The 113,391-nt window shown below is 68.4% G+C and carries 100 protein-coding genes and 1 pseudogene (1 of these 101 only partly in view); 63 read left to right on the top strand and 38 right to left on the bottom strand.

Annotated features, from left to right (window positions below; genetic code table 11):
• From ABD104_RS17125 to ABD104_RS17095, 7 genes are all read right to left on the bottom strand, one after another.
• Positions 1-794, bottom strand: the 5' end (the start) of a protein-coding gene (locus ABD104_RS17125) for an FAD-binding protein (protein WP_343927914.1). Its footprint begins 922 nt before the window's first position; 794 of the gene's 1,716 nt are visible here — the first part of the coding sequence; the start codon lies at positions 792-794; its stop codon lies beyond the left edge, outside the window.
• A 2-nt stretch (positions 795-796) separates the two neighbouring features.
• Positions 797-1,588 (bottom strand): ABC transporter ATP-binding protein, encoded by a 792-nt coding sequence (locus ABD104_RS17120; protein ID WP_207958592.1) that lies wholly within the window; start codon positions 1,586-1,588, stop codon positions 797-799.
• Complete coding sequence (locus tag ABD104_RS17115; protein ID WP_338618022.1) at positions 1,572-2,432, bottom strand: ABC transporter ATP-binding protein; 861 nt, start codon at positions 2,430-2,432, stop codon at positions 1,572-1,574. Before ABD104_RS17115 ends, ABD104_RS17120 begins: the two co-directional genes overlap by 17 nt.
• A gap of 130 nt (positions 2,433-2,562) precedes the next feature.
• Positions 2,563-4,443, bottom strand: coding sequence for an ABC transporter permease (locus tag ABD104_RS17110; RefSeq protein ID WP_343927913.1), 1,881 nt, complete (start codon positions 4,441-4,443; stop codon positions 2,563-2,565).
• Positions 4,444-4,519: 76 nt separating this feature from the next.
• Positions 4,520-5,647, bottom strand: coding sequence for an ABC transporter substrate-binding protein (locus ABD104_RS17105; protein ID WP_165963054.1), 1,128 nt, complete (start codon positions 5,645-5,647; stop codon positions 4,520-4,522).
• A 123-nt stretch (positions 5,648-5,770) separates the two neighbouring features.
• The gene (locus ABD104_RS17100; protein ID WP_343927912.1) at positions 5,771-7,888 is read right to left on the bottom strand and encodes a hypothetical protein; all 2,118 of its coding nucleotides are present in this window, start codon (positions 7,886-7,888) and stop codon (positions 5,771-5,773) included.
• 105 nt (positions 7,889-7,993) lie between these two features.
• Positions 7,994-8,452: a DUF2501 domain-containing protein gene (locus tag ABD104_RS17095; RefSeq protein ID WP_087837457.1), complete on the bottom strand. Its 459-nt coding sequence runs from the start codon at positions 8,450-8,452 to the stop codon at positions 7,994-7,996.
• Positions 8,453-8,739: 287 nt separating this feature from the next.
• Here ABD104_RS17095 and ABD104_RS17090 point away from each other — a divergent pair, with 287 nt between their 5' ends.
• A complete protein-coding gene (locus ABD104_RS17090; RefSeq protein WP_087837456.1) occupies positions 8,740-10,155 on the top strand; it encodes an MDR family MFS transporter in 1,416 nt (471 codons plus the stop codon).
• 236 nt (positions 10,156-10,391) lie between these two features.
• On the top strand, positions 10,392-10,784 hold the full coding sequence (locus tag ABD104_RS17085; protein WP_087837455.1) for a DUF4168 domain-containing protein: 393 nt from the start codon (positions 10,392-10,394) through the stop codon (positions 10,782-10,784).
• Between the two features lie 37 nt (positions 10,785-10,821).
• Here ABD104_RS17085 and wrbA read toward each other — a convergent pair whose 3' ends face one another.
• The 4 genes from wrbA to ABD104_RS17065 form a co-directional block, all read right to left on the bottom strand.
• Positions 10,822-11,421, bottom strand: coding sequence for an NAD(P)H:quinone oxidoreductase (wrbA, locus tag ABD104_RS17080; RefSeq protein WP_087837454.1), 600 nt, complete (start codon positions 11,419-11,421; stop codon positions 10,822-10,824).
• Positions 11,422-11,516: 95 nt separating this feature from the next.
• On the bottom strand, positions 11,517-12,359 hold the full coding sequence (locus ABD104_RS17075; RefSeq protein ID WP_425543345.1) for a peptidoglycan DD-metalloendopeptidase family protein: 843 nt from the start codon (positions 12,357-12,359) through the stop codon (positions 11,517-11,519).
• Between the two features lie 74 nt (positions 12,360-12,433).
• The gene (locus ABD104_RS17070) at positions 12,434-13,144 is read right to left on the bottom strand and encodes a glutathione S-transferase (protein WP_087837453.1); all 711 of its coding nucleotides are present in this window, start codon (positions 13,142-13,144) and stop codon (positions 12,434-12,436) included.
• Entirely contained in the window at positions 13,141-14,172 is a 1,032-nt protein-coding gene (locus ABD104_RS17065; RefSeq protein WP_343927910.1) for a zinc-dependent alcohol dehydrogenase family protein, read from the bottom strand. Before ABD104_RS17065 ends, ABD104_RS17070 begins: the two co-directional genes overlap by 4 nt.
• 132 nt (positions 14,173-14,304) lie before the next feature.
• On the opposite strand from ABD104_RS17065, the gene nhaA reads away from it, so the two are divergent.
• Complete coding sequence (nhaA, locus tag ABD104_RS17060; protein ID WP_279816204.1) at positions 14,305-15,675, top strand: Na+/H+ antiporter NhaA; 1,371 nt, start codon at positions 14,305-14,307, stop codon at positions 15,673-15,675.
• Between the two features lie 13 nt (positions 15,676-15,688).
• On the opposite strand, the gene ABD104_RS17055 is transcribed toward nhaA, so the two are convergent.
• Genes ABD104_RS17055 through ABD104_RS17040 form a run of 4 tightly spaced genes read right to left on the bottom strand, consistent with a single transcriptional unit; the run spans position 15,689 to position 24,053 of the window.
• Positions 15,689-17,653: an acetyl/propionyl/methylcrotonyl-CoA carboxylase subunit alpha gene (locus tag ABD104_RS17055; RefSeq protein WP_343927909.1), complete on the bottom strand. Its 1,965-nt coding sequence runs from the start codon at positions 17,651-17,653 to the stop codon at positions 15,689-15,691.
• A 23-nt stretch (positions 17,654-17,676) separates the two neighbouring features.
• Positions 17,677-19,278 (bottom strand): carboxyl transferase domain-containing protein, encoded by a 1,602-nt coding sequence (locus ABD104_RS17050; RefSeq protein WP_343927908.1) that lies wholly within the window; start codon positions 19,276-19,278, stop codon positions 17,677-17,679.
• Positions 19,279-19,300: 22 nt separating this feature from the next.
• Positions 19,301-20,476, bottom strand: a complete 1,176-nt coding sequence (locus ABD104_RS17045; protein ID WP_279816198.1) for an isovaleryl-CoA dehydrogenase — start codon at positions 20,474-20,476, stop codon at positions 19,301-19,303.
• Between the two features lie 40 nt (positions 20,477-20,516).
• Positions 20,517-24,053: an indolepyruvate ferredoxin oxidoreductase family protein gene (locus tag ABD104_RS17040; protein ID WP_343927907.1), complete on the bottom strand. Its 3,537-nt coding sequence runs from the start codon at positions 24,051-24,053 to the stop codon at positions 20,517-20,519.
• A 445-nt stretch (positions 24,054-24,498) separates the two neighbouring features.
• Here ABD104_RS17040 and ABD104_RS17035 point away from each other — a divergent pair, with 445 nt between their 5' ends.
• From ABD104_RS17035 to ABD104_RS17020, 4 genes are read left to right on the top strand one after another with little or no spacing between them, the layout of a single operon-like run.
• The gene (locus tag ABD104_RS17035; protein WP_087837448.1) at positions 24,499-25,512 is read left to right on the top strand and encodes an ABC transporter substrate-binding protein; all 1,014 of its coding nucleotides are present in this window, start codon (positions 24,499-24,501) and stop codon (positions 25,510-25,512) included.
• A gap of 15 nt (positions 25,513-25,527) precedes the next feature.
• Positions 25,528-26,295 (top strand): ABC transporter permease, encoded by a 768-nt coding sequence (locus ABD104_RS17030; RefSeq protein WP_176400659.1) that lies wholly within the window; start codon positions 25,528-25,530, stop codon positions 26,293-26,295.
• On the top strand, positions 26,283-27,023 hold the full coding sequence (locus tag ABD104_RS17025; RefSeq protein ID WP_087837447.1) for an ABC transporter ATP-binding protein: 741 nt from the start codon (positions 26,283-26,285) through the stop codon (positions 27,021-27,023). Before ABD104_RS17030 ends, ABD104_RS17025 begins: the two co-directional genes overlap by 13 nt.
• A 2-nt stretch (positions 27,024-27,025) precedes the next feature.
• Positions 27,026-27,325, top strand: coding sequence for a DsrE family protein (locus ABD104_RS17020; protein WP_087837446.1), 300 nt, complete (start codon positions 27,026-27,028; stop codon positions 27,323-27,325).
• 10 nt (positions 27,326-27,335) lie between these two features.
• Here ABD104_RS17020 and putA read toward each other — a convergent pair whose 3' ends face one another.
• The 5 genes from putA to ABD104_RS16995 all read right to left on the bottom strand — a co-directional run bounded on the left by putA (position 27,336) and on the right by ABD104_RS16995 (position 34,491).
• A complete protein-coding gene (putA, locus tag ABD104_RS17015) occupies positions 27,336-31,079 on the bottom strand; it encodes a trifunctional transcriptional regulator/proline dehydrogenase/L-glutamate gamma-semialdehyde dehydrogenase (RefSeq protein ID WP_343927906.1) in 3,744 nt (1,247 codons plus the stop codon).
• Between the two features lie 42 nt (positions 31,080-31,121).
• Positions 31,122-31,808, bottom strand: a complete 687-nt coding sequence (locus ABD104_RS17010; protein WP_087837444.1) for a metallophosphoesterase — start codon at positions 31,806-31,808, stop codon at positions 31,122-31,124.
• Between the two features lie 117 nt (positions 31,809-31,925).
• On the bottom strand, positions 31,926-32,630 hold the full coding sequence (locus ABD104_RS17005; RefSeq protein WP_087837443.1) for an MBL fold metallo-hydrolase: 705 nt from the start codon (positions 32,628-32,630) through the stop codon (positions 31,926-31,928).
• A gap of 65 nt (positions 32,631-32,695) precedes the next feature.
• Positions 32,696-33,583: an oxygenase MpaB family protein gene (locus ABD104_RS17000; RefSeq protein WP_132979196.1), complete on the bottom strand. Its 888-nt coding sequence runs from the start codon at positions 33,581-33,583 to the stop codon at positions 32,696-32,698.
• A complete protein-coding gene (locus ABD104_RS16995; RefSeq protein WP_087837441.1) occupies positions 33,580-34,491 on the bottom strand; it encodes a LysR substrate-binding domain-containing protein in 912 nt (303 codons plus the stop codon). The genes ABD104_RS17000 and ABD104_RS16995 overlap by 4 nt, the downstream gene beginning before the upstream one ends.
• Positions 34,492-34,607: 116 nt before the next feature.
• Here ABD104_RS16995 and ABD104_RS16990 point away from each other — a divergent pair, with 116 nt between their 5' ends.
• The 12 genes from ABD104_RS16990 to ABD104_RS16935 all read left to right on the top strand — a co-directional run bounded on the left by ABD104_RS16990 (position 34,608) and on the right by ABD104_RS16935 (position 49,005).
• Entirely contained in the window at positions 34,608-35,603 is a 996-nt protein-coding gene (locus ABD104_RS16990) for a Bug family tripartite tricarboxylate transporter substrate binding protein (RefSeq protein ID WP_132979197.1), read from the top strand.
• Between the two features lie 36 nt (positions 35,604-35,639).
• The gene (locus tag ABD104_RS16985; protein WP_343927905.1) at positions 35,640-36,401 is read left to right on the top strand and encodes an SDR family NAD(P)-dependent oxidoreductase; all 762 of its coding nucleotides are present in this window, start codon (positions 35,640-35,642) and stop codon (positions 36,399-36,401) included.
• Between the two features lie 9 nt (positions 36,402-36,410).
• A complete protein-coding gene (locus ABD104_RS16980) occupies positions 36,411-38,051 on the top strand; it encodes a (2,3-dihydroxybenzoyl)adenylate synthase (protein ID WP_279816178.1) in 1,641 nt (546 codons plus the stop codon).
• Between the two features lie 18 nt (positions 38,052-38,069).
• Positions 38,070-38,912: an amidohydrolase family protein gene (locus tag ABD104_RS16975; RefSeq protein WP_343927904.1), complete on the top strand. Its 843-nt coding sequence runs from the start codon at positions 38,070-38,072 to the stop codon at positions 38,910-38,912.
• Positions 38,913-39,011: 99 nt separating this feature from the next.
• Positions 39,012-39,434, top strand: coding sequence for a hypothetical protein (locus ABD104_RS16970; protein ID WP_087837436.1), 423 nt, complete (start codon positions 39,012-39,014; stop codon positions 39,432-39,434).
• 101 nt (positions 39,435-39,535) lie between these two features.
• Entirely contained in the window at positions 39,536-39,880 is a 345-nt protein-coding gene (czcI, locus tag ABD104_RS16965) for a cation efflux protein, CzcI family (RefSeq protein ID WP_087837435.1), read from the top strand.
• Between the two features lie 75 nt (positions 39,881-39,955).
• On the top strand, positions 39,956-41,221 hold the full coding sequence (locus tag ABD104_RS16960) for a TolC family protein (RefSeq protein WP_338618060.1): 1,266 nt from the start codon (positions 39,956-39,958) through the stop codon (positions 41,219-41,221).
• Positions 41,222-41,233: 12 nt separating this feature from the next.
• Positions 41,234-42,427 carry an efflux RND transporter periplasmic adaptor subunit gene (locus ABD104_RS16955; protein ID WP_087839986.1) on the top strand — a complete coding sequence of 398 codons (1,194 nt, stop codon included), beginning with the start codon at positions 41,234-41,236 and terminating at the stop codon, positions 42,425-42,427.
• A 23-nt stretch (positions 42,428-42,450) separates the two neighbouring features.
• Positions 42,451-45,594 (top strand): efflux RND transporter permease subunit, encoded by a 3,144-nt coding sequence (locus tag ABD104_RS16950; protein ID WP_343927903.1) that lies wholly within the window; start codon positions 42,451-42,453, stop codon positions 45,592-45,594.
• Positions 45,595-45,662: 68 nt separating this feature from the next.
• A complete protein-coding gene (locus ABD104_RS16945; protein ID WP_087839984.1) occupies positions 45,663-46,268 on the top strand; it encodes a TetR/AcrR family transcriptional regulator in 606 nt (201 codons plus the stop codon).
• Between the two features lie 12 nt (positions 46,269-46,280).
• Positions 46,281-47,579: an MFS transporter gene (locus ABD104_RS16940; protein ID WP_087839983.1), complete on the top strand. Its 1,299-nt coding sequence runs from the start codon at positions 46,281-46,283 to the stop codon at positions 47,577-47,579.
• Positions 47,580-47,592: 13 nt separating this feature from the next.
• Entirely contained in the window at positions 47,593-49,005 is a 1,413-nt protein-coding gene (locus ABD104_RS16935; protein WP_087839982.1) for an MATE family efflux transporter, read from the top strand.
• Here ABD104_RS16935 and ABD104_RS16930 read toward each other — a convergent pair.
• Genes ABD104_RS16930 through ABD104_RS16920 form a run of 3 tightly spaced genes read right to left on the bottom strand, consistent with a single transcriptional unit; the run spans position 48,888 to position 50,952 of the window.
• Entirely contained in the window at positions 48,888-49,832 is a 945-nt protein-coding gene (locus ABD104_RS16930; RefSeq protein WP_343927902.1) for an alpha/beta hydrolase, read from the bottom strand. The genes ABD104_RS16935 and ABD104_RS16930 overlap by 118 nt on opposite strands.
• Positions 49,829-50,536 (bottom strand): TetR/AcrR family transcriptional regulator, encoded by a 708-nt coding sequence (locus ABD104_RS16925; RefSeq protein ID WP_132979204.1) that lies wholly within the window; start codon positions 50,534-50,536, stop codon positions 49,829-49,831. Before ABD104_RS16925 ends, ABD104_RS16930 begins: the two co-directional genes overlap by 4 nt.
• A gap of 35 nt (positions 50,537-50,571) precedes the next feature.
• On the bottom strand, positions 50,572-50,952 hold the full coding sequence (locus ABD104_RS16920) for a RidA family protein (RefSeq protein ID WP_087839979.1): 381 nt from the start codon (positions 50,950-50,952) through the stop codon (positions 50,572-50,574).
• 174 nt (positions 50,953-51,126) lie between these two features.
• On the opposite strand from ABD104_RS16920, the gene ABD104_RS16915 reads away from it, so the two are divergent.
• The 5 genes from ABD104_RS16915 (at position 51,127) to ABD104_RS16895 (ending at position 56,821) form a co-directional block, all read left to right on the top strand.
• Complete coding sequence (locus ABD104_RS16915) at positions 51,127-52,041, top strand: ferritin-like domain-containing protein (protein WP_087839978.1); 915 nt, start codon at positions 51,127-51,129, stop codon at positions 52,039-52,041.
• Positions 52,042-52,126: 85 nt separating this feature from the next.
• Positions 52,127-53,101 (top strand): Bug family tripartite tricarboxylate transporter substrate binding protein, encoded by a 975-nt coding sequence (locus ABD104_RS16910; protein ID WP_132979205.1) that lies wholly within the window; start codon positions 52,127-52,129, stop codon positions 53,099-53,101.
• Between the two features lie 189 nt (positions 53,102-53,290).
• Positions 53,291-54,379, top strand: a complete 1,089-nt coding sequence (locus ABD104_RS16905; RefSeq protein ID WP_087839976.1) for a TRAP transporter substrate-binding protein — start codon at positions 53,291-53,293, stop codon at positions 54,377-54,379.
• A 109-nt stretch (positions 54,380-54,488) separates the two neighbouring features.
• Positions 54,489-55,112 carry a TRAP transporter small permease subunit gene (locus ABD104_RS16900; protein WP_087839975.1) on the top strand — a complete coding sequence of 208 codons (624 nt, stop codon included), beginning with the start codon at positions 54,489-54,491 and terminating at the stop codon, positions 55,110-55,112.
• Between the two features lie 2 nt (positions 55,113-55,114).
• Entirely contained in the window at positions 55,115-56,821 is a 1,707-nt protein-coding gene (locus tag ABD104_RS16895) for a TRAP transporter large permease (RefSeq protein ID WP_087840001.1), read from the top strand.
• On the opposite strand, the gene ABD104_RS16890 is transcribed toward ABD104_RS16895, so the two are convergent.
• From ABD104_RS16890 to ABD104_RS16875, 4 genes are all read right to left on the bottom strand, one after another.
• Complete coding sequence (locus ABD104_RS16890) at positions 56,814-57,632, bottom strand: IclR family transcriptional regulator (RefSeq protein WP_343927901.1); 819 nt, start codon at positions 57,630-57,632, stop codon at positions 56,814-56,816. The genes ABD104_RS16895 and ABD104_RS16890 overlap by 8 nt on opposite strands.
• 32 nt (positions 57,633-57,664) lie before the next feature.
• Positions 57,665-58,876 (bottom strand): alpha/beta hydrolase family protein, encoded by a 1,212-nt coding sequence (locus ABD104_RS16885; protein WP_132979206.1) that lies wholly within the window; start codon positions 58,874-58,876, stop codon positions 57,665-57,667.
• A gap of 35 nt (positions 58,877-58,911) precedes the next feature.
• Positions 58,912-59,430 (bottom strand): VOC family protein, encoded by a 519-nt coding sequence (locus ABD104_RS16880; RefSeq protein WP_087839972.1) that lies wholly within the window; start codon positions 59,428-59,430, stop codon positions 58,912-58,914.
• Between the two features lie 226 nt (positions 59,431-59,656).
• The gene (locus tag ABD104_RS16875; protein WP_087839971.1) at positions 59,657-60,916 is read right to left on the bottom strand and encodes a flavin-dependent oxidoreductase; all 1,260 of its coding nucleotides are present in this window, start codon (positions 60,914-60,916) and stop codon (positions 59,657-59,659) included.
• A 126-nt stretch (positions 60,917-61,042) separates the two neighbouring features.
• Between ABD104_RS16875 and ABD104_RS16870 the strand changes: the two genes are divergently transcribed.
• The 7 genes from ABD104_RS16870 to ABD104_RS16840 all read left to right on the top strand — a co-directional run bounded on the left by ABD104_RS16870 (position 61,043) and on the right by ABD104_RS16840 (position 70,497).
• Entirely contained in the window at positions 61,043-61,945 is a 903-nt protein-coding gene (locus ABD104_RS16870) for a LysR family transcriptional regulator (RefSeq protein WP_087839970.1), read from the top strand.
• 101 nt (positions 61,946-62,046) lie between these two features.
• Positions 62,047-62,661, top strand: coding sequence for a trimeric intracellular cation channel family protein (locus tag ABD104_RS16865; protein ID WP_207958600.1), 615 nt, complete (start codon positions 62,047-62,049; stop codon positions 62,659-62,661).
• 13 nt (positions 62,662-62,674) lie between these two features.
• Positions 62,675-63,742 (top strand): AI-2E family transporter, encoded by a 1,068-nt coding sequence (locus ABD104_RS16860; protein WP_087839968.1) that lies wholly within the window; start codon positions 62,675-62,677, stop codon positions 63,740-63,742.
• Positions 63,743-63,963: 221 nt separating this feature from the next.
• A complete protein-coding gene (locus ABD104_RS16855) occupies positions 63,964-66,177 on the top strand; it encodes a DUF6351 family protein (RefSeq protein WP_243724412.1) in 2,214 nt (737 codons plus the stop codon).
• Between the two features lie 12 nt (positions 66,178-66,189).
• Positions 66,190-67,164 carry a tripartite tricarboxylate transporter substrate-binding protein gene (locus ABD104_RS16850; protein ID WP_132979209.1) on the top strand — a complete coding sequence of 325 codons (975 nt, stop codon included), beginning with the start codon at positions 66,190-66,192 and terminating at the stop codon, positions 67,162-67,164.
• 92 nt (positions 67,165-67,256) lie between these two features.
• The gene (locus ABD104_RS16845; RefSeq protein WP_343927900.1) at positions 67,257-69,161 is read left to right on the top strand and encodes a sensor histidine kinase; all 1,905 of its coding nucleotides are present in this window, start codon (positions 67,257-67,259) and stop codon (positions 69,159-69,161) included.
• On the top strand, positions 69,154-70,497 hold the full coding sequence (locus ABD104_RS16840) for a sigma-54-dependent transcriptional regulator (RefSeq protein WP_087839965.1): 1,344 nt from the start codon (positions 69,154-69,156) through the stop codon (positions 70,495-70,497). Before ABD104_RS16845 ends, ABD104_RS16840 begins: the two co-directional genes overlap by 8 nt.
• Here the strand turns inward: ABD104_RS16840 and ABD104_RS16835 are convergent.
• Positions 70,484-70,945, bottom strand: a complete 462-nt coding sequence (locus ABD104_RS16835) for an STN domain-containing protein (RefSeq protein WP_343927899.1) — start codon at positions 70,943-70,945, stop codon at positions 70,484-70,486. The two genes, ABD104_RS16840 and ABD104_RS16835, sit on opposite strands and share 14 nt — an antisense overlap.
• An 87-nt stretch (positions 70,946-71,032) precedes the next feature.
• On the bottom strand, positions 71,033-72,064 hold the full coding sequence (locus tag ABD104_RS16830) for an NADP-dependent oxidoreductase (protein ID WP_132979211.1): 1,032 nt from the start codon (positions 72,062-72,064) through the stop codon (positions 71,033-71,035).
• A gap of 99 nt (positions 72,065-72,163) precedes the next feature.
• Between ABD104_RS16830 and ABD104_RS16825 the strand changes: the two genes are divergently transcribed.
• Entirely contained in the window at positions 72,164-72,370 is a 207-nt protein-coding gene (locus ABD104_RS16825) for a hypothetical protein (RefSeq protein WP_087839963.1), read from the top strand.
• 22 nt (positions 72,371-72,392) lie between these two features.
• Here ABD104_RS16825 and ABD104_RS16820 read toward each other — a convergent pair whose 3' ends face one another.
• On the bottom strand, positions 72,393-73,475 hold the full coding sequence (locus ABD104_RS16820) for an exonuclease domain-containing protein (RefSeq protein ID WP_343927898.1): 1,083 nt from the start codon (positions 73,473-73,475) through the stop codon (positions 72,393-72,395).
• A gap of 127 nt (positions 73,476-73,602) precedes the next feature.
• On the opposite strand from ABD104_RS16820, the gene ABD104_RS16815 reads away from it, so the two are divergent.
• From ABD104_RS16815 to ABD104_RS16780, 8 genes are all read left to right on the top strand, one after another.
• Positions 73,603-75,834, top strand: coding sequence for an acyl-CoA dehydrogenase (locus ABD104_RS16815; RefSeq protein ID WP_343927897.1), 2,232 nt, complete (start codon positions 73,603-73,605; stop codon positions 75,832-75,834).
• 203 nt (positions 75,835-76,037) lie between these two features.
• Positions 76,038-76,565, top strand: coding sequence for a MarR family winged helix-turn-helix transcriptional regulator (locus tag ABD104_RS16810; protein WP_343927896.1), 528 nt, complete (start codon positions 76,038-76,040; stop codon positions 76,563-76,565).
• A gap of 67 nt (positions 76,566-76,632) precedes the next feature.
• Positions 76,633-77,166 carry a diaminobutyrate acetyltransferase gene (gene ectA, locus ABD104_RS16805; protein WP_132979214.1) on the top strand — a complete coding sequence of 178 codons (534 nt, stop codon included), beginning with the start codon at positions 76,633-76,635 and terminating at the stop codon, positions 77,164-77,166.
• A 93-nt stretch (positions 77,167-77,259) separates the two neighbouring features.
• Positions 77,260-78,579, top strand: coding sequence for a diaminobutyrate--2-oxoglutarate transaminase (gene ectB / locus ABD104_RS16800; protein WP_087839958.1), 1,320 nt, complete (start codon positions 77,260-77,262; stop codon positions 78,577-78,579).
• On the top strand, positions 78,576-78,974 hold the full coding sequence (locus ABD104_RS16795) for an ectoine synthase (RefSeq protein ID WP_087839957.1): 399 nt from the start codon (positions 78,576-78,578) through the stop codon (positions 78,972-78,974). Before ectB ends, ABD104_RS16795 begins: the two co-directional genes overlap by 4 nt.
• A gap of 67 nt (positions 78,975-79,041) precedes the next feature.
• On the top strand, positions 79,042-79,974 hold the full coding sequence (gene thpD, locus ABD104_RS16790) for an ectoine hydroxylase (protein WP_087839956.1): 933 nt from the start codon (positions 79,042-79,044) through the stop codon (positions 79,972-79,974).
• 148 nt (positions 79,975-80,122) lie between these two features.
• On the top strand, positions 80,123-80,488 hold the full coding sequence (gene panD, locus ABD104_RS16785) for an aspartate 1-decarboxylase (protein ID WP_087783350.1): 366 nt from the start codon (positions 80,123-80,125) through the stop codon (positions 80,486-80,488).
• Between the two features lie 16 nt (positions 80,489-80,504).
• Positions 80,505-81,119: a LysE family translocator gene (locus tag ABD104_RS16780; RefSeq protein WP_087839955.1), complete on the top strand. Its 615-nt coding sequence runs from the start codon at positions 80,505-80,507 to the stop codon at positions 81,117-81,119.
• 67 nt (positions 81,120-81,186) lie between these two features.
• On the opposite strand, the gene ABD104_RS16775 is transcribed toward ABD104_RS16780, so the two are convergent.
• Positions 81,187-81,648, bottom strand: coding sequence for an MmgE/PrpD family protein (locus ABD104_RS16775; protein WP_343927926.1), 462 nt, complete (start codon positions 81,646-81,648; stop codon positions 81,187-81,189).
• Here ABD104_RS16775 and ABD104_RS16770 point away from each other — a divergent pair.
• Both ABD104_RS16770 and ABD104_RS16765 read left to right on the top strand, forming a co-directional pair.
• Positions 81,620-81,727: pseudogene (locus ABD104_RS16770) on the top strand (LysR family transcriptional regulator); the annotation flags it as partial. The gene ABD104_RS16775 and the pseudogene ABD104_RS16770 sit on opposite strands and share 29 nt — an antisense overlap.
• Positions 81,728-81,775: 48 nt before the next feature.
• Positions 81,776-82,435, top strand: a complete 660-nt coding sequence (locus tag ABD104_RS16765; protein ID WP_343927925.1) for a LysR substrate-binding domain-containing protein — start codon at positions 81,776-81,778, stop codon at positions 82,433-82,435.
• On the opposite strand, the gene ABD104_RS16760 is transcribed toward ABD104_RS16765, so the two are convergent.
• Complete coding sequence (locus ABD104_RS16760) at positions 82,432-83,472, bottom strand: Rossmann-fold NAD(P)-binding domain-containing protein (protein ID WP_343927895.1); 1,041 nt, start codon at positions 83,470-83,472, stop codon at positions 82,432-82,434. The genes ABD104_RS16765 and ABD104_RS16760 overlap by 4 nt on opposite strands.
• A 32-nt stretch (positions 83,473-83,504) precedes the next feature.
• On the opposite strand from ABD104_RS16760, the gene ABD104_RS16755 reads away from it, so the two are divergent.
• From ABD104_RS16755 to ABD104_RS16745, 3 genes are all read left to right on the top strand, one after another.
• Entirely contained in the window at positions 83,505-84,551 is a 1,047-nt protein-coding gene (locus ABD104_RS16755; RefSeq protein ID WP_343927894.1) for a CDP-6-deoxy-delta-3,4-glucoseen reductase, read from the top strand.
• 68 nt (positions 84,552-84,619) lie between these two features.
• Positions 84,620-85,810 carry an acetylornithine transaminase gene (locus ABD104_RS16750; RefSeq protein WP_087839950.1) on the top strand — a complete coding sequence of 397 codons (1,191 nt, stop codon included), beginning with the start codon at positions 84,620-84,622 and terminating at the stop codon, positions 85,808-85,810.
• Between the two features lie 100 nt (positions 85,811-85,910).
• Positions 85,911-88,247, top strand: a complete 2,337-nt coding sequence (locus ABD104_RS16745) for a helicase C-terminal domain-containing protein (RefSeq protein WP_343927893.1) — start codon at positions 85,911-85,913, stop codon at positions 88,245-88,247.
• Here the strand turns inward: ABD104_RS16745 and ABD104_RS16740 are convergent.
• The 4 genes from ABD104_RS16740 to ABD104_RS16725 are packed head-to-tail and all read right to left on the bottom strand — an operon-like array spanning position 88,235 to position 93,997.
• Entirely contained in the window at positions 88,235-89,395 is a 1,161-nt protein-coding gene (locus tag ABD104_RS16740; RefSeq protein ID WP_087839948.1) for a hybrid sensor histidine kinase/response regulator, read from the bottom strand. The genes ABD104_RS16745 and ABD104_RS16740 overlap by 13 nt on opposite strands.
• A gap of 12 nt (positions 89,396-89,407) precedes the next feature.
• Positions 89,408-90,022 carry a chemotaxis protein CheB gene (locus ABD104_RS16735; RefSeq protein ID WP_087839947.1) on the bottom strand — a complete coding sequence of 205 codons (615 nt, stop codon included), beginning with the start codon at positions 90,020-90,022 and terminating at the stop codon, positions 89,408-89,410.
• Between the two features lies 1 nt (position 90,023).
• Positions 90,024-90,845 carry a CheR family methyltransferase gene (locus tag ABD104_RS16730; RefSeq protein WP_087839946.1) on the bottom strand — a complete coding sequence of 274 codons (822 nt, stop codon included), beginning with the start codon at positions 90,843-90,845 and terminating at the stop codon, positions 90,024-90,026.
• A gap of 20 nt (positions 90,846-90,865) precedes the next feature.
• On the bottom strand, positions 90,866-93,997 hold the full coding sequence (locus tag ABD104_RS16725) for a hybrid sensor histidine kinase/response regulator (RefSeq protein WP_087839945.1): 3,132 nt from the start codon (positions 93,995-93,997) through the stop codon (positions 90,866-90,868).
• Between the two features lie 296 nt (positions 93,998-94,293).
• On the opposite strand from ABD104_RS16725, the gene ABD104_RS16720 reads away from it, so the two are divergent.
• From ABD104_RS16720 to ugpQ, 12 genes are all read left to right on the top strand, one after another.
• Entirely contained in the window at positions 94,294-95,457 is a 1,164-nt protein-coding gene (locus ABD104_RS16720) for an ABC transporter substrate-binding protein (RefSeq protein ID WP_279816117.1), read from the top strand.
• An 11-nt stretch (positions 95,458-95,468) separates the two neighbouring features.
• Positions 95,469-96,332 (top strand): branched-chain amino acid ABC transporter permease, encoded by an 864-nt coding sequence (locus ABD104_RS16715; RefSeq protein WP_279816115.1) that lies wholly within the window; start codon positions 95,469-95,471, stop codon positions 96,330-96,332.
• Positions 96,329-97,327 (top strand): branched-chain amino acid ABC transporter permease, encoded by a 999-nt coding sequence (locus tag ABD104_RS16710; RefSeq protein ID WP_087839942.1) that lies wholly within the window; start codon positions 96,329-96,331, stop codon positions 97,325-97,327. The genes ABD104_RS16715 and ABD104_RS16710 overlap by 4 nt, the downstream gene beginning before the upstream one ends.
• The gene (locus tag ABD104_RS16705) at positions 97,324-98,064 is read left to right on the top strand and encodes an ABC transporter ATP-binding protein (RefSeq protein ID WP_087839941.1); all 741 of its coding nucleotides are present in this window, start codon (positions 97,324-97,326) and stop codon (positions 98,062-98,064) included. Before ABD104_RS16710 ends, ABD104_RS16705 begins: the two co-directional genes overlap by 4 nt.
• Positions 98,061-98,780 (top strand): ABC transporter ATP-binding protein, encoded by a 720-nt coding sequence (locus ABD104_RS16700; protein WP_087839940.1) that lies wholly within the window; start codon positions 98,061-98,063, stop codon positions 98,778-98,780. The genes ABD104_RS16705 and ABD104_RS16700 overlap by 4 nt, the downstream gene beginning before the upstream one ends.
• A 33-nt stretch (positions 98,781-98,813) precedes the next feature.
• Positions 98,814-100,013 (top strand): cytochrome P450, encoded by a 1,200-nt coding sequence (locus ABD104_RS16695; protein WP_343927892.1) that lies wholly within the window; start codon positions 98,814-98,816, stop codon positions 100,011-100,013.
• Positions 100,014-100,024: 11 nt separating this feature from the next.
• Positions 100,025-100,345, top strand: coding sequence for a 2Fe-2S iron-sulfur cluster-binding protein (locus tag ABD104_RS16690; RefSeq protein WP_087839938.1), 321 nt, complete (start codon positions 100,025-100,027; stop codon positions 100,343-100,345).
• A 34-nt stretch (positions 100,346-100,379) separates the two neighbouring features.
• Positions 100,380-100,952: a MarR family winged helix-turn-helix transcriptional regulator gene (locus ABD104_RS16685; protein WP_343927891.1), complete on the top strand. Its 573-nt coding sequence runs from the start codon at positions 100,380-100,382 to the stop codon at positions 100,950-100,952.
• Positions 100,949-102,160: an NAD(P)/FAD-dependent oxidoreductase gene (locus ABD104_RS16680; RefSeq protein ID WP_343927890.1), complete on the top strand. Its 1,212-nt coding sequence runs from the start codon at positions 100,949-100,951 to the stop codon at positions 102,158-102,160. The genes ABD104_RS16685 and ABD104_RS16680 overlap by 4 nt, the downstream gene beginning before the upstream one ends.
• Positions 102,161-102,299: 139 nt before the next feature.
• Positions 102,300-103,550, top strand: coding sequence for a D-amino acid dehydrogenase (locus tag ABD104_RS16675; RefSeq protein WP_087839936.1), 1,251 nt, complete (start codon positions 102,300-102,302; stop codon positions 103,548-103,550).
• A 42-nt stretch (positions 103,551-103,592) separates the two neighbouring features.
• Positions 103,593-105,044 carry an extracellular solute-binding protein gene (locus ABD104_RS16670; protein WP_343927889.1) on the top strand — a complete coding sequence of 484 codons (1,452 nt, stop codon included), beginning with the start codon at positions 103,593-103,595 and terminating at the stop codon, positions 105,042-105,044.
• Positions 105,041-105,817: a glycerophosphodiester phosphodiesterase gene (gene ugpQ / locus ABD104_RS16665; RefSeq protein ID WP_343927888.1), complete on the top strand. Its 777-nt coding sequence runs from the start codon at positions 105,041-105,043 to the stop codon at positions 105,815-105,817. The genes ABD104_RS16670 and ugpQ overlap by 4 nt, the downstream gene beginning before the upstream one ends.
• Before the next feature lie 4 nt (positions 105,818-105,821).
• On the opposite strand, the gene ABD104_RS16660 is transcribed toward ugpQ, so the two are convergent.
• Together ABD104_RS16660 and ABD104_RS16655 are read right to left on the bottom strand one after the other, a co-directional pair.
• A complete protein-coding gene (locus ABD104_RS16660) occupies positions 105,822-106,565 on the bottom strand; it encodes a metallophosphoesterase (RefSeq protein ID WP_087839933.1) in 744 nt (247 codons plus the stop codon).
• Between the two features lie 49 nt (positions 106,566-106,614).
• Positions 106,615-107,541, bottom strand: a complete 927-nt coding sequence (locus ABD104_RS16655; RefSeq protein WP_279816095.1) for a CysB family HTH-type transcriptional regulator — start codon at positions 107,539-107,541, stop codon at positions 106,615-106,617.
• A 175-nt stretch (positions 107,542-107,716) separates the two neighbouring features.
• Here ABD104_RS16655 and ABD104_RS16650 point away from each other — a divergent pair, with 175 nt between their 5' ends.
• From ABD104_RS16650 to ABD104_RS16625, 6 genes are all read left to right on the top strand, one after another.
• Complete coding sequence (locus tag ABD104_RS16650) at positions 107,717-108,709, top strand: Bug family tripartite tricarboxylate transporter substrate binding protein (protein WP_279816093.1); 993 nt, start codon at positions 107,717-107,719, stop codon at positions 108,707-108,709.
• A 71-nt stretch (positions 108,710-108,780) separates the two neighbouring features.
• The gene (gene tcuA / locus ABD104_RS16645; RefSeq protein ID WP_343927887.1) at positions 108,781-110,292 is read left to right on the top strand and encodes an FAD-dependent tricarballylate dehydrogenase TcuA; all 1,512 of its coding nucleotides are present in this window, start codon (positions 108,781-108,783) and stop codon (positions 110,290-110,292) included.
• On the top strand, positions 110,286-111,185 hold the full coding sequence (locus ABD104_RS16640) for an isocitrate lyase/PEP mutase family protein (RefSeq protein ID WP_279816088.1): 900 nt from the start codon (positions 110,286-110,288) through the stop codon (positions 111,183-111,185). Before tcuA ends, ABD104_RS16640 begins: the two co-directional genes overlap by 7 nt.
• 11 nt (positions 111,186-111,196) lie before the next feature.
• Complete coding sequence (locus tag ABD104_RS16635; protein WP_279816086.1) at positions 111,197-112,462, top strand: 3-isopropylmalate dehydratase large subunit; 1,266 nt, start codon at positions 111,197-111,199, stop codon at positions 112,460-112,462.
• A 12-nt stretch (positions 112,463-112,474) separates the two neighbouring features.
• Complete coding sequence (locus ABD104_RS16630) at positions 112,475-112,984, top strand: LeuD/DmdB family oxidoreductase small subunit (protein ID WP_279816084.1); 510 nt, start codon at positions 112,475-112,477, stop codon at positions 112,982-112,984.
• A partial coding sequence (locus ABD104_RS16625; protein WP_343927886.1) for a tripartite tricarboxylate transporter substrate-binding protein occupies positions 112,981-113,391 on the top strand: 411 nt, incomplete at its 3' end. The genes ABD104_RS16630 and ABD104_RS16625, both read left to right, overlap by 4 nt.

Genomic DNA, 113,391 nt, shown 5'->3' with positions numbered 1-113,391 from the left:
CCGCCCAGCTTGTAGCGGAAGGGATCCCACATGATGGGGTCGAAGCCGACCAGGCGCGGCGCCAGGTGGCCGATGGGGAAGAACTGCACGAACTCCATGTCGATCAGCCGGGCGCCCGCGCGCAGGGCCAGCGCGAAACCGTCGCCGCCCATGTTGAGCGAGGCGCTGTTGCGGCGGTACAGGCGCGTCAGGCCGCCGGTGGCGATGATGGTGGCGCCGGCCCGTATCAGGACCGGGTCGCCGGAGCCCAGGTGCAGCGCCACGGCGCCGGTGACGCGGCCGTCCTTGCGCAGCAGTTCCACCACCAGCAGGTCGCCCACGCGCCGCACGCCGGGCTCGCGCGCGGCCTGCGCGCGCAGGGTCTTGGCCACCGCGGGGCCGGTGTTCAGGTAGTCGACGTAGACGCAGCGGGGGCGGTCGTGGCCGGGGGCCCGGGTCTGTGCCATCCGCTCGCCGTCGCGGGCCCAGCCCACGCCCCAGCGGTCCAGCAGGCGGATCGCGTCCACGCCTTCCTCGCACAGCAGCCGGGCCAGGGGTTCGCTGCACAGGCCGCGGCCCGCCGTCAGCGTGTCGCGCAGGTGATGCTGCCAGTGGTCCGGCCCTTGTTCGCCCAGGGCGGCGGCCACGGTCATCTGGGCCATGATGGTGGCGCCGCCGCGCCCGATCAGGCTGCGGTCGGCCAGCAGGGCCCGCTTGCCGGCCTGCGAGGCGGCGATGGCCGCGCTCATGCCGGCACCGCCGGCGCCTATCACCAGCACGTCGGTTTCCAGCGTGTGCAGGGTGGGATGGGACATGTTCATTCTCCGTTGGGGGCCAGCGCCCCCTCCAATTCGCGGGCCGGGGCTTCCGCGCCCAGGTAGGCCTGCTGCACGGCGGGGTCCGCCGCGAGATCGGCGGCATTGCCTTGCAGCACCACGTGGCCGTGCTGCAGCACATAGGCCCGGTCGGCCAGCTCCAGCGCGATGCGGGCGTTCTGTTCCACCAGCAGGATGGTCTGGCCGGACGCCTTCCAGCGGAACAGCACCTCGTAGACCGCATCGACGAATTTCGGCGACAGGCCCATCGACGGCTCGTCGATGCAGACCAGGCGCCCGCGCCGCAGCCACGCCCGGCCCAGGGCCAGCATCTGCTGTTCCCCGCCCGACAGCGTGCCGGCCAGCTGGCCCCGGCGCTCGGCCAGGCGCGGGAAGGCCTGGAACACCTCGTCGAGGTCGGCGGCCACGGCGGACTTGTCGTGGCGCCGCGGGTAGGCCCCCAGCAGCAGGTTTTCGCGCACCGTCATGTCCGGAAACACACGGCGCCCCTCGGGTACGCTGGCCACGCCCAGCCCGATGACCTCGGCGGGCGCCAGGCCCTGGATCTCGCGGCCGTCCAGCAGGACGCGTCCGTTGGACGGGCGGGCCAGGCCCAGCACCGACTTGAGGGTCGTGGACTTGCCCGACGCGTTGCCGCCCAGCACGGAGACCACTTCTCCGGCCTGGACACGCAGGCTGACGCCGAACAGGGCCTGGACGGCGCCGTAGTGCACGTCGACCGCGTCCAGTTGCAGCAGGGGGGAGGAAGAGGGCAGCTCAGCCAAGATGGGCATCCGAGTTGACCGGCCGCCTGCGCGCGCGGCCGAGGTAGGCTTCGACGACTTCGGGATGGTCCAGCGCCTCGGCCGGGGTGCCGGTGGCCAGTATCCGCCCCTGATTGAGGACGATGGCCTGGTCGGCGATGCGCCGGACCAGGGACAGCTTGTGCTCGACGACCAGGATGCCGAGCTGCGGCTGTTCCGCGCGCAGCGCGAGCAACAGATCGGTGAGTTCGGCGGTTTCGCTGGGGTTCATGCCGGCGGCCGGTTCGTCGAACAGCACGAAGCGCGGCCGGGCAGCCAGCACGCGCGCCAGTTCCAGGCGCCGGCGGTTCGCGTACGAAAGACTGTAGGCCGGCTGGTCGCGCCGCGGCCAGAGCCGTTCGCCGAAGCGTTGCAGGGCCGCGCGGGCGCGTTCCTCTGCCTCGGCCCGGCGGCGGCGCCAGGCGGGCAGGCCGAGCAGTTCGCCGGCGATCTCGGTCAGCGGATCGACCAGCCGCGCGGACCCCGCGCGGCCGAGCAGCCCGGCCTGGGTGCCCAGCATCACGCTGTCCCATACGCTCAGGGCGGGGAACACGCGCGAGGTCTGGAAGCTGCGGCCCAGGCCCAGCCGGGCGATGCGCTCGGGGGCCAGTCCGTCGATGCGGCGGCCATCCAGGAAGACATGTCCCGACGAAGGTTTCTCGACTCCGCTCAGCAACTGGATCAGGGTCGACTTGCCGGCGCCGTTGGGGCCCACCAGCGCCACGGTCTGGCCCGGGGCGACGGCGAAGCTGACGTCGTCCACCGCCTTGACGCCGCGGAAATGGCGGCTCAGGCGCTCCACCCGCAGTCCTCGTTGTTCATCGCGAGTCGTCATATCAGTCGTTCATGGCAAAGAGGAGTCCGTTGCGACGCGTGTTTCGATCGAGGGCACAGCGGATCCGGCTTTGCCGGTCCGCCAGTGCCGCCCCCTTGAGGGGGCGCGCGTAGCGCGTAGGGGGTGGGTTTCATCTTGCTCCGAGGAGGCCATGCGGACGCAGGCGCAGCATGATCAGCAGCGCCAGGCCGTAGGCGACCATGCGCCATTCGGCGAAGGGCCGCAGCAGTTCCGGCAGCAGGGTCAGCGCGAAGCCGGCCAGCGCCGCGCCGGTCAGGTTGCCCAGCCCCCCCAGCACCGCGATGGTCAACAGCAGGATGGAGGCGCTGACGGTGAAGCTCTCGGGACTGACCACGCTCTGCACATAGGCGAACAGGCCGCCCGCCAGACCCGCCAGCAGGCCGGAACAGGCGAAGCCCACGAGCAGGTAGCGGCGCACCGGCAGTCCGGCGGTATGCGCCGCCAGCCGGTCCTCGCGTATGCCGCGCCAGGCCCGGCCCACGCCGGAGTCCAACAGGCGCTGCGCCAGGAACAGGGCGATCCCGGCCACGGCCGCGACCAGCCAGAACTTGCCGGCCAGGCTCGGCAGCGGCAGTCCGCCCAGCAGCGCCAGCCTGGGCGCCGGGATGCCGATGAACCCCATGGGGCCGCGCGTGACGTCCAGCCAGCTCATGAACACCAGATAGCCGATCTGCCCGACGGCCAGCGTGCCCAGCGCGGCCGTGTGGCCGCTGAGCTTGAGCAGCGGCAGGGCAGCCACCACCGCCACACAGGCGGTGGCCGCGGCGGCGCCGATCAGCGCGGCCTCGGCCGGCCAGCCGGCATTGCGGGCCAGCAGCCCGACCGCGTAGGCGCCCACGCCGTAGAAGGCCGTATGTCCGATGGACAGCACGCCCAGCGCCCCGGAGACCAGCGTGACGCTGGCCACCAGCAGGGCGAAGATCATGGCGTAGACCACGGCCTGCAGAAAATAGGCGTTCTGCGTGAGCGCCGGCAGCAGCGCCAGCACGGCTGCTGCCGCCAGGAAGCCCCAGGGCGGGAGTTCCCAGGCGCGCACGGCGCCGCGCTGGCTGGAGGACGAGGCCAGCACGCTGGTGGTCGGCATGGCGCCCGCCGCGCCGCTGGCGCCGCCCAGCGCGTCCAGGCGACGGTCGCCCAGCAGCCCGTGCGGCCGGAACACCAGGAAGACCAGCACCAGGCAGAACGCCACCAGGTCGCGCGATCCTTCGCCGATGTAGGCGCTGGCCAGCGTTTCGACCACGCCCAGCAGCAGGCCGCCCAGCACCGCTCCCGGCGTGCTGGTCAAGCCGCCCAGCAGCGCCGCCGCGAAGCCTTTCAGGCCGAAGGGCAGCCCCATCTGCGGGAACACGCTCTTGAAATAGAGCGCGACCAGCACGCCGCTCAAGGCGCCCAGCGCGCCGGCCAGGGCGAAGGCCAGTTGCCGCACGCTGCCGGTACGCACGCCCAGTTGCGCCGCGGCATCGCGATCCTGCGCGGTGGCGCGCAGCGCGCGGCCCCACCACGAGCGCGACAGGAACAGCGTCAGGGCCAGCGTGGCCAGCGCGCCGAAACCGAAGATCAGCAGGTCGGTGCTGGTGACGTAGGCGTTGCCGAAGTAGTAGGTGGCTTCATCGAACGATACGGGAAAGGACTGGCTCTCGGGCGACCAGACGATCTCGGCCAGCTGTTCGATGATGAGACTGATCGCCAGCGTGGACAGCACGGGGGCGATATAGGGCGCGTTCTCCAGGGGACGCAGCGCCACCCGTTCGAGCAGCATGCCCAGCAGCGCGACGATCAGCACCGAACCGGTGGCCGCGACCGGCAGCGGCAGTTGCAGCACGGCCACGCCGGTGAAGGCGATGAAGGCGCCCAGCATGAACAGCGCGCCCTGCGCGAAATTGATGAGATTGGAGACGCCGAACACCAGCGAGAAGCCGAGCGCGATCAGGGCGTAGACCTGGCCGATGGCCAGGCCGTTCAGAATCTGGCTGGCGAATAATTCGAGCATGGGAATGAGTGCGGTGGCCGGAAAAGGCTGCGCCGGCCGCGCCGTGAGGCGGGCCGGCGGCAGGCGCTGAAGGAAATTACTTGTTCAGTTGGAATTCGCCGTTGCGTATCACCAGGAAAGTGGGCGCCTTGCGGACGTTGCCGTTCTCGTACTTGGTCACGCCGGTGACGCCCTCGTAGGCGGGGCCGCCCGCCAGTTCGTCGCGCACGCTCTGCCCGGTCAGCGGCTTACCCGATTGCACGACGCGGCGGATGGCGGCCACGCCCACGCCGGCTGCGTCGTAGGCCAGCGCGGCGAACTGGTCGGGCGTACGGTTGTACTTGGCGCGGTAGGCGTCGACGAAGGCCTTCTTGGACGGATCGCCGGCGAAGAAGATGCTGTGGACGACCACGCCCTCGGCGGCCTTGCCCGCCAGTTCGATGAACTTGGGCGAGGTCAGCGGCACGCCGCCGCCCACCGGAATGTCGACGCCGGCTTGGCGCAGCTGCTGGATGAAGATCGAGGCTTCCTGGTAGGGCAGGGCCAGGAAGACGCCGTCGGGCTTGAGCGACTTGATCTTGCTGACCAGCGGCCGGAAGTCCCGGGCGTTGGGCATCACGGCCTCGGTCAGCAGCACCTTGCCGCCGTCCTTCTCGATGGCGGCCGAGGTGGCCTTGACGGTGAACAGGCCCCAGTCGTCCTGCGAGTACGGGATGACGATGCGGTTGGCCTTGAGCTGCTTGTGGATGGTGTCGGCGTTGTACTGGGCCAGCACGTCGTCGGTATTGTTCTGCCGGAACTGATACGGGCTCTGCTTGCTGAAGTCCGGGTGCGACGAGGTGGGGCTGATCTGCGCGATCTTCGCCTCGGTGAAGATGGGCGCCGCCGCCAGCGACGCCGTGGTCGACCAGGAACCGATGGCCAGCACCACGCCGGGCGTGGCCACGATCTTGCGCGCCACGGTGGCGGCTTCCTGCGGCGAATTGCGGTCGTCCTCGACCACCAGCCTGATCGGGCGGCCATTGATGCCGCCGTCGGCATTGACCTTGTCCAGATAGAGCTCGATGGCGTTCTTGAAGCTCGCGCCGTATTCGGCGAAGTTGCCGGACAAGTGGGTGAACAGGCCGACGGTGATCGGCGGTTCCGCGGCCAGGGCGGGGGCGGACAACAGGCCGGAGGCAGCGGTGGCCGCCAGCAGGCGGCGGAAGGGGAGTCGCGTCGGCACGTCGGTTCTCGGGTCGATGGTGGAGGAACGGCTCCGCGGCGGCGCGAAGGCCGGCGGGGCTGTGGATGGAGGTAAACGTTATGCTTTCGTCAATAAAACATCAACGTATTGTTACTAATAAGCTTATATCGCCGGGACCGTATCCAGCAGTCCCGCGCGCCAGGCCAGCCAGGCCAGCGCGACCAGGGCCAGGACGATGGCCAGGCCCCAGGCCTTGCCGTGCCGCTCGGCGAAGGGATCGCGCAGGTTGCGTCCCGCGTCCGGCGGGATGCGCGCCATGCGGGAGAGCGAGCCGCCCAGCTTGACGTTGATCTTCATGCGGCCATTGATGGCCCAGCCGCTGGCGTCCAGCAGCGGGCCCAGGCTGCGCTGGCGCAGCTTGAGCCAGGCGATGAGCACGCTGGGGCCGGAGATGCTCAGGACGATGCCCAGCAGCGCCACCGGTATCCACCAGCCCAGGTCCACGAACTTGGTGAAGACCGCCACCAGGACCGTGCTGATGCTGCCGAGCGCGACGCCCAGCGCGGCCACGGTGCCCACGTCGACCTTGCCCGGCGTGGCTGGCCGTGCCGTCCCGTCCTTCCTGTCGGCGGTGACCAGGTTGGCCGCGAGCGAGCCCAGCTTGCCCTGCGCCGCCTCGTCGCTGGCGGCGGCGCGCCTGGCGACCTGTTCCTCGATCATGCGTACGAACTTCTTGTACGGAGAGAAGAAGGCCTGCGCGATGCTGGTGGGGTTCTCGATGATCTTGACGATGGTGGCGTCCCAGTCGCGGCCCTGGCGGTCGTAGAACACGCCGTTGCGGCCGACGAAAAGAAAGTCCACGTCGCCGGCCGTGACCGCCGCGACGATGGTGATTTTCTCCGCCTGGCGGCGGCAATCGCAGTAGACGAGGTAGGCCTTGGCCAGGCCAGCCAGGGCCGCATGGCGGGCCGCGTCCTCGACGCGCACCGTCAGCTCGCAGCTGCGCGCGTCCAGGTACAGGGTGCCGGCCTGGAAGATCGCGCCTTCGCGGCGGTAGAAGTCCTTGAACGAGACGAAGTTGTCGAGCAGGTGCGCGAGGTCGCGCTGGAAGCGCAGCAGTTTTTCCAGATCGCCCATGCGCGTGGTGCGCGGCTCGATCTTCTCGTCGGCGTCGAGCAGGGATTTGACCGCTGCTTCGGTGCCGTCCTCCAGCATGGCCATGAGGTCGGCCACGGCCACGGCGTCGAGCCGTGTCTGCGGCTTGGCGGCCAGCCAGTTCCGGGCCGGTTCCAGCCGCGCCATCAACTGCCGCCACGCCGGCTCCGGCAGGGTGTCGAGCGGCGTGCCCAGCAGGGGTTCCGCGGCACGGGTACGGAAGGTCTCGAGTGCCTGCGCCCAGGCGGGATTGACGCCGTCGCGCAGCGGCAGCGGACGATCGGCCGCGATGGCCGCCAGCGGCAGGCGGGCGATGTGATCCGAACCCAGGGTCAGCGCCTCGTCGTACAGCTTGCGGTATTCCTCCTGCGAGGGGTTCAGTGCGGAAGCCGCCCGGCGGTCGTAGCCCGCCAGGCGGCAGCGCGCGTAATAGTCCTCGATCTTGGCCTGTACCGCGTTCACGGCCTGGATCGCCGCAGGGGTGTCGTCGCCCAGCGGCACGACGGAGCGGTCTCCCGACACCTTGTCGCGCCATTGGCGGATCGCCGCGGCCTCGGCGAAGAAGGCGTCGGCGCGCGCCCGGTCCGTGCCAGGCTTGCCGTCCAGCCCCTCTACGCCGCCATGGGTCTCCATGATGCGGCGGATCGCGGCGCGGACCGCGGGCGCTTCCGCCGTGTCTTCCGTGATGACGCCATCGCCGTTGAAGCGCATGGCCGCGAGCAGGCGACTGCGATCGGCGACGTCGGCCAGGCCGATGGTATCGCCCGGCTTGCCCAGCAATTGCAGGATGTGGCGGGCTTCCTCGGCCAGTTGCATGCCTGCTTCGCCGTTGGACAGGGCGTCCAGCGCCAGCGTGTCGCCGCCTTGCAGCAGCCGGTCCGGATCACGCAGCCGCTCGCATGTCCACCGGCACGCGGCCAGCAGTTCGGGGGGGCGGATGCGGCCGTCCGCATCGGTATCGATCAGGTCGAGGGTGCGGGGGTCGAACTCGATGCCGCGCGTGGGGCAGGCCAGCGCCACCCATAATTTCTGATCCAGCTGATCGAGATGGCATACATCGGCGCCCGAGCGGATCGATACCTGATCGACGCCGCCCGCGCGGAAGAATTGCCAGGCATGTTCCATTGACGGCCGGCTCCGGGACGAGTCATGCGGGATGGTGCCGCGCCCTCCCGCATTTTTCGTGCCTCGGCGTGAGTCAAGGCATGGAGCAGGCCTTTCGTGCCGGCCCTACAGCAGCGACTGGCCGTATTCCAGCACCTGGTCGCAGACCTTTTCGGTGATCTGCTGCTTGAGCCCGCCGCCTCCCAGCTCCATCTTCTGCCCGCTGTTGCCGCCCAGGATGCCGCTCAGTCCCTCGCGATAGCCGGGATCGGACTGGGCCTGCTGTTCGCCGCCCAGCTTGCCCAGCAGCTTGTCCTTGACGGACGACGCGCCGCCGCCGAGATAATTGTTCTTCGCGCAATAGGTCAGGATGCCCGTGATGTTGCCGGTGCCGACCGAACCCAGCGAGGGCATGGACGCGCCGCCCAGGCCGCCCAGCAGCGATCCTCCGCCGCCCGACGATTGCTGGCCGCCGCCGCCCAGCGCGCCCTTGACGGAATCCAGAAGCTGGGCCTGGGCGGCGGTGGAGGCTCCCAGGAACAGGCCCAGGGCGATGGCGGCAAGACGGGGGGCAGCGGTCGACATGTTTGATCTCCTTGACGGCTTGGATGGTCCGGTGAAGGGCCGGGGCCGCTCGCCGGATGCTGCTCAAGCGTATACCAGGTTGGCGACGCGAACCAATGGCCGATACCGCTGCTGACAACGGGTTGCCGATCACGATCCTGACAAGCGGCTGACATGCCGCATTTCCGGGATCCAGCCTCGTGCTCTACACTCGTCGGGCCCGACCGGGCCACCTCTTACGCAACGGATTCCGCATCGTGTCTTCCGCCGTATCACGTTCCTCGCGCCCCCTCGTCATTGCCTCGGTGATGGCCTCCATGTTCATGATCGCCATCGAGGCCACCATCGTGGCGACCGCCATGCCGCAGATAGCCGGGGACTTGGGCGGACTGAAGCTGTACAGCTGGGTGTTCGCGTCCTTCCTCCTGACCCAGACCGCGATGACCGTGGTGTTCGGCAAGCTTTCCGACATCTATGGCCGCAAGCCGATGATGCTGGCCGGCATCGCCGCGTTCCTGCTGGGCTCGATACTGGCGGGCTTCGCATGGTCCATGCCCTCGATGATCGTCTTCCGGCTCATCCAGGGCATAGGGGCGGGCGCGATACAGCCGGTGGGCATGACCATCGTGGCCGACCTGTATCCGGTGCGCGAGCGCGGCAAGGTCCAGGGATACCTGGCCAGCGTATGGGCGATTTCCGGCGTGCTGGGCCCCATGCTGGGGGCGCTCATCATCCACCAGTTCTCGTGGGCCTGGATCTTCTGGATGAACGTGCCGCTGGGCCTCCTGGCCACGGCGGGCTTCGTGTTCTTCCTGCATGAACAGCGTGAGCGGCGGCCGATGTCCATCGACGTGACCGGCGCCGCGCTGTTCACGGCCACCGTGGCGGCACTGATGATCGCCCTGACCGACGCCGGCGACGGCCAGGCCTCGCGCGCGTGGATGGCGGCCGGCGCCTTCGTCGTCTGCCTGGTCCTGTTCGTGCTGCAGGAGCGGCGCGCCGAGCATCCCGTGGTGTCCTTCGCCTTGTGGAGCCGGCGTCCGGTGGCGGCGGCGAACGTGGCGATGCTGCTGGGAAGCATGGTGATCATGGGGCTGACGACCTTCCTGCCCATGTACGTGCAGAGCGTGCAGCACCGCACGCCGGTGGTGGCGGGGCTGGCGCTGACCATGATCATGGTGGGCTGGCCGCTGGGGTCCACCGTGGCGGCCAAGGCGTTTCCCCGCTACGGCCTGCGCCCCATGCTGCTCCTGGGCAGCATACTGGTGCCGATCGGGGCCTGCGCATTCCTGCTGCTGTCGCCGGACAATTCGCCGGTGCTGGCGGGAGCGGGCTCGCTGATCGTGGGCCTGGGCATGGGCTTCATGGGCGTTTGCTCGCTGGTGCTGATCCAGGAGATCGTGGACGTGTCCGACCGCGGCAGCGCGACCGCCTCCAACATCTTCGCGCGCAACCTGGGCAGCACCCTGGGAGCGACCGCGCTGGGCGCGGTGTTCAACTTCGGACTGGCCCGGGCCACCAGCGATGCGCCCATCTCCTCGGAGCAGCTCAAGCGCGCGCTGGAATCCGCCGGCGCCAATCCCGTCATCCAGGCCGCCATGCAGGACTCCCTGCACATGACGTTCTGGGCGGTGCTGGTCATCTCGTTGCTGGTCATGGCCGCCACGGTCTGGATACCGCCCACTACCGTGGGACGCGCGAGCCGTCCCGCCGCCAAGATGTAAGCGTCGGCATCGCGGCCGGCGGCCCGCATCGGCGCCGGGGGCGTCGGAAGGTGCCGGCCCCAGACCCTGGTGCGGCGGCACCCCGGGGCTCGTCCATGGCAAGGATGACGGCCGCGCGGGGCGTGGATGTTACGGCCTGTGAGGCCCGTGGCGCTTTCTCGCATACATACGGCAACCCGGCGCCCGGCCTGGTTTTGGCAGGATGGTGGCACCAGGAACCCCATTTGGAGATTGCCATGAAACGAAGCTATGTCCCCGCCGTGGGCGCCTGCCTGATCGCGATGGCGTCGGCCGCGATGGCGCAGGCCCCGCAGCAGGCGCCCGCGCCGGATCCCGCGCAGGGCGCGATGCCCACGCAGCCCCAGCCCGCGGCCAATGTGTCGGACGATCAACTGCGCAAGTTCGTGAGCGCCGCGCAGAAGGTGGCCATGATTTCGCAGGAGTACACGCCGCGGCTCAACGCCGCGACGGACGCCGCGTCGCAGCAGCAGGTGCACAAGGAGGCCGATGACAAGATGGTCGACGCCGTGCACCGCGAAGGCCTGACGGTGGACGAGTTCAACGGCATCGGCCAGGCCGTCGAGCAGAATCCCAGCCTGGCCCAGCGCGCCCGCGACATGGCCAAGTAAGGCATCGCGGGCGCATGCCCGCGATGTTCGCGCGCGATCAGCCGAACAGCTTGTTGGCGGTGCGGGCCACCAGTTCGCCCTGGAAGCGCGCGCCGGCGAGGTCTGCCGCCGAGGGCTGGCGCGAGCCGTCGCCTCCCGCGATGGTGGTCGCGCCGTAGGGCGCGCCTCCCACGATCTCGGTCAGGGTCATCTGGCCCTGGTAGCTGTACGGCAGGCCCACCACCACCATGCCGAAATGCAGCAGGTTGGTGATGATGGAGAACAATGTCGTCTCCTGGCCGCCATGCTGCGTGGCGGTGGAGGTGAACGCGGCCCCCACCTTGCCGTTCAGCGCTCCGCGCGCCCACAGGCCGCCGGTCTGGTCCAGGAAGGCCGCCATCTGCGAGGACATGCGCCCGTAGCGCGTGCCGGTGCCGATGACGATGGCGTCGTAGTGCTCGAGATCGGCCACCGTGGCCACGGGAGCCGCCTGGTCCAGCTTGAAGTGGGCATTCTTGGCGACGTCGGGCGGCACGGTTTCCGGCACGCGCTTGATGTCCACCTGGGCGCCCGCGCTGCGCGCCCCCTCGGCCACGGCCTCGGCCATTTTCTCGATGTGGCCGTATGACGAGTAATAGAGAACCAGGACCTTGCTCATGGAACCTCCTTGGACGGCGTGGGCGATCCAGGTATTCATCCCATACGCCCGGCCGGCGCGCAAGCGGAAGATGTGTAATGAAGTGTTGCGCCTTCTCAGGGCTTGAAGGCGCCGATGAAGATGGCGGGGTCCACCCGCGCGTCGTTCAGGCTGACGTTCCAGTGCAAGTGGGGACCGGTGGCGCGGCCGGTCGATCCGACTCGTCCGACTTCCTCGCCGCGCGCCACTTCCTGGCCCACGCGCACCCCGATCTCGGACAGATGGCAGAACATGCTGATGAAGCCCTGGCCATGGTCCACGAATACCGTCCTGCCATTGAAGAAGTAGTCGCCCACCAGGACCACGCGTCCCGCGGCGGGAGCCTTGACCGGCGTGCCCGCGGGCACGGCGAAGTCCAGGCCGGAATGGGGGTTGCGGGGTTCGCCGTTGAAGAAGCGTTGCAGGCCGAAGGGGCTGGAAAGCCGGCCGCCGGCAACGGGGCGGTCCAGCATGACGTTGCTGGGGCCCTGGGGGCGGAAGGCGCGGTAGGCGGCCAGTTGTTCGGCGGTTTCCTTCTCGATGCGCGCGAGGTCGGCCGGGTCCGGGTTGACCTGGCGCTTGTTCTTGAGCTTGATGTGCTGGGCGACGTAGGTCTTGCTGCCCACCTGGAAATCCAGCGTGCGCGTTCCCGCTTCCTCCTGCACCGCCAGCCGTTGCGTGCCCGGCCTGGTGCCGAGCGGTATGCCGACGACGGCGATCCACTGCCCGCCGTCGTCGCGCAGCACCATCGTCCTGCGGCCCAGATAGGTGGCCACGGGGGCGGCGGGGCCGTCCCCCAGCGGAATCACGGCCACGCCGCCGGGCACGGGCTTGTTCAGAAGACGGGTGATGAAGCTTTCGGCATGGGCGGGCAAGGCGGCGCACAGGGCGGCCGTCCACAGCAGGCAACGGGCAAGCATGGCGGGCATGGGAAGGGCGGGAGAAGACATCGCCCCAAGCGTACAGGCTGCCGCCGTTTCTCCGCAAACGCGCCTCAATCGCCGTCGAGTTCCCGGTAGTGGCGGAAGATGCCGTCACCCCAGGGCAGGCGCCGTCCACTGCCCAGGTAGGCCTGGAGTTCCGGCAGGCCGCCGACGCGCGCGTGCAGCGCCATCACCCGTGGATGGTCGCGCGCCAGGGTCGTCATGCGCCGGGGGAACGCATACAGCAGGCCATCGACCAGGTGATAGAGCGACAGGTCGGCATAGGTCCAGCGGCCGCCGCCGCCGATCCAGTCGCCACGGCGGGCCAGCACGCGTTCGAAGTAGCCCAGGAACTTGGGCATGCGCTGGGCGCGGAAATCGCTGGCGCGCCGCAGCGCTTCCGCCTTCTGCTCCTCGTAATACAGGCCGGAGGCGATGGGGTGATGGACGTCATGGGCCTCGGCCACCATGTCGGCGATGGTCAGCTGGATCTGGTTGATCCACAGCCGGCCCGCCAGGTCGCTCGGCGCGAGGCCGTGGCGTTCTCCCAGGAAGAGCAGGATGTTGGCCGTTTGCGAGATCGTCATGTCTCCTGCGACCAGGTACGGCGGTGCGAAGGGAGGGCTGTCGCGGTCGGCGCGCATGTCGGCCACCAGGTCCGAAGCATCGACGCCCGGCTCGCGCGCGCATTCCCGGTAGGGGATTCCGCCGGCTTCCAGCGCCAGGCGGACGAACTCGCCGCGTCCGGGTATGCCGTTCCAGTACCAGAACTCGTAGGTCATGCGGGCTCCTTCGTGTCTTGCGCCTGGAACTCCAGGCAGATCTTGCCGAAATGAGCGTGCGCGGCCTCGTGGCGGAAGGCGTCGGCGATCTTCTCGAGGGGGAAGCGACGGTCGATCACGGGATGCAGGCCGATGGCCTCCAGGGCGCGCACCATCTCCTGCTGCTGCCGGCGGCTGCCCACGATCAGGCCTTGCAGGCGAGCCTGCTTGGCCATCAGCGCGGCCGTGGGAATCTCGCCGCTGCCGCCGGTCAGCACGCCGATCAGCGAGATGTGGCCCGCCACGCGCACCGCCTTGATGGATTGCGCCAGCGTACCCGGGCCGCCGACCTCGATGACGTGGTCCACGCCGCCTCCGGTAAGCTTGCGCACCGTGTCGCCCCACTGCGGATCGTCGCGGTAGTTGATGACGTGGTCGGCGCCGAGCGCGCGGGCGCGCGCCAGCTTCTCGTCCGACGACGAGGTGATGATGACGGACGCGCCCATGGCCTTGGCCAGTTGCAGCGCGAAGATCGAGACGCCGCCCGTGCCCAGCGCCAGTACCGTGTCGCCCGCCTTGAGCCGGCCGTCGCCGACCAGCGCGCGCCAGGCGGTCAGTCCGGCCGTGGTCAGCGTGGCCGATTCGGCGTGGTCCAGATGGCGGGGAGCGTGCGTGAACCAGGTCGCCGGGCGGACGATGGCCTCGCGCGCATAGCCGTCCACGCCGTCGCCGGGAACCGTGGAGAAATTGCCCACCCGCGCCTCGCCGTCCAGCCAGTGCGGGAAGAAAGTGGACACCACGTGGTCGCCTTCCGCGAACTCCTCGACCCCCGGGCCCACCTCCTCGACCACGCCGGCGCCGTCCGCCATCGGAATGCGGCCGAAGTAGCGCTCGTCCGTGCGCAGGGCGACGAGGTAGTCGTGGTAGTTCAGGGAACTCGCGTGCAGGCGCACGCGGATCTCCCCGGCCGCCGGGGATCCGGGGTCGGGCAGGTCGATGAACTGGAGATGGTCGAGCCCGCCTGGGGCTCCGAGCACAACGGCTTTCATGAGGGACTCTCCTGGGCAGGATGGATGTGGCGCGTGTTCGTATAAAATAACGCCGGGTGTCCTCGCTGTATACGCGGGGGCAGGTTCTGGGCACCGGTCGGGCCGCCGGTGCGGGATTCTTGGATGATCCAGATGAATCGACACGCCCCTCGCCGGCCCGTTCCGCGCGCCCAGGATCTTGCCGCTCGAGCCCTGCTCGCGGTGGAAAGATTTCTTCACATCGAAGCCGTCAGCGGCATCGTGCTGCTGGCGGCCGCCGCCACCGCCCTGGTCTGGGCCAATTCCTCCTACGCCTCCGCCTACCACGCGCTGTGGCATGCGCCGCTGACTTTCGGCCTGGGCAGCCACGTCGTCTCGCAGTCGCTGCATTTCTGGATCAACGACGCATTGATGACGGTGTTCTTCCTCGTGGTCGGGATGGAGATACGGCGCGAGATCCACGAGGGCGCGCTGGCCAGCCTGGCCCAGGCGGCGCTGCCGCTGGCGGCCGCCCTGGGCGGCGTGGCGGTGCCCGCGCTGATCTATCTTGCGTTCAACGGCCAGGCGCCGCAAAGCCAGGGCTGGGCCGTGCCCACCGCCACCGACATCGCGTTCGCGGTCGGCGTGCTGGCGCTGCTGGGCCGGTCCATTCCCGCCAGCGTGCGCATCTTCCTGCTGGCGCTGGCGATCATCGACGACATCGTCGCGGTGCTGATCATCGCAATGTTCTATTCCGGCGGGCTGGACCTCAGCGGATTGCTCGTGGCCGCCGTGGGCATCGTGATGGTGCTGGCCCTGCAACGGATGGGCGTGGGGACCGCCTACGCCTACGTGTTGCCCGGCGCGGTGCTGTGGATCGGCCTGTTGCAGACGGGCGCGCATCCCACACTGGCGGGGGTCGTGCTGGGGCTGATGACGCCGGTGCTGCCCGCGCCGCGCCACGAGCATCCGCTGGACATCGTGCGCCGCGCGGCGGATTTCCTGGTGCGCGAGGGCGCCGCCGATACCGGTGGCACGGCGGCGCAGGCGCGGCGGCTGCGATGGGCGCAGCGCGAGCTGGTCGCGCCCGTGACGCGCGTGCAGATGGCCCTGCATCCGTGGGTGGCCTATGTCGTCATGCCCCTGTTCGCCCTGGCCAACGCCGGCGTCACGCTGGACGGCGTGGACCTGTCGGTGTCCTCGTCGCAGGCCGTCATGCTGGGCGTGGCGGCGGCGCTGGTGATCGGCAAGCCGCTGGGCGTCGTCGCTGCCAGCTGGATCGCGGTCCGTCTGGGATGGTGCAGGTTGCCTGCCGGCGCGACATGGGGCGGGGTCGTGCTGGTAGGCTTGCTGGCGGGCATAGGCTTCACGATGTCCATCTTCATCGCCAATCTGGCGTTCGGCGACGAAAGTCTGCTGGGGGCGGCGAAGCTGGGCGTGCTGACGGCATCGGCCGTGGCGGCCACGGCGGGGCTGGCGTGGGGCGCCGTGCTGGCGGCCAGGCAACGGCACAAGGCGGGGCCGCAGGGTGAGGGCGCATCCTGAACCCGGTGGCATGTCAGGTCTCGAAGTCCACCAGTTCGTCGCCGTCGTTCACCGCGTCGCCCACCGCGAAGCGGAAGGCCTTCACCCGCCCGTCCGACGGGGCGCCGATCGTGTGTTCCATCTTCATGGCTTCAAGCACCAGCAGCGGCGTGCCGGCGGTTACCCGTGCGCCGGGTGGCACCAGATGCGCAGCCATCCGGCCCGGCATGGGCGCGGTCAGGGCGCCGCCGGTGTCTGCTCCTTGCTTCCAGGCCAGCAGCGGATCGACCCGTGTGAACGTCCATGCCGAGCCGTCGCAATACACGATGCGGTGGGCCCCGTCCCGGTAGACGTCCGCCCGCAGCGTGCGATCGGGCAGGGCCGCTTCCAGTCGCGGATCTTCCCCGCGCACGCAGACGGAGACCGTCGAGCCGTCCAGCACGGCGATCATTCCTCCGGGCCCGGGCTTGACCGAGACTTCGCGGCGATAGCCGCCGCACGCGAACAGGAATGCCGTGGCGGCGTCGCCATTCAGGCGCCAGCCGTCCGCGCGCCACGGCGAACCGGCCGGCGTCGTGCCGGCGACGTGCCGCATTTCGGCCAGCGCGGCCAGTAGCCACGCTTCCCGGGGCGGCGGTTCGTCGGGCCCGAACAGGCGATCGTGTTCGCGTTCGATCAGGCCGGTGTCCAGGTCCGCCTGTTCGAACCAGGGCGTGGCGACCAGCCGCGACAGGAAGGCGAGATTGGTGGGCAGGCCCACGATGCGGCAGGCGGACAAGGCCTGCCGCATGCGGGCCAGTGCCTCGCGCCGATCGGCGCCATGGACGACGAGCTTGGCGATCATCGGATCGTAGTGCGAAGAGATGGTGTCGCCTTCGTCGACGCCCGCGTCCAGGCGCAGCCAGGGGGCCGCGGGAGGCGGCACGAAGCGCCGCAGCCGCCCCGCCGCGGGCAGGAAGCCTTGATGGGGATCCTCGGCGTAAAGACGCGCTTCCAGCGCATGGCCGGACGGGGCCGTCGGCCGGCGGTCCCGCGGCAGCGGTTCGCCGCTTGCCACGCGCAACTGCCATTCGACCAGGTCGAGCCCGGTGATCATTTCCGTGACCGGATGCTCGACCTGCAGCCGCGTGTTCATTTCCATGAAATAAAAGGCGCCCCCGGGATCGACGATGAACTCCACCGTGCCGGCGCCCACGTAGCCCACGGCGCGCGCGGCGTCGATGGCGGCCCGGCCCATGGCCTCGCGACGCGCGGCGGTCATGCCCGGCGCGGGCGCCTCTTCCAGTACCTTCTGGTGGCGGCGCTGGACCGAGCAGTCGCGCTCGAGCAGATGGACCATGTTGCCGTGGCGATCGCCGAAGACCTGGATCTCGATGTGGCGCGGGCGCAGGACGTAGCGTTCGACCAGCATGCGATCGTCGCCGAAGGCCCCCACGGCCTCGCGCTTGCAGGCGGCCAGCGCCGCATCGAAGTCCTCGGCCCGGTCCACGCGGCGCATGCCCTTGCCGCCGCCGCCCGCGCTGGCCTTGATCAGCACCGGATAGCCGATGCGGGCGGCCTCGCGGGCCAGCAGCGCGGGATCCTGGTCGTCGCCGTGATAGCCGGGGGTAAGCGGCACGCCCGCCCTTTCCATCAGGGCCTTGGCGGCGGACTTGGAGCCCATCGCGCGGATCGCGCCGGCGGGCGGCCCGATGAAGACCAGGCCCGCGCGTTCGCAGGCCTCGGCGAACGCCGCGTTCTCGGACAGGAAGCCGTAGCCCGGATGGACGGCCTGCGCGCCGCTGGCCAGCGCGGCCTCGACCAGCGCGTCCGCGCGCAGGTAGGAGTCGCGCGCCGGGGCGGGGCCGATGCGCCGGGCCGCGTCGGCTTGCCGGACGTGCCGCGCGCCGGCATCCGCGTCCGAGTACACCGCGACGGTCGCCACGCCCATCCGCCGGGCCGTGGCCATGATCCGGCAGGCGATTTCTCCGCGATTGGCGATCAGGATCTTGTCGAACACGATGGGGCTTTCCTTGAAGGGCGCTACATCCGGAACAGGCCGAAGCGGGTCGGCTCCATGGGAGCGTTCAATGCCGTCGCCAGCGACAGGCCCAGCACGCGCCGCGTCTGCGCGGGATCGATGATGCCGTCGTCCCATAGCCTGGCCGTGGCGTAATAGGGATGGCCCTGGGTCTCGTACTGGCGGCGGATGGGCGCCTTGAAGGCTTCCTCTGCTTCGTCGCTCCAGGCCTCGCCGCGCGACTGCGCGGTGTCGCGCCGCACCGTGGCCAGGACCGAGGCGGCCTGCTCGCCGCCCATGACGCCGATGCGGGCGTTGGGCCACATCCACAGGAAGCGGGGGCCGTAGGCGCGGCCGCACATGCCGTAGTTGCCCGCGCCGAAGCTGCCGCCGATGATGACGGTCAGCTTGGGTACCCGGGCGGTGGCGACCGCCGTCACCATCTTGGCGCCGTCCTTGGCGATGCCGCCGTTCTCGTATTTGCGCCCCACCATGAAGCCGCTGATGTTCTGCAGGAAGATCAGCGGGATCGACCGCTGGGCGCACAGCTCGATGAAGTGCGCGCCCTTCTGCGCCGATTCCGAGAACAGGATGCCGTTGTTGGCGACGATGCCCACGGGCATGCCGTACAGGCGCGCGAAGCCGGTGAAGAGAGTGGGGCCGTAGCGGGCCTTGAACTCGTCGTAGCGCGATCCGTCCACCAGCCGGGCGACGATCTCGCGCACGTCGCAGGGCTTGCGGACGTCCTGCGGCACGACGCCGTACAGTTCCTCGGGATCGTGCGCGGGCTCGTCGCCGTCGGCCAGCGCGGGTGCGGCGGGGCGGTTCAGATTGCCGACGATGCGGCGGGCCAGGTGCAGCGCGTGGGCGTCGTTCTCGGCCAGGTGGTCGGCCACGCCCGAGACGCGGGTGTGCACGTCGCCGCCGCCCAGGTCCTCGGCGCTGACGATTTCCCCGGTCGCGGCCTTCACCAGCGGCGGTCCGCCCAGAAAGATCGTGCCCTGGTCCCGCACGATCACGGTTTCGTCGCTCATCGCGGGGACGTAGGCGCCGCCGGCGGTGCAGGACCCCATCACGACCGAGATCTGCGCGATGCCCCGGGCCGACATGTTGGCCTGGTTGTAGAAGATGCGGCCGAAGTGCTCGCGGTCGGGAAAGACCTCGTCCTGCAAGGGCAGGTAGGCACCGCCGGAGTCGACCAGGTAGACGCAGGGCAGGTGGTTCGTCTCGGCGATTTCCTGGGCCCGCACGTGTTTCTTCACCGTCATGGGGTAATAGGTGCCGCCCTTGACCGTGGCGTCGTTGGCCACGACCATGCAGGCCACGCCCTGGATGCGGCCGACGCCCGCGATCAGGCCGGCGCACGGGGCCTCGTCGCCGTACAGGCCCAGCGCGGCCAGTTGGCCGATTTCCAGGAAGGGCGAACCGGGGTCCAGCAGCAGGCGGATGCGCTCGCGGGGCAGCAGCTTGCCGCGCGCGGCGTGCCGGGCGCGGGCGGCGTCTCCGCCGCCCAGCGCGGCCCGCGCCACCCGCGCGCGCAGGTCCGCCACGAGGCGGCGCATGGCATCGGCATTGGCCTGGAATTCCGGGGAACGGGTATCCAGCCGGCTGGTGTGGGCATGCATGGCCTGGCTCCTGGGCAAGGGGTCAGCGGGTTTCGGCGAAGAGTTCCCTGCCTATCAGCATGCGCCGGATCTCGCTGGTGCCCGCGCCGATCTCGTACAGCTTGGCGTCGCGCCACAGGCGTCCCGTCGGATAGTCGTTGACGTAGCCGTTGCCTCCCAGCGCCTGGATGGCTTCTCCGGCCATCCAGGTCGCCTTCTCGGCGGCATACAGGATGGCGCCCGCGGCATCCTTGCGCAGCGATCGGCCGTGGCCGGGCCGGTCGCAGCTGCGGGCCACGGCGTAGACGTATGCGCGGCAGGCCTGCCAGGTGGTGTACATGTCGGCCAGCTTTCCCTGCATCAGCTGGAACTCGCCCACGCTCTGTCCGAACTGCTTGCGCTCGTGCACGTAGGGCAGCACGACGTCCATGCAGGCCGCCATGATGCCCAGCGGTCCGCCGGCAAGCACCGCGCGTTCGTAGTCCAGTCCGCTCATCAGCACGCCCACGCCGTTGCCGACGCCGCCCAGCACGTTTTCCTCCGGCACCTCGCAGTCGTCGAAGAACACGGGATAGGTGTTGGAGCCCCGCATGCCGAGCTTGTCGAGCTTCTCGCCGAAGGCCAGGCCGGGGAAGCCTTTCTCGACGATGAAGGCGGTGATGCCGTGCGGCCCGGCGTCGGGGTCGGTCTTGGCGTAGACGATCAGGGTGTCGGCGTCGCCGCCGTTGGTGATCCACATCTTCGAGCCGTTCAGCACGAAGCGTGCGCCCTTGCGCGTGGCACGCAGCCGCATGGACACGACGTCCGAGCCGGATGTCGTCTCGCTCATCGCCAGCGCGCCCACGTGATCTCCGGCGACCAGCGGCGGCAGGTGGCGTGCCTTCTGCTCGGGCGTGCCATGCCGGTGCAACTGGTTGATGCAAAGATTGGAGTGTGCCCCGTAGGACAGGCCCACCGCGGCCGACGCCCGCGACAGCTCTTCCATGGTCACCACGTGCGCGAGGTAGCCCAGCGCGATGCCGCCGTAGTCGTCGCCCACCGTCATGCCGTGCAGCCCGAGGTCGCCCATTTTTTTCCACAGGTCCCGGGGGAACGCGTTGTCCTTGTCGATGGCCGCGGCGCGCGGTTCGATCTCGTTGGAGGCGAAGCTGCGCACGACCTCGCGCAGCATCTCGGTGGTGTCGTTCACGCCGAAGTCCAGGGAAGGCAGCGGGATCATGGAGGTTCTCCGGTTCTTGTCTTGCTGCGGGAAGGATGTGTCAGGCCACGGCGTGGGGGACCCGGCGCTCCTGCGGCGAGGTCGAGCCGGGGGGCTCGGCGTACCGGGCCAGCAGGCGCTCCTGCTTGATGCGGGCAACGCGCGCGTTCTCCTCCTTGACGTGTCCGAAGCCGCGCACTTCCTGCGGAAGCCGGGCCAGTTCGAGCGCCACGGGCAGGCGTTCGGGAGTAAGCGTGGCGGCGATCTCCCGCATCAAGGCCTGGTAGCCGCCGATCGCCGCCCGCTCCGCGCGCCGCTCGGGCAGGTAGCCGAACGGATCGAAAGGCGTGCCGCGCAGCCGGCGCGCCCGGGCCAGCCATTTGTAGGCCGTCAGCACCCATGGGCCGTAGGCCTGCTTCACCAGATGGCCGTGCGCGTCCCGGCGCGCGAACAGAGGCGGCGCCAGGTGGAAGCGCAGGCGGTAGTCGCCTTCGAACTGGCGCGCGACGCGTTCGGCGAAGCCGGTTTCGACGAACAGCCGGGCGACCTCGTACTCGTCCTTGTAGGCCATGAGCTTGTAGAGGCTGGCCGCGACCGTGCGCGCCAGCCGGTTGCCCGAGACCCGTTCCTCTTCCAGGGCGGCGATCTCGCGCACGAAGGTTTCGTAGCGGGCGGCATAGGCGGCGTTCTGGTAGCGGGCGAGCCGCTGCGTGCGGTCGGCCAGCAGGGCATCCAGCGAGTACGGCCGGGGCGGCATCATTACCACCGTGCCGGGCCGCTTGAGCCCGGCGGCGACGCTGGCCGCCGGCAGGTCCAGCGCGGCCTGCCGGCCCCATGCGAACGCGGCCTTGTTCATCTCCACGGCCGTGGCGTTCAGTTCGATCGCCCGCATCAGCGAGTCCTCGCGCAGGGGGATCCAGCCCTTCTGCCATGCATAGCCCAGCATGAAGACGTTGGTGGCGATCGCGTCGCCCAGGAGGCCGGTGGCGATCTCGGTGGCATCCACCGCGTCGGTCTGCCAGGCCGCATCGCGCACGCGTTGCAGCATGGCCTCGGGCGAGGCGTGCCAGTCGGGGTCCTGGGTAAAGGCGCCGGTGGGCGATACGTCCAGGTTCAGCGCCGCGCGGGTGCGGGTCCTGGCCATCATGTCGATGGCGTCCTGGCCGCAGGCGACCATCAGGTCGCAGCCCAGCACGACGTCGGCCTGGCGGGCGGGAACCCGCGTGGCGTGCAGCGCGGCGGGGGTGGCGGCGAGCCGCACGTGCGACATCACCGCGCCGCCTTTCTGCGCCAGCCCGGCCATGTCCAGCACGATGACGCCCTTGCCCTCGAGGTGGGCGGCGATGCCCATCAGCGCGCCTATCGTGACCACGCCGGTGCCGCCCACGCCGGTCACGACGATGTTCCAGGCCTGTTCCAGTCCGGGCAGGTCCGGTGCCGGCAGGTCCCGCGGCGATGTCACCTGCCGCGCCGCCGGCTTGCGCAGCGCGCCGCCCTCGACCGTGACGAAGCTGGGGCAGAACCCTTTCACGCACGAGAAATCCTTGTTGCACGAACTCTGGTCGATGGTGCGCTTGCGGCCCAGCGGCGTCTCCAGAGGCAGGATGGACACGCAGTTCGACTGCACGCCGCAATCGCCGCACCCCTCGCAGACTTCCTCGTTGATGAGTACGCGGCGCGCAGGGTCGGCCAGCTTGCCGCGCTTGCGGCGGCGGCGCTTCTCGGCGGCGCAGGTCTGCACGTAGACGATGACCGACACGCCGGGTTTCTCGCGCAGTTCGCGCTGGATGTCGTCCATGCGGTCGCGATGGCTGATGGCGATGCCCGCCGGCAGGCCCGGAAGCTCGCGCAGCGCATCCGGTTCGTCGCTCACGAGATGGATGTGGGGCACGCCCTCGGCCACCATCTGCTGCAGGATCTGCGGCACGGTGGGCGCGCCCTCGACAGGCTGGCCGCCGGTCATGGCGACCGCGTCGTTGACGAGGATCTTGTAGGTGATGTTCACGCCGGCCGCGAGCGCGGCCCGGATGGCCAGGGACCCGGAGTGCGTATAGGTGCCGTCGCCAAGGTTCGCGAAGATATGGGGCGTGTCGGTGAAGAAGGCCTGGCCGATCCAGGTCGCGCCTTCGCCGCCCATCTGCGTGAAGGTCTCGGTATGGCGGTTCATCCATTGCGCCATGTAGTGGCAGCCTATTCCCGCCACCGCGCGCGAGCCCTCGGGAACCCTGGTGGACGTGTTGTGCGGGCAGCCCGAACAGAAGTAGGGCAGCCGCTGCGGCGCGCCGGGAGCCGCGCGGGTGTAGCCCTCCGGCGGCTTGCGCGCGTCCAGGTAGGGCAGCGCGCGGGCGTCCAGGGCCTCGCGGCCGATCACCTTGGCGATGCGCGAGGCGATCACGCCGGCGATGGCGGCCGGCGTCAGCTCGCCGTTGGGCGACAGCAGGATGCCGTCGTGCGGCACGTGCACCCATTCTCCGGTCTCGTCGTATTTGCCGACCACGCGCGGGCGGGCGGAAATGGAGGCGTTGTAGAGATGTTCCTTGATCTGGTATTCGATGATCTGGCGCTTTTCCTCGACCACCAGGATCTCGTCCAGGCCTTCGGCGAACTCGCAGATGCACTCGGGCTCCAGCGGCCAGGACACGCCTATCTTCAGCAGCCGCAACCCCATGGAACGCGCGGCTTCCTCGTCGATGCCCATCATGGCCAGGGCCTCGCGCACGTCCAGGTAGCTCTTGCCGGTGGTCACGATGCCCAGCCTGGCCCGCGGAACGAACCAGTCCTGGCGGTTCAGCCCGTTCTGCCGCACGTACTCCAGCAGCGCGTACAGGCGTTCGCGCTGCAGGCGGTTCTCCTGTTCCAGCGGCGGGTCCGGCCAGCGGATGTGGAAGCCGCCTTCCGGAATGGGATAGGTGTCGGGCACGCGGATGTCGACCGCCATGGGATCGATGTCCATGGAGGTGGACGACTCCACCGTGTCGCTGACGACTTTCAGCCCCACCCAGCATCCGGAGTAGCGCGACATCGCATAGCCGTGCAGGCCGAACTCGATCAGCTCGCGCACGCCCGCCGGATTCAGGACCGGGATCATGGCCGCGATGAACGCGTGTTCGCTCTGGTGGGGCAGGGTGGACGACTTGCAGGCGTGGTCGTCGCCGGCCACCAGCACCACGCCGCCATGGCGCGAGCAGCCCGCGATGTTGCCGTGCTTGAACACGTCGCCGCAGCGGTCCACGCCCGGGCCCTTGCCGTACCACAGCGCGTACACGCCGTCGGCGGTGGCCCGGGCGTCCAGGCTGACCATCTGCGTGCCCCAGACCGCGGTGGCCGCCAGTTCCTCGTTGAGCCCGGGCACGAACTTGATGCGATGGGCCTCCAGGTGCCGGGCGGCCTTCCACATCTCCAGGTCCACCGACCCGAGCGGCGAGCCCCGGTAGCCCGAGACGAAGCCCGCGGTGTTCAGCCCGGCCGCTTCATCGCGCTGCTTCTGCGCCAGCATCAGGCGCACCAGCGCCTGGGTGCCGGTCATGTAGACGCGGCCGCGCGGCCGTGTGTATTTGTCGTCCAGGGTCAGGACGGTCTCGACGGGATGTGCGCTCATGATGCACTCGCTGTCCAGGGTTGGGCGCGCAAGGGGGTAGCGCGGGGCAACCGGCCGCGCGGGGCGGCGGATGGCGTCCGCATGGCGCCTTGAAGGCCCGGTCGGATGGACGGGCCGCGTAACGGCGAAAGGGGTAGGCGGCAGGCTGGAGGAGGCGGCGGCGCGGCCCGGGCCGAAGCATGGTCGCGCGGCCCGGGTGGGCGGGCCGGCAGGAGCATGCGCTGTGCGAGCCTTCGCGTTCATACCATCGGTCGGCGCGGCCTGGCTGGCAGGCCGGCTTTCCTCCTCCCGAGCGGCGCGGGGCCGCATGTAGAAGGTGCGTGATGAGCACAACATACCACGCCGGCAGGGGCTTAAGCTTATTTCTTTTAGTTGTTAAGTCAGTCAAAAACATTTAAATACAATATATAGAATCTGCTCGATATCACTCCGGGTTCTGAACACCATGAAACGTTTCTTCGCATCCGCCGCGCTGGCCGTCGGCCTCGCTTCGGCTTCTCTCCAGACGGCGGCGGCCGCGCCGCTGGAGATCGGCTACCTGCCCATCCTGCCCGACGCGCAGTTGTTCATCGCGCGCGAGCAAGGCACCCTGCCGGCCGACGGCGGTCCGGCCAAGCTGGTCCAGTTCCAGAGCGGACCGGCGCTGGTGCAGGCCCTGCTGGCGGGGCAGCTCGACATCGCCTACGTCGGCATCGGGCCAGCCCTGGTGGCGCGCGGCAAGGGCGCCGACATCAAGGTCGTCGCCTCCAACATCGTCGAACAGGTCAGCTTCGTCGCCATGGGCGATCTCGCCCCCTATTTCGCCTCCGGCGATCCCGCCACGGCCTTCTCCCGCTTCGCCAAGGACAAGGGGCGCCAGCCCGTCATCGCCAGCTATCCCAAGGGCGCGGTGCCCGAGGCCGCCCTGCAATACTGGCTGCGCAATCGCATCAAGGTCGATCCCGCGTCCTTCAAGCTGATCTACCAGGGCGAGGCGCAGATGCAGCAGACCCTGCTGACCGGCGCGGTGGACGGCGCCGTGATCCTCGAACCCACCGTGACCACCGTGCTGACCCGCGCGCCTAAGGCCCGCGTCGTCGCGCGCGGCTCCGACCTGTTCCCGCGCCAGCCCGGCGCGGTACTGCTGGTGCGCGAGAAGCTGATCAGCGAGAAGCCAGAACTGGTGAAGTCGCTGGTGGCCGCCCATGTCGCGGCGACCCGGCTGCTGGATACCGATCCGGCCAAGGCCGCGCCCCTGGTGCAGAAATACGTGGGCGGCGGCCGCCTGCCGGTGGACCTGGTCGAGAAGTCGATCCGCAATTCCAAGGGGCAGTTCGAGGCCGATCCCAATGTCATCGTGCCGGCGACGCTGGTGCTGCAGAAGTTCCAGTCCGAGACCGGCACGCTGGAGGGTCCCGCGGTGGACGTGACCAAGCTGTTCGACACGCGTTTCTATGACGCCGTCGCCGGCAAGCGCTAACCCGGCGCGCCGTCCATGATGGTCAAGAATCCCGGGTGGCCGGTGCGCGCGGCCTACGGCGTGGCGGGCATCGTCGTCTTCGTGCTGTTGTGGAAGGCGGCGGGCGTGTTCCGCTGGGTCAATCCCGGTACGCTGCCCGATCCGTTCGCGCTGCCCGACGCGCTGGCGCAGGAATGGACCTCGGGCCGCCTGCTGCCCGCCGTCGGCTCCAGCCTCATCCATTACTTCTGGGGCCTGGCGCTGGGCACCGTGTCCGGCATCGCCGTCGGCCTGGCCGCTGCGACGATACGGCGCTTCGACCTGTTCCAGGCCTACCTGGCCCGCGTGCTGCGGCCCATTCCGCCGCTGGCCTGGGTGGTGTTCGCCATCGCCTGGTTCAAGGTCAGCCACGCCGGCGCCGCCTTCGTCATCGCCATCGGCGTGTTCTGGGTGAACTACTTCGCCACCTACAGCGCGGTTCGCAACATCGATCCCCGCTTCTATGAACTGGCGCGCAGCTTCGGGCAGGGCAGCTACTGGCGGCGCGCTGTCAGCATCACGCTGCCCGCCATCGCGCCCGGCACGCTGGCGGGCGTGCGCACCGGCATCGGCCAGGCATGGATGACGCTGATCGCGGCCGAACTGCTGGGGGTGCCGGGCATGGGACAGGAAATGAACGCCGCGGCGGGCGTGGGCGCCTACGAGGCGGTCGTCGTCTACATGCTGGCCATATCGCTGGTCTACGCCATTTGCGACCTGGGCTACGGGTGGCTGGAAAAAAGGGTGCTGTCGTGGCGGCCGTAATCGAATTCGATCGTTTCTCGTATACCCATCCCGGCGCGCCCGGGCCCGTCATCCAGGACTTGTCCCTGGACATCGCCAAGGGCGAGTTCCTGGCCGTGGTCGGCGGCTCGGGCGTGGGCAAGTCCACGCTGCTGCGCACCGCCGCCGGCCTGATCGCGCCGTCGGCGGGGCAGATGCACTTCCGCCTGCCGCAGCGCGCGGGCCGGCGCCGCCGGGCCGTGGTGTTCCAGGACGGCCGGCTGCTGCCCTGGCGCACCGTGGCCGGCAATGTGGCCTATGGCCTCGAGACCCTGGACATCGATGCCGACGAAAAGCGCGGCCGGGTGGACGAGGCCCTGCGGATGACGGGGCTGGCCGAGTTCGCCGACCGCTGGCCGCACCAGTTGTCCGGCGGCCAGGCCCAGCGCGTGGGCATCGCGCGCGCGCTCGCGGTCAAGCCCGACATCCTGCTGATGGACGAGCCCTTCAGCGCGGTGGACGCGTTGACCCGCCGCCACCTGCAGGCCGAACTGATGCGGATCTGGCAGTCCACGCACGCGGCGATCATGTTCGTCACCCACGACATCGACGAGGCGGTGTTCCTGGCCGACCGCGTCGTGGTGCTGGGAGGGCGTCCCGCGAACGTGGCCGAGAACCTGGTGATCGACCTGCCCAGGTCGCGCGACCGCGGCCATGCCGACTTCGGCCGCTATGTGGCCCACTTGTCGGCGCAATTGGGAGTGGACTGACCATGCCGGCCCTCAGGCTCGTCATCCATGCGCCCACGCCCGCGGCGCTGGAGCGGGGGCGGCGCAACCTGGCCAACCTGCTCAAGGCCGACGGCCAGGCCCAGGTCGAACTGGTGGCCAACGCGGGCGCCGTCGCGGCCGCCCTGGGCCAGCCCGATGCCACCGACGTCCATCTTCGGCTTTGCGCAAACACGCTGGCGGCCAATGGGCTGGAGGCGCCGGCCGGCATCGCCGTGGTCGAGGCCGCGGTGCTGCACATCGCGCGGCGGCAGGCCGAGGGCTGGGCCTACATGCGCGCCTGAGCCCTCGGCCCTAACCCATCGTCATCAGGCTGGCATTGCCGCCCGCCGCGGCGGTGTTGATGCTGACCGATCGTTCGACCAGCAGACGTTCGAGCGGAATGGCCGCGTCTCCCGGAGCCAGGTCCACTACCGGCACGATCGCGCCCGCGCGGCGGGCAAGCTGGCGCAAGATGGATTTCAGGCGATTGCCCACGGCATGGACGAGGACCGCGTCGAACGACGATGCGGCGGGATCGGCCACGGCCACGTGGCCGGCGACGCCGGCCGGCAGCGACGCGTGCAATGCTGCCGTCTGGTGGCCGGCCTGCCAGAGCGCTTCATTGCCCGTGCCCAGCGCCGCCGCCAGCTGGGCCAGCAGGTCGGAGGTCTCGTCCGCGATGCACAACACTCTGCCGCGCGGACGTAGCGCGTAGACGTCGAGTTGTCCGGTGGGGCCGGGCAGGGTGGCCGCGGCGATCTCGGGCAGCCGCGCGGCGTAGGTCGCGCAGCGGTCGGCCAGCTCCGCCATGCCCTGGTCGCGGGCCCAGTCCCACAGGGCGGCAAGCGGCCGGGCGGGGCGGGTGGGTTGCAGCCAGGCGGGAGCCGGAGGATGCGGGGCCAGCGCGCGTATCGCGATGTCGGGCGGGGCCGAGGACAACAGGCGCGGAAGATACAGCGGCCCGCCCGCCTTGGGGCCGGTGCCCGACATGCCCTCGCCGCCGAAGGGCTGCACGCCGACGACGGCGCCTATCATGTTGCGGTTCACGTAGACGTTGCCCACGCGCGCCCGGTCGAGCACCCGCGCGACCGTGTCGTCGATGCGGGTGTGCAGGCCCAGCGTGAGACCGTAGCCTAGGTCGTTCACCTGTTCCAGCAGGCTGTCGAGATGCCGCCCCGCGAAGCGCACCACGTGAAGTACCGGCCCGAACACCTCGCGGCGCAATTGGTCCGGCCGTTCCAGCTCGATCAGCGTCGGCGCGACGAAACATCCCTGCCGGCATTCTTCCGCGTCCAGGCGGCCCGAGCGGTGGACCGGGCGGCCGGCATCGCGCATGGCCGCGACGTGGCGCTCGATGTCGTCCCGCGCGGCTTCGTCTATGACCGGCCCGGCATCGGTCTCGAGGCGGTCGGGCCGGCCGATGCGGTATTCGTCCATGGCGCCGCGCAACATGGCCAGGATCCGGTCGGCAACGTCCTCCTGCAGGCACAGCAGGCGCAGGGCCGAGCAGCGTTGGCCGGCGCTGTCGAATGCCGATTCCATCACGTCGGCGACCACCTGCTCGGGCAGGGCGGACGAATCGACGATCATGGCGTTCAGTCCGCCGGTCTCGGCGATCAGCGGAATGCTCCTGCCGTCGCTGCCCAGCCGCTCGGCCAGCACGCGCCGCATGTCCCGGGCCACTTCCGCCGACCCGGTAAACAGCACGCCCTGCACGCGCGCGTCGGCGACCAGGCCGGCGCCGATGGATGCGCCGCGCCCCGGCAGCATCTGCAGCGCGCCCGGTGGAACGCCCGCCGCGCGCAGGATGCGCACGGCCTCGGCGGCGATCAGGGGAGTCTGTTCCGCCGGCTTGGCCACCACCGTATTGCCGGCCGCCAGCGCGGCCGCCACCTGTCCGGTGAAAATGGACAGCGGGAAGTTCCATGGACTGATGCAGGCCACGATACCCAGCGGCCGGTGAAGGGCGCCGTCGAAGCCGTCGGTGGCGCGCGCGGCGTAGTAGCGCAGGAAGTCGACGGTCTCGCGCACTTCGCCGAAGGCGTTGGGCAAGGTCTTGCCCGCCTCGCGCACCATCAGTGCCGCCAGCGCCTCGCGTTCGTCCTCCATGCCGTCGGCCGCGCGGCGCAGGATGGCCGCGCGCTCGGCGGGGGCCGTGTCGCGCCAGAGGCGTGCGGCATGGCCGGCGCGCACGAGCGCGAGTTCGAGATCGGCGGGCGAGGCTTCCTGCACATGGCCGACCAGATCGCCGCGATGGGCGGGGCTGCGAATCTCGAGGAGGGGCCCGGGCGCGGCCTGGTCGTCCAGCAGGGGGCGGGCCAGCCAGGTGCGTCCGGCCGCGCCCGCCAGCCGATGCGACAGTTGCAACAGGCAGGCTTCGTCGGACCAGTCCAGCCCGCGCGAGTTGACGCGTTCGGCGCCGTACAGGTTCGGCGGCAGGGGAATGCGCGGGTCGGGCGCACCCACGGAGCCGCCCCCGGCGCCGATGTCGCGGGCGGCCGCGACCGGGTCCACGATCACGGCTTCCAGCGGCAGGACGTGATCAGCCACGCGATGGACGAACGAGGTGTTCGCGCCATTCTCGAGCAGCCTCCGCACCAGGTAGGCCAGCAGCGTGTCGTGCGGGCCGACCGGCGCGTAGATGCGGCAGGGACGCCCCAGGCCGCCATCCCGCGCCGCGCCGACGACCTGGTCGTACAGGGGCTCGCCCATGCCGTGCAGGCACTGGAATTCGTATTGTCCGGGGCGGAAGCCTTGCGGCCCGGCCAGATGGTAGACGGCCGCCAGGGTATGGGCGTTGTGGGTCGCGAACTGCGGGAACACCGCGTCGGTCGCCGCCAGCAGCCTGCGCGCGCAGGCGAGATAGGCGATGTCGGTATGGGGCTTGCGCGTAAACACCGGGTAGTCCTGCAGGCCCTGGACCTGGGCGAGCTTGATCTCGCTGTCCCAGTACGCGCCCTTGACCAGGCGCACCATGAGCCGGCGGCCGCCGCGGCGTGCCAGGGTCACCAGGTGTTCGATCAGGCGCAGGCTGCGCTTCTGGTAGGCCTGCACGACGAAGCCCAGGCCGTTCCATCCTTCCAGGTCTGGTTCTCCGCACAGGCGTTCGAGCAGGTCCAGCGACAGATCCAGGCGCGCGGCCTCTTCCGCGTCGATGTTGAGACCCATGCCGTGGCCGCGCGCCGCGCGCGCGAGCGACAGCAGGCGGGGGTAGAGTTCGCCTTGTACCCGTGCCTGTTGGCTGCGTGCGTAGCGCGGGTGCAGGGCCGACAGCTTGATCGAGATGCCGGGGACTTCGTAGGGCGTGCCGTCCCGGCACGAGGCGCCGATGCGGTGGATCGCGTGTTCGTAGGCGGCCGTGTAGCGCAGGGCGTCGGCCTCGGTCATGGCCGCCTCGCCCAGCATGTCATAGGAATGGGTGTAGCCCCGTGCCACCTGGGCGCGCGAGCGGTCCAGCGCCTGTTCCACGGTGCGGCCCGCGACGAACTGGTCGCCCAGCAGGCGCATGGCGGCATCGACTGCCCGCCGTACCAGTGGCTCGCCGCCTTTCTCGACCAGGCCGGCCAGCGCCGCCTGCGGGCCCGATCCCTGGTGGGCGGCATACAGCCGGCCGGTCAGCAGGAGCCCCCAGACGGCGGCATTGACGAACAGCGACGGACTGTGCCCCAGGTGGGCCGACCATCGGCCCTTGCTGATCTTGTCGCGGATGAGCGCGTCCCGGGTGGCGGTGTCCGGTATGCGCAGGACCGACTCCGCCAGGCACATCAGCGCGATGCCTTCCTCGGACGAGAGCGAGAACTCCTGCAGCAGCATCTGCGCCAGCCCTTCGGTCGCCTGGCGTGCCGACTCGTCGCGCAGCGTGGACGCCAGCCGCCACGCGAGATCCATGACCGGTCCGTCGTCGGACGAGGGGCCGATCTCGTCCAGCAGGCGTCCGACCATCTCGTGTTCCGCCCGCCGGTAATCCGAGGTGATGGCCGCGCGTGTTCCGGTCTGCGGGGCGATGCCCGGCGGGAAGGCCTCGAAGGAATAGGGGCAGGGAGTCGTCGACTGCATGGATGCCCTCCTGTCGCCGTACGGCGTCCGGCAGGAACCAGTCTAGCGCATGGCCGGGGCCCGCAGCGTGGCAAGGTCCAGCAGCGTGAAGCGGCCGTCCTGCATCCATCCGCCCGTGTCGATGTGATGGACGTTCCCGAGCACGACGGGATCTTCCACCGGAGTGTGGCCCACCACCAGCGCGCGCAGTCCGGCAACGCCGCCGGCATCTTCGTCTTGCAGCCGGGCGCGCGACCACATCGCGCGGTCCCGCGCCGCGCGCCACAGCCGCAGCGACCAGCACAGCCTGCTCCAGTCCCGCACCGGGCTGTCCGCGTGCAAGATGCCCACGAGCCCCGCCGGCGTCTCGATCTCCCTGGCCAGCGGCAGGCGGGCGAAGGCCTCGGCGTAGATCCGGCGCCGCGCCAGGGGCAGCGTCACGAACCAGGCTCCGCCGTTGGCGATGTAGTTGGTCTGGTCGACGGGGTTGCCCCTGGCGTAGCGTATCGCGATGTCTTCGTGATTGCCGCGTATCGCATGGAACCAGGGCAGGGCCAGCCAGTCCAGCGCCTGCTCGGATTCCGGCCCCCGGTCGACCAGGTCGCCCACGCTGAAAAGCCGGTCGATGGCGGGATCGAAGCCGGCATGGTCCAGCGCGGTCCGCAGCCGCGTGAAATGGCCATGGATGTCCCCGACCGCGAAGTCGCGGCCGTGGCGGTTGAGTTCATGGTGGACGAGCAGCGTGGTCATGGGACTCGATCGGTTGACGTCCCATGATAGGCCTTCATGGATGCCCTGCGGGATGGGCATGGGGGGCACGGCCCCCGGGGCCCTGGATCGCCCGGCTCCGGGACGCCAGCCGGCGGATCAGGCGGCCGGCGCCTGGCCGCAGGCCAGGTTGGCCGGTATGGCGACGTCCATCAGGCGCGGGTTGGGCAGGTTCAGGTTGTCCATGATCTCGACATACTGGGCTTGCGTCTTGCCCGCCAGGCGGGGGTTGTGCCGCTTTTCCTCGCCGATGCTGGAGGCGGTCCAGCCCTTGTAGTCGTGCGCGGGGTAGACCGTGGTGTCGTCGGGCAGCGCGAACAGGCGGTCGACGATGGAGTGCCAGGACAGCCCGGCGTCGCCGGCCTGGAAATCGGTGCGGCCCGTGCTGCGGATCAGCAGTACATCGCCGGTGAAGACGGCACGAGGCGCGGTCGGTTCCAGCACGAAGCTGAAGGATTCGTCGGTGTGTCCGGGGGTATAGAGCGCTTGCAGCGTGATGCCGTCGACACGCAGCAGCTCGCCGTCGCCGACCTGGCGCGAGACGCACTCGGCGCGCGAGCGTTCGCCCATGATGGTGGTGCAGGCGGTGGCGTCGCGCAGGTCGCCCAGCGCGGTGATGTGGTCGGCGTGGGTGTGGGTGTCGATGGCGTGAACCAGGCGCAGGTCCAGTTCGCGGATGGCTTGCAGATAGTGGTCCAGGCGTTCCTTGACCGGATCGATGATCAGCGCCTCGCCCCCGCGGCGGGATGCCAGGAGGTACGTGTAGGTGCTGGAGTCGGCATCGAAGAACTGGCGGAAGATCATATATTTCTTAAAGAAATAAGCAAATTTCTATATGGAATATATGTTAGACATTCGCGTGCCGCCCGTCAAAGCCCGTCGGAGGAGGGAGGAAGCAGTCCCATGCGGCGCTTGGCCCGGTGCGCCGAGCCGTTGCGCACGGCCCAGCGCAGGACCGGCGCGATGCCGCCGATCGCGGCGCCGGCCGCCTGCACGCGCCATGCGGGGCGCCGCAGTTCCAGCATGTCGGCGGCCCAGCCGGGCAGCAAGGCCGTGCCGGCTTCCATCATGAACCGGCTTACCGGCCGCGCCAGCGGGCTGACGGCCGGGGGATGCGACAACAGGATACGGGCGATCTCGCGGGTGCGGTCGTCGCACACCAGTTGTGGCCGCATGCGCGCGAGATAGGCGGCCACTTCGGCGCGTGAACGGGGGACCTCGCGGGCGCCCAGGCGCAGCGCGATCAGCGCGATCTCGTCGTAGTAGCGGTCCTGTTCCGCGCCGGACAGCGTGGGGTCGCGATGGCGCAGGTGCGCCGCCAGGAAGTTGCTGACCTCGGCCACGTGGACCCAGGTCAGCAGGTCGGGGTCGTCGGCCGCGTAGGGACGGCCGTCGGGAGCCGTGCCGCGCACCTGTTCGTGGATGCCGCGCACGCGCGCGATCAGCCGCTCCGCATCCGCCGTGGCGGCATAGGTGGTGCCCGAGATGAACTGGCCGGTCCGGCGCAGGCGGCCCAGCATGTCCTGGCGGAAGTTGGAGTGATCCCATACGCCGGCGAGCGCGAGGGGATGCAGCATCTGCATCAGCAGCGCGGCGATGCCGCCGATGAGCATGGAGGTGAAATCGCCGTGCACCTTCCAGCAGGCCGAGCCGGGGCCGAACAGGCCAGGATCGCCGCGCGGATGCTCGAAGTCGATGCCGCCCAGCGCCAGTCCGGTCAGGCCCAGCACCTGCGCTTCGATGTGCCTGCGTATCATGCGCGGCCCCGCGTGGGCTGGAGGGATGGCGCATTGCGCTGCATGAGATCGCACAAGTGCTCGGCCGCCGGCGTCATGGGCATCTCCGCTCGCCGGATCAGCACGATGTCGGGCGCGGGCAGGCTTTCCCGCACGGCGATCACCTGCAGCGAATCGCGCGTCAGGTCGAATTCCCGCCATTGCACCGGCAGCAGCGCCAGCAGGTCGCTGTTGGCCAGCGCGACCATCATCGACAGCGCTGTGCGGGCCTGGAGCGCCACGCGCGGCGAAGGCAGGCCGTATTCCTGGAACAGCCGCGCCAGGTCGTCCTGATTGTCGTAGTCGGTCGAGGGCAGGGCCCATTCGGCGCCGGCCAGCGCCTTGAGCGAACGCGAGCGCGCCAGCGGATGCCCCTTGCGGCAGACCACGGCGCGGGTATTGGAGAACAGTCGTTCGACGATGAAGCCGGCCGGCACGGTGCCGGGCGCGGCGCCCAGGTAGAAGTCGATGGCGCCGCTGCGCAACTGCGATTCGAGGTCGGGGAACAGTCCTTCGATGAGTTGCAGGTAGACCTGGGGATAGCGCCGCCGGAAGGCGGGCAGGGCGCGGGGCAGCAGGCCCATGTGCGGCATGATGGACAGGCCGGCGATGACCGTGCCGGCGCCCGAACCCTGGGCCTGCGCCAGTTCGTCGCGCGCCCGGCGCAGTTCGTTGACCATGCCGCGCGCGCGTTCGTGGAACAGCCGGCCGAGCGGCGTCAGGACCATGCCGCGCGCCTGGCGCTCGAACAGCGGCGTGCCCAGTTCCTTTTCCAGGCCGCGCACGCTGCGGGTGAGCAGCGGCTGCGCCACGCCCAGCCGGCGGGCGGCGGCGCGCAATCCGCCATGTTCGACGATGGCCACGAGATCCCGCAGTTGATTGAGTTTCATGGATATCAAAATCGAATCACTCATGGGATTTTGACATCTTGTCCGTAGCACCGCCACTTCTCTACAGTCACCTCGCGTTCACCAGAAAAACTTGATAGCACGCGCAGGAGACAAGCATGCAACGCATCATGGCCTTGGGCCGGCACGGCCGGCTGCTGGCATGGGCGGCAGGGTTCGCCGTCGCCCTGTCGTTGATTCAGGATGCACGGGCCCAGACCTGGCCCGTCAAGCCGGTCAGGATGATCGTGCCGTTCCCGCCCGGGGCCGCGCCCGACGTCGTGGCACGGCTGGTCGCGGACCGGCTCTCGCACGCCTGGGGGCAGTCGGTGTATGTCGAGAACAAGCCAGGCGCCGGTGGCATTCCGGGCATGTCGACGCTGGCGCGATCCGCGGCCGACGGCTACACGGTGGGGTTCGTGCCCGCCGCCGCGGCGGTACTCACGCCCTTGCTCTACAAGCAGCCGCAGTATGACGTGGATCGCGACATCGTGCCCGTGGCCGCGGTGGGCACCAGCCCCATGATGGTGGTGGTGCCCGGCACGTCCGCCATCCGTTCGGTGGCCGACCTGGCGAGGGAAGGCAAGGCCAGGCCGGGAACGTTGAATTTCGCGGCGGCACAGGCTGGCTCGGTGCCGCACCTGACCGGCGAGATGCTGGCGCGGGCCGGCGGTTTCCAGCTCTTCACCGTGCCCTATGCGGGGTCGCCGGCCGCCATCAACGCGGTGCTGGCGGGCGAGGCGGCCTTGACCATCGACGGCATCCCGGCCCTGGTCCAGCACGTCAAGGCCGGCAAGATGCGAGCCCTGGCGGTGACCTCGCCGCAGCGGTTGCCGGGCCTGGAGTCGGTGCCCACGGTGGCCGAGACCCTGCCGGGTTTCGAGTCGCTGGGTTGGTTCGCGCTGTTCGCGCCCACCGGAACGCCCGGCCCGGTCGTCGAACGGATCAATGCCGACATCAATCGCCTGCTGGATGACAAGGAGCTGGTCTCGCGCCTGGCCGACCTGGGCGTCTACCCCATGCATGGCAGCGCGGCCGATCTCCAGGCCTTCGTGCGCGGCCAGCAGGCGGTCTGGAAGAACACGGTGCAGGAACTGGCGATTCAGCCGCAATAGGCCTGGCCGTCCGATCAAACCACGATGGAAATGCAGATGAACGAGAGAAGAAAGGCGCTGGTCACCGGCGGCGCGACCGGTATCGGCCGCAGCGCGGTCCTGGCCCTGGCGCGCGCCGGGTACGACGTGGCGATCAACTATGCATCCAGCGCGAAGGCCGCCAGCGAAGTGGCCAGCGAGGCGGCTGCCCTGGGGGCCCGCACGATGCTGCTCCAGTGCGACGTGGCCGACGATGCCGCGGTGCGCGAGATGATGCGCGCCGTCGGCGACCGGTTCGGCCACCTGGACGCCCTGGTCAACAATGCCGGCACGACGGCGGCCTGGAAGGTCCGCGACCTGGACAGCCTGGACATGGGCGAGTGGGACCGCACCTTCGCCGTGAACGTGCGGGGGCTTTTCCAGGTCACGCGCGCCGCGGTGCCGCTGCTCAGGAAGGGCACGGATCCGGCCATCGTCAACACGGCCAGCATCGTCGGGCTCAGGCCCGGGCCCCAGCCCCTGCCCTATGCCGCCAGCAAGGCGGCGGTCGTGAACCTGACCAAGACCCTGGCCTGGAACCTGGGACCGGATATCCGCGTGAACGCCGTCGCGCCAGGCTGGATGGAAGGCGACTGGATGCAGCGCATGCTGGGAGACCGGTACGACGATCTCATGGGCAAGCGTGCCCGCGCCACGCCGTTGTGCCGTTGCGTGACCGCCGACGACGTGGCCGAGACCATGTTGAACCTGCTCCAATCGAACCGCTTCGTCACCGGCGAGATCGTCGTGATCGATGGCGGCTACACCAGTTCGACCTGAGGAGACGCCATGCTCGAGGGATTCGTTCCTTTTCCGCCCGAGTTCGCCCGCCGCTACCGCGAGCGCGGCTACTGGCAGGATCGTTCTCTGGCGCAGGAATTCGCGCAGGCGTTCGCGCGCCATGCGGGAAAGGTGGCGCTGGTCGACGGCGACCGCTGCTATACCTACGCCGACCTGGACAGGCTGAGCGACAACCTGGCGCTGCACCTGCTGGCGCTCGGGCTCAAGCCGCTGGATCGCGTCGTGCCCACGCTGCCTAACGTGGCGGAGTTCGTGATCCTGTATTTCGCGCTGCAGAAGATCGGCGCCATTCCCATCGCCGCGCTGGTCACCCATCGCTACCAGGAGATCAGCCAGTTCGTCAGGCTGTCGCAGGCGCGCTGCTGCGTCTATCCCGTGTCGCAGGGCGACTTCGCCTTCGGTCCGGTGGTGGACCGCATCCAGCACGAGAACGACTGCCTGCGGCTGCGGCTGGTGCTGGGCCCGGCGGGCCCGGGAGAGCACTCGCTGCCCGAACTGATCGAGACCCCCGCTCCGGGAGACCGGGCCGCCTTGCGCGACATACGCATCGATCCCGAGGACCCCTGCATCTTCCAGTTGTCGGGCGGCACGACCGGCATCCCCAAGCTGATCCCGCGCACCAACAACGACTACGCCTATAACTCCAAGGTCGCGTCGGAGGTCACGCGGGTGGACGGCAGTTCCGTGCTGCTGCTGGTGCTGCCCATCGCGCACAACCTGCCGCTGGCGTGTCCCGGCATACAGGGCTTCCTGCTGAACGGCGCCAAGGTGGTGCTGCACGCGAACACCCGTCCGGCCGAGATGTTCGCGCTGATCGAGAAGCACCGCGTGACGCACCTCAAGGTGGTGCCGGCGCTGCTGATCCGCCTGATCAACGATCCGGACATCGGACGCCACGACCTGTCCTCGCTGCGGCTCATCCAGAGCGGTGGGCAGCGCATGCAGCCCGAGGTTCGCTCGCGTACCCGTCGCCTCATTCCGTCCGCGCTGGTGCAGGAGAACTTCGGCATGTCAGAAGGCGTGCTGATGTTCGTGCGCCACGACGATCCCGAGGACGTGATGATGGAAACGTGCGGCCGACCGGTCTGCCCCGACGACGAAATCAAGCTGATCGACGACGAGGGACGCGAGGTCGGACCGGGCGAGGTGGGCGAGCTGTCCTGCCGGGGGCCCTACACGCTGCGCGGCTACTTCGGCGTGCCCGAGTACAACGCGAGGCAGTTCACGCCCGACGGCTTCTACCGGTCCGGCGACCTCATGCGCCAGCACCCCTCGGGCAACTACATCGTCGAGGGCCGCAAGAAGGACCTGATCAACCGCGGCGGCGAGAAGATCAGCGCGGAAGAGATCGAGAACCTGATACTCATGCATCCCGCGGTGCAGAACGTGGCCTGCGTCCCCATGCCGGACCCCGACATGGGCGAGCGCATGTGCGCGTGCGTGGTGCTGCGGGCGGGCGCATCGCTGACGCTGCCCGAGCTGGTGGATTTCCTGAAGGCGCGCGAGATCGCCAAGTTCAAGCTGCCCGAGCGGCTGGAGGTGCTGGACGATTTTCCGGTGTCCACCTTCGGCAAGGTGTCCAAGAAATCCCTGGCCGAGATGGTGGCCTCCAGGGCGGCCGCGGCCTGAGCGAAGGAGAGACGCGAGATGCGCATCATCGATCTGCATTGCTATCCGGGCACCCAGACCTGGATCGACGCCCAGGGTCCGTACGTCGAGGCCCTGGCCACCTACTGGAAGCGGAACTGGGTCGGCAAGCCCGAGGACGAGGTAGTGGCCGAGTTCGCCGCGGCCGGCGTGGATGCCTGCCTGGTCGCGCTGGACCTGGAGACCACCGTGGCCACGCCGCCCTGCACCAACGAGTACGTGCACGGCATGTGGAAACGCCATCCCGGCCGCATCATCCAGTGCTGGGGCGCGCTGGAGCCCGCCAAGGGCGAGATCGCGATACGCCAGGCCCGAACCGCGGTGCGCGAACTGGGCTTCATGGGTTTTCACTTCCACCCCATCATGCAGCACTTCGCGGTCAACGACACGCGCTACTACCCGTTGTTCGAGGAAATCGCCTCGCTGGGCGCGGCCGTGATGATAGACGTCGGCACCACGGGCATGGGGGCCGGCCTGCCGGGAGGAATGGGCGCGCGCATACGCCATGCCCATCCTGCCGCCATCGACGACCTGGCGGCCGATTTCCCCAACCTGAAGATCATCATGGCGCATCCCGGCTGGCCCTGGGTGGACGAGACCACCGCCGTGGCCCTGCACAAGGGGAACGTCTATTGGGAGATGTCGGGTTGGGCGCCCAAGCACTTCCCGGGCAACCTCAAGGTCGACATCCGCGGCCGTCTGCAGGACAAGATCATGTTCGGCAGCGATTACCCCAGCCTGCCCTATGCGCGCATTCTCAAGGAGTGGGAGGAACTGGGCTACAGCGACGCGGTGATGGATAAAGTCATGCACGCCAATGCGGAGCGCGTGCTGGGCCTCTAGCGCCCATTCCCGGCCTGTGCACGCTTCCTTTCAGCGTGAACAGGCCCTGGGAAGGGCGGGCATGTTTTCTGCTGGAAAAGGGGCTTTCAGGAGAACGACATGACGCATCCCATTACGAGAAAGATCCTGCTTTGCATGGGCATGGCCCTGGCGGCGCCGCTGGCCATGGCCCAGGCGGGACCTGGTGCCGGCGGCAGCCAGAGCGGCAGCAGCAGCCAGAGCGGCGGCAGCAATGCGCCCAGCGGGTCCAGCTCCGACAGCCCGACGCGAGGCAGCGCGAACAGCGGACCGTCGGGATCGTCGGGCAACGCCCAGAGCAGCGGTTCGTCCGCCGGCAAGCAGGGCCAGGGCACCGATGGGGCCGGCTATCCGGGCAGCACCACGCAGGGCGGCGCGCAAAACCAGCCGCCCAACCGTGGAGCCACCGGTTCCGGCGGGCGCGATTCCTCGACGGGCACGCAGTCCCAGGGAACCGGAGACCGTTCCGGCTCGCGCAACAGCGGCAGCCGGCTGCTGCGCTAGGGCTGTTTCCGGCCTGCGCGAGGCTCTTCCCGGCGGGAACAGGCCCGGCCCGCGACAAGCGGCCGCAGGCGTGCAGCGGCGCCAGAGGCTACAATGGCCAGATGCGCCGCCTGTTCATCCTGCTGATGATCGCCTTCCTGCCGTTCCAGTTCACCTGGGCGGCGGCGGCCGCCTATTGCCAGCACGAAACCGGCACGGTGGCCCAGGCCCACTTCGGCCACCACGAACACGTCCACCAGGACACCGGCGACAAGGGCGACGCCAAGAAAGCCGTGCATCCCGATTGTGTGGTCTGCCACATGATCGCGCTGCAGGCCGTCCTGGCCGGCACGCCGGACCTGCCCAAGGCAGGCATCGCCCACGCCCTTTCTCCCGCGTCGCCAGCCTTCCTGGCCGCGGCGCCCGTCTCGCTGCCTGAACGCCCCCAATGGCGTGCGCTCGTCTAGCCGGCGAGACGCAGCCGTTCCACTCGTTGCTTTCGTCTCGCCGAATTCACGCAACCGTTTCCCTGGTGCAATTCGATGCGCAGACTTCTATGGCCGCTCGGGCTGGCGGCCGCCTTGTCCAGCCCGATGGCCGCGGCCCAGCCGCGGCCCGATCCCGTTCCCGTTTCCGTTCCCGTTCTTGATCAGGTGCCCGCCGCCGGCGGTCCGCTGACACTGGAGTCCGCGCTGGCCATGGCTGCCGCGGGCAACCCGGCGCTGGCGGCTGCCGCCAAGGAGGCCGAGGCCTTGCAGGGCGGCGTCGTCCAGGCGCGCGTCCTGCCCAATCCCGACATCGCTTTCGCCGTCGAGGATACGCGGCGCGATTCGCGCACCACCAGCGTGGAGCTGGGCATTCCCATCGAGTTGGGCGGCAAGCGCTCCGCGCGCATCCTGGCCGCGGAGCGGGCGCAGACCGTGGCGGTGGCCGAGTTCACGCGGGCCCGGGCGCAATTGCGCGCGGCCACGGTGGCCGCCTTCTTCGACCTGCTGATCGCGCAGGAGGGCGTGGCGCTGGCCAACGGGTCGGCGCAGGTGGCGGCCCGGGCGGCCGACATCGCGGCCCGGCGGGTGGCGGCCGGCAAAGTCCCGCCGCTGGAGGAGACCCGGGCTCGCGTCGAGCGGGCCAACGCCGACCTCGAGGTCGAGGCGGCGCGGGCGCGTTTGCAGGAAGCGAGGCGGGCGCTGGGGTCGCTGTGGGGCGAGCCCGATCCGCGCTTCGGCCAGGCCGTGGGCAGCCTGGACGTACTCCCCGCGCGCGCGCCCGTCGATGCGCTGCTGCGGGAGCTGGAGCAGGCGCCCGAGCTGGCGGCGCACCGGTTGGAGATCGAACGCCGCGACGCCGTGGTCGGGGTCGAGCGCAGCAAGCGCTATCCCGACGTGAGGTTGACGGCGGGCACGCAGCGCAACAACGAACTGGGGCGCAACCAGACCCTGCTGGGGGTGTCGATTCCGCTGCCGCTGTTCGACCGCAACCAGGGCAACCTGTACGAGGCCACCGTGCGGGCCGACCAGGCACGCGACGTGCATCGTGCCCTGCAAGTCAGGCTTGCGCAGGAACTGCGCCAGGCATCCGCGCAACTGGAACTGGCACGCAAGAGCGCCGACGCGCTGCGCGGCACGGTGCTGCCCGGCGCTCGCGAGGCCTATGAAGCAGCCACCCGCGGGTTCGAGGCCGGCAAGTCCGGCTTCCTGGATGTGCTGGACGCCCAGCGCACGCTGTTCCAGGCCCGCATCCGCTATCTGGCCGTGCTGGCCGACACCTACCAGGCCGCCATCGCGATCGATCGCGTGCTGGGCCGCTGAAGGAATCCTGTCATGTCGACGACAAGCAAACAAAAGGCCGCGATGGCGGCCATCCTGATCGCGGGCGCGCTGGCGGTGGCAGGCGTGCTGTTCTGGCCCGCTCCGCATGGCGAGGGCGACGGCCACGGCCATGGTGGCCAGGCGCCGGCCGGCGCCTCCGCCGACGAGCATGCCGAGGACGGCCTGGTGAGGCTGAGCGAGGCCCAGGTCCAGGCGGCCGGCATACGCACGGCCGAGGCCGGCCCCGGCGTACTGCGGCCGACCCGCGAATTCCCGGGCGAGATACGCTTCAACGAGGACCGCACGGCCCATGTCGTGCCGCGGCTGGCAGGCATCGTCGAACGTGTGTCGGCGGACCTGGGGCAGCAGGTCCGCAAGGGCCAGGTGCTGGCCGTGATCGCCAGCACGTCGCTGTCGGACCTGCGCAGCGAACTGCTGGCCGCGCGCAAGCGCGAGGACCTGGCCGAGGAAACCTTCGCGCGCGAAAAGAAGCTGTGGGAGGAGCGGGTGTCCGCCGAACAGGACTACCTGCAGGCGCGCACCGCGCGGGAAGAGGCCAGGATCGCGGTGCAGAACGCCGCGCAGAAGCTCCGGGCCGTGGGCGCGACGAGCCAGGCGCCCGCGCTGAACCAGTACGAGCTGCGCGCGCCCTTCGACGGCACGGTGGTCGAGAAGCACATGGCCATGGGCGAGGCAGTGGGCGACACCACCGCCGTGTTCACCATCGCCGACCTGGGCACGGTCTGGGCCGAGTTCATCGTCGCCCCGCAGGACCTGGCGGCGGTACGCGTCGGCGAGAAGGTCAGCATTTCCTCTTCCGCCCTGAACGAGACGGCCGAAGGCACCGTGTCCTATGTCGGTCCGCTGCTGGGCGCGCAGACCCGCACGGCCACCGCCCGCGTCACGCTCGCCAATCCCGGCATGGCCTGGCGTCCGGGGCTCTTCATCACCGTCAAGGTACTGCGCGGCGAGGAAGCCGTTGCCCTGGCCGTGCCCGCCGATGCCATCCAGACCGTGGGCGATGACAGCGTGGTGTTTACCGTTGTGCCCGGCGGCTTCAAGGCGCAGCCGGTGAAGACCGGCCGCCGCGACGGCATGCGGGTGGAAGTGCTCGAGGGCCTGGCTCCCGGCGCGCGCTACGCCGAGACCAACACCTTCACGCTCAAGGCCGAGCTGGGCAAGGCCAGCGCCGAGCATACCCATTAGACCGGACAGACAGGAAGACACTCATGTTCGAACGGATCATCCGGTTCGCCATCGAGCAACGATGGCTGGTCATGCTGGCGGTGTTCGGCATGGCCGCGCTGGGCCTCTACAACTTCACCCGCCTGTCCATCGACGCGGTGCCCGACATCACCAACGTCCAGGTGCAGGTCAACACGTCCGCGCCGGGCTATTCGCCGCTGGAGACCGAACAGCGCATCACCTATCCCGTCGAGACCACCATGGCGGGACTGCCCGGCCTTGCGCAGACCCGGTCGCTGTCCCGCTACGGCCTGTCCCAGGTGACCGTCATCTTCCGCGATGGCACCGATATCCACTTCGCCCGCCAACTGGTCAACCAGCGCATCCAGGAAGCGCGCGAGGCCCTGCCGGCCGGCGTCACGCCGACGCTGGGGCCGATCTCGACCGGGCTGGGGGAGATCTACATGTGGACGGTCGAGGCCGCGCCGGACGCGCGCAAGCCGGACGGCAGCCCCTACACGCTGGCGGACCTGCGCGAGATCCAGGACTGGGTGGTACGCCCGCAACTGCGGACGGTGCCCGGCGTGACCGACATCAACACCATAGGGGGCTACGCGAAGGAGTATCTCGTCGCGCCCAACCTGGAACGCATGGCCGCCCACGGCCTGACGCTGGCGGACGTGGTGACGGCGCTGGACCGCAACAACGTCAACGTCGGCGCCGGCTACATCGAGCGGGGCGGCGAGCAGTACCTGGTGCGCGCGCCCGGGCAGGTCGGGTCCATGGAGGACATCCGCGAGGTCATCGTCAGCCAGGCCCAGGGCCAGCCCATACGCGTGCGGGACATCGCCGACGTGCAGATGGGCCGCGAGCTGCGCACCGGCGCCGCCACCGAGAACGGCAGGGAAGTGGTGCTGGGCACCGTGTTCATGCTGATCGGCGAGAACAGCCGCGCCGTGTCCCGCGCCGTGGACGAACGGCTCGCGGCCATCAACAAGACCCTGCCGCCGGGCGTGAAGACCGTGACGGTCTACGACCGCACCACGCTGGTCGACAAGGCCATCGCCACCGTCAGGAAGAACCTGCTGGAAGGCGCGATCCTGGTCATCGTCGTGCTGTTCCTGTTCCTGGGCAACATCCGGGCGGCGCTCATCACGGCCATGGTCATTCCCCTGTCCATGCTGTTCACCTTCACGGGCATGGTGTCCTACAAGGTCAGCGCCAACCTGATGAGCCTGGGGGCGCTGGATTTCGGCATCATCGTCGACGGCGCGGTGGTCATCGTCGAGAACTGCGTGCGGCGGATCGCGCACGCCCAGGCCGCCGCGGGCCGCGCGCTGACGCGCGCCGAACGCTTCGGCGAAGTATTCGAGGCCTCGAAGGAGGCGCGGCGGCCGCTGATCTTCGGCCAGCTCATCATCATGATCGTCTACCTGCCGATCTTCGCCCTGACCGGCGTGGAAGGGAAGATGTTCCATCCCATGGCGATGACCGTGGTGCTGGCGCTGCTGGGCGCGATGATCCTGTCGATCACCTTCGTGCCGGCCGCCGTGGCGCTGCTGCTGGACGGCCGCGTCCAGGAAAAGGAAAACCGCCTGATGGCCGCCGCGCGCCGGCTGTACGAGCCGCTGCTGAGCCGCTCGCTGGCCAACACGCCGGTGGTGCTGACCTTCGGCGCGGTGGCCGTGGCACTGGCGCTGGCCGTCGCGACGCGGCTGGGCGCGGAGTTCATCCCGAACCTGGACGAAGGCGACCTGGCGGTGCAGGTGCTGCGCATACCCGGCACCAGCCTGTCCCAGGCCATCGCGATGCAGGAGGAGCTGGAGAAGCAGGTCGCCAAGGTGCCCGAGGTGGAACGGGTGTTCGCCAAGATCGGGACGGCCGAGATCGCCTCCGATCCCATGCCGCCCAATATCGCCGACACCTATGTCATGCTCAAGCCGCAGGATGCCTGGCCGCAGCCGCGCCGTTCCCACGAGGAAGTGGTGGCCGCCATCCGGAAAGTGGTGGAGGGCGTGCCGGGCAACAACTACGAGTTCACGCAGCCCATCCAGATGCGCTTCAACGAGTTGATCTCGGGCGTGCGCAGCGACGTCGCCGTCAAGATCTTCGGCGACGACATGGCACAGCTGGAACGCACGGCGGCCGAGATCGCGGCGGTCATGGCGCGCCTGCCGGGCGCCGATGCGGTCAAGGCCGAGCAGACCGCCGGCCTGCCCATGCTGACCATCGCGGTCGACCGGCAGAAGGCCGCGCGCTACGGCGTGAGCCTGGCCGAGGTGCAGGAGACCATCGCCACCGCGGTGGGCGGGCGCGAGGCGGGCATCTTCTTCCAGGGCGACCGGCGGTTCGACATCCTGGTGCGGCTGCCCGACAACGTGCGGGGCGACATCGAGGCGCTCAAGCGACTGCCGGTGGCGTTGCCCCGGGGCGAGGGCCAGGCCCGCGTGGCCTTCGTGCCGCTGGCCGAGCTGGCCCGTTTCGAACTGGCGCCCGGTCCCAACCAGATCAGCCGCGAGGACGGCAAGCGGCGCATCGTGGTCAGCGCCAACGTGCGTGGCCGCGACCTGGGCTCCTTCGTGTCGGATGCCCAGAACAGCATCGAGGCGTCGGTGCGCATCCCGCCCGGCTACTGGACGGCGTGGGGAGGCACGTTCGAGCAGTTGCAGTCCGCCACCGAGCGCCTGCAATGGGTCGTGCCGATCTCGCTGCTGCTGGTGTTCGCGCTGCTGTTCGCCATGTTCGGCAACCTGCGCGACGGCTTGATCGTGTTCACCGGGATCCCCTTCGCGCTGACCGGGGGCATGCTGGCCCTGTGGCTGCGAGGCATCCCGCTGTCCATTTCCGCGGCCGTGGGCTTCATCGCGCTCTCGGGCGTGGCGGTGCTGAACGGGCTGGTGATGCTGTCCTTCATCCGGTCGCTCAGGGCGGAAGGCCATCCGCTGGACGAGGCGGTCCGCCTGGGCGCCGCCACGCGGCTGCGGCCAGTGCTGATGACCGCGCTGGTCGCATCGCTGGGCTTCGTGCCCATGGCGCTGGCGACCGGCACTGGCGCGGAGGTGCAGCGGCCCCTGGCGACGGTGGTCATAGGCGGCATCATTTCGTCCACCGCCCTGACCCTGCTGGTTCTGCCCACGCTGTACCGGCTGGCCTACCGACGCCAGGCGCATGGAGAGGAGAATAGATGATGAATGACATCTATTGAATAAATTATAGTCATCATTTATTATTCGCCCTTCATGCACAGGAGGGCGACATGCCCCGCGTATCGCGACAGCAGGCCGAGAAGAACCGCGCCGCCATCGAGGAAGCCTCGGCGCGGCTGATCCGGGAACAAGGCATCAAGGGAGTCAGCGTGGCCGACCTCATGGCGGCGGCCGGGCTGACCCACGGCGGCTTCTACGGGCACTTCGAATCCAAGGACGCGCTGGCCGCAGCCGCTTGCGCCAAGGCCTTCGCCGCGTCGCGGGAACGCTGGCGGGAACGGACAGCGGGCATGGCCGACGCATCCGCGGCGCTGCGCGTCATCGTCGAAGCCTACCTGTCGCCGCGGGCACGCGACAACGCCGGCAGCAGTTGCCCGGCGGCTTCGCTGGCGGTGGACGTGGCCCGGGAATCCGCCGACAAGCCGGTGCGCCGGAGCTATGTCGACGGCATCCAGGGGCTGGTTTCCTCGCTGGCCGCGCTGTACGGCAGTGGTGATGCCGCGGCCGACCGCGAGCGCGCGCTGGTCGAACTGTCTCTCATGGTGGGCGCGCTGCTGATGGCGCGGGCCACGGCGGCCGACCCCATTTCCGACCAGATCCTGGACGCGGCCCGCAGGCATCTGCTGCCCGCGGACGATACCTCTCCCACGCCCTGACAGGACCGCATCGTGTTCGCCCATCCCGTATCGCGCTGGCTGGCCCGGCGAGGCATCCATTTTTCCTGGGTCATGGTGGCGCTGGCCTTCCTGACCATGTTGTCGTCGTCGGCCGCGCTGGGCCTGCCCGGCGCTTTCCTGCAACCGCTGTCCCGCGAGTTCGGCTGGAACGTCGACCAGATCTCGTCGGCCCTGGCCGTGCGGTTCGCGCTGTTCGGCCTGATGGGGCCGTTCTCGGCCATCCTGATGGAACGTTACGGGCTGCGCCGCATCATGTGCACGGCCATGGTCCTGGTGGCCTTCGGACTGCTGCTGGCCACGCGCATGTCCGAGGTCTGGCACCTGGTCGCCTTGTGGGGGTTGCTGCTGGGGTTCGGCACCGGCCTGACGGCCGTGGTGCTGGGGGCGGTGGTCGCCACGCGCTGGTTCGACCAGCGTCGCGGACTGGTGCTGGGTATGCTGACGGCCAGCGCGGCCACGGGGCAGCTCGTGTTCCTGCCGGCCGCGGCCTGGCTGATCGAACATGTCGGCTGGCGCATGGCGGTGGCGCCGGTGGTGGCGTGCTGTCTGGCCGTGGCGCTGCTGGCGTTCCTGCTGGCGCGCGATCGTCCGCAGGATCTCGGCCTCGCGCCCTATGGCGCCGATCCCCACGCCGCGGCGGCGCCGCCCGCCACGGCGCGTCCCTCGTTCCTGGCTCCTCTTCAGGTGCTGCGCGCCGTCTCCGGCAACCGGACGTTCTGGGTATTGTTCGGCACTTTCTTCGTCTGCGGCCTGAGCACCAACGGCCTCATCCAGACTCATTTCATCTCGTTGTGCGGCGACTTCGGACTGGCCGCGCTGCCGGCCGCCTCGGTGCTGGCGATGATGGGGGCGTTCGACTTCGTGGGCACCATCCTCTCGGGCTGGCTGTCCGACCGCTACGACAATCGCAAGCTGCTGTTCTGGTACTACGGCCTGCGCGGCCTGTCGCTGTTCTGGCTGCCGCATTCGGAGTTCACGCTGTATGGGCTGTCGCTGTTCGCGATGTTCTACGGCCTGGACTGGATCGCCACCGTGCCGCCCACGGTCAAGCTGGCGGCGGCCGAATTCGGCAAGGAGAAGGCGGGCATGGTGTTCGGCTGGGTGTTCGCCGGCCACCAGATCGGCGGCGCGATCGCCGCGTACGGCGCGGGGCTGGTCCGCACGCAGATGCTGACCTACACGCCGGCCTTGTATGCCGCGGGCGCGGCGTGCCTGGTGGCCGCGCTGGTCGTTTTCCTGATTCGCCGGCGGGCGCCCGTGCCCGCGCCCGCCGCTGCGCGGTCCGCCTGACGGAGCCGGCCGCATGTCCATCGATCCGCGCACGCGCCGCCTCATCGAGGCTCCCATCGTCCCCACGCTGCTGCGGCTGGCGGTGCCCAACACGCTGGTGCTGGCCGCCCAGGCCAGCGCGGGCATCATCGAGACCTATTTCGTCGGCAGGCTCGGCACCGACGCGCTGGCCGGCGTGGCCCTGGTGTTCCCGACCGTCATGTTGATGCAGATGCTGTCCGGCGGCGCGGTGGGAGGCGGCATTTCCTCGTCGATCGCCCGGGCGCTGGGAAGCGGCCGGCGCGAGGACGCCGATTCGCTGGTCCACCACGCGATCGTGGTCGGATTGCTGTTCAGCCTGTTCTTTACGGTGGCCGGGCTGGCGGGCGGCCGTTGGCTGTACGGGCGCATGGGCGGCTCGGGCGGTTCGCTCGAGGCGGCGCTGGAGTATTCGCGCTGGATCTTCGGCGCGTCGGCGCTGGTGTGGCTGTTCAATTCGCTGGCGTCGGTCGTGCGCGGCACTGGCAACATGAACCTGCCCGCGGCGGTCACCTGCGCGGGGACAGCCATGCTGGTGCCGCTGTCGCCCCTGCTCATCTTCGGCTGGGGACCGCTGCCGGGCCTGGGCGTGGCCGGCGGGGCCATCGCGCTGCTGGTCTACTATGCCGCGGGCAGCGCCGCGCTGCTGGCCTTTCTTTGTTCGGGCCGCGGCATCGTCCGCCTGACCTGGAAGGGCTGGGCGCTGCGCTGGCCGCTTTTCCGCGACATCCTTCGCGTGGGACTGGTCGCCGCGGTTTCCACGGTGGCGATCAACATCGCCATCAGCATCGCCACCGCGCTGACCGGCCATTTCGGCCCGGCCGCCATCGCGGGCTACGGCACCGGTTCGCGCCTGGAATACCTGCTCGTGCCCCTGGTGTTCGGCCTGGGCGGCCCCATGGTCGCCATGGTCGGCGCGGCGATGGGGGCGGGCCGGCACGACCGGGCGCTGCGCATCGCCTGGGTCGGCGCGGGATGCGCCTTCGTCGTGGCGGAGGCCATAGGCCTGGCGGCCGCTTGTTTCCCCCATGCCTGGCTGTCGATGTTCGGCAGCGAGCCCGACATGCTGGCCACCGGATCGCTCTATCTGCGCATCGTGGGGCCCGCCTACGGATTCTTCGGCGCGGGGCTGGCGCTCTACTTCGCATCGCAGGGCGCGGGGCGGCTGCTGTGGCCGGTGACCGGCAGCGTCGTGCGCCTGATCCTGAGCGCAACCGGCGGGATGGCCGCGATCGCGGCGGGGCTGGGGCTGGCGGGAGTTTTCGCGGCCCAGGCGCTGGCGCTGGTGGTCTACGGCGCCATCAATGCGGGCGCCATCGCGCGTGGCGCATGGTTTGGCGGGGCGCCGTATCGCTCGAAGAAATCGCAAAGCTGGCGCCCCAGGAAGTCCTCGCCCGTATCGAAGTGAGCCATGATGGACATGTGGTTGTGGCGAGGCAGCATGAGGAACTGGTTCGCCCGGTGTCCGCGGGCGCGCAGGCGGTGGAAGAATTCCGCGCCGTAGACGTCCAGCAGCGGGTTCTCGTACTCGGCGATCGCCACGAAAAGCGGGAGGGAGTCCGGCGTCACCATGCTGACCGGCGACAGCGCTTCGTACCGGCTCTCGTCGTTGCCGAAGTACGCTCGCACCCCGGTGGCGTTGGGGTTGGCCGCCAGCGCATCGGCGCGCAGCCGGCCGGACAGGATGGCCGCCGCCCGCAGTCCCTTGCCCCGATAGGGCAACTGCGGGTCCAGGGCATGGTGGGCGACGTGGGTGCCGCCCGCGCTGTGTCCGATCGCGACCATCCTGCCCGGATCGCCGCCGTGGGAGCCGATGTTCTCTTCCATCCACGCCAGCGCGCGTCCCAGGTCTTCGGCCCCTCCGGGATAGGGCGCGCCGGGCGCGAGCCGGTATTCCAGGTTGACGCCCAGGTAGCCTTGCCGGGCGAACCAGGTGGGTACATTCGCGTAGACACGCGAGGTGACGTCCTTGTCTCCCCGCACGTAGGCGCCGCCATGCATGAACACGACGACAGGCAGGGGACCGGCTAGGGCGGGATCGCGATAGATATCCAGGACGTGGCGCGGGTCGGGCCCGTAGGCGACGTTGCGCGTGCAGGCAGGGCCCGCGGCGGACGTCGTGTCCAGCAAGGAGGTGTAGGCATCCAGCACCAGGTCCCGATGCGTCCGGATATCGTCGCCCCAGGCCGGGCCGATGCGCGCCAGCAGCGCGTCCACCGTTCGAGCCGCGTTCATAGGGCGGCCAGCCGCGGCTGGCGGGGCGTCCTGGCGCGCGGGCTCGACGACGGGGCCAGCACCGCGCACATGACGAACTCGACCACGGCCCGCCAGTGGCTGATCATCGATGCGGTGGAGTCGGCCTTGTCCTTGGGCCACAGGGTCCGGATGTTCGAGGACACGTTGAAGAAGTGTACGCATGCGCCCATGATATTGACGGCCGCATGGCCGGGGTCCTGCTGCCGGAACGAGCCGTCCGCCACGCCGCGCTCGAGGATGTCGGCCAGCGTCCGGTACAGCTTGCCGCCGTTGCGGTTGTAGAACGCGCCATCGTTCTGGATGTTCTCCAGCGCGAACAACGGTCCGAGATGGGGTTTGGCGACCATCTGCTGCAGCAGCCTTTCGACGAAGGCATGCAGCGCGTCGACCGGCGGAAGCTTGCGCAGGGAATTGAAGTCCATACCCTGTTCGCGGTCCTGGAACACGCGGTCGAGCACCGCCTGGTACAGGGCTTCCTTGGTGTCGAAGTAATAGTGGATCATCGCCTTGGTGACGCCGCTGCCCGCGGCGATTTCCTCGGTGCGGGTGCTGCGCAGCCCGTCGCGGGCGAAGATCTTCTCGGCCGAGTCGAGTATCGCGCTGCGGGTGGCGACGCTGTCGCGCACGGCCTTGCGCGGGGTGGGGGTAGCCCTCGGGCGGAGTGACGAAGTGCGTGATGCCATGGAGGATTCTTTACGAAGGGGGCGGCCAATGCCGTTCATAGTATCGCGATGGCTTCGATCTCGATCAGGCATCCCGGCGTAACCAGGGACGAGACCTGCACCGTGGAACTGGCGGGCAGCGGGTCCGTGAAGACTTCGCGGCGTATCGCGGAATAGTCCGCGTAGCCGTCCAGCGTCGTGAGGAAGGCCGTGATCTTGACCACATCGGCCAGCGACCCGCCCGCCTCGCGCAGCAGCGCATCCATGTTGGCGAAGATTTCCCGCGCCTGCCGGCCAAGGTCGCCCGCATGGCGGGCATGTTCCGGGTCGGTTCGCGCCAGTTGGCCCGATACGAAGACCATGCGTTTGCCGCCGGCCACCTCCAGCGCCTGGGAGTAGGGGCGGCCCGAGGGCCCCAGGGGTGTCTTGGTGATCATGCCGGTCTCCCTGTTCTATAAGTAACTATCTGGTTGGTTAATTCTAAGCATCGGCTATCGATCATGTCAAAGATCATTGCGGAAAGAATCTTCTTGACATGCCTTGCCCGGGATTTCTAGACTATTAACTAATCAGTTGGTTAATTAAGGAAAACGGAATCACAAGGAGCCGAGATGTCCGCACAGCCGTCGTCTTTCATTCCCGTCACCGGCTTTCCCGGAATACGCGAGCAGCGGTTTCCGCTGAACCTGGGGGAGGCATTGCCCCGCGTTGAACGTATCTGGACCGTCGCCAAGGGATCGAACTGGGATCCGGTCACGGACATCCCCTGGAGCCAGCTGGACCTGGGCAAGTACACCCCGGAGGAGCTGTATGCCGCCCGGGTGTTCTGGAGCCGGCGCGCCTGGAGCGAATACACCGGCCTGGCTGAATCGCCCACCGTGCTGCTGCGGTTCGCCTTCGAGGGCGGCCGGCCGGGCATGATCAAGCTGGCCCTGGCGACCAAGTTCATGGACGAGGCCAAGCACATCGAGGCCTCGTACCTGATGGCGGAGAAACTGGGCGGCTACCTGCCCGAACCGCCGGAAGGCGCGCCGCGCAAGCGTCTGGTGGCGGGCCTGCGCGAGCGCGGCATGAACCCGGACTACACCCCCGAGGCCGTGCTGGCCTGCTGGCATTGCGTCAGCGAGTACTTCGCGGTCGAGATATTCCGCGTCCGCTATCACCACACCACCGATCCCGTCGCGCGGGCCGTCCTGGGCCGGATCCTGGCCGACGAGGTCCGTCACATCGGCATGGGTTGGGAATACCTGGCGTATCGCCTGCCGCAGGTCTCGGACGAAGTCCGCGAGAATGTGAGGACGGCCATGATCGACGTCATCGAGAACATCGAACTGGGCGGGTTCCACTCGTCGTCCAACGTCAACGAAGAGCAGGATCTGTTCGCCCGGCTCGACCTCGTCGTGGCCAAGGCCGGCCTGGGAGCGGCGCCCCCGGAAATCGAGCACGAGGCCTTCGTGTCCACGTTGGCCGAGATCAGGAGCAAGGCGGCTCAACTGGGCATAGACCTGCCCGAATACACGCTGTGAACCGTGCCGGCCGGCTTCGCAAGGGGCGACCGGCCGGCGATGCCGACGTCTTGCGCGCCGTCCAACGGCAGCCGAGGATACGACCATGATTCGCACTCTATGCATGCAAGCGGCAATCGGGATTTCGCTCACCTGTATGGCCTTGCCCGGCGCACGGGCGCAGTCCTATCCCGACAGGCCGATCCGCTTCATCGTGCCGTTTGCGCCGGGCGGCACCGCAGACGTGCTCACGCGGGCGCTGGCCCAGAAGCTCGGACAGCGGCTGGGCCAACCCGTGATCGTGGAGAACCGGCCGGGGGCCAGCACGGCGATCGGCGTCAAGCATGCCGCGATGGCGGCGCCGGATGGCTATACCATCCTGTACGGCGGCGTCAGTTCCCAGGTCATGAACCCGCTCATCAACCGGGTCGACTTCGATCCGGTCAAGGACTTCACGCCCATTTCCCTGGTGAATTCGCTGCCCCTGGTGCTGGTGGTCCATCCGTCGCTGCCGGCGGCCGACTTTTCGCAGTTCCTGGCGCTGGCGAAGACGCGCGCCCAGCCCATCACCTATGCGTCGGCCGGGGCGGGAACGTCCAACCACCTGGCGGGGGAACTGCTCAAGAGCGCCGCGCGCATTCCGCTGCTGCACGTCCCTTACAAGAGCAGCGCTCCGGCCTTGAACGACCTGCTTGGGGGGCACGTCGACGCCATGTTCGACCTGGTGTTGACCTCGGCGCCCCAGGCCAGGCTGGGCAAGGTGCGTCCGCTTGCCATCACCAGTGCCCGGCGCAGCCCGCTGCTGCCGGACGTTCCCACCTTGCGCGAGCTGGGGCTGCCCGAGGGAGAGGTCGATGTCTGGACCGGGGTGTTCGGCCCGGCGGGCATGCCGCCCGCGATCGTCGCGCGCCTGCACGACGAGATCGCCGCCATCCTCCGGTTGCCCGAGGTCCAGCAGCAGTTCGCCTCGCTGGGGGCCCTGGCCGAACCCAGCACGCCGGAGCAGCTGGGAGAGCTGCTGCGATCCGAGCTGGCCAAGTGGAAGCGGGTTGTCCGGGAGGCCAGGATAGGCACGGACTGATGGTGGTTTCATGTCAATTCCCGTTTTGGGGATCAGGGTTTCCCTTAGGAACGCAGTGCTCGAGCGTCCCGTTATCATGTATTTGCCCTACCTATGGGTGGCACTTGTTTTGCACCGGTTGCAGTCTCGTGACGCCCTTTGACAGGACCGGTGCCGCCCGTCGGTTACAACCACCCGGGAGACCCGCACATGCACCGCCGTTCCTTTCTGACCAAGGCAACCGTGGGCGCCGCCGCCGGCGGCGTGACGTTGGCAGCACCCGTATTCGCCCAGGACGCGCCTACCGTCACCTGGCGCCTCGCCTCCAGCTTTCCCCGCAGCGCCGATGCCATCTACAGCGGTGGCGAGGCCGTGGCCAAGTATGTATCCGAGGCCACCGGCGGGAAGTTCACGATCCGCGCCTTTCCCGCCGGGGAGATCGTGCCCGCGCTGCAAGTGCTCGATAGCGTGCAGAACGGCACCATCGAATGCGGGCACAGCGCCTCCTATTACTACTACGGCAAGGACCCCACGCTCAGCTTCGACGCGGCGGTGCCCTTCGGGCTCAACACGCGCCAGATGAACGCCTGGATGCGCCACGGCGACGGCCTCAAGCTGTTGCGCGAGGTGTTCAAAAAGTACAACGTCGTCAATTTCCCCTGCGGCTATACCGGCACCCAGATGGGCGGCTGGTTCCGCAAGGAGATCAAGTCGGTCGAGGACCTGAAGGGCCTGAAGTTCCGCGTCAGCGCGTTCGCCGGCGCGGTGTTGTCCCGCCTGGGAGTGGTACCGCAGCAGATCGCCGGCGGTGACATCTACCCGGCGCTGGAGAAGGGCACCATCGACGCGGCCGAGTGGATCGGTCCGTACGACGACGAAAAGCTGGGCTTCCACAAGGTCGCCAAGAACTACTACTACCCGGGCTGGTGGGAAGGCACGCTGCAGGTGTCGCTGTACGTGAACCAGGACGCCTACAACAAGCTGCCCAAGCAGTACCAGGCCGTGCTGGAACAGGCGTGCGCGGCCGCCACCAACGACATGATCGCCAAGTACGACGCCGAGAATCCCGCGGCGCTGCGCCGGCTGATCTCGCAGGGGGCGCAGTTGCGGGCCTTTCCGAAGTCGGTCATGGACGCCTGCTATGCCGAGGCCAACAAGGTATACGCCGAGATGAGCGCCAAGAGCCCCGAGTTCAAGAAGGTCTATGACAGCATGGTCGCCTTCCGCGGCAACGTGCTGCCATGGTTCCGGGTGGCCGAAGGCAACTTCGACGGCTACATGTCCACCATCCGCAAGTGACAGGCCCCAGCGTGGCGCTACCTACCCGGTTCCCCGCCACGCACAGGAAGCATGAATCGCTCGCCTGGCCACGCGCCAGGCGTTTTTCGTTCAGCATCGGTCTACAACCATGAATGCTCTCCTTGCTTTCTCCCGCCTGGTCGACAGGCTGAACCTGCTGGTCGGCAAGGCCGTCACCTGGCTGACCCTGGTGGTGGTCGTCGTCAGCGCGGGCAACGCCGTCGTGCGCAAGGTCTTCCACACCAGCTCCAACGCCTGGCTCGAACTGCAGTGGTACCTGTTCGGCGCCATCTTCCTGCTGGCCGCGGGCTATACCCTGTTGAAGAACGAACACGTGCGCGTGGACATCGTCGCGCAGAAGCTGTCGCAGCGTACGCAGATCTGGATAGAGGTCCTGGGCGTCGTGTTCTTCCTCCTGCCGGCCTGCGTGCTGATCATGTGGCTGTCCTGGCCCGTGTTCGTCGATTCCTTCGTGACCGACGAGCAGTCTTCCAACCCCGGCGGGCTGGTGCGCTGGCCCGTCAAGCTCCTGATCCCCGTCGGCTTCTGCCTGCTGGTGCTGGCCGGCCTCTCGCACCTGATCAAGTGCGTGGCCTTCCTGATGGGCAAGGGGCCCGATCCGCGGGAGCGGGACCGGGGCAAGAGCGCCGAGGAGGAGCTGGCCGAGGAAATCGCCCGCGAGGCGCAGGCCCGCGAGGCCGCTGCCCACGGCAGCACGCAGGGAGGCCGATGATGATCGACTTCCTGATAGCGAACCTGGCGCCGATCATGTTCGCCAACCTGGTGGTTTTCCTGCTGCTGGGATTCCCGGTTGCGTTCGCGCTGGCCGCCAACGGCATGCTGTATGCGCTGATCGGCATCGAGCTGGGCCTGCTGACGCCGGTGCTGTTCCAGGCGCTGCCGCAGCGGGTGTTCGGCATCATTACCAACGACTCGCTGCTGGCGGTGCCTTTCTTCACCCTGATGGGGCTGGTGCTGGAGCGCTCCGGCATGGCCGAGGACCTGCTCGAGACCATCGGGCAGTTGTTCGGGTCCCTGCGGGGCGGGCTGGCCATCGCCGTGGTGTTCGTCGGCGCGATGCTGGCGGCCACCACGGGCGTGGTGTCGGCCTCGGTCATCTCCATGGGGCTGATATCGCTGCCCATCATGCTGCGCTACGGCTACGACCGCAGGCTGGCCTCGGGCGTGATCGCGGCCTCGGGCACGCTGTCGCAGATCATTCCGCCCTCGCTGGTGTTGATCATCCTGGCCGACCAACTGGGCCGGTCGATCGGCGACATGTACCGGGGCGCGATGCTGCCCGGTTTCCTGCTGGCCGGCGCCTACGTCGTGTACGTGGTGCTGGCCTCGCTGATCAAGCCGGACAGCGCGCCCGCGCTGCCCGAGGAAGCCCGGCGCTTCCAGGAGCCCAACGGGACGCGCGGCGGCCGGTCGCTGCTGGTGCTGATGCTGGTCTCGGCGAGCATCGCGGCGCTGGTCGGGGACTATCTCGAACACGACACCGCGCCGGTGGACGAGCGCATCGTGCTGACCATGCTGATCTGGGGCGTGTCGGCCTTCATCATCGCGCTGGCCAACAAATGGCTGCGCCTGGGGTGGCTGTCCGCGCTGGCCGAGCGGGTCACCTTCGTGATGATCCCGCCGCTGTTCCTGATCTTCCTGGTGCTGGGGACCATCTTCATCGGCGTGGCCACTCCGACCGAGGGCGGCGCGATGGGCGCGGTGGGGGCGATCGCGATGGCGCTCATGCGCAAGCGCCTGTCGCTGAATCTGCTCAAGCAGGCCATGGACACCACGACCAAGCTGTCATGCTTCGTGGTGTTCATCCTGATCGGTTCCACCGTGTTCGGCCTGACCTTCCGGGCCGTCAGCGGCGACTTGTGGGTCGAACACCTGCTGACCTCGGTGCCCGGCGGCCAATGGGGCTTCCTGATCGTCGTCAGCATCCTGACCTTCGTGCTGGCCTTCTTCCTGGACTTCTTCGAGCTGGCCTTCATCATCGTGCCGCTGCTGGGGCCGGTGGCCGAGAAAATGGGCATAGACCTGATCTGGTTCGGCGTGCTGCTGGCGGTCAACATGCAGACGTCGTTCATGCATCCGCCCTTCGGCTTCGCGCTGTTCTACCTGCGCTCGGTGGCGCCCAAGGAAGACTACCTGGACAAGGTCACGGGCAAGCGCATCGCCAAGGTCACCACCGGCCAGATCTACTGGGGTTCGATTCCCTTCATCGTGATCCAGTTGCTGATGGTGGCCGTCGTGATGCTGATGCCGGGACTGGTGATGCACTACAAGGGCGACCAGGCCGCGGTGGACCCGGGCAGCGTCAAGATCGAGGTGGACAGCTCGTACGGCGAGAGCTATGGCGGCGGGGGGGCCTACGGGGAAGAGCCCGCGCCCGGTTCGGGCCAGGAGGGCAGGGACCCGAACGCCGACTTCAAGTAGCCTGCGGCGCGGCGGCGGCGATCTCCCGGGTCACCGCCGCCGCGCAATGCCGCACCAGCTCGGCATAGCCTTCCTCGTTCACCAGTTTTTCGCGCTTTTTCTCGTAGACCAGGGTGGTGGCCCCGACGACGTGGCGCCCGTCGTTGAAGATGGGCGCCGCGATGCCGATGACGCCCGGGTCGATCTCCTCGCGCGAAATGTAGTGCCCATCCTTGCGGATGCGCTTGTAGTGCCGGGCGAAGGATGGCCAGTCGCCGGCGATGGCAAGCACGTCGGGGTCGGCCTTGTGCCGCTCGTACAGCCGCTTCAGGCGCGCGGCCGGCAGGTTGGCGAGGATGACCGCCGGGGCGGCGCCCTTGAACAGGGGCATCAGGTGGCCGCGGTCAAGGCTCATGGGCGCGAGTTCGCCCACGCGCTCATGGTGGCTGTGCACGATCTCGTCGCCGTATATGTTGCACAGCACGACCGTCGTGGCCGTGCGCTGGGCCAGCTCGCGCATGCTGGCGCGGCTGGCCAGCATGATGGGCTCGGTCCGCCGGATGCGGTAGTCGAGTTCGATGATCTTCGCGCCCAGCGCGTATCGCCCCGCGATCTTCGCCAGCAGGCCGGTCTCGCACAACTGCTTGACGTAGCGGAAGGCGGTGGGCCGGGAGACTTCGAGCAGGTCGGCGATTTCCTCTGCCGCCAGCGTGGTCCTGGCTTCGGAAAAAAGGTCCAGGACCTGGAGGACTTTGGCGAACTGGGACATGGGGGATCGATGCACCTCGGTATTCGGCGCGCCGGCCATGCCGGCCGGCGCGTTCGCAGGCATGATGGTAATCAATCCCGGACCGGCTTGCCCGGTCAGCGCTGCGCGGCGGCCGGAGCCTCGAAGTCGGCCGCGATCTTGCGGCGGGTCCAGTCGATGATGGTCTCCATGCACTGCGCGAGTTCCCGGGGCTGCCCCAGGTAGTAGTGGGTCGCGCCCTTGATCTGCACGAATTCCTTGTCCGGGGTGCCGAGCGCCGCATGGATCAGGGGATTGTGGGTGGCGGGCACGGCGTCGTCCGCTTCGTTCTCGATCTGCAAGACGGGAACCCGGCGTATCCGCGCGGCGTTCACCGGACCCTTGATGTTGGAGTGGTCGTAGGACCATTGCGACAGCCAGCTGCGCAGCGTGCTGAACCGGGCCAGGCCGGCGGGGCCGGAGTTGACCACGCGCGGGTCGCCCAGATAGCACCAGTTCGGCTTGCGCCCGTTCGGGTCCACCGCGGGATCGAGCCAGCGCACGTCGCACATGGTGCGATGGACCACGAAGCCGCGTTCCCGTTCGCCCGAGGACGAGCGCTTGAGCCGGTCCAGCGTATCGAGCACCCAGGCGCTGATGCGGCGATTGCGCGCCAGCTGCGCCGCCCGGAAGCGCGCCACGAAGTCCTGCGAGAAGGGGGGGCGGTTGGGGCAGTCGGGGGCGTAGATGTCGAATTCCAGGTCCCGGTCCTCGGGGTCCAGTTCGTTGCGCACCGAAGGGTCCAGCCATTCGGTCAGGGTTTCCGGCCGGCTCAGGTGGGCGGCGATGAAGATGATCCCGTCCGCCGGCGTCAGGCCGGCCTGCGTCAGGTCATAGGGGTCGCCCGCCGGCGTGTGGGTGATCGAGGGCGCCTCGGCCTGGGCCTCGTAGAACAGCGACAGCGCGCCGCCGCCGGACCAGCCGACCAGCACCACTTTCTCGTAGCCCAGGTCTTCGCGTGCGTAGCGCATATAGGCGCCCAGGTCGGCCGCCACTTTTTCCATGATCAGGGCCGAATCGTTCTTGGCGTATCGGCTGCCGGCGCACAGCACGTGCATGCCGGATTCGGCCAGCGCCACGGGCATGGGCAGGAGCTGCAGCGTCGAGGCCGGATGCATGAAGAGGAACACGACCTTGGACTGGACGTTGCGGGGCACCAGCCGCTGGCCTTCGAGCACGGTATAGCCCTGGCTGCCGTTGAAGCCGTAGGTTTCCACCATTTCGACCGGCTCGCGGAATTGCAGGATGACGGGGATGCGGTCGAAAGTGTGCTTGGACGGCGTGGACATGACGCGGATTTCCTTGTGGGTTGCGGGGCGGGCGGTTAGCGATGGGCGGCCGAGGGCCGGGTGCGGACCCAGTCCGCCAGTTCGGCATGGGCCGAGGCCTTGAATTCGTCGAGCTTGGCGGCGGGCGCGGTGCGGGTCGTCAGTTCGAGCCGGATGCCATTGGGGTCGAAGAAGTAGATGGACCTGACGAAGCCGTGGTCCGTGACGCCAAGGACCTCGACTCCGGCCGCTTCCAGGCGGGCGCGGGCCGCGCGGAGTTCGTCCTCGGACTCGACCTGCAGCGCGATGTGGTTGACCCAGTCGGGGGTGTTGGCGGAAGGTTCGGCCGCCTGGCCGTCGCCCAGGTCGAAGAAGGCCATGTAGGAGCCGTCCCGCATCTCGAAGAAGATGTGGACGTAGGGGCAGTATTCGCCGGTGCTGGGCACGTGGTCGGCCCGGATCACGTGCGCGAGCGGCAGGCCCAGGAGGTCCTCGTAGAAGTGGCGGGTTTCCTCGGCGTCGCGGCACCGGTAGGCGTAGTGGTGCAGGCCTTGTATGGGAACGAGCGTTGCCATGGTGTCTCCTTCTGCCCCCGGCGCCGGGGGCGGTGGGGGCTGTCGATGATGTGGCAGAGATTGTCGGCGAATTTTGAAAAAGTATCAATAACAGATACTTTTAATTTAAATATGGCGGTTTTTTTCCGATAAAATTTTTCAATAATTTCGGAATTTGCAAAAACAAAAGCCGCCCCAAAGGGCGGCTCGGAAAGGGCGGGGCGGTCCTTCGCGGACCGCGCCGGGGTCAGAGGAAGGAGGGCCGGGCCTTCAGCGCGGCCGGGCTGTAGCCGGCGACTTTCTTGTAGTTGTCGGAGATGGCCTGCAGCTCGGCCTGGGAGACGATGGGTTCGAGCTGTTCGAAGCGCTTGCCGCCGGTCCGCTCGTAGACCTCGCGCAGGATGGCGTCGGGCGGATTCGTGCGGTTGGTCAGCACCACCTGCGTGGTCGCCGCGACCCGGACCTTGTCGTAGTCCTGCAGGGCTTCCTCTGTCAGGCCTCGCCGCTTCAACTGGCCCGCCAGGTAGCGGGCGTCGATGATGGCCTGGCCCGCGCCGTTCGACCCCCGCGGCACCATGGGGTGGGCGGCGTCGCCGAGCAGCGTCAGGCGGCCCTGGGTCCAGGTGGGCAGGGGATCCTGGTCCACCATGGGATATTCCAGGATCGAGTCCGAGGACCGGATCAGGGCGGGAACGTCCAGCCAATCGAAATGCCAGTCCTCGAAGGCAGGCAGGAAGTCTTCCAGCCTGCCCGGCCGGCTCCAGTCGCGGATGGCCGGATTGGGATCGGTGATTTCCGCCACCCAGTTGATCAATTGGCTGCCCTTGCCGTCGACGTCGTTGCGGATGGGGTAGATCACCATCTTGCCCACGTCCAGCCAGCCCGCGCGCACCATGCTGGCCTCGCTCAGGAACGGTTTCCATACCGCGGTCCCGCGCCACATGTTGACGCCCGAATAGCGGGGTGCGCCTTCCTGTGGATAGAGCTGCTTGCGCAGGGCCGAGTGCACGCCGTCGCAGGCGACCAGCAGGCGGGCGCGCACGTCGGGCAGGCGTTCGCCGTCGGGCGAGACGAAGTGCGCGGTGATCGATTCCCCGTCCTGCGTGGCGCCGGTGCAGCGCTGTCCGCAGACCACGGCGTCCGGGCCCAGGCGCTGCTTGACGGCGTCGAACAGCACGGTCTGCAGGTCGCCCCGGTGGATGGAGTATTGCGGCCAGTCGAAGCCGGCGGCCAGGCCCGCGGCTTCGCGGAACACGAATTGCCCGTGTTCGTTGAAGAAGATGGACTCGCGCGTACGCACGCCCACCTTGTCCAGCTCGGGCAGCAGGCCCAGCTCGGCCAGCTCGCGCGCCGCGTGGGGCAGGACGTTGATGCCCACGCCCAGCGGCCGCAGTTCGGGCACGGCCTCGTAGATGCGGCAGGCGATGCCGGCCTGGTGGAGACTCAGGGCCAGCGTCAGCCCGCCTATCCCGGCGCCGATGATGACCACGTCCTCTTTGCTGCTCATGTTCGTACCCTCGTGATGAACTTTCTCTTGCGGATCCCTGGCCAGGGATCCGCTGGTGCTGGTATTAGGCGCCAGAACGTATTATTTTTGAAGTTTAGATATGATATGAATACATATTAGAGTTTTATGAATCTCTCATTGCGCCAGTTGCAGGTGTTCCTGCACGTCGCGCGGATCGGCAATTTCACCCGCGCCGCCGAGAAGGCCCATATGACGCAGGCCGGGCTCAGCATCATGATTCGCGAGATGGAAAAGCAGCTCGATTGCCGGCTGTTCGACCGCACGACCCGGATGGTGGTGCTGACCGAGGCCGGCCGCGACCTGCTGCCCGTGGCGCAGCGGGTGGTGGGGGACCTGGAGGAGGTGGTGTCCAAGCTGGGCGTGGCCGGCCGGCGCGCAAGGCAGACGCTGCGCATCGCGGCCACGCCGCTGATCTCGTCCAACATCCTGCCCCGGGTGTTCCAGCTGTTCAAGCAATCCCACCCCCACGTGGAACTGCGGCTGGCCGATACCGAGCTGCAGCAGGTCGAGGCGCTGGTGGCGGCGGGCGAGGCCGATATCGGACTGGGGTTCTTCTTCAAGCCGCTGGCGGGGCTGGACCGCGCGCCGGTGGGCAAATTCCGGCTGATGCGCGTCGCACCGACGGACGGGGTACCGGGCCGGCCGGTGGGCACGGCGGCCTGGACCAGCCTGCGCGAGGTGCCGTTGCTCGGCCTGCCGCCCGCGAATCCCATCCAGCGGCTGATCGAGCCGCACCTGGAGAAGATCGGCCGCGGCAACGAGGACCGCGCCAGCTTCAACTTCTTCGAGACCCTGATCTCCATGGTCGAAGCCGGGCTGGGCACGGCGGTCATCCCCACGTTCGCGCTGGTCGCCTGCCACCGCCACCGGGTGGCCACCGATCTGCTGGTCAAGCCGGCGGTCAGCCTGGACCTCTATCAGGTGACGCGGCGCGGTTTCAAGGGGCCGCCTGTCCTGGATGACTTCCGCGCGACCCTGATGCAGGCCCTGCCAGCCGTCGGATCCTAGCAGGCGCCCCGCGGTCCGGCCGGATGCGATAATCCGCGTGGTTCGCGCGCCGCTCCGGCGCGCAGGGAAAAGGAGACGGCCGAGCGGCCCCGCTTATGTTGCTGCAAGTGATCTATCTGGTCGCCATCACCGCCGAGGCCGCCTCGGGCGCGATCATGGGCATGAGGCGCCGCATGGACCTGTTCGGGGTCTGCGTCGTCGGCACGGTCACGGCCCTGGGGGGCGGCTCCATCCGCGACGTGCTGCTGGGCCACTATCCGCTGGGCTGGGTGGCCCATCCCGAATATCTATTCTTCACCGTGGGGGCGGCCCTGGCGGCGGCGCTCCTGGTCCGGTACATGCATCGGGTGCGCATGGCCTTCCTGCTGCTGGACGCGCTGGGCCTGGTCGCCTTCGCCGTGATCGGCTGCGACGTGGCCGAGGCCGCGGGCGCGCATCCCGCCATCGTGGTGCTGATGGGCATGGTGACCGGCATCTGCGGCGGCCTGCTGCGCGACATCCTGTGCAACCAGGTGCCGCTGGTCCTGCGCCGCGACCTCTACGCCTCCGTCGCGCTGGCGACCGGCACGCTGTACGTGTTGCTGCAGCGCTACGGCGTCGGGCACGATCATGCCACCGCCATCGCGCTGGTGGCCGGCTTCCTGTTCCGCATGGTCGCCATCCGCTGGAGCCTGACCCTGCCCGTCTTCACGACCAGAACGCCTCCCGAACATTGAAGGAACGTCCTCGATGAGCCAGACCTCTCTGCAATACCGCACCTTCCTGCTCCTGCTGGTATTGGTCACGCTGGCGTTCGGCTGGCTGCTGTGGCCGTTCTTCGGCGCCGTATTCTGGGGGGCCATCCTGGCCATCATCTTCTTCCCCTTGCAGCGCCGGCTGGTGGCTGCGTTCGGCGGCCGCAACAACCTGGCGGCCCTGGCCACGCTGGCGGTGTGCGTGCTCATCGTGATCATCCCGGTCTCGCTCATCGCAGGCACCATCGTCAGCCAGGGCGCGGGACTCTACGAGCAGATCAAGGCGGGCGACATCGATTTCCGCGGCTACCTCGACCAGGCCATGGCGGCCCTGCCTCCGACCGCGCGCAGCCTGCTGGAGAAGTTCGGCCTGGTGGACGTGAACAGCATCCAGAACAAGCTGGCCGAGGTCGCGACCCGGGGCAGCCAGTTCTTCGCCACCCAGGCGCTGAACATCGGCCAGAACACCTTCCAGTTCGTCATCAGCCTGGGGGTCATGCTGTATCTGCTGTTCTTCCTGCTGCGCGACGGCCCGGACCTGTCCGCCCGCATCCGCCAGGCCCTGCCGCTGACCGAGGAACACAAGCGCCACCTGTTCCGCAAGTTCATCGCGGTCGTGCGGGCCACGGTCAAGGGCAATATCGTGGTAGCCATCACCCAGGGCATGCTGGGCGGCCTGATCTTCTGGATCCTGGGCATCAAGGGCGCCCTGTTGTGGAGCGTCGTGATGGCTTTCCTGTCGCTGCTGCCGGCGGTGGGGGCCGGGCTGATCTGGGGGCCGGTCGCCGTCTACTTCCTCCTGTCCGGCGCCGTGCTGCAGGGAATCATCCTGACCCTTTACGGCATCCTGGTGATCGGCCTGGTCGACAACGTGCTGCGTCCCATCCTGGTCGGCAAGGACACGCGCATGCCCGACTACGTGGTGCTGATCTCGACCCTGGGCGGCATGGCGCTGTTCGGGATCAACGGCTTCGTGATCGGGCCGCTGATCGCCGCGCTGTTCATGGCCGTGTGGGACCTGTTCTCGTCGATAGACGGTCCGCCTTCTCCCGACCGGAACTGACCTCTCGCGCCCGCCGTTGCGGAATTCCGGAACGGCGGGCGGCCCGCATGGCGGAATTCTGGCCGCCCGTGTCGCTCCCTCTGCCCGCCGGCTCCCGAAAACGCCAATGAAAACAGGCCCTTGCCGCATGTTCGCGTGCCGGGGCCGTGTTGGCATGGGTGTTGCTAATCCTCCGTCGCTGTAACGAGAAGATTCAAGACACATGACAGGAGGAGGCAGGAATGAGACCCGAGACGACACGGGGGCGGCAGGCGCGCGCCCATGGATATGGAATGGGCCGGCTGGCCCTGGCGGCGGGCGCCGCCGCGGTGCTGGCCACGGCCTGCGGCGGGGATGACGGGGATGGCGGAGCGCCTCCGGGACCGCCGCCGGCGCCGGCCCTCAAGCTGAGCACGGTTTCCTCGCTGCCGGACTACGTCACGGGCGACGACGCGCTGGTGCGGCTGGAGGTGCCGGCCGGCGTCAGCGGCACGCCGGTGGTCATGCTGGACAAGAGCGACGTGTCGCGGGCGTTCGCGAAGATCGGCGATCGCACCTGGCAGGGGCTGGTGAGCGGCATGGCGCTGGGCAAGAACACCTTGCGCGCCCAGGTCGGGGACGCGACCGCCACGCTGGAGGTCACGAACTATCCCATCACCGGGCCGATGATCTCCGGCCCCCACCAGAAGCCCTTCCTGTGCACCACCACCACCTTCGGCCGGCTGGGCGGCGGCACGCTGGACGGGCCGTTCGGCGAGCACTGCTCCACCAATACGCGGGTCGATTACTTCTACCGGAACAAGTCGGGCGGCAACAGCCGCTGGAACACGCCCACGGTCTATCCGACCGACATGGCCACCATCACCATCGACGAGGGCAAGCCGACCGAGCGCACGGTGCCATATCTCGTGCGGCTGGAAACGGGCACGATCAACCGCGGCATCTACCAGTCGGCGATGCTGCACGATCCGCTCAACGACGGCGAGATCGGCCCGAACAAGCGTTCGAAGGCCTGGAACGGCAAGCTGATGTATCCGCTGGGCGGCGGCTGCCAGGGCGGCTGGTACACGCAGGGCGCGACCTTCGGCACCCTGATCGTCGACGAGTGGATGAAGCAGGGCTACGCGGCCGTCACGTCCACGCTGAACATCTTCGGCTCCAACTGCAACGACCTGCTGTCGTCGGAGACCGTCGCGATGACCAAGGAGCGCTTCATCGAGGCCTACGGCGTGCCGGTCTACACGATAGGCACCGGCGGATCGGGCGGCGCCTATCAGAGCTTCCAGACCTCGGACAACTATCCCGGACTGTTCGACGGCATCATCGTGAACATGGTGTTCCCGGACGTCACCTCGGCCACGCTGTTCAAGGTCTTCGATTCCCGGCTGCTGAACAACTACTTCAACCGCGCGGGCGGGCTGCCCTACAGCGACGAGAAGAAGAAGGCGATCTCCGGCTACCTGCAGGTCGGCAACATCGCCAATATGAGCGGCAGCGCCGGCCGGCTGGATCCGGTGGTCTCGTTCCCGGCGGGGTTCCAGGAAAGCCTGAAGTATCACCCGGTCAACAACCCCGGCGGCAGCCGCGCCACCGTGTATGACCATACGGTGAACGTCTACGGCAAGGACAGCCGGGGCTTCGCGCTGCGGCCGATCGACAACGTGGGCGTGCAGTACGGACTGAAGGCGCTGAACGACGGCGCCATCACGGTGGAAGAGTTCCTGGACCTGAACGCCAACATCGGCGGCCTGGACGTGGACCTGAAGCCCACGGCGGCCCGCACGACCGGCGACATCGACGCGATCCGCCGCGCCTACCAGTCGGGGCGCATCACCCATGGCGGGGGCGGCCTGGCCTCGACCGCCATCCTGGAGCACCGCGACTACTTCGACAACGCGGTGAACGGCGACATCCACAACAAGATCCACTCGTACTCGGTGCGCGAGCGCCTGAAGGCCGCCAACGGGCATTTCGACAACCACGTCATGCTCGGACCGGGCCCGGTGGGCGACAACCTGCTGCAGCTCATGGACCAGTGGCTGATGGGCGTGGTGGGCGACGCCTCCGACCAGCCCAGGTCGCGCAAGGTCGTCTCGCACAAGCCCGCGGGGCTGGCGGATGCCTGCTGGGACAGTGGCGGCAACAAGATCGTCGAACCGTCCACGGCCTATGGCGACGGACGCTGCAACCAGCTCTACCCGGCAGGCATCACGCCGCGCCTGGTGGCTGGCGCGCCGCTGGCCGACAACATCGTCAAGTGCCAGCTCAAGGCCGTCGATCCGGCCGACTACAAGGTCACGCTGAATGCCGGACAGCTGGAGCGCCTGCGGCAGATCTTCCCCGGCGGCGTGTGCGACTGGAGCAAGCCCGGCGTGGAGCAGCAGCCGCTCAAGGGCACGTGGCTTTCGTTCGGCCCGTCCCCCCGGAATCTGGTGTTCGACATCACTCGTCCTTAAGGAGGTATAGAAATGAAGTTTCTTTCCATGTTATCGCTCGGCGTCCTGGCGGCCCTGGCCGCTCCGGCCCAGGCGCAGGACTTCCCCGGCAGCGCGCCCATCGTCGCCGTCGTGCCGTTCGCCGCGGGCGGCCCCACCGACAAGGTGGCGCGCGACGTGACGGCCGTCATGGCCAGGCACCTGAAGGGCCAGATCGTGATCGAGAACGTAGGCGGAGCGGGCGGCACCATAGGCGCGAAGAAGGTGGCCACCGCACGCAACGACGGCCATACGGTGCTGATCCACCACATCGGCATGTCCACCGCGCCGGCCTTGTACCGCCAGTTGGGCTTCGATCCGCTCAAGGACTTCGAGATGATCGGCGAGATCGCCGACGTGCCGATGGTGCTGCTGGGCACCAAGAGCCTGCCGCCGGACAACTTCAAGGACCTGCTGCCCTACATCAAGGCCAATTCCAGCAAGCTGTTCCTGGCGAATGCCGGCATCGGGTCGGCCTCGCACCTGTGCGGCCTGCTGTTCATGAGCACCATAGGCACGCAGCTGGGCACGGTGCCCTACAAGGGGACCGCGCCGGCGCTGACCGACCTCATCGGCGGCCAGGTGAACCTGATGTGCGACCAGACCACCAACGTCGCCGGACAGATCAAGGCCGGCGTGGTCAAGCCCTACGTCGCGATGCAGTCCACGCGCATCGACGCGTTCAAGGACATCCCGGCCGCGGCCGAGCAGGGGCTGCCGGGCATCGAGGTCAAGATCTGGCACGCGATGTATGCGCCCAAGGGCACGCCGCCGGCCGTGGTCGAGAAGCTGTCGGCCGCGCTGCAGGCGGCGGTCCAGGACCCGGTGTTCCGCGGGAAGATGGAGGAACTGGGGGCGCAGGCGGCGACCGGCGAACGGGCCCGGCCCGACTCGCTGCGCAAGCATCTTGGCAACGAGATCGCCAAGTGGACGCCCATCATCCGGGCGGCCGGCGTCTACGCCGACTAGACGCAAAGGAGCTTGCGCCGCCACGTGGCGCAAGCTCCGATGTCTTTCCTGGCGTGCCTGGGATAAATTGCGGACACTAGAACACGAAAATCATGGATGGGGACTTGAGCGTCAACCCGCCTGCCCGCGGTTTTTCCAAGCGCCGCCTGGTGTGGGGCGGCGTCTGCCTGTTCGCCGCCGCCCTGGCGGTGATGCTGGCCTACATCTGGGGCGAACGAACCGGCATCCAGGTGCTGCGCCAGGGGGTGGAGCACAGGCTCGACATCTATGCCGGCGGGGTGCAGAGCGAGCTGACGCGCTACGACTACCTGCCGGGCATCCTGTCCCTGAACAAGGACGTCATCGCGCTGCTGCAGGATCCCGGCAATCCCGAGCGGATCGCCCGGGTCAACCTGTACCTGGAAACGGTCAACCGCAAGGCCGGGTCTTCCGAGATCTACGTCATGAACACGGAGGGGCTGACGCTGGCCGCGAGCAACTGGAACCGCCCGCCCAGCTTCGTCGGCCGCAATTTCTCGTACCGGCCCTATTTCATCGACGCGGCCAAGGGGCTGTCGGGCCGCTTCTACGGCATAGGCACCGTCAGCCAGTCCCCGGGCTATTACTTCTCGTACGGCATCTACCACGACGGCAGGATGCTGGGCGTGGCGGCGCTGAAGGTCGACCTGGACAAGCTCGACGACGCTTGGCTGCGTGCCGACGAGAAGGTGGTGGTGGTGGACGAGAACGGCGTCATCTTCCTGACTTCGGTACCGGGATGGAAGTTCAAGACGCTGGCGCCGCTGTCGTCCCACACGCTCCAGAAGCTGGCGGTGACGCGCCAGTACCACCGCGCGGGATCGCTGGAGCCGCTGGGCATGGCCGAGGTCGGCAAACAGCCCGAGGGCGTGCGCATCGTGCAGTTCACCAACGAAGCGGCGCGCGAGGGCGAGGGCGGCAACTTCCTGGTGCCGTCCTATCTCGTGCAGAGCCGCCAGATACCGGGCACGCAATGGAAGCTCATGGCCTTGTCCAACATGGCCCCCATCCACGCGCGCGCCCGCAACATGGCCATCGCGGTGGCACTGGCCATGGGGTTCCTTGCCATACTGGGCCTGTACCTGCAGCAGCGGCGGCGCGCCATCGCCCAGAGCCTGGCGGCCAGCGCGGCCCTGCAGCGGGCGCACGACGAGCTCGAACGCAAGGTGGCGGCGCGTACGCAGGCGCTGAGCAACGCCAACCGTCACCTGCAGACCGAGATCGCGGAGCGCCGCCGCGCCGAGGAAGTGCTGAAGTCCACCATGGATGAGCTGGTGCAGGCTGGCAAGATGGCGGCGCTGGGCCAGATGGCCGCCGGCATCACGCATGAACTGAACCAGCCGCTGGCGGCGCTGCGCACGTTGGCCGACAATGCCACGGTGCTGCTGCAGCGCGGACGCCAGGCCGATGCCGAAGAGAATCTGACCATGATCGGCCAGCTGATCGCCCGCATGGGCAAGATCACCGGCCAGTTGAAGAAGTTCGCGCGCAAGTCGCCGGCCCTGCTCAAGCCGACCTCGATCGCGGTGGCCGTGGCCGACGCCTGTTTCCTGCTCGAGCAGCGGCTGCGGCAGGAGCGGGTCGAGCTGCGGTTGAGCGTTCCGGACGATGCCTGCGCCTATTGCGACGGCAACCGGCTGGAACAGATCCTGGTCAACCTGCTGGGCAATGCCATCGACGCGATGGCGCGCAGCGACGAGCGGCGCCTGGAGATCTCGGTCACGGAGGCGGGGGGCTGGGTCGTCATCTCGGTCCTGGACAGCGGGCCGGGCATTCCCGACGAGGTGATGCGCCGGCTGTTCGAACCCTTCTTCACGACCAAGGAGCAGGGGGTGGGCTTGGGACTGGGGCTGGCGATCTCGGCGGGCATCGTGCGTGATTTCGGCGGCAGCCTGCGCGCCTGCAACCGCGAGGGGGGCGGGGCGGAATTCGTGCTGCAACTGCGGCCGGCGAAGTTGGAGGAGACAGTGGATGCATGAAGGATTGACAGTCTTGTTCGTCGAGGACGACCCGGCGGTCAGGCTGGGGGGCAAGCAGGCGCTGCAACTGGCAGGCCTCGAGGTCAAGGCGTTCGAGTCGGCCGAGCAGGCGCTCAAGCACGTCGTGCCCGGATTTCCGGGCGTGCTCGTGACGGACGTGAAGATGTCCGGCATGGACGGGATGGAGCTGCTGCGCCGCGCGCTGGAGATCGATGCCTGCCTGCCGGTGATCCTGGTGACCGGCCATGGCGACATCTCGATGGCGGTGCAGGCCATGCGCCTGGGGGCCTACGATTTCATCGAAAAACCGTTTTCCTCCGAGCACCTGAGCGAGGTGGTACAGCGGGCCCTGGAGAAGCGCGGGCTGACGCTCGAGGTGCAGTCCCTGCGGCGGCAGCTGGACAATCGCCTCGCCATCGAAAGCGCGCTGCTGGGCCGGTCGCCGGCCATGGTGGCCTTGAGGAAGGTGGTGCAGGACCTGGCCGATACCGACGCCGACGTGCTGGTGGTGGGCGAGACCGGGACCGGCAAGGAACTGGTGGCCCGGTGCCTGCACGACCACAGCAACCGGCGCGATCGCCATTTCTCGGCCTTGAACTGCGGCGGCATGCCCGAGACGCTGTTCGAGAGCGAGGTGTTCGGCCACGAGGCCGGCGCGTTCACGGGCGCGGCCAAGCGGCGCATCGGCAAGATCGAGTATGCGCGCGGCGGCACGCTGTTCCTGGACGAGATCGAGACCATGCCCATGGTGTTGCAGATCAAGCTGCTGCGCACCTTGCAGGAGCGGGTATTCGAACGGCTGGGGTCGAACGAGCCTCAGCCCATGGACTGCCGGGTCGTGGCCGCCACCAAGAGCGACCTGCTGGCCGAATCGGAGCGGGGCGCGTTCCGGGCCGACCTGTACTACCGGCTGAGCGTCGCGGTGCTGGAGATCCCGCCGCTGCGCGAACGGCGCGAGGACATCCCCCTGCTGTTCGAGCATTTCATCCTGCAGGCGGCCCTGCGCTATGGGCGGGATGCGCCGGTGCTGTCGGGGTCCCAGTTGCAGTCGCTGATGGCGCATCACTGGCCGGGCAACGTGCGCGAACTGCGCAACGTGGCGGACCGCTACGTGCTGGGGCTGGCCAAGGACGGCCCGGCCGGCGCGGCGGCCAGCGCAAGGCGCTCGCTGGAAGAGCAGATGACCAGCTTCGAACGCCTGCTGATCGAGGACGCGCTGAAGAACTGCTCGGGCCGCACGGCGGCGGCCAGCGAGATGCTGGGCCTGCCGCGCAAGACGCTCTACGACAAGATGCACAGGCTGGGCCTGAGCACCGATGACTTCAAACAGGCGTAAGTGCGCCCACCAGGCGCGGTCCGCTGGGCGGCCGCTTGCCGGCCGAGGCGGGCGGCTCGGGAATCAGGACGTAGCGTCCGCCTTCCTGGGCCGCGGTATACCCGGTGCCCCGCAGCAGGGTGTCCAGCCCGTCCTGGATCGTGTAGCGGCCGGTCAGCCCGGGCGTCGTCAGGCCGGCCACCAGGGCAGGATCGAACGACAGCCGTATGCCCGCCTGGCGGGCATATTTTTCGAGCGCAGGGCGCAGGTCGCCGCTGGAAATGGCGAAATCCAGCCGGTGCTCGGCCGAGGCCGTCGGGCCGGCCTGCGCATGCGGCATGCCGGGCAGGGCCAGCAGCCAGCCTATCGACAGGGCCACGGGTACCGCGACCATCCACGATTTGGCCGGCACGGTGAACGTCCGCCGTTTGGCGCGGCGTGGCCGCAGGGGAATCACTTGGCACGTCATACGAGTCTCCTGTTGCGGGACTGCGCCGTGGCGCGACCTGCTTGTAATTGTTCGATGACGTCCCTAGGGTAGCACGCCGCGCCCCATCTAGTGGGCGACCCGCACCACCAGCTTGCCGAAATTGCGTCCCTCCAGCAGACCCATGAACGCGGCGGGGGCGTTTTCGAGCCCGTCCACCATGTCTTCCCGGTACTTGATGCGCCCGTCGGCGATCCAGTCCGACATCTGGCGGGTGAACTCCCGGTAGAGCGGTCCGTACCAGTCCGAGACGATGAAGCCCTGGATGCGCAGGCTCTTGGTCAGCGCCAGGCGCATCAGCATGGGCAGGCGGTCCGGGGCTTCGACGCCCGGCACGGCGTTGTACTGCGAGATCAGGCCGCAGAGCGGGATGCGGGCATGGCGGTTGAGCAGCGGCAGGACGGCGTCGAACACGGCTCCGCCCACGCTTTCGAAATAGACGTCGATGCCGTTGGGGCTGGCCGCGGCCAGGCGCTGGGCGAGGTTGGCCGCGCGATGGTCCACGCAGGCGTCGAAGCCCAGTTCGCGGATCGCATGGTCGCACTTGTCCGGTCCGCCGGCGATGCCCACCACGCGGCACCCGTGCAGCCTGGCCAGTTGTCCCACCACCGATCCGACGGCTCCGGTCGCGGCGGCGACGGCCACCGTCTCGCCCGCCTTGGGCGTGCCGATCTGCATCAGGCCCACGTAGGCGGTGAATCCCGGCATGCCCAGCACGCCCAGCGACCATGAGGGATGGGCAAGGTCCGCGGGCAGGCGGGTGAGCCCCTTGCCGGACGACAGCGCGTAGTCCTGCCAGCCGCTGGCGGCCAGGACCAGGTCGCCGGCGGCGAAGTCAGGATGGCGCGATTCGGCCACGCGGCACACCGTGCCGCCCAGCATGACGTCCCCGATGTCCAGCGGCTTCGCATACGAGGCCGCGTCGCTCATGCGGCCGCGCATGTAGGGATCGAGCGAGAGGTAGAGCGTGCGCAGCAGCACCTGGCCGTCGGCCGGACTGGGAACCGCCTCGGTTTCAAGGCGGAAATCCTCGGCCACCGGCGTGCCGGCGGGGCGCCTGGCCATGACGATGCGGCGGTTCATGGGCGCGGACGGGGGCATGTCGTTCTCCTGGCGGTCGTGGTCGGGCACGTCTCGTGCTGATCGGCGATGATCCACCCGCGGGTGGATCGGATCAACGATAAGCCGTCCGGAGCATTTATGAAACCTTCGTCCACCAAGCCTTCCGAGCCGGCCGCCCGGCCCGCCCGCAAGCCGGAGCGGCAGGCCGCCGAGACCGATCTCAAGCGAGAGCAGATGGCCCGCCAGAACGACCGGAATACTTCCGCCGATGACCTGGGCCGTTCGCCCAGGTCGAACAAGCTATCGGGCAGCGGCATCGACGTGGCGGGACCGGGAGGGAAATAGCCGCCGGTCCGCCGCCGCGCCCTCAGTCCGTGCGTGCGCGGTCCAGCCTCAGCAGCGGGACCTGCGCCAGCCGATCGCGCAGGATGCGGTGGACTTCGTGGTCGTATTCGGCGCGCCCGCCGTCCAGCAGGCCGTACAGGGCCTGATCGTCGGTCGCGCTGCCCAGGAATTGCCAGCGTTCCACGATGTGGATGACGCGGGCCTCGCGTATCCCCACCGGACCTTCGTAGGGCCAGTGCGTGTCGCCGGCCAGGGCGGGCGTGCGCGCGCGGCGATTGTGCAACGGCGCCAGGGTCCGCAACAGCCGGTTCTCGTGCAGCAGGGCGCCGATGGCGCCGCCCGTCTCCAGCCATTCGATGTGCCGGACCTGCTCGGCCAGGCGCCGTGCCTTGGCCGATTTCCAGGCGCCCGGCTGGAAATGCGACAGCACCTTGTCCCGCAGCCTGGAGGCCCGCCCGACATACAGCGGCTGGTGGTTCACGTCGCGCAAGACGTAGACGCCGTAGGCGTCGGGCAGCAGGCGGGGCAGGGCCGGGTCCAGGTATTCGGGCCAGGGCACGCGGCCGGCCAGCGCATCGACGAGCTCGCCGAGCTGCCCGGCCGGAAACTCGCGGTGGATGTCCTGCCAGAAGTGCCACAGCAGGCGCGCATCGTCGAGCGCACGATGGCGGGCATGCACATGCAGGCCGTGCCGGGCGATCAACGCATCCAGGCTATGGCTGCGGTACTGCGGGTAGAGTTTGCGCGAGAGGCGGACGGTGCACAGAACATCGGGCCGGAAGGGCCGGTCCAGCCGGTCGAACTCCTCGCGCAGGAAACCGTGGTCGAAGCGGGCGTTGTGCGCGATGAACAGGTAGCCGTCCAGGCGCCGGGCGATGTCGTCGGCCAGGGCCTCGAAGGGTGGGGCGCCAGCCACCATCGCGTCCGTGATGCCGGTCAGCGACTGAATGGCCGGGGGAATGGGGCGGCCCGGGTGGACCAGGCTGCTCCATTCGCGCATGCCGTCGGCATCCACCTGGACGATGCCGATCTCGGTGATGCGGTCGCTGCGCGGCGTCGTGCCCGTGGTTTCCAGGTCGACGAAGGCCAGGCGGGGAGGATGCATGGGAATGGGTGAAGAACGAGCAGCCCCTATTTAACCAGACCATGCCTGCCCGGGCCGCGCGCGGCCGCGGTCGCGTCTTCCGGCCGGCTTACTATATGAGGTAGATAGTCGACAAGGAGACATCCCGATGGCCGCATCCTCATGGCGCCGCGAATGGCTGTCCAAGCCGCTGTTCCGCTGGGCCGCGAAGGCGCTGCCGACCATGTCGGACACCGAGCGCGAGGCCATCGAGGCCGGGGACGTGTGGTGGGACGCCGACCTGTTCACCGGCAATCCGGAGTGGCGCCGCCTGCTGGACATGCCGCCGGCCAGGCTCAGCGACGAAGAGCGGGCCTTCCTGGACGGGCCGGTGGCCGAGCTGTGCGCCATGGTCGACGACTGGCGGGTCAACTGGGAACTGCATGACCTGCCCCCCGACATCTGGGCGTTCCTGAAGGCACGCAAGTTCTTCGGCATGATCATTCCGCGCAAGTACGGCGGACTGGGATTCTCGGCCTACGCGCATTCCGAAGTCGTGCGGCGGATCTCGACCCGGTCGCTGACGGCGGCGGTCACGATCATGGTGCCCAACTCGCTCGGGCCGGGCGAGCTGCTGCTGCATTTCGGCACCGACGCCCAGCGCGAGCACTGGCTGCCGCGGCTGGCGGACGGCCGCGACATCCCGTGCTTCGGGCTGACCAGCCCCGAGGCGGGATCGGACGCGGCCGCCATGGTGGACCACGGCGTGGTCTGCAAGGGGATGTGGCAGGGACGCGAAGTGCTGGGCATGCGGCTGACCTGGCACAAGCGCTACATCACGCTGGGGCCGGTCGCGACCGTGCTCGGGCTCGCCTTCAAGCTGCGCGATCCCGACCGGCTGCTGGGCGACCGCGAGGACATCGGCATCACCGTCGCGCTGGTGCCCACCGATACGCCGGGGGTGGAGATCGGCCGGCGGCACCTGCCCGCGATGCAGGTGTTCCAGAATGGCCCGAACCAGGGCAAGGACGTGTTCATCCCCATGGAGGCGGTCATCGGCGGCGTCGAGCGGGTGGGGCAGGGCTGGCAGATGCTGATGACGGCGTTGGCGGCGGGCCGGGGCATTTCCCTGCCATCGCTGGCGGCGGCCTCGTGCGTATTCTCGGCGCATACCAGCGGTGCCTATGCGCGCGTGCGCCAACAGTTCGGCATTCCCATCGGCAAGTTCGAGGGCGTGCAGGAGAAGCTGGGCCGGATGGCGGCCCTGGCCTACCAGGTGGATGCCGCGCGCCGCCTGACCTGCGCGGCGCTGGACGCGGGGCACAAGCCCGCCGTGATCTCGGCCATCATGAAATACCACGCCACCGAACGCATGCGCATCGCGGTGAACGACGCGATGGACATCCACGCGGGCAAGGCGGTGATCGACGGCCCGCGCAACTACCTGTCCAACGTCTACCGCGCCATCCCCATCGGCATCACGGTCGAGGGCGCCAACATCCTGACCCGCTGCCTGATCGTCTTCGGCCAGGGGGCCATCCGGGCGCATCCGTTCCTGATGCGCGAGATGGCGGCGCTGGCCGACAGTGATCCGGCCAGGGGCCTGGAGGAATTCGACCGTACCTTCTGGCGTCATGCCGGCCACGCGACGGCCAACGCGCTCCGTGCCTTCGGCCGCGCCTGGACCGGTGGCCGGTTCGCGCCGGCACCGCGCTCGGCCGGTCCGGTCGCCCCCTACTACCGCGCACTGGGCCGCTATGCCTCGGCATTCGCGCTGGTGGCCGACGTCACGCTGGCGACGCTGGGCGGCGCGCTCAAGCGCAAGGAGATGCTGTCGGCGCGGCTGGGCGACATCCTGGCCGAGCTGTATCTGCTGTCCGCCGTCCTCAAGCGCTGGCACGACGAAGGCCGGCAACCCGACGACCTGCCGCTGGTGCAGTGGTGCATGGAAAGCGGCCTCGCCGCCATCGAGGCGAGCCTGGACGCGGTGCTGGCCAATCTGCCCGCGCGGGCGGCCGCGGGGGTGCTGCGGTTCGTCTGCCTGCCCCGGGGCGTGCGCCGGCGCGGCCCGGCCGATGCCGTCACCCTGGCCTGCGCCGAGCGGCTGCTCGAGCCGTCGCCGGCACGCGATCGCCTGTTGCCCGGGTTGGCCCGGCCACGTCCGGGCGAGGCGCTGGACAGGCTGGCACAGGCCTTCGAGCTCGCGGCGCGTGCCGCTCCGGTGCTGGACGAGCTGCGCCATGCCGGTGTCCGCGACTGGCGCGACGGCGTGCGCGCCGGAAAGGTGGACGCGGCCCAGGCCTTGATGTTCGAAGACCTGGAACGCGCCATCGCCGACGTCGTCGAGGTCGATAGTTTCGACCCAGCCGAACTGGCCGGAAAGCGCGTGGCGCAAGGCTGAACCCCGGTTTTTCATGTTTCAGCGGGATGTCGGCGGAATCGAAGCGGATAAGGGTAATTTCGGAGCCGTTGACATCGGAATCCAGGGTTTGTAGGGTTGACACCCCGAGTCTTTCTGACTAGAATGATTTGAGTTGAAATCATTGCTCTACATTGATTTGTGGGCAGTGATTTTTTTCACCAAGCACTTTCGATTTCCTGGACATGGACCACATCGGCTCGGCCGCGGACACGGGCGTCAACTACAACCTGCGCATCCTGCGAGCCTTGCGTCGCATCACACGCAACATCGCGCTGCACTCCAAGCAGTTGGCGGCGTGCAGCCACATCACCGCGCCGCAACTGGTCTGTCTCCTGGCCGTGATCGAGTCGGGGCCGCTGACGGCCACGGCCATCAGCCGTGAAATCTCGGTCAGCCCGAGCACGGTCGTCGGCATCCTCGACCGGCTGGAGGAGAAGGGCTGGGTCAAGCGGGAACGCAGCAGGGAAGATCGCCGCACGGTCCTGGTATCGGCCACCGATGCCGGCCGCGAGGTGGCCAGCCAGGCACCGTCGCCGCTGCAGAAGACGCTGGCCGATGCCCTGGGCGCGCTGCCCGAACTGGAACAGGCCACGATCACGCTCTCGCTCGAGCGCATCGTCAGCCTGATGGAGAACCCGGGTTCGGACACCTCGCCCATCCTGGACATCAATGCATCGGATACGTCTCCGGAGTCGGGCCTGGCGGTGTGACCCGGAGCCATCAAACCCAGTGCGTCGCCGCAAGGCGCCGGCGTGCGAAACATAGGAGGGTCGTAGTCTGAAAGCGATCGACGACACGCTCATCCAACCTGCGGTATTCAATCCGGCTCTGGAGAACTTCGATCTCCGGCCACCTGAAATCGAAGATGCCGCGGACATCCAGCGACTCATACAGGAATCGCCGCCGCTGGATGTCAATTCCACCTACGCCTACCTTCTTCTGTGCCGGCACTTTCGCGATACCTGCGTAGTGGCCACCCGGCAAGGGCAATTGGCAGGGTTTGTTTCTGCCTACCTTCCGCCCAAGCAATCCAACGTGTTGTTCGTCTGGCAGGTTGCGGTCCATCCCATGGCACGCGGCCGTCGCCTGGGCCAGCGCATGCTCGAGCACCTGCTGGCCAGGCCGCTGCCGCAGCCCATACACAGCATCGAAACCACCGTGTCCCCATCCAACCAGCCGTCGCGGCGCATGTTCGCGGCGCTGGCGCAGGATCGCGGCGCCCAGTGCGTGGAGCAGCCCATGTTTCCGCCCGAACTGTTCGGCCAGGCCGAGCACGAGGACGAGCGGCTGCTGCGCATCGGCCCGTTCTAGCAAAGGCCGGATGCCCCTCGTATCCGTCCCGGTTCGTCCGGGTCCGCCTATACGTCTTTCACGCTTCTAGAAGCAAAACAGGAGGGAAAAACCATGGATCTCAAGATCTTCGACCGTCTCGAATCGGAAGTCCGCGGCTACATACGCTCGTTTCCGGTCGTCTTCAGCAAGGCCAAGGGCTCGCTGCTGTTCGACGAAGAGGGCCGGCAGTACATCGACCTGTTTGCCGGCGCCGGCACGCTGAACTACGGCCACAACAACCCCGTGCTGAAGCAGCCCCTGCTGGACTATGTCCAGGCGGACGGCGTGGTGCACGGCCTGGACATGGCCACCTCGGCCAAGAAAGATTTCCTGGAAGCGTTCGAGCGGCTGATCCTGAAACCGCGCGGCATGAAGTACACGCTGCAGTTCACCGGCCCGACCGGCACCAACGCCGTGGAGGCCGCGCTCAAGCTGGCCCGCCGCGTCAAGCAGCGCCCGAACATCGTTTCCTTCACGCACGGCTTCCATGGCGTGAGTGCCGGCTCGCTGTCGGCCACGGCCAACGCCAAGTACCGAGAGGCCGCCGGCGTGAGCCTGGGCAACACCACCTTCATCCCGTACGACGGCTATTTCGGTCCGGACGTGGACACCATGGCGTACTTCGAGCGCATGCTGGAAGACCGCAGCAGCGGCATGGACACCCCAGCCGCGGTGATCGTCGAGACCGTGCAGGGCGAAGGCGGCGTGAACGTGGCCACGCTGCGCTGGCTGCAGGAGCTGCAACGCCTGTGCCGCCGCCACGACATGCTGCTCATCGTCGACGACATCCAGGTCGGCTGCGGCCGCACGGGCACCTTCTTCAGCTTCGAGTCGGCCGGCATCCAGCCCGACATCGTCACGCTGTCCAAGTCCCTGAGCGGCTTCGGCCTGCCCATGGCCATGGTGCTGATCAAGCCCGAACTGGACATCTGGAAGCCCGGCGAGCACAACGGCACCTTCCGCGGCAACAACCTGGCCTTCGTGACCGCGCGGCAGGCGCTGGAACATTACTGGAGCGACGGCGCCTTCACCCGCGAGATCCAGGCCAAGGAGACGCTGGTGCGCGACTGGCTGGAGAACATGGTCCACAGCCATCCGGAGGCGGACCTGTCGGTGCGGGGACGCGGCCTGATCCAGGGCCTGGTCAGCGGCGTGCCGGGACTGGCCAACAAGATCGCGGCCCAGGCGTTCAAGGGCGGGGTGGTCATCGAGACCTCCGGCGCCAACGACGAAGTGCTCAAGCTCCTGCCCGCGCTGACCATCGAGGAAGGCCAGCTCCGGCAGGCGCTGGAAGTGCTGGACCGCGCGGTGGCCGAGGTGGTGGCCGCCGAGCAGCTGGCCCAGAAGCAATCGAATGCCCGTGTATTGAAATTTGGAGGAAAGGGACGATGATCGTACGCGACATCAAGGACATCATAGGCACCGAGAACGAAGTATCCACGCCGACCTGGACCAGCCGCCGCGTGCTGCTGAAGAAGGACGGCATGGGGTTCTCGTTCCACGAGACCATCATCCATCCCGGCACCGAGACCCACATCTGGTACAAGAACCACGTCGAGGCCGTCTGGTGCATCGAAGGCGACGGCGAGATCGAGACCGTCGCCGACGGCAAGGTCTACAAGCTCGGCCCGGGCGTGGTCTATGCGCTCAACGACAACGACGAGCACTACCTGCGCGGCGGCAAGGAGCCGCTGCGGGTCATCTGCGTCTTCAATCCGCCGCTGACCGGCCAGGAAGTGCACGACGCCGAAGGCGTCTATCCCCTGGACGAAGCGAAGGTCGCCTGAAGGCCCTCGGCAAGGGGCCGCGCCCGCCGGCGGGCGGGGCGGCGCCCATGAGAATAGGAGGACAACCATGATTACTCCCGCACGCGATATCTATTCCTCGCGCGCCGACCGCGCCGCCGGCATCGTGCAGCGGCGCGACCCCGTGGTGTACGGCAGCGCCAAGGTGGAGCCGGGTACCGGCCTGGACGCCGAGCAACTGGGCGGCTACGAGCGCAACGGCTATATCCTGCTGAAGAATTTCTTCTCCGCGCAAGAGACCCAGGCGCTCAAGCGCGAGGTCGAGCGGCTGGTGCGCGACCCCGCCATCCGCCGCCGTGAAGAAGCCATTACCGAGAAGGGCACCGACGTCGTCCGGTCGGTGTTCATGGTGCACAAGCTGAGCAAGCTGCTCGGCCGGATGTCGCAGGACATGCGATTGGTCGGCATCGCCAGGCAGATCCTGGGTTCCGATGTCTACATCCACCAGTCGCGCGCCAACATGAAACCGGGTTTCAAGGGCAAGGAGTTCTACTGGCACTCGGACTTCGAGACCTGGCACGTCGAGGATGGCATGCCGGCCATGCGGGCGCTGAGCTGCTCGGTGCTGCTGACCGACAACGACGCCAGCAACGGGCCGCTGATGGTGGTGCCCGGTTCGCACCGCCAATTCGTCTCGTGCGTGGGCGAGACGCCGCAGGACCACTACAAGCAGTCGCTGAAGAAGCAGGAGTACGGCGTGCCCGACCCCGTCAGCCTGCAATTGCTGGTCGACCAGGGCGGCATCGACGTGTTGTCGGCGCCCGCCGGTTCGGTCGTGTTCTTCGACTGCAACATCATGCACGGCTCGAACAGCAACATCTCGCCCTATCCGCGATCGAACGTGTTCATGGTGTATAACAGCGTGGAAAATACCCTGAACCCCCCCAGGTACGGCCTGAATCCGCGGCCGGAGTTCATCGCCACGCGCGAAAGCTTCGCGCCCATCCAGGCGGTAGAGCCCGGCTACCTGCGATCGGTCTGACGGCGCGCCGTCGGTCCGGCCGGCAAAGGGCGCCTGCGGGCGCCCTTTGCCGCTGGAGGCGGCGCCAGGCCGCCATTGGTGCGGTCCGGCCGGGATCGGGTATAAACGCACCTGGCCGTTTGCGGCCGCTTCCTAGGACACCCGAGTTATGCAACGCATCATGCTTCGCGCCAAGATTCACCGTGTCGCGGTGACTCAGGCCGATCTGAACTATGAAGGCTCGTGCGGAATCGATGAGGATTTCCTCGATGCCGCCGGCATGAAAGAGTACGAGCGCATCGAGCTCTACAACATCAACAACGGCGAGCGCTTCTCCACCTACATCATCAAGGGCAAGCGCGGCAGCGGGGAGATCTCGCTGAACGGCGCGGCCGCCCGGCGCGCCCACGTGGGCGACCTGATGATCATCTGCACCTACGGCCCGATGACGGACGAGGAAGCGGCCGAGCACAAGCCCATCGTGGTCCTGGTCGACGAGAACAACCGCATCAAAGAAGTGATCCGGAAGTCCTGAGCCTGCCGGTGCGCCGATGCAGGCCGATCTGCTGCTCTTTCTTTCCCTGTCGGTGGGCGTGACCATCGCGCCCGGCCCGGACAACCTCCAGGTACTTGCCCGCTCCCTCAGCCAGGGCCGCGCCGCCGGCATCGCGGCCGCGCTGGGCTTCGCCTCGGGCTGCCTGTTCCACACCACCTTGGCCGTACTGGGCGTGGCGGCGCTGCTCAGGGCGTCGCCCATGGCGTTCGACGCGATCCGCCTGGCTGGCGCCGCCTACCTGATGTGGCTGGCGGTGCAGGTACTGCGCAGCCGAGGCGGCTTCTCGCCCACGGGCGGCCCGCCGCCGCTCGGCTTGGCGCGCATCTTCGGCCAGAGCGTGCTGGCCAACATGCTGAATCCCAAGGTCACGCTGTTCTTCCTGGTCTTCCTGCCCCAGTTCGTCAATCCCTGGGTTGGGCATCCCGACTGGCAGATGCTGTGGCTGGGAGTGATCTTCATGGTCCAGGCGGCGGTCGTGTTCTGCCTGATCGCCTGGTTCGCCGGCCTGCTGGGGCAGTTGCTCAGGCGCCGGCCGCAGGTCGGCGTATGGCTGGACCGGCTGGCGGGCCTGATTTTCCTGTTCCTGGCGGTACGCATCGTGTGGGAATAGGCAGCCTGCGGCCACGCATGCTCCCGGCCATGGCTGCGGGATGCCTCGCCGGCATGAAGCCTGGCAGTCAGAGGCGTGTGAGCGATGACAGGAACTCGTCGGCAGGCCAGTTCGCGGCGCTGGCGGCGTCGTTCAGCCGTATCCATAGGTCGCGGCCGCGTCCGTCGGGCCATCGGCGGGCTGAAAGCGCGTGGAATTTGTCAGCCAGCAGCGGGAGGGCCTGATCGCGACGCGACGGGTCGCCTGCGGGAAACCGCGTCTCTATCCAGGGCGACGCCGTACCGTCGTCCAGTGTCACCCGCACGGCATTGGCGCAACTTCGAACGGCCGGATCGTGGTGCTCCCGGGTATGGGATGGATCCTCGGCCAGGCGGGTCAGCGCGCGCAGGCGGTCGATGCGGGGGTCGGCAGCGGTGGCGTCGTCATAATCATGGTGGTCGAGGCGCCCCTTGAGCAGCGCCACGGCCACGACGTACTGCATCGAATAGTCGCGCGCCGCCGAGGAACTGTGCGTATCGCACGGCGCCATCAGCAAGCAGGTGCTGAATCTCGAGCGCTGGCTGGGCGCGGCGCTGTTCGACCGGCGCGGACGCCGGCTCGAGCCCACCGTGGCAGGGCGGGTGCTGGCGGGCGAACTGCGAGACGCGTTCGACCGCATGGCGGGCGCGGTGGAGCGCGCCCGTCCCGAGGCCGGCCGCAAGCTGGTGATCAGCGCGCCGCCCACCATGACCCTGCATTGGCTCGTGCCCAGGCTGACCGGGTTCCTGCGCCAGTATCCCGACATCCAGATCCAGCTGAACAACCGGCGCGATCGCGCGCACGCGCTGCCGGGCGGGGTCGATGCGGCGATCCGGCGCGGCCGCAGCGGCGAGCCGCACCTGGTCGAGACACCTTTCATGAAAGAGGCGGTGACGCCGCTGCGGGCCGGACCGGTCAGGCGCCGGCCCGCCTCGATCGACTCGCTGGAGCGGGAAACCTGGCTGACGGCCGACATGCGGCCCGACGACTGGCAGCGCTGGCTGGCGGTGGCCGGCGTGCCGCATCTGCAGCCGCGGGCAAGCCTGGGCTTCGACCATACCTATCTGGCGGTCGAAGCCGCGCTCGATGGACTGGGTGTCGTGATGGGGCCCCGCTACCTGATGCAGGAGGAACTGGAGGCCGGACGGCTGGTGGCGCTGTTTCCCGAGGTGCTGGCGCCGGCCGACGATTATTTCTTCGTGCACGACAAACAGCGGTCGGCCGATCCGGCCATCGCGACGCTGCGCGCCTGGCTGCAGGCCGAGGGGCAGGCGCACGAGGCCCGCATCCGGGCCTAGCCGGCGGGCCGATACCACGCGTCCAGTGCATGCCGGACGGTGGGATGACGCAGGCGCACGCGCAGCTCGGTCACCAGGCGGCGGTTGTCCAGCCGCCGTGACTCCTGCATGAAGGACCACATCGCCGGACTGACCGCGGCGCGGACGCCGGCCGCCGGCAGGCTGGGCGGGCGAGGCAGGCCGGCGGCGTCGGCGACGGCATCGAAGTAGTCGCCCATCTTCAGGTCCTGGCCGTCCGCGGCATGGACGATGCGCTGCGGCCGTCCGCGATACAGGGCGGCCTCCAGGGTTCGGGCCAGGTCGCCGATTTCGATATGGTTGGTGTAGACGTCCTCGCCGGGGGCCAGGCGCGGCAGGCCGGCGCGCAGCCGCTCCAGTGGCAGGCGGTCGCGCCCGTAGATGCCGGGAATGCGCAGCACGACGGCGCGCCAGGGAGCCAGGCCCAGGCGCGCCCGGCGAGCCCGGGCCGGGCCGGGCGTGCGCCAGGCGGCCTCGGCGTCCACCCGGCGCCGGCTGCGGGGGGACGCGGGGTGCACGGGCGCGGTTTCTGGCAGCCGGCGGCCCCGGGCGTCGCCATAGACGCCGGTGGTGCTGGCGTAGACCACCGTGAGCGCCCCGGTGGCCAGGGCGCCGCGGCGTGGTTTGGCTACAATGGCGGGATGCCGGATTTGCCGTGGGCCGGGGCCCATCGCAGCCGGCCGGACGCGCGCTTTCGGGGCCGGCCGCCGCAGGACGGCCGCCAGCCTGCGGGAGCGAGGATCGCCTTCGCCCTGTCCGGGCGGCGGGGCCAGCATCAGGACGTCGGCTGCCAGACCGCGCAGGCGGGCCAGTTGCCGCGGGCAGTCCAGGTTGCCCAGCAGCGGGATGGCGCCCGCGGCGCGCAGCTCGGGCAGCCGCTGCGGGCTGGACGTCAGCGCGAAGACCCTTCTGCGGCCCGCCAGCCGCTCCAGGACGTGCATGCCCGTGTCGCCGCAGCCGACGATCAGCAGGCGCGGGCGACCCAGGCGCGCGGCATGCGCAGGCTGCGGGATGTTCATCGTATTTCCACCGTTTTCATAGGATCCAGGTGATGAGTCATCAGGTCACCGTTCTGCCCAGCGGTCATCGGTTCACGGTCGAACAGGGCCAGACCGTGCTCGATGCGGCGCTGCAGGCAGGCGTAATGTTGCCCTATAGCTGCAAGAATGGGGCATGTTCGTCGTGCAAGGGCAAGCTGGTCGCGGGCGAGATCGAGCTCGGACCCCACCAGGCCCAGACGCTGACGCCCGAAGAGGCCGAGCTGGGCCTGACCCTGTTCTGCGTGGCGCGCCCGCTGACCGATCTCACCATCGAGGCGCGCGAAGTCATGGGCATCGCCGACATCCCCATCCGCAAGATGCCTTGCCGCGTCCAGGGGCTGGCCGAGGCGGCGCCGGACGTGCGGATCGTGCGCCTGCAATTGCCGGCCACCGAGCAACTGCGCTTCAACGCCGGGCAATACGTCGAGATCATCATGAAGGACGGCCGGCGCCGTTCGTATTCCATGGCGAACGCACCCCACGAGGAAGGCGGGCTGGTGCTGCACATCCGCCACCTGCCCGGCGGCGCCTTCACCGACCACGTGTTCGGCGCGGGCGCGACCCAGCTGAAGGAACGCGACATCCTGCGCTTCGAGGGCCCGTTCGGTTCGTTCTTCCTGCGCGAGGACAGCCACAAGCCCATCGTCATGCTGGCCAGCGGCACCGGCTTCGCGCCGATCAAGGCCATGGTCGAGCACATGATCCACAAGGACATCCGCCGTCCGGTCCATCTGTATTGGGGCGGCCGCCGCCCGCGCGACCTGTACATGGACGAGGTGGCCCGGGAGTGGGCCGCGGCCCGCCCGGATTTCCGGTACGTGCCGGTGGTGTCGGACGCGCTGCCCGAGGATGCCTGGACCGGCCGCACGGGCTTCGTGCACCAGGCGGTGATGGACGACCTGCCGGATCTTTCCGGCCATCAGGTGTACGCCTGCGGCGCGCCCGTCATGGTCGAATCGGCGCATAGGGACTTTGTACAACAGTGCGGACTGCCCGATGACGAGTTTTATGCGGACTCTTTCACGTCCGAGGCAGACATCGCCCGCAACACGGTGTAATGTTTATCGACCCGCCGCGTCGGCGGGTTTTCCATTTTTCGCCCTCGGGCACGCAAGGAGTTTGAGTCATGGAATTCGGCCAGTTCAACGTCAACGCCCTCATGGAGATCACGCAGCGCCCGGACCTCGTGTTCGTCCGAGGGCAGGGGTCGTGGCTGGAAGACCATGCAGGCAAGCGCTATCTCGACTTCATCCAGGGCTGGGCGGTCAATTGCCTGGGGCATTGCCCGCCGGAAATCGTCAAGGCCGTGGAGACCCAGTCGCGCCAGCTGCTGAACCCGTCGCCGGCCTTCTACAACCTGCCGTCGATCGAACTGGCCACGCGCCTGACCCAGGCTTCGTGCTTCGACCGCGTGTTCTTCGCCAACAGCGGCGCCGAGGCCAACGAGGGCGCGATCAAGCTCGCGCGCAAGTGGGGGCAGGTCCACAAGCAGGGCGCCTTCAAGATCATCACCTTCAACCACAGCTTCCATGGCCGCACGCTGGCGACCATGTCGGCCTCGGGCAAGCCGGGCTGGAGCACGATCTTCGCGCCCCAGGTCGACGGTTTCCCCAAGGCTGAGCTGAACGACCTGGCATCGGTCGAGGCGCTGATCGACGACCAGACCGTGGCCATCATGCTGGAGCCGGTGCAGGGCGAGGGGGGCGTCATTCCCGCGACGACCGAATTCATGCAAAGCCTGCGCAAGCTGGCCGACGCGCGCAAGCTGCTGCTGATCGTGGACGAAGTGCAGACCGGCATGGGCCGTACGGGCACGATGTTCGCCTACGAGCAGGCCGGGGTGCGCCCCGACATCATGACGCTGGGCAAGGGCATAGGCGGGGGCGCACCGCTGGCGGCGATGCTGGCGCGCGAGGAGGTCTGCGTGTTCAAGCACGGCGACCAGGGGGGCACCTACAACGGCAACCCGCTCATGACGGCCATCGGCGTGGCGGTGTTCGACGCGCTGGCCGCGCCCGGCTTCATGGAAGGCGTGCGCGAGCGCGGCCAGTACCTGTCGCAAGGCCTGGTGAAGCTGGCCGCCAAGTGGGGCATGCCCGGCGAACGCGGCAACGGCCTGCTGCGGGCGCTGGTCATGGACCGCGAGGACGGCCCGGCCATCGTCGAGCGCGCACGCACGCTCGAACCCAATGGCCTGCTGCTGAATGCGCCGCGCGGCAACCTGCTGCGTTTCATGCCCGCGTTGAACGTATCCACGGACGAGATCGACCAGATGCTCGAGCAGCTCGACGGCATCATCGCGTCGATGCGCAAGTAGGCCGGCGCCCGGCACCGGCCGGACCCGAAGCCCCTCGTCCCACGGACGAGGGGCTTTTTGCATGCGCCGCCGGCGGCGGGCGGGCTGCTATGATTACTGTATGGATATACAGTCGTCCGGGGCCGCCCCGGCGCGGGACGAGCTCCCGTCGCCCGCGTACGTCGTGGCCGTGCGCACCCTGTGCGAGTTCACCGCGCGCCAGGGGGATCTCGACCTGCGCTACACGCCCGCGCCGACCGCCCAGGAGGGCCAGGCGGGACACGTCCTGGTCGCGGGACGGCGTGGAGACGGCTACGAAGCCGAGATCGCGCTGTCGGGGGACTACGGCGTGCTGCGCGTCCGGGGCCGCGCGGACGGCTATGATCGCGCGGCGAACCGGCTCGAGGAAATCAAGACGCACCGTGGCCGGCTCGATGCGCTGCCCGGACACCGCCGCGCCCTGCATTGGGCACAAGTCCGGATGTATGGGCACTTGCTGTGCCGCGAGCGGGGATTGACGGAACTGGAACTGGCCCTGGTCTACCTCGACGTCGCCAGCCGGCGCGAGACGGTGTTGACGGAACGGCTTTCCGCCGCCGAGCTCGAGGCCTTCTTCAACGAACAATGCGAACGTTTCCTGGCATGGGCGCTGGCCGAACGGTCGCATCGCCAGGACCGTGACAGCGCCCTGGCGTCGCTGGCGTTCCCGTACGCCAGCTTGCGCACCGGCCAGCGCGAACTGGCGGTGGCCGCCTTCCGGACGGCACGCGACGGCCTGTGCCTCATGGCGCAGGCGCCCACCGGCATAGGCAAGACGCTGGGCACGCTTTTTCCCACGCTGAAAGCCTGCGCGGCGCAACGCCTGGACAAGATCTTCTTCCTGGCCGCCAAGAGCTCCGGCCGCGCGCTGGCCCTCGACGCGATCGACCGGCTGGCCGCGGGCGCCGCAGGCAGGCTTCCGCTGCGCACGCTGGAGCTGGTGGCGCGCGACAAGGCTTGCGAGCATCCAGGCCGCGCGTGCCATCCCGACGATTGCCCATTGGCCCGCGGCTTCTATGATCGCCTGGCCGCGGCGCGCGCCGACGCGGTCGCGGCCGCAGGCCGCTGGGATCGGCCGCGCGTGCGGGAGATCGCGCTGTCCCATGGTCTATGTCCCTACTTCCTGGCACAGGAACTCGCGCGCTGGAGCGACGTCGTGGTGGGCGACTACAACTACTACTACGATGGCAACGGACTGTTGTACGCGCTGACGGTTACCCAGGGCTGGCGGGTGGCCGTACTGGTGGACGAAGCCCACAACCTGGTGGAGCGGGCGCGCGGCATGTACAGCGCGTGCGTCGACCAGTCCGCGTTCCAGGCCGCGCTCGCCGCCGCGCCTCCCGCGCTGCGCCGCCCGCTGAATGCCGTGCGCCGGCAGTGGAGCGCATGGAACCGCCTGCAGACGGCTCCCTATCAATGCCATCCGGCCGTGCCGGCCGCCTGGCTGGCCTCGTTGCAGCAAGCGACGGCATCGATTACCGACCGCCTGGCCGAGACGCCCGTGGGAATGGCGCCGGCGTTGCAGCGCTTCTACTTCGATGCGCTGCACTTCATCCGCCTGGCGGAGCAGTTCGGCTCCCATTCCCTGTTCGACGTGACGCTTGCACCCGGGCGCCGCCCGGTTTCCACGCTATGCCTGCGCAACGTGGTGCCGGCGCCCTTTCTCGCGCCCCGCCATGCGGCGGCGCACGCCACCTTGCTGTTCTCGGGCACGCTGGCGCCATCCGGCTTCTATCGCGATACGCTGGGCCTGCCGGCGTCCACGGGCTGGATGGAGGTGCGGGCGCCGTTCAGGCCCACGCAGTTGTCGGTGCGGATCGCCGGACACATCTCCACGCGTTTCCGCGATCGCGAGCGCTCGGTGCCGGCCATCGCCGGCCTGATCGTGCGCCAATACGCGGCCAGGCCCGGCAACTACCTGGTGTTCGCCAGCAGCTTCGACTACGTGCAGCGCCTGGCCGAGGGCGTACGCGAGCATGGCGGGCAGTGGCCCATCTGGGTGCAGACGCCGGACATGGACGAGGCCGGCCGCGCCGGCTTTCTGGCCCGTTTCGTCGAAGGCGGACAGGGGCTGGGCTTTGCCGTGCTGGGGGGCGCCTTCGCCGAAGGCGTGGACCTGCCGGGTTCGCGGCTGATCGGCGTGTTCATCGCCACCCTGGGGATGCCGCAGGTCAATCCCGTCAACGAACGCATGCGGGACGTCATGCAAGCCCGCTTTGGCCGGGGATATGACTACACCTACCTGTATCCGGGCCTGCGCAAGGTGGTGCAGGCCGCCGGACGGGTGATACGGACCGAGCACGACGAAGGCGTGCTGGTGCTGATCGATGATCGGTACGGGCGGCCCGAGGTGCGGCAGCTCTTTCCCGCCTGGTGGCGGGTGGGGCCCGGGGCGGACGAGCCCCTTCAGCGGCGGTGAGCCAAGGGCGCGGCCAGCGAGGCCGGGACCTTGTTTTCGCCGGCGGTTCCGGATCGGCGCGGCAGGACGACTTCGAAGACCGTCAGCCCCTCGGTGTCGCAATTCACCGTCAACCGGCCCTGGTGGATGGCTACCAGTTCCTTGACGATGTAGAGGCCCAGCCCGAGCCCGCCGGAGGGCCGCGACCGGCCCGCCGTGGTGGCGAAGGGTTGGAACAGCCGGGTGCGGACGTCGGGGTCGAGCGAGCCAGAATTGGCCACCTTGACCGTGACGGAGCCGTCATTCGTTCCGTCTATGCTGATGGACACCGGCTCTCCCGGCATGCCATGCTGCAGCGCGTTGCCGAGCAGGTTGGAAAAAACCTGTTGCAGGCGGTCCTGGTCCCAATGCCCGTGCGTGTCGCCGGAGCACTCCAGCCGGATCGCGCGCCGGTCGTCCAGCGGGTCCAGTTCCTGCACGATGCCACGGCACAGACCGGCGAGATCGACCGGCTCGTGTCCGATGGCCAGGGTGAGCGTTCCCGTGCGCATGTGCGCGAGGTCCAGCATCTGGTCCACCATGCGCGACATCCGGGTCCCGCTGTTCCGGATGCGGCCCGCCCAGTCCCGCGTGCGGTCGTCCGTGGCGGTCTGGACCAGGACTTCCGAGATGTTGACGATGGCCGACAGCGGGTTGCGCAGGTCGTGGCCCAATACGGCGACGAACATTTCGTTGGTGCGCAGCAGCTGCGTCAGTGTGTCGAGCTGTTCGGCCAGTTGCAGGCGCTGGTGTTGCAACTGTATGAAGACGTCGATCTTGCTGCGGAGTATGTGGGGGTCGAGGGGCTTGTAGAGGAAATCCACCGCGCCGGCTTCGTAGCCTCGGAACGTCCGATGGGTGCTGCGGTCGGCGGCGGTCAGGAAAATGATGGGGACGTGGCGGGTACGGGGACTGCCGCGCATCAGCTCCGCGAGTTCGAAGCCGTCCATGCCCGGCATGTGCACGTCGAGCAGTGCCAGGGCGACGTCGTGTCCGAGCAGCAGCTCCAGCGCCTCCGGCCCCGAATTGGCCCGCAGCAGCTCCACGTCGGGACGCTGCACGAGCGCCTCCAGCGCGACGATGTTTTCCTCGATGTCGTCCACCACGAGAATCTTCACTGAGCGTGGCATGCGTTTTTCCTTCTAGATCTGGTCCGCCGGCGCGCCGCCCCGGGCCGTGCCGAGCTTGCGCAGGGCGGCCGCCATGGCCGCCAGTGGCAATACGGCGTCGGCCGCGCCGGCCTCGATGGCGCTGCGTGGCATGATGGGAGCGGGCGCCGTATCCGGGTCCTGCGCCCAGGTGATGCCGCCCGCGCGGCGGATGGCGAGCAAGCCGGCCGTGCCGTCGCTGCTGTTGCCGCTCAGGACGATGCCGAGCAGGCCGCGGCCGTAGACGTCGGCAGCGGTCTCGAACAGCACGTCGATCGACGGCCGGGAATGATTGACCGGTTCGTCCTGCGTGAGCGACCACGTCCGGTCGCCTTCGGCCTGCAGATGATAGTCGGGCGGCGCGAAATAGACATGTCCCGCCTCGGCGGGCTGTTTGTCGTCCGCCTCCACCACGGGCAGCGCGCAGCGGCCGGCGAACAGGGCGGCCAGCATGCTGCGCTGGGCGGGGGCGATGTGCAGGACCACGGCAACCGTGGCCGGCAGGCCGTCGCGCAGCGCCGGAAGCAGTTCGCTCAATGCCTCGATGCCGCCGGTGGAAGCGCCGATGGCTATGGCCTCCAGGTGCGACGGGAAGGGCGCCGTGTCCATGTCATTGTTTCCGATAGATCTTCTCGGCCGGGACGAAGTCTTCGAATGCCTCGCTGGCGGCGGTGAACCGGATGTTCTCCTTGCTGCCCAGTCCCAGGAATCCCCGCCGCACGAGCGCGTCGCGGAACAGGCCCAGGGCCCGGTCCTGCAGCGTGCGGTTGAAATAGATGAGCACGTTGCGGCAGGACACCAGGTGCACCTCGGAAAACACGCTGTCCGTCGCGAGGCTGTGGTTGGCGAAGACCACCTGCGGCTTGAGCGAGCGGGCGAACGACGCCGCTCCGTACGCGGCATGGTAGTAGTCCGACAGGGAGCGCTTGCCCCCGGAGGCCAGGTAGTTGCGGCTGAACTCGCCGATACGTTCGGTGGGGTAGATCGCGGCCTCCGCGGCGCGCAGGGCTTGCTGGTGGATGTCCGTCGCATAGAACAGCGTGCGGTCGCCCAGTCCTTCCTCCTCCATCAGGATGGCCAGCGACCACAGTTCCTCCCCGGTGCTGCAGCCGGCCACCCAGATCTTGATGGATGGGTAGGTTCTCAGCACCGGCACGACGTGCTCGCGCAGCGCCCTGAAATAGCCGGGATCCCTGAACATCTCGCTGACCTGGATGGTCAGGTACTGCATCAGCCTGGGGAACGCCTCGGGTTCGTGCAGGATGCGGTCCTGCAACTGGGACAGCGTCCTGCAGTCGAACGCGGGGAGCGCCTGCGCGATGCGCCGGCGCAGCGAAGTGGGCGAGTAGTCGCGGAAGTCGTACTGGTACTTGAGATAGATGGCTTCCAGCAGCAGGCCGAGTTCCAGGTCGAAATCCTTGTCCGTGGGCATGAGGGCTCCCTGGTCCTTTCCTATTGAGGCAGCCATACCCGGCATAGCGAGAGCAGTTTGTCGACGTCCAGCGGCTTCGAGATGTAGTCGCTCGCGCCCGCGTCAAGGCAGCGCTGGCGGTCGGCGGGCATGGCCTTGGCCGTGAGCGCGATGATGGGCAGCTTGGCGAACTGCGGGCGGCCGCGGATTTCGCGGATGGCGGTCAATCCGTCCATCTCGGGCATCATGATGTCCATCAGCACGAGGTCGATGTCGCTCGAGCGGGCCAGGGCTTCCAGCGCTTCGCGGCCATTGCGGGCGATTTCCATCTGGGCGCCGAGCGGTTCGATGACCTGCGACAGCGCGAAGATGTTGCGGATGTCGTCCTCGGCCAGGAGGATGCGCCGCCCCTCGAACGCGGAGTCGCGGCTGCGTGCTTCCTTCAGCATGCGCTGCTGCTCCGGCGGCAGGTCCGACTCGACGCTGTGCAGGAACAGCGTGACTTCGTCCAGCAGGCGCTCCGGCGACCGGGCGCCCTTGATGATGATGGACTTCGAGTAGCGGCGCAGCCGCTGCTCTTCGTCGGTGGTCAGCGAGCGTCCGGTGTAGACGATGACGGGCGGGAAGGCGTAGGGACCGTCGCCGGCCATTTTCTCGAGCAGGTCGTACCCCGAGCCGTCGGGCAGCGCGAGGTCCATGATGACGCAATCGAAGCTCCTGGTGCGCAATTGCTCCAGCGCGTCGGCCATGGTGCCGACGCCCGTCTGTTCGAGTCCGGGGGATTGCAGCAGCAGCTGTATGTTGCCGCGCAGCGCCGCGTCGTCCTCGATCACGAGGATACGGCGCAAGCGCTGCCTGAGCCGGGCTTCCAGCGATTGGATCGCGCCGGCCAGCTGTTCGCGCGCCGACGGCTTGAGGGTGTAGCCGATGGCGCCCAGTTGCAGGGCTGTCTCGGTGTAGTCGGAAACGGAGACCACGTGGACCGGCACGTGCCGCGTGGCCGGATCGCGCTTCAGGCGTTCCAGGACGCTCAGGCCGGAATCGTCGGGCAGGCCCATGTCCAGCAGGATGCCGCAGGGCTGGAGCTTGCGGGCCAGTTCCATGCCTTCGACCGCGGTCATGGCCAGCACGCAATCGAAATCCAGCTCGTGGGCCAGGTCGTACAGTATCCGGGCAAAGGCGAGATCATCCTCGATGGCCAGGATCAGCCTGCCTGTCCGCGTGAGCTGGTGGCGATCGTCAGGCATGGCGTCCTGGCGCGGTGTCGCGGGCGCTTCCGGGGCGGCGGGCGAGGCGCGCTGCGCGGGCACGTCGGGTACTGCGGGCGGCGTCGGCTGGACAGGCGCGGCGTTCCGCGCAGGAGGCCCGGCCGGGGAGGCGGCTTCCTGCGGCGCATGGATCGCGACCGTGAGCGAGAAGGTGCTGCCCGCACCGACCTCGCTGGAAACGGTGATGTCGCCTCCCAGCAATTGCGCGAACTCCTTCGAGATGGACAGCCCCAGGCCGCTTCCGCCGTATTTCCTGCTGGTGGTGCCGTCCGCCTGGCGGAACGCCTCGAAGATCACGCCTTGCTGCGACGGCGCGATGCCGATGCCGGTATCCACCACGTCGAAGCGCACCTGCTCCTCGCCGGCCGGCGCCACGCGCAGGGTCACGCTGCCCGTCTCGGTGAACTTGAAGGCGTTCGACAGGAGATTCTTGAGGATCTGCTGCAGCCTCTGGTTGTCCGTCACGAGGACTTCGGGGGCATGCTGGCCGCGTTCGACGCGGAATTGCAGTTGCTTCTGGCCGGCGACAGGTTCGAAAGACCGCCGCATCGCATCCAGAATGCTGTCGACGGTGACGGGCTCTGCCTGGATGTCGATATGGCCCGCTTCTATCCTGGACAGATCCAGGATGTCGTTGATCAGCAGCAACAGGTCGGTGTTGGACGAGTGGATGGTCTGCGCGTAGCGGATTTGCTCGTCGGTCAGGTTGCCGTGCCGGTTCTCGGCCAGCAGCTTGGCAAGGATCAGCGAACTGTTGAGCGGCGTGCGCAACTCGTGGGACATATTCGCCAGGAATTCGGACTTGTATTGGTTGGCCCGTTCCAGCGCGCGGGTGTTCTCGGCCAGGGCGCGTTGCGCGGCGATGAGATTGTTCTTCTGCCGCTCGAGGCTGTCGGTGTATTCCTCCAGCTGGCGGTTGGTCTGCTCGAGCTCGGCCTGCTGGGTCTCCAGCCTGGACTGGGAATCCATGAGCGCCCGGCTCCGTTCTTCCAGTTCCTCGTTGGAAACGCGGAGTTCCTCCTGCTGGACCTGCAGCTCTTCGCTCTGGCGCTTGGTCTCGGCCAGGAGGGCCTCCAGGCGGGTGCGGTACTGCGCCGCCCTGAGGCCGGCGCCTATGCCTTCCGTGGCAGCCTGCACCATGTCGATGACGTCCGCCGTGGCGCCATCCGTTCCCAGGAAACCGAGCTCGATGGCGCCGACGACGGCGCCGTCCGCGAGCAGCGGTGCCGCCACGATGCCGGCCGGTTCCGTGGAGCCGAGCGCCGAGCCGATCTTCAGGTGGCTGGACGCAAGGCCCTGCAGGACCAGTGGCCGCCGCTCGAGCACGGCCTGGCCGATGGCGCCGTCGCCGATGGGTATCTCGGCCGGCGCCCGTTCGCCCTCGGGCAGCGCCCAGGCTGCGACCCGGCGCAGCCTGCCGGCATCCAGGGAATAGAGCACGCCCACCTTCGCGTCCAGATAGTCCGCCAGCGCGCGCAGCACGCCGGTGGAGAAATCCGCTTCGCTGTTCTCGCCCTGCACCGCGGTGGCCATCCTGACCCTGCCTTCCTGTATCCAGGCGATGCGCCGGAGCCTGGCGCCGGAGTCGATGTACAGCGAGGCGACCGTCGCCAGCGCGAACAGGGTGATGGCCCCGATCACCCGGTTGATGGCCGCCATCGCCGTCAGCTCGGCGTTGGTCGGCGACCAGACGTAGCCGATGGCAAGCAGGATGGTGCAGGCGATGGCCACGAAGTAGGGGGCCATGCGATCGCGGGACAACAGGCAGCCGGTCACCGGCGCGATATAGAGGATCCACTCCACGAAGCCGATGGGAGTGAAGATGTCCGTGATGAAGACCAGGGCGGCCATCGCGCCGGTCAACAGGTAGACGTGGAAGGACGACAAGTTGCGGGGCAGGGCCATGGGCGTCTTCGTGCGCGGGAGTCGGGCAGGCCTGCATAGGCGCATGCCCGGCGTCGAAAGGGAAGGGGCCGAGGGAGTGGCTCGCGGGCGGCTCGGCCGGCAAGCGCAAAAGCATATATCGGTATCAATCGAGGTGCAAAACCGGCGCCGCCCGGAGCGATCCTCCGCGTCGGCGGACCTGCCCCGTACGGTCGAGCTGAAAGTTAGGGTAATCAACTAGTTGATTAACCAACTTTCTTGCCACAGAATCGCCCTCACTGCACAAAAGATTCGCCACGAGACGAGGAGCAGGAGACATGAGGAAGCTGATAGGCGGGGCCATCGCGGCCGCGGCGGTGGCCTGTGCCGCCCAGGCGCAGGCGGCGACGATCAAGGTGGGGGTCATCGGTCCGTTCTCGGGCCCGTTCGCCCACTACGGCAAGCTCTACAAGGACAGCGTGGAGGCCTATCTGGCCAGCCACGCAGGCAAGCTTGCCGGGCACGAGGTGCAGGTGCTCTACCGTGACAACGGCGGTCCCAATCCCAGCGGCACGAAGGCGCTGGCGCAGGAACTGGTCGTCAAGGACAAGGTGGACTACCTCGGGGGCTTCGTCTTCACGCCCAATGCGATGGCGGTCGCGCCGCTCATCACGCAGTCGAAGACGCCCACGGTCATCTTCAACGCCGCGACCTCCGACATCACCGAGAAGTCGCCCTATTTCATCCGTACGTCATACACCCTCTGGCAGGTAACCGTTCCCGCCGCGCGCTGGGCCTACAAGCAGGGCAAGCGCAAGATGGTCACCGCGGTCACTGACTACGCTCCCGGCGTCGATGCCGAGACGGCCTTTAAGACCGAGTTCGCCAGGCTCGGGGGCACCGTGGTCGAGTCCATCCGCATGCCCATCAGCACCACCGACTTCGCTCCTTTCGTGCAGCGGATCAAGGCCAGCGGCGCGCAGGGCGTCTATGTCTTCCTGCCCGGCGGGCCTCCCAACCTGGGGTTCGTGAAGGCCTACAACGAGAACGGGCTGCGCGCGGCCGGCATCGACTTCCTGGGATCGGCGGAGACCGATGAATTCGACCTGCAGAAGTTCGGCGACGCCGCGCTGGGCCTGACCACCGCATTCCATTACTCGGCCGCGCACGACTCCGACGCCAACCGTAAATTCATCGAGGCGCTGCGCGGGCAGAGCAAGGATGCGATCGCGAACTACGCGTCGGTGGGCGCCTGGGACGGCATGGCCGTCATCCACAGGATGATCGAGGCCACCGGCGGCAAGCGCGACGGCGCGGCGGCGATCGAGGCGGCCCGCAAGCTGTCCTGGGAAAGCCCGCGCGGACCCGTGTCCATCGATCCGGCCACGCGCCACGTGACCCAGAACGTCTATCTGCGCAAGGTCGAGCGCAGCGGCGGCCAACTGGTCAACCGCGAAATCGAGAACTTCGGACCGCAGCCGGACTTCGGGCTCAGGAAGTAGGCGCAGCCTCCATGCACATTCTCGCCAACATCCTGATCGACGGAATTTCCTACGGCATGGTGCTGTTCATCATCTCTGTGGGGCTTTCCATCACCCTGGGGCTGATGCGCTTCATCAATCTCGCCCATGGCGCCTTCGCCATGACCGGCGGCTACCTGGCCGCCTGGCTGGTGCGCACCCAGTCCTGGGGCTACGCTGCGGGCGTCGCCGCCGCGGTCGCGCTGACGGCGGCGCTGGGGGCGGTGCTGGAAGCCGTCGTCCTGCGGCGCCTGTATCGCCGGTCGGAGCTCGACCAGGTCCTGTTCACCATCGGCCTGGCCTTCGTGTTCGTGGCCGCCACCAATCTCGTCTTCGGGCCGCAGGTACAACTGATTCCGCTGCCGCCCTGGCTGGCCGGCTCGGTCGACCTGGGCATGCGCACGCTGCCCATGCAGCGCATGTTGGTCATCGCCATGGGAGCCGCGGTGGCGCTGCTGTGCGGCCTGGTGGTCTCGCGCTCGCGCTTCGGCGTCTGGCTGCGGGCTGCGGTCGACAACAAGGATGCGGCCGCCGCGCTGGGCATCAACATACGCCTGGTCGGCGGACTGACCTTCGCCGCCGGCTGCGGGCTGGCGGCGCTGGGCGGCGTGCTGGGCGCCGAACTGATGCCGCTCGAACCCTACTATGCCCTCAAGTACCTGGTCCTGGTGCTGGTGGTCGTGGCCGTGGGCGGCATGGGCAGCATTGCCGGCACGCTGGCCGCGGCGCTGCTGCTGGGCGTGATCGAGACGGCCAGCAAGTACCTGGCCTCGGAATACGGCAGCCTGTTCTTTTTCGTCGCCATGATCCTCGTGCTGTCGGCGCGGCCCCAGGGGCTGCTCAGGAGGGCCGCATGAGCCGTGCGGATATCGAGCGCGCGCTGGCGCCGTCGTCGCCGCTGCGGCATTGCGCCATCATCGCCGGCGTCGGCCTGTGCGGCCTGCTGTTGCCCGACCAGTGGCCGCTGCTGGCGCGCATCGCCGTGATGGCGTTGTTCGTCCTGTCGCTGGATCTGGTGGTGGGTATCGCGGGGCTGGCCACGCTGGGCCACGTAGCCTTCTTTGGCATGGGCGCCTACGCGGCCGGCATCGTCGCGCTGCGCTGGAGCGCCGACCCGTTGCTGGGGCTGGCGGCGGGCGCGGCGGCGGGCGCGGCGACCGCTGCCGTCTCGGGCCTCCTGGTGCTGCGCTACCAGGGGTTCACCTTCCTGATGCTGACGGTGGCCGTCGCGCAGATCCTGCACAGCCTGGCCAACAAGCTGCGCGGATGGACCGGCGGCGACGACGGGCTCTCGGGCTTCGTCATCGATCCCGTCCTGGGTATCGCGCCGTTCGACCTGGAAGGCAAGGTTGCCTATCTGTACGCGCTGGCGGTGCTTGTCGGCAGCTATTACCTCGTCAAGCGCATCGTCGATTCCCCCTTCGGCCTGTCGGTGCGCGGTATCCACCAATGCCGCCCGCGCATGCCCGCGCTGGGCACGCAGGTCGGGCTTCAGTTGTGGAAGATCTACGTGGTCGCCGGCCTGTTCGCGGGCATGGCGGGCGCGGTATCGGCGCAGATCAGCGGCATCGTGGGGCTGGACAGCTTCGGCTTCTCGCTGTCGGCCGAGGCGCTCGTCATGCTGATACTGGGCGGGGCCGGACGCTTGTACGGCGCGCTCGTCGGCGCAGCGATCTTCATGGTCCTGCATCACACGGCGTCGTCGATCAATCCCTACCACTGGCTGTTCGTCATCGGCGGCCTGCTGATGGCGATCGTGCTGGTGCCGCGCGCATCCCTGGCGGCCTGGTTCCGGGCGATGCCGCGGCCATGGGCCCATGGCGCGCGGGCCGGCAAGCAGGAGGCCGCATGACGCTCAGCGTACGCAAGCTCGACAAGTCCTTCGGCGGCCTGCACGTGACGCGCGCGGTGTCCTTTGACCTGGCGCGCGGCGAACGCGTGGCCCTGATCGGCCCCAACGGCGCGGGCAAGACCACGCTGGTCAACCTGATTTCGGGCACGCTCAAGCCCAGCGGCGGCGAGGTCCTGCTGGAGGGCCGGCGGCTGACGCACCTGCCGCAGGCCCGGCGAGTGGGCTGCGGCCTGGCCCGCACTTTCCAGATCACCACGCTGCCCGCGCGCATGCCGGTGCTGGACCAGGTCGAGATGGCCATCCATGCGCGGCAGGGCATGGCGCATCGGTGGTGGCGCCCTGCCAGCGTCTACCGCGAGGTGCGCGACGAGGCCTGGGCCATCCTGGAGCGCCTGTCGCTGGAGCCGGCGGCGGGCCGGACGCCCGGCGACCTGGCCTACGGCGAGCAGCGCCTGGTGGAGATCGCGCTGGCCCTGGCGCTGCGGCCCTCGGTGCTGATGCTGGACGAACCCATGGCCGGCGTGCCGCGCGGGGAAGGGCGCACCGTGCTGCGGGCTCTGGAGGAGCTGCCCGGCAGTCTTTCCATCCTGATGATCGAACACGACATGGACCTGGTCTTCAGTTTCGCGCAGCGCATCATCGTGCTGGCCGAGGGACGCATCATGGCCGAGGGCACGCCGGACGAGATCCGCCGCCACCCCCAGGTGCGGGCGGCCTACCTGGGAGCGAAGGCATGAACCCCGGCGCTCCCTTGCTGGAACTGCAGGGCGTGGTGGCCGGCTACGGCCCGGTCACGGTGCTGAACGGCCTGGGCATGGCCGTGGAGGCGGGCAGCCTGACCGCGCTGCTGGGCCGCAACGGCGTGGGCAAGTCCACCACGCTGAAGGCCATCATGGGCCTGGCCCAGGTCAAGGCGGGACGCATCCTGTTCGAGGGGCGCGACATCACGCGCTGCCGGCCGGACGAACGCGCCGGCCTGGGATTGGGCTACGTGCCGCAGACCCGCGACATCTTTCCTTCCCTGTCGGTGGAGGAAAACCTGGTGGCGGGCCTGAAGCGCTTTCCCGCCGGCGATCTCGACCAGGCCTACGCGCTATTCCCGCGACTGCGCGAGCGGCGGCGCAACCGGGGCAACCAGTTGTCGGGCGGCGAACAGCAGATGCTGTCCGTGGCCCGCGCGCTGCTCGGCCGTCCGCGCCTGCTCCTGCTGGACGAACCGCTGGAGGGGCTGGCGCCCGTGATCTGCCAGGAACTGCTGGAAGCCTTCCGCCGGCTGGCGGCCCAGGGCGGGCCCACCATGCTGATCGTCGAGCAGCAGGTGCAGGAGGTCCTGGCCTTCGCTCGCCAGGGCGTCATCCTGGAGCGCGGGAGCGTGGTCCACCAGGGAGACTGCGCGCAACTGCGTACCCGCGACGACATTCTCGATCGTTACCTGGGCATGGCCGTCGCGTGACGGCCATGCCCCGAACCTACCCGTGAGGCGAACATGACCGATATAGCCGCCGACATTCCCGTGGTCGATTTCGACCCGTTCAGCGACGAATTCCTGACCGACCCCTACGACTACCACCGCCGGATGCGGGATGCCGGCCCGGTGGTGCACATTCCGAAGTACGGCATCCTGGCCGTTGCCCGGCATGCCGAGGTCCATGGCGTGCTGAACGATTGGCAGACCTTCATCTCGTCGGCGGGCGTCGGACTCGCCAATTTCCGCACGGAAAAGCCGTTCCGGCCGCCCAGCCTGATCCTCGAGGCCGATCCGCCGCAGCATACGCGCTCGCGCACGGTGCTGGGCCGCATCCTGTCGCCCAGGACCGTGCAGCAGATCCGTCCGCAATTCCAGGCGGTGGCCGAGGCGCTGATCGACCGGTTGGTGGAGAAGGGCACGATAGACGGTGTCAAGGAACTGGGAGAGGCCTATCCCCTGAAAGTGTTTCCCGACGCGGTCGGCCTGACGGAAGACGGGCGCGAGAACCTGCTGGCCTATGGCGACATGGTGTTCAATGCCTTCGGCCCTCGCAACCAGCTGCTGGTCAATGCCGCCAAGCGGGTCGAGCCGCTGACGGACTGGATCATGAGCAACTGCCAGCGCCGGAACCTGCGCCCGGGCGGATTCGGCGACCAGATCTACCAGGCGGTCGAGACCGGCGAGCTGACCGAGACCGAGGCGCCGATGCTGGTGCGCTCCTTCCTGTCGGCGGGCGTGGACACCACGGTGAACGGCATCGGCAATGCACTGTGGTGCCTGGCGAACCATCCGGACCAATGGGACAAGCTGCACGCCAATCCTGCGCTGGCCCGCCAGGCCTTCGAGGAGTCGCTGCGCTTCGAGGCGGCGGTGCAGACTTTCTTCCGCACCGCCAGCCGCGATTGCGAACTGGCCGGCGTGCCCATCCGCTCGGATACCAAGGTGCTGACCTTCCTGGCCTCGGCCAACCGCGATCCGCGCCAGTGGCAGGACCCCGACGTGTTCGACATCGAGCGCCGTGCCACCGGCCACATGACCTTCGGTTCGGGCCTGCACGGCTGCGTGGGGCAGGCCGTGGCGCGGCTGGAAGGCGAACTGATCCTCTCGACGCTGGCCCGCCGCGTGCGCCGCATCGAGCCGCTGGGGCCGCCCACGCGGCGCCTGAACAACACGCTCAGGGCGCTGGCGAGCCTGCCCCTGAAACTCCACGCAGCATGAAGGAAGGACGTATGCCCGAAGTTCATCTGATCCAGCCCGACGGCCGGCGTGTCACCCTGGACGTGCCGGTGGGCACCAGCATCATGCAGGCGGCGGTGTCGGCCGGGGTGGCCGGCATCGTCGCCGAATGCGGCGGTTCGTGCATGTGCGCCACCTGCCACGTCTATGTGGACGAGACCGCCCTGGCCCGGCTGCCCGCCATGCTGCCCACCGAGCACGAGATGCTGGAGTGCACGGCCGCCGAGCGCCGTCCCGGCAGCCGCCTGAGCTGCCAAGTTAAAATGACGGAAGACCTGGCCGGGCTGTCGTTCACGCTGCCGGAGAGCCAATAACCCATTATCCACGCACGCCATGCGTGCCCGAGGCATGACCGCCAGACAACGAGAACGTCCGACGCGCACCGACGCGCCGCAGGGCCCCGCCGTCGACCTAGACCGCTATACCCCCGCGTATTTCACCTTCATCGCCAACAAGCTGGCGCGCGGTGCGTCCAAGCATTACCTCGAGACCTACGGCGTCGGCATCGAGACCTGGCGGATCATGGTCATGCTGGCGATCGAGGGCAAGGTCACCGCGCAGCGCGTGTGCCAGCTCATCGGCATGGACAAGGCCTCGGTCAGCCGGACCTTCAAGAGCATGCATGCGCAGGGCCTGATCTCGTTCAGTTCCGACGACCACGACGGCAGGTTGCGCCACGCCGCGTTCACGCCGCGCGGGCGCGAGATGCACGACAACATCATGAAGTTCGCGCTCAACCGCGAACAGGCATTCCTGTCGGTGCTCGCGCCGGACGAGGTGGACGTGCTGATCGATCTGCTGCGGCGCCTGCACGAGAACCTGCCCATGGTGGACGCCACCTCCGACGCCTTCATGGAAACCCAGCGAGCCCGGGGGCTGGTCCCGCCCCGCGGTCCGCGCCGACGCAAGGTAAGCACATGACCCGACTCGTTATCGTGGGCGGCGGACACGCCGCCGCGCAGCTGGCCGCCTCGCTGGCGGAAAAGCAGTTTCCCGGCAGCATCGTCCTGGTCAGCGACGAGCCCGAGATCCCTTATCACCGGCCGCCGCTTTCCAAGACCCTGATCAAGGATCCGGAGGCGCCGCTGCCCGAGCTGCGCGGCGCGTCCTTCTACGAGCAGGCCGGCATCACGCTGAGGCTGGGCACCCGCGCGCTGTCCATCGACCGGGCCGGCAAGCGCCTGCGGCTGTCGTCGGCCGCGGGGCAGGAAGACCTGGCCTACGACCACCTCGTGCTGGCCACGGGCGCGTGCGTGCGCGAACTGCCGCAGGCACCCGTGGAAACGCCCGGCGTGCACTATCTGCGCACCTATGCCCAGGCGCGGGCACTGCGCGATGCGCTGCCCGGCGCCCGGCGGGTGGTGGTGCTGGGCGGCGGCTTCATCGGTCTCGAGATCGCGGCCACCGCCCGCCACCTGGGCAAGGAAGTGACCGTGTTCGAATCCATGCCGCGCCTGTTGACGCGCTCGGTGTCGCCCGAGATCTCGTCCTTCCTGCTGGAGACGCATCGCGCGGCGGGGGTGGACATACGCCTGGGCAGTTCGGTCGACGGCCTGGAGATGGCGCAGGGCAGGGCGGTGGGCGTGGTGTCGGGCGGCGCGGCCGTCCCCGCGGACATCGTCATCGCCGGCATCGGCGCGACGCCCAACGTGGACCTGGCACGGGACGCCGGCCTGGCCTGCGACAACGGCATCGTGGTCGACGCCACCCTGTCCACCGAGGATCCGGCCATCTCCGCCATCGGCGATTGCACGTCCTTCCCGCATCCCGCATGGCCGCAGCCGCTGCGGCTGGAATCGGTGCAGAACGCCAACGACCAGGCCCGCACCCTGGCCGCCCGGTTGTGCGGCGATCCCCAGCCCTATACCGCCGTGCCCTGGTTCTGGTCGGACCAGGGCGAGGCGCGCCTGCAGATCACCGGCCTGTGGCGCCCGGGTTACCAAAGCGTCGTGCGGCCGGCGGCGCGCGGCACCGGCTTCTCGGTGCTGCATTTCGACGGGGACGCGCTGCGGGCCATCGAGTCGGTGAATTCGCCGGTGGACCAGATGACGGCCCGCAAGCTCATGCAGGCCGGACTGTCGCCCGCCAAGGGCACGGCGGCCGATCCGGCCGTGCCGCTGAAGGCCTGAGGCCAGGCCCGGCCGAACTCCTCCGGCCGGAGGCCGGGCGCTTGCATGCCGCCGCCTCGGGAGCGATACACTTACGCTTTCCGCCGCCTGCCGGGGCGGCGCCGCGGTGGACATGGTCCGCCAGGCCCGAGGAGCAAGAATGAGAGTTGTCGTATTAGGTAGCGGTATCATCGGCACGTCCAGCGCATGGTGGCTGCGCCAGTCCGGCCACGACGTCACGGTGATCGACCGCCAGCCTGGTCCGGCGCAGGAAACCAGTTTCGCCAACGGCGGCCAGATCTCGGTTTCGTATGCCGAGCCCTGGGCCAATCCGCAGGCTCCGCTCAAGCTGGCGCGCTGGCTGCTCCGGGGCGACGCGCCGCTGCTGTTCCGGCTGCACGCCGACTGGCACCAGTGGCTGTGGTGCATGGCCTTCCTGCGCGAGTGCCTGCCCGGCCGGCTGCCGCGCAACGTGCGGGCCCTGGTCAACATGGCGGCCTACAGCCGCAAGACCCTGCAGGACATGCGCGCCGAACTGGGCATCCCTTACGATCATCTCGAGAAAGGGATCATCAATTTCTATCGTGATCCGGCCGAATTCGACGCTTCGCAGAAGGCGGCCGACCTGATGCGCGAATACGGCGTCGACCGCCGCATCCTCAGTACCGAGGAACTGGTGGCGCTGGAGCCGGCCCTGGCGCCGCAAAGCCACCGCATCGTCGGTGCCGACTACACCGCGGCCGACGAAAGCGGCGACGTCTATCTCTTCACCACCGCATTGGCCGAGAAGGCCGCCGCGGCGGGCGTGGAATTCCGTTTCTCCACCCAGATCACGCGCCTGCTGGACGAGGGCGGGTGGGTCAAGGCGGTGGAGACCATCGACGCCCACGGGCGCTACGCCAAGGTGCAGGGCGACGTATTCGTGGCCGCGCTGGGCAGTTTCACGCCGGAGCTGGTGCGCCCGCTGGGCGTTTCCTGCATGGTCTATCCGGCCAAAGGCTATTCGGCGACATACCCCGTTACGGATTCCACCCGCGCTCCCACGGTCAGCCTGACGGACAGTGCCCATAAGGTGGTATTTTCGCGGCTGGGCGACAGGCTGAGAGTCGCGGGAACCGCGGAACTCAGCGGCTATTCCCGCGCTCTGAACACGGTGCGCTGCCAGGCGCTCACCACCTTGACGCGCGAGCTCTTTCCAGGAGCGCTGGACTTCGACAAGGTGTCGTACTGGTCGGGACTGCGCCCCGCCACGCCGTCGAACGTGCCCCTGATCGGCCGCACGCGCCTGCCCAATCTGTACCTGAACACCGGGCACGGCACCTTGGGGTGGACCATGGGCTGCGGATCCGGGAAGGCCTTGGCCGACCTGATATGCGGCCGCCGGCCGCAGGTGGATTTTCCCTTTTTGTGAGTGTGTCTCTTGAGCTTGACCATGTTTTCGGAGAACGGATCGATGCAGCCGACTAAGCGCTGGTTGAAATGGGGTGTGTCGGTGTTCGCCGCCGGCGTCCTGGCCGTGGGCGGCTTGGGCACGGCAGCGGCGCAGGGCGCCAAGAAGGGCAGCGCCAAGCCGGCGACCAAGGCCGCGCCGGCCAAGAAGCCGGCGGCGGGCGCCGCCAAGGCCGCTGGCGCCGCGGGTGCCGCCGGTGCCGCCGCCGCGATGGCCGCGCCTTCCGGTCCGATCGAGTTGCAGGTGTGGCATACCCTGAACCCGCAGCAGGCGGCGGAGTTCGATTCGCTGGTGCAGCGCTTCAACGAACAGCAGCACGGCTTCACGGTCAAGGTCACGGCCAAGCCTTCGGTCGAGGCGCTGATCGAGGATGGCACGGCCGCCGTGCGCGCGCGCCGCGCCCCGCACCTGGTCGAGCTGCCCGACAACCGATCGCCTGAGTTCATCGCGCGGCAGGGAGCCATCCTGCCCATGTACGAATTGCTGGCCAAGTATCCGATCAAGGACCTGCGCTGGTTCCTGCCGCAGACCACCGCCGGCATGAGCGATGCGAAGGGCCGCCTGCTGGCGCTGCCCTGGATGGCCGACATCCCCGTCTATCTCTACAACCGCGACCTGTACCGGCGCGCGGGCCTGGATCCCGATACCCCGCCGCGCACCTGGCGCGACATGCAGGCGCATCTGATCGCGCTGCTGCAGAATGGCGTCAACTGTCCCTACGCCACGAGCTGGCAGACCTGGGTGCACGTGGAAAACCTCTCGGCCATGCACAACACGGCCTACGCCACGCGCAACAACGGGCTGGAAGGGCCCAACGGCGCCCAACTGCTGGCCAACGACCTGCTGCACGTCCGCCATCTGGCCCTGATGATGAGCTGGGTCCGCAGCCACCTGTTCCCGGTGCGCACCGACCAGGACCAGGCCGATGCCGCGTTCGCGTCCGGCGAGTGCGCCGTGCTGACCAGCGGCAGCAGCGCGCTGGCCCAGGTTCAGGGCAAGGCGACGTTCTCGTACGGCGTGGCGCCGCTGCCCTATTACGAGGAAGAGGCGCCGCGTCCCAGCACGCCGTTCGTGGGCGGTTCCGCGTTCTGGGCGCTGGGCGGCCACTCCACCGCCGAACAAAAGGCGCTGGCCACCTTCATCGCCTACCTGGCCACGCCGGTGGTGGCGGCCGAATGGCACCAGAAGACCGGCTTCCTGCCGCTGACCGAAGCGGCCTACCGCGCCTCCGAGGTGTCGTTCTACAAGAACATCCCCGGCGCCGAGAACGTGGTGCGGGCCATGGCCAATCCGCCCGCCAAGTTCACGCGGGGCTTCCGCCTGAACAACTACGATCGCGTGACCGACATCATCAACAGCGAACTGAACGCCGTCTGGAACGGCGTCAAGCCGCCCAAGCAGGGGCTGGACGATGCCGTGGCGCGGTCGTCGGCGGTGATGAGCGCGAAGAAATGACCGCCGGGGAAGGCGCCGTTTCCATCAGGACCTGGCCCTATCCCCGCGTGGTGGCTCATAGGGGTGGGGGCGCGCTGGCCCCCGAGAACACCCTGGCGGGCATGCGCGAGGCCCATGCCCGCCGCATCGGCGGCGTCGAGTTCGACGTCATGCTCGCCGCCGACGGCGTTCCTATCCTCATGCACGACACCCGGCTCGGACGCACCGTACCCGGCGTGGGCGACGTGGGGGCATTCGCGTCCGCGGACCTGGCGCGCATGGACGCCGGCGCCTGGTTCGATCCGCGCTTCCAGGGCGAGCCCGTGCCGCGCCTGGAGGACATCGTGCAATGGCTGCGCCGCCATGGCGTCTGGATGAACATCGAGATCAAGCCCATGCCGGGCCACGACGTGGATACCGGGCAGGTGGCGGGGCAGATGGTGCAGGATCTGTATGCGGGGGTTGCCGATCCCGCCGGGTTGCCGCTGTTCTCGTCCTTTTCCGCCAAAGCGCTGGGCGCCGCGCGCGAAGCCGCGCCGGGCATTCCGCGCGGCCTGCTGGTGGAGGGCGTGCCGCCGGACTGGCGGACCCGGCTCGAAGCCCTGGATTGCGTGTCCCTGCACTGCCGGCACGACCTGCTCGATGCCGGGCTGGCGCGCGACATCAAGGCCGCGGGGTACGGCCTCATGTGCTACACGGTCAACGATCCGGAGCGGGCGCGCGAACTCTTCTCATGGGGCGTGGATGCCCTGTGCACCGATCGCTACGACCTGATCGGCGCCGACTTCCGGTAAACCGTCAGATCTCCACTACCAGGCCGGGGTCGAATTCCCCGTTTTCGCCCGGATAGCCGCCCGGGTTCGCCACCACGCGCGCCTTGCCGATGCGATAGTCGAAACAGGTGTGGGTATGGCCATGTATCCAGAGGTCGGCCTTGGCCGCCAGGTCGTCCAGGTTGGACGAGAAGGCCGGCGACAGCTGGTTGCCCTTGTACTGCTGCGGCACCGAACGTTCGCTGGGCGCATGGTGGGTGACGACCACCGTGGGGCCGGCGTGGGGCGTGTCCAGCTGTTGTCCCAGCCAGGCGCGAGCAGCCTGGTGCAGGGCGATGCAGGCCGCCGGCGTGAACTTTCCCTGGTCGGTGTCGATGCAGCTGAAATCGGGCATCACGCGCACGGCCATGGCTTGCGCCAGTTCATCGCCGGGCGATCCATAAAGCGCGAAATCGGCCCAGAGCGTGGTGCCCAGGAAGCGCACGCCATCCAGCTCCACCGCTTCGTTCTGCAACAGGTGCACGCCGTGCCGGCGGGCCGTCTCGCGCATCTTGCGGTCCAGCCTGCCCATGTGGGCGGAATAGAACTCATGGTTGCCCGGCACGTAGACGACCGGCGTCTTGCCGAAGGCCCGGCCGGCCCAGGCGATGCCGAGATCGTGCGTATGGATGTCGCCGGCCAGGACGACCAGGTCGGCGTCGACGTCGGGCAACGGGCGATTGCCGTTGAAGTGTTCGTGGTGGAGGTCGGACAGAATGCGGATGCGCATGGTCGTCGGAATCCGAGGCGATGGCACGGATCGACTAGCGTAGCACGGCCTACCGGGCCTCTTGCAGTGCCGCCCGGACCGCGTCCCGCGTCAGGTGCGGAGCGAACATCCTGATGAAGTCGAAGGTGTGGTTGCGCAGATAGGCATTGATGCGCAGGGAAATCGACGTCATGCTGGGTTCGAACAGGTGGCTGGCGTCGATGGCGCGCAGCCCCTTGTCCTTCTGCCGGTCGATGGAGACCGAGGTCATGACGGCGATGCCCAGTCCCAGCTCGACATAGGTCTTGCTGACGTCGGCATCGACCGCGCCGAAGATGATGTTGGGGGTGATGCCCGCACGCTTGAAGGCGTCGATCACTTTCCATCGCCCGCTGAAAGCCGGGTCGTGCGTGATGATCGGATAGGCCGCCACGTCGCGCAGGGTGGGCTTGCGGATCTTGAGCAGCGGATGACCCACCTTGGTGATGATGGAACGCTCGAGCTCGAAACAGTCCATGCGGACCAGCGTCGGGAAGGCTCGCGTGGTTTCCGTGCCCACGGCAAGATCGGCCACGCCTGCTTCCACCATTTCGCAGATCTGCGTCGGATTGCCCTGGCGCAGGTGCAACTGCACCTTGGGATGCTGGCGGATGAAGCGCTCGATGACCTGGGGCAGGACGTAGCGGGCCTGCGTATGCGTGGTGGCGATGGTCAGGCTGCCCCCTTCGCGCGAGGAAAGCTCTTCGCCCAGCCGTTTCAGGCTGTCGATGTCGTTGAGCACGCGCTGGGCGATGGCCACGACTTCTTCGCCGGGTTCGGTCAGGCCAACGATGCGGTTGCGCTTGCGGGCAAAGACCTCGAACCCGAGTTCTTCTTCCAGTTGCTGCAGATGCTTGCTGATGCCGGGCTGCGAGGTATGCAGGGCCTCGGCGGCATTGGAGATGTGATTGCCGTGCCGGAATACCTCGAGCACGTAGCGCAACTGTTGAAGTTTCATGTCGTCTCCAGCATTCTGTTTTTGAATAGCAAGATAACACAATATTCTGGCAGCCTATTAACCCCCTTGATACAGTGACCTCGTCGCGCGGCCCTGTCGCCGTCGCGAGCGAACCGGCGCTTGCCGGCACGACAACTCCCGCGCACAAGACGGGATCGCCAAGGAGGAATGGGTCATGTATCGCCTTGATCGCAGGTCCCGGCGTGGGTGTGTCGCCGTCTGGGCCTGTCTTGCCATCTCAGGACCGGCGCTGGCCGGCGCGCAGCAGGAAACGGACTATCCCACGCGGACCATCCGCCTGATATCGGGGTTCGCGCCCGGCGGCGCGACCGATGTGGTGGCGCGAGTGATCGCGCAGAACCTGACCGAGGCATTCGGCCAGACCGTGGTGGTGGAGAACCGACCCGGGGCGTCCGGCAATATCGGCGCGGACTCCGTCGCACGTTCCGCGCCCGACGGCTACACGCTTTATCTGGCCAATGCCACGATCGCCATGCCGTCGATGTTCCCCCGCTTGCCGTTCAACGCAGGCCGTGATTTCGCTCCGGTATCCCTGGTCGGCTACGGGCCGTCAGTGCTGGTGGTCAATCCCAAGTTCCCGGTACGGTCCGTGTCGCAGTTGATCGAGTACCTGTCGCACCGGCCCGGCAAGGTCGACTACGCGTCGGGCGGGGTGGGAAACATCACTCACATGTCGATGGAACTGTTCGAGTCGATGGCCGGCGTCCAGATGGTACACGTGCCATACAAGGGCGGTGCGCCGTCCACCAATGCCGTCATGTCGGGCGAGGTGCCGGTCGCCTTCAGTTCCATTACCGCCGTGCTCAGCCACATCCGCCAGGGTTCCCTGGTGCCGCTGGCGATATCGTCGAGCGAGCGCAGTCCGGCGCTGCCCGACGTGCCCACCCTGGCGGAAGCCGGCGTGCCGGGCTACGAGGCGACGTCGTGGTACGGGATCCTCGTGCCCGCCGCCACCCCGGCGCCGGTGGTGGAAAAGCTCTCCCATGCCATCCGCAAGAGCCTGCAGCGGAAGGACTTCCAGGAAAAGCTGCTGGCCCAGGGCGTCCAGCCCGCCGCCGGCGGGGCGGACGAATTCAGGTCCTACATGGCGACCGAATTGCACAAGTGGGCGGACATCATCGCCAAGGCCAAGATCACCGCCGAATAGGCGTGGGGCGCGCGGACGCGGGATGCCGAGTCCGGCGGGACAGTGCTTACACCAGACCGGGGAATCCATTCATGAGTCTTGAATCAACGATCCACGATGTGCTGATCGTCGGCGGCGGCAACGCCGCGTTGTGCGCGGCGCTGTCGGCCGCCGAACAGGGGGCGGGCGTCGTATTGCTCGAACGGGCTCCTTTCGAGGAACGCGGCGGCAACAGTGCCTATACCGACGGCAAGGTCCGGTTCGCGTATGCCGGGCAGGAAGACATCGTGGCGTTGTCCGCGGACCTGACTGAAGAGGAAATCGCGACGACCGATTTCGGCCAGTACACCGAGAGCGATTTCTTCGACGACATGGCCCGCATCACGCAGCACCGCACGGATCCGGATCTGTGCGAGATCCTCGTGCGGAACAGCAACGCGACCATGCACTGGATGAAGGGAAACGGCGTGAAATTCATGCCGAACTACGGACGCCAGGCCTACAAGGAGGACGGCCGCTTCACGTTCTGGGGCGGCGCGCCGCTGGCCACCTATGGCGGCGGTCCGGGGCTGGTCGAGGCCCTGTACGCCGCCATCGAGAAAAAGGGCGTGCGGATCGTCTACGAAGCATGGGTGAAAGACCTGCTCCATGATGTGAACGGCGTCTCGGGGGTAGTCGCGCGCATCGGCGGCAAGGAGCTGAAGATCCGCGCCCGCGCCACGGTCCTGGCCTGCGGCGGTTTCGAGGCCAATGCCGAATGGCGAACGCGCTACCTGGGCAAGGGCTGGGACCTGGCCAAGGTGCGCGGCACCAAGTACAACACCGGCGATGGCCTGGCCATGGCGCTGCGCATCGGCGCGCAGCCCTACGGCCACTGGTCGGGCTGCCACGCGGTGGGCTGGGAGCGCTACGCGACGGATTTCGGCGACCTGAACGTCACGCCGCATTTCCAGCGCCACAGCTATACCTTCAGCATCATGGTGAATGGGCTGGGCAAGCGCTTCCTGGACGAAGGCGCCGACATCCGCAACTTCACCTACGCCAAGTATGGGCACCTGATTCTCGAGCAGCCGGGGCAGTTCGCCTGGCAGATCTACGACGACCAGGTCCAGCATCTCCTCTTGGACGAATACCGGACCCGCCATGTGACCAAGGTGAAGGCGGATACGCTGGAAGAGCTGGTGCACAAGCTCGACGACGTGGATCCCGGGCAGTGCCTGCGCACCATCCGCGAATTCAACGCGGCGGTCAATCGTGACGTGCCGTTCAATCCCAACATCAAGGATGGCAAGGGGACCGTGGGCCTGGACGTTCCCAAGTCCAACTGGGCGCTGCCGATCGAGAAGCCGCCGTTCCAGGCCTTCGCCATCACCTGCGGCGTGACCTTCACGTTCGGCGGCCTGAAGATCAACACCGACGGGCAGGTGGTCGATACCGGCCACGATCCCATTCCAGGCCTGTACGCCGCGGGCGAAATGGTCGGCGGCATCTTCTACTTCAACTATCCAGGCGCCAGCGGGTTGACCAGCGGTGCCGTCTTCGGCCGACTGGCCGGCAAGAGCGCCGGGCAGTTCGCCATGTCCCAACGGGAGCTGCAATGCTGAACACACCGAGCCCGGGCGCGCGCCTGAAGGCGTTGATACATGCCCCCCAGATTCTGGTCATGCATGCCGTCTACGACGGTTTCACGGTGAAGCTGGTCGAGAAGTTCGGCTACCAGGCGGGATTCGTGTCGGGCGCGGCGCTGAGCGAGGCCAACCTGGGCAAGCCCGACGTGGGCCTGATGGGCATGGAAGAGAACCTGACCGCTTGCCGGCGGCTGGCCAGCGCCTGCAACCTGGCATTGCTGGCGGACGGCGACACGGGCTACGGCAACGCCGTCAACGTCTACCACATGATCCAGAAATTCGAGCAGGCCGGCGTGGGCGGCATTATGATCGAGGACCAGTCCTGGCCCAAGCGCTGCGGCCACATGCAGGGCAAGAGCGTGGTGTCCGCCGAGGAAATGGTCGAGAAGGTCCATGCCGCGGTCGAGGCCCGGCGCGATCCTGACTTCGTGATCAAGGCGCGCACCGACGCATTCGGCACGCACGGCCTGGACGAGGCGATCCGGCGCCTGAACCTGTACGCGGAGGCGGGCGCCGACCTCCTGCTGGCGGATGCGCTGGCCACCGAGGACGACATCCGCGCCGTCGTGCGCAATGTGTCCAAGCCCCTGTGCGTGAACATGGGCTTCGCCATCCGCAAGCGGTCGACGACCGCGCTGATTTCCGCCCGCAGGCTGCAGGACATGGGCGTGGCGGCGGTCATGTTCGGGCGGATGCTCAGCGCGTCGGCCATCATGGGCCTTACCAACTCGCTTGCCGCCCTGGGCGCGCAGCTGGACGACGAGGAGGTGACCGAGCGACCCGATCTGCTGGTGTCGTTCGAGGAGCTCAATGCGTTGATGGGCCTGAAGGAGATCAACCAGCTCGAGCAGCAGTTCGTGCGCAAATAGGGAGCACCAGGTTGGGACAGACCATCGCGGAAAAAATCCTGGAAACCCACCGCATCGGTGGCGACCAGCAGGTGGAACCGGGCAGCGTGGTCAGGGCGAAGGTGGATTTCGTCCTGCTCAACGATGCCAATGGGCCGGTGGCCTTTCGCCATTTCGCCAACATGGGCGGCGGCAAGGTCGCGGTGCCGGAGAAGATCGGGCTGGTGTGCGACCATTTCGCGCCCGCGCCGAGCGCCGCCGGTGCCCGGATGCTGGGGGACATGCGCCGATTCGCGCGCGACAAGGGCATAGAGCTGTTCTTCGACGTGGGAAAAGGGGGCATCGAACACACGCTCATTCCCGAGCAGGGATACATCGGGCCCGGCAACCTGGTGGCCGGGGGCGATTCTCACACCGGCACGGCCGGCGCATTCAACGCCTTCGGGACCGGCATGAGCTGGGCCGGCATGGCCGCCATCATGATGCTGGACGAGACCTGGTTCAGGGTGCCGGAATCGATGCGCTTCCACCTGCACGGCGCCAAGGCCCCTTACGTCACCGGCAAGGACGTCATCCTGCAGATCCTGCAGGACATCGGCGTCGATGGCGCGCTGTACCGGTCCATGGAGTTCGGAGGCCCGGGCATCGCGGAATTCAACATCGATGAACGCATGGGCATCTGCAACATGGTGGTGGAGGCGGGCGCAAAGACGGGCATCGTCGAGGCGGACGACATCACGCGCACCTGGGCGGAGCAGACCTGCAAGCGGGCGTGGAGCCTGGTCAACGCCGACCCGGACGCGCAGTACGCGTCCAGGCACGAACTGGACCTGTCGCGCATGCGGCCCATGGTCGCCAAGCCCTATTCGCCCGAGAACGTGGTGTCCGTGGACCAGTTGTCGGGCATCCACGTCGACCAGGTCTACATGGGCAACTGCGCCAATGGCACGCTCAGCGACCTGCGGCAGATCGCGAGCGTCCTCAAGGGACGCAAGGTGGCGCGCGGGACCCGGGCGATGATCGTGCCCGCCACGCAGAAAATCTACATGCAGGCCATGGCGGAAGGGTTGATCGAGCAGTTCATCGAAGCGGGCGCCGCGGTCAGCACGCCGACGTGCGGCGCCTGTTTCGGCGGGCATAACGGCGCCCTCGACGACGGCGAAGTGGCCTTCGCCACCATCAACCGGAATTTCAAGGGACGCGGCGGCCATGCCGGCGCCCAGGTCTACCTGGGGAATTCCTATGTCGCCGCGGCGACCGCCGTGGCCGGCGAGATCATCGACCCGGCCCGCCTTTGAAGGAGAGGTTCCATGATGTTCTCGGGCAAGGTACACAAGCTGGGAGACAGCATCGACACCGACGTGATGGTGCCGGGACGCTATCTGTCGCTGCTGGATCCGGCTGAGATCGCCAAGCACATTTTCGAGGAGGTCGATCCCGGCTTCGCGGGGCGGGTGCGGCCGGGCGACGTGATCGTGGCGGGCCGCAATTTCGGGGCCGGCTCGGGGCGGGAGCAGGCGCCTTTCGGGCTCAAGGCGCTGGGCATCGGTTGCATCGTTGCGGCAAGCTTCTCCCGTACCTTCTATCGGATGTCCATCGACCTGGGCCTGCCCATCCTGATCAGCCCCGAGGTGGCGTCCGCCGCGCGGGACGGCCAGGCGATCGAGGTCGATACCCGCAGCGGCATCGTGCGCCTGGACGGCGTGGACCACCGGGTGGAACCGTTGCCTTCCTTCATCCAGGAAATCATCGACCTGGGGGGCGTGACGGGCTGGGTCAAGAGGGAAGTGGCGCGGCGCCAGGCGGCGGGGGCGGCGTGAGAGCGCCGGGCGGGATGCCGCGCCTGTCGCTGGCCGTCCTGCTGGCCGTGTCGGGGCTTGCGCCGGCGGCAGCGGCGGCCGAGGCATTTCCGTCGCAGCCCGTACGCATCGTCGTGGTCTATCCGCCGGGCGGCGGCATCGACCTGGTGGCCCGGCACCTGGCCCGCCGGCTGGGCGAGGAATGGGGTGTGCCCGTCGTGGTCGAGAACCGGCCCGGCGCGGGCACGACGCTGGGAACGCGGGCCGTCGCCCGGGCCGCGCCGGATGGCTACACGCTGCTGATGACCGACGTGAGCCTGGCCATCGCGCCTAGCTGTCGCATCCCTGACGATTATATAGACTCCCGCCGCTACCCCCTGTTCATGGCTCGTGCCGTTTTGCAAGCCCTGATTGAGGAACATGAGCAA

Origin of the sequence: Pigmentiphaga daeguensis (assembly GCF_039523035.1) — a bacterium.
Classification (GTDB): Bacteria; Pseudomonadota; Gammaproteobacteria; order Burkholderiales; family Burkholderiaceae_B; genus Pigmentiphaga; species Pigmentiphaga daeguensis.
Note: the sequence above shows the minus strand (reverse complement) of the source record. Positions and strands in the feature narration are given on the sequence as shown.

Excerpts from the sequence above, each read along its gene's own strand:
- ABD104_RS17120 (WP_207958592.1), bottom strand. The coding sequence starts at position 1,588 with ATGCCCATCTTGGCTGAGCTGCCCTCTTCCTCCCCCCTGCTGCAACTG.
- ABD104_RS17115 (WP_338618022.1), bottom strand. The coding sequence starts at position 2,432 with ATGACGACTCGCGATGAACAACGAGGACTGCGGGTGGAGCGCCTGAGC.
- ABD104_RS17110 (WP_343927913.1), bottom strand. The coding sequence starts at position 4,443 with ATGCTCGAATTATTCGCCAGCCAGATTCTGAACGGCCTGGCCATCGGC.
- ABD104_RS17100 (WP_343927912.1), bottom strand. The coding sequence starts at position 7,888 with ATGGAACATGCCTGGCAATTCTTCCGCGCGGGCGGCGTCGATCAGGTA.
- ABD104_RS17095 (WP_087837457.1), bottom strand. The coding sequence starts at position 8,452 with ATGTCGACCGCTGCCCCCCGTCTTGCCGCCATCGCCCTGGGCCTGTTC.
- ABD104_RS17090 (WP_087837456.1), top strand. The coding sequence starts at position 8,740 with ATGGCCTCCATGTTCATGATCGCCATCGAGGCCACCATCGTGGCGACC.
- ABD104_RS17085 (WP_087837455.1), top strand. The coding sequence starts at position 10,392 with ATGAAACGAAGCTATGTCCCCGCCGTGGGCGCCTGCCTGATCGCGATG.
- wrbA (WP_087837454.1), bottom strand. The coding sequence starts at position 11,421 with ATGAGCAAGGTCCTGGTTCTCTATTACTCGTCATACGGCCACATCGAG.
- ABD104_RS17075 (WP_425543345.1), bottom strand. The coding sequence starts at position 12,359 with ATGCTTGCCCGTTGCCTGCTGTGGACGGCCGCCCTGTGCGCCGCCTTG.
- ABD104_RS17070 (WP_087837453.1), bottom strand. The coding sequence starts at position 13,144 with ATGACCTACGAGTTCTGGTACTGGAACGGCATACCCGGACGCGGCGAG.
- ABD104_RS17065 (WP_343927910.1), bottom strand. The coding sequence starts at position 14,172 with ATGAAAGCCGTTGTGCTCGGAGCCCCAGGCGGGCTCGACCATCTCCAG.
- nhaA (WP_279816204.1), top strand. The coding sequence starts at position 14,305 with ATGAATCGACACGCCCCTCGCCGGCCCGTTCCGCGCGCCCAGGATCTT.
- ABD104_RS17050 (WP_343927908.1), bottom strand. The coding sequence starts at position 19,278 with ATGCATGCCCACACCAGCCGGCTGGATACCCGTTCCCCGGAATTCCAG.
- ABD104_RS17045 (WP_279816198.1), bottom strand. The coding sequence starts at position 20,476 with ATGATCCCGCTGCCTTCCCTGGACTTCGGCGTGAACGACACCACCGAG.
- ABD104_RS17040 (WP_343927907.1), bottom strand. The coding sequence starts at position 24,053 with ATGAGCGCACATCCCGTCGAGACCGTCCTGACCCTGGACGACAAATAC.
- ABD104_RS17035 (WP_087837448.1), top strand. The coding sequence starts at position 24,499 with ATGAAACGTTTCTTCGCATCCGCCGCGCTGGCCGTCGGCCTCGCTTCG.
- ABD104_RS17030 (WP_176400659.1), top strand. The coding sequence starts at position 25,528 with ATGATGGTCAAGAATCCCGGGTGGCCGGTGCGCGCGGCCTACGGCGTG.
- ABD104_RS17020 (WP_087837446.1), top strand. The coding sequence starts at position 27,026 with ATGCCGGCCCTCAGGCTCGTCATCCATGCGCCCACGCCCGCGGCGCTG.
- putA (WP_343927906.1), bottom strand. The coding sequence starts at position 31,079 with ATGCAGTCGACGACTCCCTGCCCCTATTCCTTCGAGGCCTTCCCGCCG.
- ABD104_RS17010 (WP_087837444.1), bottom strand. The coding sequence starts at position 31,808 with ATGACCACGCTGCTCGTCCACCATGAACTCAACCGCCACGGCCGCGAC.
- ABD104_RS17005 (WP_087837443.1), bottom strand. The coding sequence starts at position 32,630 with ATGATCTTCCGCCAGTTCTTCGATGCCGACTCCAGCACCTACACGTAC.
- ABD104_RS17000 (WP_132979196.1), bottom strand. The coding sequence starts at position 33,583 with ATGATACGCAGGCACATCGAAGCGCAGGTGCTGGGCCTGACCGGACTG.
- ABD104_RS16995 (WP_087837441.1), bottom strand. The coding sequence starts at position 34,491 with ATGAAACTCAATCAACTGCGGGATCTCGTGGCCATCGTCGAACATGGC.
- ABD104_RS16990 (WP_132979197.1), top strand. The coding sequence starts at position 34,608 with ATGCAACGCATCATGGCCTTGGGCCGGCACGGCCGGCTGCTGGCATGG.
- ABD104_RS16985 (WP_343927905.1), top strand. The coding sequence starts at position 35,640 with ATGAACGAGAGAAGAAAGGCGCTGGTCACCGGCGGCGCGACCGGTATC.
- ABD104_RS16980 (WP_279816178.1), top strand. The coding sequence starts at position 36,411 with ATGCTCGAGGGATTCGTTCCTTTTCCGCCCGAGTTCGCCCGCCGCTAC.
- ABD104_RS16975 (WP_343927904.1), top strand. The coding sequence starts at position 38,070 with ATGCGCATCATCGATCTGCATTGCTATCCGGGCACCCAGACCTGGATC.
- ABD104_RS16970 (WP_087837436.1), top strand. The coding sequence starts at position 39,012 with ATGACGCATCCCATTACGAGAAAGATCCTGCTTTGCATGGGCATGGCC.
- czcI (WP_087837435.1), top strand. The coding sequence starts at position 39,536 with ATGCGCCGCCTGTTCATCCTGCTGATGATCGCCTTCCTGCCGTTCCAG.
- ABD104_RS16960 (WP_338618060.1), top strand. The coding sequence starts at position 39,956 with ATGCGCAGACTTCTATGGCCGCTCGGGCTGGCGGCCGCCTTGTCCAGC.
- ABD104_RS16955 (WP_087839986.1), top strand. The coding sequence starts at position 41,234 with ATGTCGACGACAAGCAAACAAAAGGCCGCGATGGCGGCCATCCTGATC.
- ABD104_RS16950 (WP_343927903.1), top strand. The coding sequence starts at position 42,451 with ATGTTCGAACGGATCATCCGGTTCGCCATCGAGCAACGATGGCTGGTC.
- ABD104_RS16945 (WP_087839984.1), top strand. The coding sequence starts at position 45,663 with ATGCCCCGCGTATCGCGACAGCAGGCCGAGAAGAACCGCGCCGCCATC.
- ABD104_RS16935 (WP_087839982.1), top strand. The coding sequence starts at position 47,593 with ATGTCCATCGATCCGCGCACGCGCCGCCTCATCGAGGCTCCCATCGTC.
- ABD104_RS16930 (WP_343927902.1), bottom strand. The coding sequence starts at position 49,832 with ATGAACGCGGCTCGAACGGTGGACGCGCTGCTGGCGCGCATCGGCCCG.
- ABD104_RS16925 (WP_132979204.1), bottom strand. The coding sequence starts at position 50,536 with ATGGCATCACGCACTTCGTCACTCCGCCCGAGGGCTACCCCCACCCCG.
- ABD104_RS16920 (WP_087839979.1), bottom strand. The coding sequence starts at position 50,952 with ATGATCACCAAGACACCCCTGGGGCCCTCGGGCCGCCCCTACTCCCAG.
- ABD104_RS16915 (WP_087839978.1), top strand. The coding sequence starts at position 51,127 with ATGTCCGCACAGCCGTCGTCTTTCATTCCCGTCACCGGCTTTCCCGGA.
- ABD104_RS16910 (WP_132979205.1), top strand. The coding sequence starts at position 52,127 with ATGATTCGCACTCTATGCATGCAAGCGGCAATCGGGATTTCGCTCACC.
- ABD104_RS16905 (WP_087839976.1), top strand. The coding sequence starts at position 53,291 with ATGCACCGCCGTTCCTTTCTGACCAAGGCAACCGTGGGCGCCGCCGCC.
- ABD104_RS16900 (WP_087839975.1), top strand. The coding sequence starts at position 54,489 with ATGAATGCTCTCCTTGCTTTCTCCCGCCTGGTCGACAGGCTGAACCTG.
- ABD104_RS16890 (WP_343927901.1), bottom strand. The coding sequence starts at position 57,632 with ATGCCTGCGAACGCGCCGGCCGGCATGGCCGGCGCGCCGAATACCGAG.
- ABD104_RS16885 (WP_132979206.1), bottom strand. The coding sequence starts at position 58,876 with ATGTCCACGCCGTCCAAGCACACTTTCGACCGCATCCCCGTCATCCTG.
- ABD104_RS16880 (WP_087839972.1), bottom strand. The coding sequence starts at position 59,430 with ATGGCAACGCTCGTTCCCATACAAGGCCTGCACCACTACGCCTACCGG.
- ABD104_RS16875 (WP_087839971.1), bottom strand. The coding sequence starts at position 60,916 with ATGAGCAGCAAAGAGGACGTGGTCATCATCGGCGCCGGGATAGGCGGG.
- ABD104_RS16870 (WP_087839970.1), top strand. The coding sequence starts at position 61,043 with ATGAATCTCTCATTGCGCCAGTTGCAGGTGTTCCTGCACGTCGCGCGG.
- ABD104_RS16860 (WP_087839968.1), top strand. The coding sequence starts at position 62,675 with ATGAGCCAGACCTCTCTGCAATACCGCACCTTCCTGCTCCTGCTGGTA.
- ABD104_RS16855 (WP_243724412.1), top strand. The coding sequence starts at position 63,964 with ATGAGACCCGAGACGACACGGGGGCGGCAGGCGCGCGCCCATGGATAT.
- ABD104_RS16850 (WP_132979209.1), top strand. The coding sequence starts at position 66,190 with ATGAAGTTTCTTTCCATGTTATCGCTCGGCGTCCTGGCGGCCCTGGCC.
- ABD104_RS16845 (WP_343927900.1), top strand. The coding sequence starts at position 67,257 with ATGGATGGGGACTTGAGCGTCAACCCGCCTGCCCGCGGTTTTTCCAAG.
- ABD104_RS16840 (WP_087839965.1), top strand. The coding sequence starts at position 69,154 with ATGCATGAAGGATTGACAGTCTTGTTCGTCGAGGACGACCCGGCGGTC.
- ABD104_RS16835 (WP_343927899.1), bottom strand. The coding sequence starts at position 70,945 with ATGACGTGCCAAGTGATTCCCCTGCGGCCACGCCGCGCCAAACGGCGG.
- ABD104_RS16830 (WP_132979211.1), bottom strand. The coding sequence starts at position 72,064 with ATGCCCCCGTCCGCGCCCATGAACCGCCGCATCGTCATGGCCAGGCGC.
- ABD104_RS16825 (WP_087839963.1), top strand. The coding sequence starts at position 72,164 with ATGAAACCTTCGTCCACCAAGCCTTCCGAGCCGGCCGCCCGGCCCGCC.
- ABD104_RS16820 (WP_343927898.1), bottom strand. The coding sequence starts at position 73,475 with ATGCATCCTCCCCGCCTGGCCTTCGTCGACCTGGAAACCACGGGCACG.
- ABD104_RS16815 (WP_343927897.1), top strand. The coding sequence starts at position 73,603 with ATGGCCGCATCCTCATGGCGCCGCGAATGGCTGTCCAAGCCGCTGTTC.
- ABD104_RS16810 (WP_343927896.1), top strand. The coding sequence starts at position 76,038 with ATGGACCACATCGGCTCGGCCGCGGACACGGGCGTCAACTACAACCTG.
- ectB (WP_087839958.1), top strand. The coding sequence starts at position 77,260 with ATGGATCTCAAGATCTTCGACCGTCTCGAATCGGAAGTCCGCGGCTAC.
- ABD104_RS16795 (WP_087839957.1), top strand. The coding sequence starts at position 78,576 with ATGATCGTACGCGACATCAAGGACATCATAGGCACCGAGAACGAAGTA.
- thpD (WP_087839956.1), top strand. The coding sequence starts at position 79,042 with ATGATTACTCCCGCACGCGATATCTATTCCTCGCGCGCCGACCGCGCC.
- panD (WP_087783350.1), top strand. The coding sequence starts at position 80,123 with ATGCAACGCATCATGCTTCGCGCCAAGATTCACCGTGTCGCGGTGACT.
- ABD104_RS16780 (WP_087839955.1), top strand. The coding sequence starts at position 80,505 with ATGCAGGCCGATCTGCTGCTCTTTCTTTCCCTGTCGGTGGGCGTGACC.
- ABD104_RS16775 (WP_343927926.1), bottom strand. The coding sequence starts at position 81,648 with ATGGCGCCGTGCGATACGCACAGTTCCTCGGCGGCGCGCGACTATTCG.
- ABD104_RS16765 (WP_343927925.1), top strand. The coding sequence starts at position 81,776 with ATGGCGGGCGCGGTGGAGCGCGCCCGTCCCGAGGCCGGCCGCAAGCTG.
- ABD104_RS16760 (WP_343927895.1), bottom strand. The coding sequence starts at position 83,472 with ATGAACATCCCGCAGCCTGCGCATGCCGCGCGCCTGGGTCGCCCGCGC.
- ABD104_RS16755 (WP_343927894.1), top strand. The coding sequence starts at position 83,505 with ATGAGTCATCAGGTCACCGTTCTGCCCAGCGGTCATCGGTTCACGGTC.
- ABD104_RS16750 (WP_087839950.1), top strand. The coding sequence starts at position 84,620 with ATGGAATTCGGCCAGTTCAACGTCAACGCCCTCATGGAGATCACGCAG.
- ABD104_RS16745 (WP_343927893.1), top strand. The coding sequence starts at position 85,911 with ATGGATATACAGTCGTCCGGGGCCGCCCCGGCGCGGGACGAGCTCCCG.
- ABD104_RS16740 (WP_087839948.1), bottom strand. The coding sequence starts at position 89,395 with ATGCCACGCTCAGTGAAGATTCTCGTGGTGGACGACATCGAGGAAAAC.
- ABD104_RS16735 (WP_087839947.1), bottom strand. The coding sequence starts at position 90,022 with ATGGACACGGCGCCCTTCCCGTCGCACCTGGAGGCCATAGCCATCGGC.
- ABD104_RS16730 (WP_087839946.1), bottom strand. The coding sequence starts at position 90,845 with ATGCCCACGGACAAGGATTTCGACCTGGAACTCGGCCTGCTGCTGGAA.
- ABD104_RS16725 (WP_087839945.1), bottom strand. The coding sequence starts at position 93,997 with ATGGCCCTGCCCCGCAACTTGTCGTCCTTCCACGTCTACCTGTTGACC.
- ABD104_RS16720 (WP_279816117.1), top strand. The coding sequence starts at position 94,294 with ATGAGGAAGCTGATAGGCGGGGCCATCGCGGCCGCGGCGGTGGCCTGT.
- ABD104_RS16715 (WP_279816115.1), top strand. The coding sequence starts at position 95,469 with ATGCACATTCTCGCCAACATCCTGATCGACGGAATTTCCTACGGCATG.
- ABD104_RS16710 (WP_087839942.1), top strand. The coding sequence starts at position 96,329 with ATGAGCCGTGCGGATATCGAGCGCGCGCTGGCGCCGTCGTCGCCGCTG.
- ABD104_RS16705 (WP_087839941.1), top strand. The coding sequence starts at position 97,324 with ATGACGCTCAGCGTACGCAAGCTCGACAAGTCCTTCGGCGGCCTGCAC.
- ABD104_RS16700 (WP_087839940.1), top strand. The coding sequence starts at position 98,061 with ATGAACCCCGGCGCTCCCTTGCTGGAACTGCAGGGCGTGGTGGCCGGC.
- ABD104_RS16695 (WP_343927892.1), top strand. The coding sequence starts at position 98,814 with ATGACCGATATAGCCGCCGACATTCCCGTGGTCGATTTCGACCCGTTC.
- ABD104_RS16690 (WP_087839938.1), top strand. The coding sequence starts at position 100,025 with ATGCCCGAAGTTCATCTGATCCAGCCCGACGGCCGGCGTGTCACCCTG.
- ABD104_RS16685 (WP_343927891.1), top strand. The coding sequence starts at position 100,380 with ATGACCGCCAGACAACGAGAACGTCCGACGCGCACCGACGCGCCGCAG.
- ABD104_RS16680 (WP_343927890.1), top strand. The coding sequence starts at position 100,949 with ATGACCCGACTCGTTATCGTGGGCGGCGGACACGCCGCCGCGCAGCTG.
- ABD104_RS16675 (WP_087839936.1), top strand. The coding sequence starts at position 102,300 with ATGAGAGTTGTCGTATTAGGTAGCGGTATCATCGGCACGTCCAGCGCA.
- ABD104_RS16670 (WP_343927889.1), top strand. The coding sequence starts at position 103,593 with ATGCAGCCGACTAAGCGCTGGTTGAAATGGGGTGTGTCGGTGTTCGCC.
- ugpQ (WP_343927888.1), top strand. The coding sequence starts at position 105,041 with ATGACCGCCGGGGAAGGCGCCGTTTCCATCAGGACCTGGCCCTATCCC.
- ABD104_RS16660 (WP_087839933.1), bottom strand. The coding sequence starts at position 106,565 with ATGCGCATCCGCATTCTGTCCGACCTCCACCACGAACACTTCAACGGC.
- ABD104_RS16655 (WP_279816095.1), bottom strand. The coding sequence starts at position 107,541 with ATGAAACTTCAACAGTTGCGCTACGTGCTCGAGGTATTCCGGCACGGC.
- ABD104_RS16650 (WP_279816093.1), top strand. The coding sequence starts at position 107,717 with ATGTATCGCCTTGATCGCAGGTCCCGGCGTGGGTGTGTCGCCGTCTGG.
- tcuA (WP_343927887.1), top strand. The coding sequence starts at position 108,781 with ATGAGTCTTGAATCAACGATCCACGATGTGCTGATCGTCGGCGGCGGC.
- ABD104_RS16640 (WP_279816088.1), top strand. The coding sequence starts at position 110,286 with ATGCTGAACACACCGAGCCCGGGCGCGCGCCTGAAGGCGTTGATACAT.
- ABD104_RS16630 (WP_279816084.1), top strand. The coding sequence starts at position 112,475 with ATGATGTTCTCGGGCAAGGTACACAAGCTGGGAGACAGCATCGACACC.